This is a genomic window from Escherichia sp. WS2035 (assembly GCF_046487065.1).
GTDB lineage: Bacteria > Pseudomonadota > Gammaproteobacteria > Enterobacterales > Enterobacteriaceae > Escherichia > Escherichia coli.
The window spans coordinates 114,645-217,127 of sequence record NZ_JBJQKD010000009.1; the positions used below are offsets into that span (position 1 = coordinate 114,645).

The window sequence follows — 102,483 nt, forward strand, 5'->3', positions numbered from 1 at the left end:
CGATGATGGCAGCCGTGTAGCCCGCCAGTTGAAATGCATACGCGACGTTATTCGTGAAGTGCGCACAGGCCCAGGTACAAAAGCCAAGCCACGCCGACATGCTCAATAGAAAAAACCACGGCTCATTGAGCGTATGTCCGGCAAGAAGCAGTGCTGCAATGGCTCCGAGCAAACTGCCAGCGATGCGTCCGAGGCTTTTGCTGATGACACCGCCAACGGTGGGAAAGCTAACCACCGCAGCCGAGGTCATCGCCCAATAGGGTTCATCCAGATTCAAATAATAGGCAACCGTCAGCGCCAGACACATGGCAATGGTATTGCGTAACGCATAACGCCATTGCGCCAGCGTGGCCCTGAACCAGGGCAAATTGCGCAAGGACCATGACGATGCGTTCATTATTGACCTACGGCAATGCTACAGGTGGTGCCCGACACCAGCGTGACATCGCCTGGGACTTTATCCAGCGTAAAGCGGACGGGAACGCGTTGGGCGAGGCGAACCCAGGGGACGTTAGGTTTCACATCCGGAATAAGGCTTGAGTCACTTTCAACGCTCTGATCATAAATCGCCCGACCGATACTGGACACGTGACCCTGTAACGTTTTGTTATCACTATAGAGGGTAATTTGTGCTGGTGCACCTTCGCGGATATGGCGCAACTTGGTTTCTTCAAAATAACCAATGACGTAAAACGAGTGGCTGTCAACAAGGGCAAACAGCGGTTTCCCGGTGTCAGCGTAGTCGCCGATGCGGGTAGTGAGATTAGTCACCCATCCACTCACCGGGGCGCGAATTTCCGTTTGCGCCAGTTGCCATTGTGCCTGTTTCAGCGTCGCCTGTGCGGCATCAACGCTGGCCTGCATCGCTTTAACATTGAGGTTAGCGGTATCGAGTTCTTCGGCAGAAATAAAATTTTGTGAGAGATGACGACGACGATTCGCTTCGTTATTGGCTTTTGCGAGGTCAGATTGCGCTTTCGCCAGCTGAGCCTGTGCGTTCAGCTCGGCGATCTGAAAGGGCGTTTTATCGATCGTGAGCAGAAGATCCCCCGCGTTAACCAGCTGGTTGTCTTTTATATTCAGCTCAACAATACGTCCCGACACCTGTGGGGTGATAGAAACCTGTTCTGCGCGTATTTTCCCGTCGCGTGTCCACGGAGATTGCATGTAATAATTCCACAGCCACCATCCGGCAAGAACCGCAACTACCGCTACAATGATTGTTGAGAAATACTTAATTGTTTTAATTGACATAGTTACCACGCAATCAGTATTGCCAGAGCAAGGCAAACGCAAATCGCAAACAGCGATAAATCCATTAACAAGGGATGCCAGATGTCACCAGCGTAGATCCAGCCACGAAGCAGGCGGTGTATGACAAGCCAGATGACGAATCCAAACGCGAAGGCTTTGAAAAACGGAGGAAAGTAGACGGACGCACCGAACACCAGATCTTGTAAGGGCAATCCTGTTGCATTGAGCATAAACTTCACAAAGTAGATTCCTTTACGACAGAATATATTGCGTTAGATTAATAAATATTCTTTAAGTGCGAAAAATTTACGCGCAATTTCTGAAAAATATGTCTGACGGTAACCAAATGCAGCAATACATTTGTTTTAGCAATACAATTGCTGCACACTATTCTAAAAGCCGCATAATATCTTAGCAAGCTAATTATAAGGAGATGAAATTGGAATCGCCACTAGGTTCTGATCTGGCACGGTTGGTGCGCATATGGCGTGCTCTGATAGACCATCGCCTGAAACCGCTGGAGTTAACACAAACCCATTGGGTTACGTTACACAATATCCATCAGTTACCTCCAGACCAGTCGCAAATTCAACTGGCAAAAGCGATTGGCATCGAGCAGCCATCACTGGTCCGTACGCTGGACCAACTGGAAGAAAAAGGGTTAATTTCGCGTCAAACTTGTGCCAGCGATCGTCGGGCTAAACGTATTAAACTGACGGAAAAGGCAGAGCCACTGATCAGCGAAATGGAGGCTGTTATTAACAAAACCCGCGCGGAAATTTTACATGGCATCTCCGCAGAGGAACTGGAACAACTGATTAAGCTCATCGCAAAACTTGAGCATAATATCATTGAGTTACAGGCCAAAGGGTGAAATGAAGGGGGCGTGTGGTCAGTAACCTGACCACACGCAAACTTATTTAGCGCGGGGAAACGGTCACCTGACTGCCATTGCTGGCCAGTACGACACGTTGGCCTGGAGAGAAATGAGTGTTCCCTTGTTTCTGTACCACCATGATGGTGTTGCCATCATCTTTACGAATTTCCAGCTCGACACCCTGCGTTTTGTTCATTGCACTCTGTACGCCCTGACCGGCTACACCACCTGCAACGGCCCCTGCTGCAGTAGCCAGAGAACGCCCGGTTCCGCCACCAATAGTATTTCCCAGGAAACCACCAAGTACAGCACCGCCAATTGCGCCGATAACGTTGGAATCATCACCGCCCTGAATCTGTACCTGACGTACATTAACGATGGTGCCATAGCTGACATTCTGTACTTGTTTCGCTTCAGAAGCGGTATAAACATCCCCTGACAGGGTGTCGTTATTAACACAACCGACAAGAGACAGACCTACCATTGAAACAACCAATACGCGTTTAATCATTGAAAAATCTCCTGTTCACCATGAAACGCCACGCAAGCATCCCTCATGGTCAAAGTATATGGCATATGTGAATCCATGGTTACATGTTCTACCAAATATGAGCAAATCATAATGAAAGTAGGATCAACCAATTATAAACAAAATATTCATGATGATTATTGATTTGAAGATAATGTTTTACTACCAACGGTAAAAATTGGTCATTCCGCGTGGTATTCACGAAAAGTTTATGTTTGAGTGGTGCGCAAACGTCAGATTGAAAAAGGATGAACTATGAAATCGGGCCGCTTTATTGGCGTTATGTCAGGCACCAGCCTTGATGGTGTTGATGTTGTGTTAGCGACAATTGATGAACACCGGGTCGCACAGCTGGCAAGTTTGAGCTGGCCGATCCCGGTGTCTCTGAAACAGGCTGTACTGGATATTTGCCAGGGCCAGCAGCTTACACTTTCGCAGTTTGGACAGCTTGATACTCAACTCGGGCGACTTTTTGCTGATGCGGTCAATGCCTTGCTTAAGGAACAAAACCTGCAGGCGAGAGATATCGTTGCGATCGGCTGTCACGGTCAAACCGTCTGGCACGAACCGACGGGCGTGGCACCACACACTTTACAGATTGGCGATAACAATCAAATTGTGGCGCGCACCGGAATTACGGTTGTCGGTGATTTTCGCCGTCGCGATATTGCCCTGGGAGGACAAGGTGCACCGCTGGTACCTGCGTTCCATCATGCGCTGCTGGCTCACCCAACCGAGCGACGAATGGTGCTCAATATTGGCGGCATCGCCAATCTGTCACTGCTCATTCCTGGCCAGCCGGTTGGGGGCTACGATACCGGTCCTGGTAACATGCTGATGGATGCCTGGATCTGGCGTCAGGCCGGTAAACCTTACGATAAAGATGCCGAGTGGGCACGGGCGGGTAAAGTTATTCTCCCACTGCTGCAAAATATGCTCAGCGACCCATATTTCTCGCAACCCGCACCGAAAAGCACCGGACGCGAATACTTTAACTACGGCTGGCTGGAGCGCCATTTGCGCCATTTTCCGGGGGTTGATCCCCGTGATGTGCAGGCCACAGTGGCAGAACTCACCGCCGTGACCATTTCTGAACAAGTTTTGTTGAGCGGTGGCTGCGAACGATTGATGGTATGTGGTGGAGGTAGTCGTAATCCGCTACTCATGGCGCGTCTGGCGGCATTACTGCCAGGCACAGAAGTCACCACCACCGATGCCGTTGGCATTAGTGGCGATGACATGGAAGCATTGGCGTTCGCCTGGCTTGCCTGGCGAACGCTGGCGGGATTACCAGGAAATCTGCCTTCCGTCACTGGCGCAAGCCAGGAGACGGTACTGGGGGCTATTTTCCCCGCTAACCCGTGATATCAGAGTTAACTGAATTTTTCTTACCGCGTCTGCCGTTACACTTGGAACGTTAGGGAGGGCGTATTGCCCTCCAGACCAGGAAAGTCTTCGGGATATGTCTATGAAAAAACTGTTACTGATCTGTTTGCCGGTGCTTCTCACCGGCTGTAGCGCGTTCAATCAACTGGTTGAGCGCATGCAAACCGATACGCTTGAATACCAGTGTGATGAAAAACCGTTGACGGTCAAACTGAATAATCCGCGCCAGGAAGTCAGTTTTGTTTACGATAATCAACTACTGCATCTCAAACAGGGCATTTCAGCGTCTGGTGCACGTTACACCGACGGAATCTATGTTTTCTGGTCGAAAGGCGAGGAAGCGACTGTCTATAAACGCGACCGCATCGTCTTGAATAACTGTCAGTTACAAAATCCGCAGCGTTGAGATTTTTCCAGGGGCGGCGCACAATAGCGTCACCCACTGACAATCCGTAAAGAAAACCATGTCTGATAACGACGAATTGCAGCAAATCGCGCATCTGCGCCGTGAATACACCAAAGGCGGGTTACGCCGCCGCGATCTACCCGCCGATCCATTAACCCTTTTTGAACGTTGGCTCTCTCAGGCTTGTGAAGCCAAACTGGCTGACCCTACCGCGATGGTGGTCGCTACCGTGGATGAACATGGTCAGCCTTATCAGCGCATCGTTTTACTCAAACATTACGACGAAAAAGGCATGGTGTTTTACACCAACCTCGGCAGCCGTAAAGCACATCAAATCGAAAATAATCCGCGCGTTAGCCTGCTGTTCCCGTGGCATACCCTTGAACGCCAGGTGATGGTGATCGGTAAAGCGGAACGACTTTCGACTCTCGAAGTGATGAAATATTTTCATAGCCGCCCGCGTGATAGCCAGATTGGTGCATGGGTTTCGAAGCAGTCCAGTCGCATTTCTGCCCGCGGTATCCTTGAAAGTAAATTCCTGGAGCTGAAGCAGAAGTTTCAACAGGGCGAAGTGCCATTGCCAAGTTTTTGGGGTGGTTTTCGCGTCAGCCTTGAACAGATTGAGTTCTGGCAGGGCGGTGAGCATCGCCTGCATGACCGCTTTTTGTACCAGCGTGAAAATGATGCGTGGAAGATTGATCGTCTTGCACCCTGAAAAGATGCAAAAATCTTGCTTTAATCGCTGGTACTCCTGATTCTGGCACTTTATTCTATGTCTCTTTCGCATCTGGCGAAAAGTCGTGTACCGGCAAAGGTGCAGTCGTTATATACATGGAGATTTTGATGGCAAGCAGTAACTTGATTAAACAATTGCAAGAGCGGGGGCTGGTAGCCCAGGTGACGGACGAGGAAGCGTTAGCAGAGCGACTGGCGCAAGGCCCGATCGCGCTCTATTGCGGCTTCGATCCTACCGCTGACAGCTTGCATTTGGGGCATCTTGTTCCATTGTTATGCCTGAAACGCTTCCAGCAGGCGGGCCACAAGCCGGTTGCGCTGGTAGGCGGCGCGACGGGTCTGATTGGCGACCCGAGCTTCAAAGCTGCCGAGCGTAAGCTGAACACTGAAGAAACTGTTCAGGAGTGGGTGGACAAAATCCGCAAGCAGGTTGCCCCGTTCCTCGATTTCGACTGTGGAGAAAACTCTGCTATCGCGGCGAACAACTATGACTGGTTCGGCAATATGAATGTGCTGACCTTCCTGCGCGATATTGGCAAACACTTCTCCGTTAACCAGATGATCAACAAAGAAGCGGTTAAGCAGCGTCTCAACCGTGAAGATCAGGGGATTTCGTTCACTGAGTTTTCCTACAACCTGTTGCAGGGTTATGACTTCGCCTGTCTGAACAAACAGTACGGTGTGGTGCTGCAAATCGGTGGTTCTGACCAGTGGGGTAACATCACTTCTGGTATCGACCTGACCCGTCGTCTGCATCAGAATCAGGTGTTTGGCTTGACCGTTCCGCTGATCACCAAAGCAGACGGCACCAAATTTGGTAAAACTGAAGGCGGCGCAGTCTGGTTGGATCCGAAGAAAACCAGCCCGTACAAATTCTACCAGTTCTGGATCAACACTGCGGATGCCGACGTTTACCGCTTCCTGAAGTTCTTCACCTTCATGAGCATTGAAGAGATCAACGCCCTGGAAGAAGAAGATAAAAACAGCGGTAAAGCACCGCGCGCCCAGTATGTGCTTGCAGAACAGGTGACACGTCTGGTGCATGGTGAAGAAGGTTTGCAGGCGGCAAAACGTATTACCGAATGCCTGTTCAGCGGTTCCTTGAGTGCGCTGAGTGAAGCGGACTTCGAACAGCTGGCGCAGGACGGCGTACCGATGGTTGAGATGGAAAAGGGCGCAGACCTGATGCAGGCGCTGGTCGATTCTGAACTGCAACCTTCCCGTGGTCAGGCGCGTAAAACTATCGCCTCCAATGCCATCACCATTAACGGTGAAAAACAGTCCGATCCTGAATACTTCTTTAAAGAAGAAGATCGTCTGTTTGGTCGTTTTACCTTACTGCGTCGCGGCAAAAAGAATTACTGTCTGATTTGCTGGAAATAATGCATTAAGTGGAAAGGGGGAGTGAGAAATCACTCCCCCTGGTTTTTATACAGGGAACATGATGAAAAATATTCTCGCTATCCAGTCTCACGTTGTTTATGGTCATGCGGGTAACAGTGCGGCAGAGTTTCCGATGCGCCGCCTGGGCGCGAACGTCTGGCCGCTGAACACCGTTCAATTTTCTAATCACACCCAATACGGCAAATGGACCGGTTGCGTGATGCCGCCCAGCCATTTAACCGAAATTGTGCAAGGCATTGCCGCCATTGATAAATTACACACCTGTGATGCCGTATTAAGTGGCTATCTGGGATCGGCGGAGCAGGGTGAACATATCCTCGGTATCGTTCGTCAGGTGAAAGCAGCGAATCCACAGGCGAAATATTTTTGCGATCCGGTAATGGGTCATCCGGAAAAAGGCTGTATCGTTGCACCGGGTGTCGCAGAGTTTCATGTGCGGCACGGTTTGCCTGCCAGCGATATCATTGCGCCGAATCTGGTTGAGCTGGAAATACTCTGTGAGCATCCGGTAAATAACGTCGAAGAAGCGGTTCTGGCAGCGCGCGAACTCATTGCGCAAGGGCCACAAATTGTGTTGGTTAAACACCTGGCGCGAGCTGGCTACAGCCGTGACCGTTTTGAAATGCTGCTAGTCACCGCCGATGAAGCCTGGCATATCAGCCGTCCGCTGGTGGATTTTGGTATGCGCCAGCCGGTAGGTGTTGGTGATGTGACGAGCGGTTTACTGCTGGTGAAACTGCTTCAGGGGGCAACGCTGCAGGAGGCCCTGGAACATGTGACCGCTGCAGTATACGAAATCATGGTGACCACAAAAGCAATGCAGGAATATGAGCTGCAAGTGGTTGCTGCTCAGGATCGTATTGCCAATCCAGAACATTATTTCAGCGCAACAAAGCTCTGAAATATCTCATTTCGGCCCACAACGACCTGTGGGCCGATGGCTATTACTTTAAGCCTTCCGCTGACAGCGCGTCTTGTACTTCCGGACGTTCAGCCATACGTTGCATAAATGCCGCAATGTGCTCTAACCCTTCCAGATTCAGTTTCACCGCGTATGCCCAGCGCAGAACCGTAAACAGATAGGCATCAGCAATTGTGAATCGTTGCCCGCAGATCCAGTGCTCATCCTTCAGGGCCTCGTTCACATATTGCAGCTTCTTCTCCAGCTGCGCGCGAACTGTCGGTTTGTACTCTTCCGGTGTATCAGGGCGAAACAGAGGTGTGAAACCTTTATGCAGCTCGGTGGCGATGTAATTCAGCCATTCGATGGTTTTATAGCGGGAAATACTGTTTACCGGTGCCAGCAACTGGCGGTCGGGGACGCTGTCGGCAAGATACTGCATAATCGCTACGCCTTCCGTCAGCAAAGTACCATCGTCCAGCAGCAATGCAGGTACCTGTCCCTTAGGGTTAACGGCAAAGTAATCGTCACCGTTTTCGAGACGTTTTTTCATTAAATCCACACTGACGAGCGTAAAATCCTTTCCGCTCTCACGCAGGGTGATATGGGAAGCGAGAGAGCAGGCGCCCGGTTTGTAGAACAATTTCATCGGTAACTCCTTTTGTCTGTGGTTTAAAGTATGGTAGTGCGTTGCTGAACAAAAAAAAAGCCGCTAACGAAAAGTTAGCGGCTTGTAAATGAGTTTCCCTGAATTTTACGCTACGGCTGCTTTCGCCGCTTTGTCTGCAGCGTCATCCTGCGTCATGCGGTGCAGTTTCGGCGCGGTAAACAGCATCAGTACTGCAATAACGGCAGTAGCGACACCAATCTGCAAGAATACGCGACCATAGACTTCCAGTGACATCAGCGGATCGGTAACGTTATCCGGCACAGCCATCATACCTGCAACATAACCACCAATCAGGTTTGCACCGGCAGTGGTCAGGAACCAGCTACCCATAATGAAGCCCATCAGACGCTGCGGAACGAGTTGTGCAACCATTGCCAGACCCAGGCCAGAGATCATCAGTTCCCCGATACTCTGCAGGCCATAGCTCGCGACCAGCCAGCTTACAGACACGATACCAGCGTCAGACGCGAATTTCGCACCCAGCGGCAGAATCAGGAACGCACCAGAACACATCACCATGCCGATAGCAAACTTGGTTGGCATCGGCAGGGTATCGCCCATCTTGTTATAGATAGCGGCCAGAATCGGGCTACCAATGATGATCCAGAACGGGTTCAGTGCCTGATACTGCTCAGGTTCTACGGCCAGGCCCAGAATGGTGTGTTCAACGTTACGAATCGCAAAGAAGTTCAGTGACGTTGGCATCTGGCTATAAAGCACGAAGAAGATAATGGCTTCGAGCATCAGGATGAAGGCAACGATCATTTTACGACGCGCAGCACCTTTCATCGCGAAGGCTTCTTTACCGAAGATAACCACAATACCGAAGGCAACAACGCCCAGCGCCATACGCGCAACTTCCTGATTGTGCAGCAGCCAGGTGGCGATAGCGATCAGTGCCACAACACCAATAATGGTCAGCAGCAGGTTACGGTAGTTGATAGGCTCGAAGTCTGGTTTTGAACCGTACTGTTTAACCCAACGTTGGCAGAAGGCGAAGTTAACGATAGTGATCAGCAGGCCTACAACGCTCAACGCAAACGCAACACTCCAGCCGTATTTCGCGGCCAGCCACGGCGTAGCAATCATAGAGAAGAAAGAGCCGATGTTGACGGACATGTAGTACATGGTGAATGCACCGTCCAGACGCGGGTCGTTTTTCTCATAGCATGTAGAAAGCAGAGAAGACGGGTTAGCTTTAAACAGGCCGTTACCGACCGCAATAGCCGCCATACCCATATAAACGATACCGGCGTCGTGACCAGACCAGGCAACCAGAGCATAACCAATCGCCAGCACAATAGCGCCGAGCATAATTACGCGTTTAGTACCCAGTACCTTGTCACCTAACCAGCCGCCGATAGCGACCAGACCATAAACCAGGGCACTAAAGGAAGAGAAAAGGGTGATTGAATCCGCTTCAGACATACCCAGTTGTTTAACCAGGTAAACAGCCATAATTCCTTGTAGGCCGTAATAACCAAAACGTTCCCATAACTCAATCGAGAAGATGAGATAGAACGCCTTCGGTTGTTTAAAAGCGTTCAAACTGACGCTTTCAGTTGGTTTTTGGTTTGCAGTGGACACTTTTACCTCTTTTTTTACATCCCATATTAACGGGGGTGCTTTCTCGCGTTATGTCTAAAAAACATACGCGCAATTGTTATAGTGGGAGGGGAAACGGCAGGTAATGTTCACTATCTTGCACTTTCAGACAAGTCCTTTGTAATAATCTGTTACATATAACTGAGGCGGGGAATTCAACCATTCCGGGAAATGTTATCCAGCGTTAAATTTTTCAAAAAACGTAACGGCAGATTTTTTCACTACCCTGAGAGGGTGATGATGGCTTAACGGCGATATGTTCTACTATTTAGCGTTTTTCCTAGTGAGATAGTCCAGTTTCTGAAAAATAGCCAGTGTAATGTTTTGTAGGTCAATATTTGTTGTGTGTGTAAATTTAAATGATTTTAACCTGATTCTTGCAATGTTTTTACATTGCCACAGCATCGTGATCTTGATCACGAATGAATAGAAAATTTCGCTATTAAAAAAACAATTAACCTGCATTTTTGGTTATCTGCAAACGGATTACCTGATGATAACGCTAAGCAATGGCATCATTGACGTTAAAAAGATGTTTTAAAAGAGGATAAAGAAAGGTTATGAATGGGGTAATCGGTGTTACCCCTGATCTTTAGATGTCAACTTTCTCTTTGTATTCACAAAGATCTTCAATAATACAAGAGCCACAGCGAGGCTTGCGGGCAATGCAGGTATAACGCCCGTGCAGGATCAACCAATGGTGGCAGTCGACTTTAAACTCTGCCGGAACCACTTTCAGTAGCTTTTCTTCTACCTGTTCGACGTTTTTCCCCGGCGCAAATTGAGTACGATTGCAAACGCGGAAAATGTGCGTGTCGACAGCAATAGTCGGCCAGCCGTATGCAGTGTTTAATACGACGTTGGCTGTTTTACGACCTACACCAGGCAGGGCTTCAAGCGCAGCACGATCTTCCGGAACCTCGCCATTATGTTGTTCCAGTAATATACGGCAGGTTTTGATGATATTTTCTGCTTTGCTGTTATAAAGGCCAATCGTTTTGATATAGGTTTTCACCCCTTCAACGCCCAGTTCAAGCATCGCTGCAGGCGTATTAGCCACCGGGTAGAGTTTCGCCGTCGCCTTATTAACACTGACATCGGTCGCCTGAGCGGAAAGCAGTACGGCAATCAGCAATTCAAAAGGCGAACTGAAATTAAGCTCGGTGGTGGGATGAGGATTGTTCTCACGCAGGCGAGTGAGGATCTCCAGGCGTTTTGCTTTGTTCATCAGACATTCCCTGTTTCACCGTTTGGCAATGCACGTTCGGCAGCTGCTTCAGTACGGCGCTTTTTCATTTTTTCATCAATCAGGTATTTTCCTGCCAGCATCAGTCCCAGGCCAATAAATGCACCTGGTGGCAGCATCGCCAGCAGGAAAGGGGAGTCGGTGTGGAAAATCTCCACGCGTAATACTTTTGCCCAGCTACCTAACAGCGCATCTGCACCGTCAAACAACGTGCCATTGCCGATAATTTCGCGTAGTGAACCCAGCACGAACATGGCGCAGGTTGCGCCCATACCAATTGAAAAGCCGTCCAGTGCCGAAAGCGCCGGACCTTTTTTGGCGGCGAAGGCTTCAGCGCGGCCCACAACGATACAGTTAGTGACAATCAGCGGAATAAAAATCCCTAATGATTGATACAGGCCAAAGGCGTAGGCGTTGATCAGCATCTGTACAGCGCTGACCACCGAGGCGATGATCATCACGTAAATGGGAATGCGGATCTCGGCGGGCGTCCAGTGACGCAGCGTCGAAATGGTCAGGTTGGTTAGCGTCAGTACCAGCGTAGTCGCAAGTCCTAAACCCAGAGCGTTAGTGGCAGTGGACGTGACCGCCAACAGAGGACAAAGGCCGAGCAGCTGGACCAGCGCAGAGTTGTTTTTCCACAACCCCTGAACAATAACGTCTTTAATTTCGCTCACGTTTTATTCTCCACAGGCAGGAAGTTGAGAAAGTTGTGCCGGTAACGTCTGAGCGTACAATCCGGCGCGTTTTACCGCATTAACCACCGCGCGGGGAGTAATCGTCGCGCCAGTGAACTGGTCGAAATCACCACCATCTTTCTTCACCGCCCAGTTCGCATCATCCGCACCACTGATTTTTTTACCCGCAAAATGGGTGATCCAGTCAGAAAGGCGCAGTTCGATTTTATCGCCAAGCCCTGGCGTTTCGTGGTGCTCAGTCACGCGCGTGCCAAGTACCGTGCCGTTAAAATCGGCTCCCACCAGCAGCTGAATCGCACCGGAATAGCCATCTGGCGCGGTTGCTTCCAGAACGGCAGCTACCGGTTTGTCATCCTGTTTGGCGATGTAAACCCGATGCTCACCTTTACCTAACTCTGGCGCAGTTACCAGATAGCAACTCTGTGCCAGCGCATTGTTATAGCGTTCAGCTGGCAGCACCTGATCAAATAACGCCTTTTGTTGCAGACTGGCCTGCTCAGCAATTGTCGTTTTGGTCATCTGGTTGATGGCCGCAGTTAACCCTGTTGAACCCGCTGCAAAGAGCGCCAACGTAATGCCGTGTTTTCGGATAGTTTTCAGCATGGTTTACCCTTTGCGATGGCCGTAGACGCGCGGACGCGTGTAGTAATCGATCAGAGGAACCGTGATGTTCGCCAGCAGGACGGCAAAAGCCACGCCGTCAGGATAGCCGCCGAAACTGCGGATCAACCAGACTAATAAGCCCGCCAGCGCGCCGAAAATAAGACGACCACGATTGGTCGTAGAAGCGGTAACCGGGTCAGTCAAAATAAAGAATGCGCCGAGCATGGTCGCACCAGACAGCAGATGAATTTGCGGTGCTGCCAGAGTATCTGGTGAGAACAACCAGCCCAACGTTGCGCATAACGCCAGCGTTACTAAGAAGCTGAGGGGAATATGCCAGCGAATCGCTTTCTGCCATAGCAACCACACGCCGCCAGTCAGCCAGGCGAGATTTACCCATTGCCAACCAGCGCCCGCCAGAATACCGCTGTAGATCGGATATTGCATAATCTCTTCAACCGAATGACCGGCACGGACAGAGGTTTTAAATGTATCCAGCGGTGTCGCCTGACTAATGCCATCAATACCTAAGCGTAGCGTGTTCATATCACCACCACTGGTGGTATGTCCGCTGAAAATAACCTGTATGGCGTCGATAAAACCAGGGATGTTGACCGCAATTTCATGTGGCGGTAACCAGCTGGTCATCTGCACCGGGAAGGAGATCAGTAAGACCACATAACCAATCATTGCCGGATTAAACGGGTTTTGCCCCAGACCGCCATACAACTGTTTAGCGATGATCACCGCAAACACCGTACCCAGCACGACCATCCACCATGGCGCGAGGGGGGGAATACTTACCGCCAGCAATAAGCCTGTCAGCAATGCTGAGTTATCTTTCAACGTTGCAGCTACCGACTGCTTGCGTAGTTTGAGGACGAGAGCTTCGGCCAGAAGAGCACTGACCGACGCCAACAGGATCTGAACGAGAGTACCCCAACCAAAAAACCACAGTTGCGCTGCGATTCCTGGCACGGCTGCGAGCAATACCAACATCATAATGCGCGATGTCTGGCGCTGGTTATGGGTATAAGGGGAGCTAGCTATTCTGAATACCATTTAGTCCTCGTTTACAACCTTTTGCTGGGCGGCTTTTTTGGCCTGAACGCGGGCAATAGCCGCAGCAACTGCCGCTTTGCGCGGATCAATCTGTTCTTCTGGCTCTGCATTAGCCTGTTGCTGTTCCAGCTTGCGTGCTTTGGCACGGGCAATAGCAGCTTCGACGGCGGCTTTGCGTGGATCAACCTGTTCTTCTGGTTCCGCATTAGCCTGTTGTTGCTGTTCCAGCTTGCGCGCTTTGGCGCGTGCAATAGCCGCTTCGACGGCAGCTTTGCGCGGATCGACCTGTTGTTCTGGCTCCGCATTGGCCTGTTGCTGTTCCAGCTTGCGTGCTTTGGCGCGGGCGATAGCGGCTTCGACGGCGGCTTTGCGTGGATCAACCTGTTCTTCTGGTTCCGCATTAGCCTGTTGTTGCTGTTCCAGCTTGCGTGCTTTGGCACGGGCAATAGCAGCTTCGACGGCGGCTTTGCGTGGATCAACCTGTTCTTCTGGTTCCGCATTGGCCTGTTGCTGTTCCAGCTTGCGCGCTTTGGCGCGTGCAATAGCCGCTTCGACGGCAGCTTTGCGCGGATCGACCTGTTGTTCTGGTTCGGCATTAGCCTGTTGCTGTTCCAGCTTGCGTGCTTTGGCACGGGCAATAGCGGCTTCGACGGCGGCTTTGCGCGGATCAACCTGTTGTTCTGGCTCCGCATTGGCCTGTTGCTGCTCCAGCTTGCGTGCTTTGGCGCGGGCAATAGCCGCTTCAACGGCAGTTTTACGTGGATCAGCAACGGTTGCAGCGTCGTTAGTTTGCTGCAGTTCTGCCTGTTTCGCTCTGGCTTGCGCTTTACGGGCTTCCCGTGCTGCAATAATTGCACTGTTATCCGGGCGTTCGCCCGCTTTAATCACAATAGGCTGTGTAGCCTGGGCCTGTTTCTCTTTCACCCGCGCCAGAGCGGCAGCAATCGCATCTTTATCTTTGGCTGCAGGTTGAACGGCTGCGCTCTTATGTCGTTCAAGGCGAGCCGTTTTTTCGCGCTCCAGACGAGCCTGGCGCGCTTCGAAACGCGCTTTGGCTTCTGCGGCGCGCTTTTCTTCCTGACGAATAGCCGCAATTTCAGCTTTTTCCTGACGGAAATATTGCACCAGGGGGATATTGCTCGGGCAAACCCACGCGCAAGCCCCACATTCAATGCAGTCGGCAATGTTATGCGTGGTGGCTTTATCGTGTTGCTGACCTTTGCTGAACCAGTACAGCTGTTGCGGCAAAAGATCCGCAGGGCAGGCGTCAGCACAGGCGCTACAACGGATGCAACTTTGTTCTTCCTGTGGTTCGCCAAGTTCATTGGCAGAGGGAGCCAAAAGACAGTTGGTAATCTTTACGACCGGGACATCCAGCCACGGTAAGGTAAAGCCCATTAGCGGGCCGCCCATAATCACCATTTGATCGGCAGAGGGGCAGAATCCGGCATCATTCAATAAATGACGCACTGGCGTACCCAGCCGTGCCCAGACGTTGCCCGGGCGAGCGATTGCTTCGCCAGTCAGGGTCACGACACGCTCGGTAATCGGCTCGCCATCAATAACGGCACGTTTCACTGCATAAGCGGTGCCGACGTTTTGCATTAATACGCCGATATCGGATGAACGCCCGCCATGTGGAACCTGCTTCCCGGTCAGAATGTAGGTTAATTGTTTAGCACCGCCAGAAGGATATTTGGTGGGAATCACCCGCAGAGAAATATCGTGGGAGTCCGCCAGCACCGCGCGTAGCATGGAAATCGCCTGCGGTTTGTTATCTTCAATGCCGATAAGAATTTCGCGCGGCTGCAGAATATGCGCAAGGATGCGGATACCCTCTACGACCTGAGCCGCGCAATCCTGCATCAAACGGTCATCGGCGGTAATGTACGGCTCGCACTCAGCAGCGTTGATAATCAACGTTTCAATCTTATCTCCGCCGCCCTGCAATTTAACGCCTGTCGGAAATCCCGCACCACCCAGCCCGGCAACACCAAACTGATGAATGCGCTCGATTAACTCTTCGCGACTGCGAGAGCGATAATCGGCCCAGCCGTCGCGCGGGATCCAGCAGTCTTCGCCATCGGCATCAATAATCACACTTAATTCAGCTAAAGCTGAAGGATGAGCCGTAGAGTGGGGCGCAATAGCCGTAACGGTACCCGAGGTGGGCGCGTGAACCGGCAGCATTTTGCCGCGACCACGGGTAAGCGGCTGGCCGCGCAATACTTTATCGCCGACGCTAACGCACAACTCACCTTCAGCGCCAATATGTTGTTTTAGTGGAATGACAAAACGCTGCGCCAGTGGTACCTGGCGCAGGGGCGTACCGTTGGACTGGGTTTTCATCTCCGGTGGATGGATGCCGCCGTTGAAATCCCAGATTTTATTTTTTCTGAATGCAGAGAATAACTTAAGCATGGTGTTCCACGGGAATGATACGCACGGGAATGGTGTTCAGATCCCATTTCCAGGAGTCAGGAGTTTCTGCGACCGGTTGCAACGAGATGCAGTGCGTCGGGCACGGATCAACACATAAATTGCAGCCCGTACAGAGATCACTCATTACCGTATGCATGGCGCGGGTAGCGCCAACGATGGCGTCTACCGGACACGCCTGAATACATTTAGTGCAGCCAATACAGTTATTTTCATCAATAACCGCCACCATCCGCGCTGGCGTTAGCTCTTGCGCTTCGCCATCCAGCGGCTGCGGCTCGACATTAAGCAACTCGGCAATTTTTAGCATCACAGCTTCGCCACCTGGGGCGCAACGGTTGATTTTTTCACCGTTACAGCTGATGGCTTCCGCGTAGGGGCGACAGCCGGGATAACCGCACTGACCACACTGGCTCTGCGGTAAGATTTCGTCAATTTTCTCAACGACCGGATCGTCTTCCACCGCAAAACGGCGGGAGGCATAACCCAGAATGGCGCCAAACGCCAGGGCCAGCAGGCTCACGGCGGCAACGGCAATCCAGATAGCATTCATTACAACTTCACCAAACCACTAAAGCCCATAAAGGCCAGAGACATAAGACCTGCGGTAATTAACGCAATGGCATTACCGCGAAAAGGTGCCGGGACATCAGCCACAGCAAGGCGTTCGCGGATGGCGGCGAAGAGCACCATCACCAGCGAGAAACCGACAGCGGCGGAAAAACCGTACAGCGCTGACTGCAAGAAATTGTGCCCGAGATTGATATTCAGCAACGCCACGCCGAGCACGGCACAGTTGGTGGTGATAAGCGGCAAAAAAATCCCCAGCAGACGGTAAAGTACCGGGCTGGTTTTGCGCACCACCATTTCGGTGAACTGCACAACCACAGCAATCACCAGAATAAACGCCAGGGTGCGCAGATAAATCAGATTAAGTGGGATCAAAATCCACGTATCGATAAGCCAGGCGCAAATAGACGCCAGCGTCATTACAAACGTTGTTGCCAGCCCCATGCCCATCGCGGTTTCCAGCTTTTTGGAAACCCCCATAAACGGACAGAGACCGAGAAACTTGACCAGTACAAAGTTATTGACCAGTACAGTTCCGACAAACAGTAACAGGTAGTCAGTCATTTTTCGGCCTGAAATAAAAAAGCCGCCTATTATCCGTTAATCCAGAGCAGGCGACAACAGGTTAACTGTAAGGTTATTACGGATTCACAAACGTCGCTTTCACCCGCGACGAGCGTTTGAAATAGGGGACGATCAATGCGGTTGCCAACAAAGTAAACAGCAACTGGCGAACGGCTATGCCATCTTCTACGGGTGAAAAAGCGAACGCTTTTACTGCCAGCAATACGGAAATAAGCAGCCAGATAATATAGTGTTTAGGAACACAACGCCGACGTTTAAAGAAAGCGATGGTCAACCACAGTGTGTAATACCACATGGCGATAGCGGTAATAAAAGAAACGCCCCATAAGATTTGTGTCGTCAGTGCTTGTCCGCCGAGCGTTTGAAATGTTTGCGGAGAAGATAACGCAGCGGTATACAGCAACAACGCCAGCGTCGTACTCAACAGAGCGACTAAAAGCCAGGCCAACGGGCCAAGCAACCAGCCTCCAATACGTTGTGGCGTTGTGGTGGTCATAGGTTCTCCAGAATAGCGACGCAAACAGACAAATCTAATTTTAGGGGCGTTATTATAAGGCTTTTATAACCGATCGCTACTTTCTTTACTGGACATAGTGCCAGACGGACTTCGGTACCTGGCCGAGGTCAAACAAACGCCCGCCAGAAACCAGCTCTGCGCGACGGTGATCGGCAGCACGATACATATTGATCAGTTCCTGATCGTCCGTCAGGGTGTAATTAAGATGGTCGTAGAGTTTTTCCAGACTTTCGAGTGAACTGATTTTGCGAAATTTTAATAAGTAGTCCTGAACAGTCATAAAAGGTCCATAAATAATTAATACCAAAGGGGTAGGTATTATTAGTGATGATAAAATTTCACCAAAAGTGAACGCTTGTGTTATTACAATAATAAGAATGCGCTGATGGCAAATATTCAGGGATGAAAAACTGCTCTGAAAAGAGTAACGCGCTTTACTATCCCTGACAATCATCAACAACATCGAACAAGATAATAAATTCCTGGTTTAATATCCGACAAGTGAAAACATGCACCCGGACGGGCAGCATGTCGCTCAACAAGTGCAGAGCTTACTTGTGTTGTACCGTAGTACTCTGTTCAGGTGGCTGATAGTTGTCAATGTGACTCGCCACGCCAAGAAGAATGACTGAAACGACAAGAACGATCCAACCTGTTAATTCAATAAGACGATTCATTACAGCCCACATCTCTGTTGATTGATCCATTAACTTCAGGGGGTAAATGTTACTTAGCAATAATAGCTCCAGCAAGATTTTTACTGAGGTTTTTGCGATATTTAGCTTTTGTCGTTGGAAAAATCGCTATTTTTTTGACTTAAGTTAAACAACATCCCTTATTGCTGGCAGGTTATTAAACTGTTGAGCGAGGGTAAAGGATAGTGTCAAATAGCCATCATACTTCAATGAGAGGCAATGACATGAGCGACAACATCCGTGTTGGGGTGATTGGGTATGGTTATGCGAGCAAAACCTTCCATGCGCCCCTGATTGCGGGCACGCCCGGGCTGGAACTGGCGGTAATCTCCAGCAGCGATGAAACAAAAGTAAAAGCCGACTGGCCAACGGTTACGGTTGTCTCTGAGCCGAAGCATCTGTTTAACGATCCCAACATAGACCTGATTGTCATTCCTACACCCAACGATACCCATTTTCCGTTAGCTAAAGCGGCGCTTGAGGCGGGTAAACATGTGGTCGTTGATAAACCCTTTACCGTGACACTGTCACAAGCACGAGAGCTGGATGCGCTGGCAAAAACCCTGGGGCGTGTGTTGTCTGTATTCCATAACCGTCGCTGGGATAGCGATTTTCTGACCCTAAAAGGTTTGCTCGCGGAAGGCGTGCTGGGGGAAGTTGCTTACTTTGAGTCTCATTTTGACCGCTTCCGTCCGCAGGTACGCGATCGTTGGCGTGAACAGGGCGGCCCAGGCAGCGGTATCTGGTACGATTTAGCACCGCACCTTCTTGATCAGGCCATTACGCTATTTGGTTTACCGGTTAGCATGACGGTAGATTTGGCACAGTTACGGCCCGGAGCGCAGTCGACCGATTATTTCCACGCTATCTTGTCCTATCCGCAGCGGCGAGTGATTTTACACGGCACCATGCTGGCAGCCGCTGAGTCAGCACGGTATATCGTGCATGGATCCCGAGGCAGTTATGTGAAATATGGCCTCGATCCACAGGAAGAACGTCTGAAAAATGGCGAGCGTCTGCCGCAGGAAGACTGGGGCTACGATATGCGTGATGGCGTACTTACCCGCGTGGAAGGTGAGGAACGTGTCGAAGAAACGCTGTTGACAGTGCCGGGGAATTATCCGGCTTACTATGCGGCTATTCGTGATGCGTTAAATGGCGATGGTGAAAATCCGGTTCCGGCAAGTCAGGCAATCCAGGTAATGGAGTTGATTGAGCTGGGCATCGAATCCGCCAAACATCGCGCGACTTTGTGCCTTGCGTGAAAAGGGGATGGTGCAATTAGCACCATCCATTTTTGTTACTTCGCGGCGACTTTTTCTCGCAGTGCGCGTTTTTCCTCTGCGCTGAGGAAAGCCATTTCCAGACCATTAATCTGTGCCTGGCGGATTTGCTCGCGGGATAACCCAGCAGCTGGCGCGGCAACGGTATATTCGTGAATGATATCCACTCCCTGCACGCCGGGATCGTCAGTGTTAATGCTGGCACGAATGCCATGCTCAAGGAACGTTTTCAGCGGATGTGCAGCCAGATCCGCCACGGTGCTGGTCTGAATATTGGAGGTCAGACAGGATTCAATACCAATTTGTTGCTCGGCGAGAAAATCCATCAGCGCCCGATCTTCAATGGCTTTTACGCCATGTCCAATACGCTCCGCCCCCAGTTCACGAATCGCCTGCCAGATGCTTTCCGGTCCGGCAGCTTCGCCTGCATGGACGGTAATATGCCAGCCCGCATCACGCGCGCGGTTGAAATGAGAAAGGAACAGACTTCCCGGGAAACCAAGTTCATCACCGGCTAAATCAAGTGCGGTAATCTGGTCACGGTGGGCTAAAAAGGCCTCCAGCTCTTGCTGACAGGCGGCTTCGCCGAAGGTCCGGCTCATAATACCGATAAGCTTCGCCTGCACACCAAAGGTGCGGCAACCTTCACGTACGCCATCGATCACCGCTTCGACAACACCCGCTACAGGCAGCTGATGTGCCATTGCCATGTAGCCTGGTGAAAAACGCAGTTCGACATAGTGCAGGCCGTTACGGGCTGCATCTTCAATGTTTTCAAATGCCACGCGGCGGCAGGCATCAAGAGAGGCGAGAACTTTAACGCCCCAGTCAAGTTTAGTCAGAAAGCTCACCAGATCGGGTTCGTTGGCAATGACCTGAACGTGGAGAGTCAGTGTTTCCAGGGATTGTGCAGGAAGCGAGATATTATACTGGCGGCCAAGTTCAAGAATGGTCTGGGGACGAATGTTGCCATCAAGGTGGCGATGGATATCAGTTAATGGCAGGGTGGTATCAATCATGGTCGCACTCTTTTTCTGGATATAAAAGTGCGCACCATTATAAAAACAAAGCAGGGTAAAAATCCACGATTGCGCAACGATTTTTTACGTTGCGCAATTGGGGTTAACCAACAGCGCGGATGGCGTTAATTAATCCAGCCACACCTTTTTCCAGTTTCGAACGTGGGCAGCCGGCATTGAGTCGGACAAAACCACGACCTTCTTCACCGTAGGTATATCCCGGCATGATCGCGATCTTTTCTTGCTCGATAAGCGCTTTTTGCAACGCGTTGTCGTCAATATTCAACGGACGTAGATCAAGCCAGGCCAGATAAGTGGATTGCGGGATCTGCCAGTTGAGTTCAGGAAACGCAGCGTTCATTTTATCTGCGATATACGTCAGGTTATCTTTCAGATAGACGCGTAAGGCATCCAGCCATGGCGCGCCTTGCTGATAGGCGGCGATATGAGCAGTTAACGCCAGTACCGAAGGGGAAGAAAGCCCATCACGTCCTTTCAGTGCCGATAAATAGGCATCGCGGCTACTGCTATTTTCTATAATCCCGTAAGCACCGGTCAGGGCGGGAATATTGAAACTTTTTGATCCCGACGTTAGCAACGCCCAGTCTCCGCGCGCCACATTACTCCAGGGAATATGCGGCTGCTCGCCCCAAACCATATCCATATGGATTTCATCGGAAATAACCCGCACACCATGACGCTCGCACAGGTCAGCCATGATCTCCAGCTCATCGCACGTCCACACTTTCCCGGTAGGATTCTGTGGGCTACACAGGAGCATAATTTTACATTCTGGTTTCGCCAGCACGGCTTCCAGCTTGCCCATATCGCAAAACCAGCCGTCAGCCTGCTTCTCTAAAGCAACGGGCATTACTGTGCGCTGGTTACCTTCAATGGCCTTGTAAAATGCGTCATAGGCGGGTGTGTGGATCACCACGCCTTCACCTGTTTCAGACCACTGACGAATCAGTTCTGAAACCATATAGATAACAGAAGGGCCATACACCACCGACTGAGGATCGATGGCGGTGTAATGCTGGGTGGAAAACCAGTGGGCAATAGCCGCGAGAAACTCATCGTTTTTCCAGCGGCTGTAGCCAAACACGCCGTGTATCAGGCGCTGATTCAGCGCCTCGATAATGCAGGGGGCAGTGGCAAAATCCATGTCTGAAATCGTGAACGGTAACAGGTCAGCAGTGCCGAAACGGTCAGCGACATAATCCCACTGCGTACACCATGTGCCATGACGATCCACGACCTTTGAAAAATCGAACATATCTTATCCTTATGCCTGGACAGTACGCATCAGACCGACCATTTCATCTTTTACTGACTGAACTTGTGGCCCGATAACAACCTGCAGGTTATGTTGATTAAGTTGTACTACGCCAATTGCCCGATTGTCCTTCAGTGCCTGCACATTAACAAGCGACATATCTTTTACAGACAAACGCAGACGCGTAATGCAGTTATCGAGACTGACAATATTGTCGGCACCGCCTAAGGCTTCGAGGATTGCCGGAACGTTGTAACCTGATTTACCCGGCGCACCGGCAACGGCTTTTTCGATTGAACTGGCAACTTCACTATCGCGCCCCGGGGTTTTGAGATTGAAGCGGGTGATAGCGAAACGGAAGATGATGTAGTAAACGACAAACCAGATTGCCGCCACTACTGGCACCATGTACCACTTGGTTGACAGACCATGCAAAATACCGAACACCACAAAGTCGATGATATTGCCGTCGGTATTACCGATGGTGACGCCGAGCACAGACATGACAGTGAAGCCGAGGCCGGTTAACAGCGCGTGGATGACATACAGAACTGGCGCTACGAACAGGAACAGGAATTCCAGAGGTTCGGTCGTGCCGCCAACGACACAGGCGATCAGGCCAGAAATCAGCAGACCTTTAATTTTATGGCGATTTTCCGGGCGCGCACAGTGATACATAGCTAACGCTGCACCTGGCAGACCGCCGAGAAACGCAGGCATTTTACCTTGCGAAAGGAAACGCGTGGCGCTTTCAGAAAAACCGTGAGTGGTCGGGCAACTCAATTGCGCCTGGAAGATGGTCAGTGCACCGCTGACGGTTTGACCGCAGACTTCCTGCGTGCCGCCTGCGTCGGTAAAGCGAATTAATGCCACCAGAATGTGATGCAGACCAAACGGCAACAGCAGACGTTCACCGGTACCAAACAGCATCGGTCCGAAATCACCCGCGCTGTTGATCATATGGCCTAAGCCGCTAATACCCATGGCGAAAATCGGCCAGACTAATGGAATCACCAGGCCGACAAGACCCATCACCAGCGAGGAGATGATTGGTACGAAGCGCGTACCGCCGAAGAATGCCAGCGCATCCGGCAGGCGGATATTATGGAATCGCTCATGCAGCATCCAGACGATAATACCGGCGATCACCGCACCGAGGATCCCGGTGTCGATCGACTGGATCCCAAGAATGCTCTGGATGTTATTGGCTTTCAGAACGGCGGCGTCCATGGTTGGCAGAATGCCTTTATTGGTCAACCAGAAGTTTACCGCGAGGTTCATTACCGCATAACCGACGAAGCCAGCGAATGCCGCTACGCCTTTGTTTTCGCGTGCCAGACCCAGCGGGATGGCGATACAGAACATGACTGGCAGGAAACTAAAAGCAAACGAGCCAATCTTACTCATCCAGGTAAAGATAGCCTGCAACACGGGGTTGCCCAGGACCGGGATCAGGGTGATGACATCATGGCTGCTAAGAGAACTACCAATGCCGAGCATAATGCCGCAGAACGACAATAATGCCACGGGTAACATGAAGGTTTTGCCTAACTGCTGGAAGAACTCCCACAGCGTGACTTTCGGTGCTGTTTTCGCCGTCATAAAACGACTCCTCGTAGAGAACAATCTGGATTCAGTAAATTGCGCGAGAAGATAAAACGTTTTATCTGTCACATAATCAGGGAGTAGGTCATCTGCATGGCTACCGCCAAAAAAATAACCATTCATGATGTTGCGCTGGCTGCGGGCGTGTCGGTAAGTACCGTTTCGCTGGTGCTTAGTGGCAAAGGGCGAATCTCTACCGCCACAGGAGAACGCGTTAACGCCGCCATTGAAGAGCTGGGATTTGTGCGCAATCGGCAGGCGTCGGCGCTGCGCGGCGGGCAAAGTGGCGTCATTGGTTTGATCGTCCGTGATTTATCTGCGCCGTTTTACGCCGAATTGACGGCCGGATTGACGGAAGCTCTGGAAGCGCAGGGACGGATGGTTTTTTTGCTTCACGGCGGTAAAGACGGCGAGCAGCTGGCACAGCGGTTTTCACTATTACTGAATCAGGGTGTCGATGGTGTGGTAATTGCCGGGGCTGCAGGAAGCAGCGATGACCTGCGACGGATAGCAGAAGAAAAAGCTATCCCGGTGATTTTCGCTTCCCGTGCCAGTTATCTTGATGACGTTGATACGGTTCGCCCGGACAACATGCAGGCTGCACAGTTGTTGACGGAGCATCTCATTCGCAATGGGCATCAGCGTATCGCCTGGCTGGGAGGGCAAAGTTCCTCATTAACCCGGGCAGAACGGGTGGGGGGCTATTGTGCGACTCTACTAAAATTTGGCCTGCCGTTTCACAGCGATTGGGTGCTGGAGTGCACTTCCAGCCAGAAGCAAGCCGCGGAAGCTATCACGGCGCTTTTACGTCATAACCCGACCATCAGCGCCGTGGTTTGCTATAACGAAACTATTGCGATGGGGGCATGGTTTGGTTTGCTGAAAGCAGGAAGGCAAAGCGGGGAAAGCGGAGTCGATCGTTACTTTGAGCAACAGGTTTCGCTGGCGGCATTTACCGATGCAACGCCTACCACACTTGATGATATACCCGTTATCTGGGCCAGCACGCCAGCGCGGGAACTTGGTACCACACTTGCGGATCGCATGATGCAAAAAATCACCCATGAAGAGACGCATTCACGCAATCTTATTATTCCCGCCCGGCTCATTGCGGCGAAATAATCCTCTCTTTATCTGCTATACCTGGTAGTGTCCTTTCCTCAAGGTTAATGATAAAAAATGTGGCACACAGGCGGTGCCTTTTATTTTTACTGAAGTTCACAGGAGGTTTATGTGTTTAATTCTGACAACCTGAGACTCGACGGAAAATGCGCCATCATTACAGGTGCGGGTGCAGGTATTGGTAAAGAAATCGCCATTACATTCGCGACAGCTGGCGCATCTGTGGTGGTCAGTGATATTAACGCCGATGCAGCTAATCATGTTGTAGATGAAATTCAACAACTGGGTGGTCAGGCATTTGCCTGCCGCTGCGATATTACTTCCGAACAGGAACTCTCTGCACTGGCAGACTTTGCCGTCAGTAAGTTGGGTAAAGTTGATATCCTGGTTAACAACGCCGGTGGCGGTGGGCCTAAACCGTTTGATATGCCAATGGCAGATTTTCGCCGCGCTTATGAACTGAATGTATTTTCTTTTTTCCATCTGTCACAACTTATTGCGCCAGAAATGGAAAAAAATGGCGGTGGCGTTATTCTGACCATTACTTCTATGGCGGCAGAAAATAAAAATATAAACATGACCTCCTATGCATCATCTAAAGCTGCGGCCAGTCATCTGGTCAGAAATATGGCGTTTGACCTGGGTGAAAAAAATATTCGGGTGAATGGCATTGCGCCGGGGGCAATATTAACCAATGCCCTGAAATCCGTTATTACCCCAGAAATTGAACAGAAAATGTTGCAACACACACCAATCAGACGTCTGGGCCAACCGCAAGATATTGCTAACGCGGCGCTGTTCCTTTGTTCGCCTGCAGCCAGCTGGGTAAGCGGACAAATTCTCACCGTCTCCGGTGATGGGGTACAGGAACTCAATTAATACACTAACGAACCGGTAAACAGCCGTATGTGTTGTTTACCGGGATAGCGTGTGCAACTCGTCAACGTCTCTGCTAAACAACTGGCAGCCAAATCACGGCTATTGGTTAACCAATATCTGGATAAAAAGCTTACGAATTGAGTGTGCCTTCGCACTATTCAACAGCAATGATAGGCGCTCACCTGACAACGCGGTAAACTAGTTATTCATGCTAACTATAATGGTTTAATGATGGATAACATGCAGACTGAAGCACAACCGACACGGACCCGGATCCTCAATGCTGCCAGAGAGATTTTTTCAGAAAATGGATTTCACAGTGCCTCGATGAAAGCCATCTGTAAATCCTGCGCCATTAGTCCCGGGACGCTCTATCACCATTTCATCTCCAAAGAAGCCTTGATTCAGGCGATTATCTTACAGGACCAGGAGAGGGCGCTGGCCCGTTTCCGGGAACCGATTGAAGGGATTCATTTCGTTGACTATATGGTCGAGTCTATTGTCTCTCTCACCCATGAAGCCTTTGGGCAACGAGCGCTGGTGGTCGAAATTATGGCGGAAGGGATGCGTAACCCACAGGTCGCCGCCATGCTTAAAAATAAGCATATGACGATCACGGAATTTGTTGCCCAGCGGATGCGTGATGCCCAGCAAAAAGGCGAGATAAGCCCAGACATCAACACGGCAATGACTTCACGTTTACTGCTGGATCTGACCTACGGTGTACTGGCCGATATCGAAGCGGAAGATCTGGCGCGTGAAGCGTCGTTTGCTCAGGGATTACGCGCGATGATTGGCGGTATATTAACCGCATCCTGATCCTCTCTCTCTTTCCGCGGGCTGGTGACAACTGAGCCCGCGTTTCATATCGTAATTTCTCTGTGCAAAAATCATCCTCCCAGGGATCGGAGAATTCCACCTAAATATTCATCGTAGCAATATATCATGAGGGTTTATCGTTCCCAATATGTTCGAATGAACGTTCGATTGCTTATTTTGTGGCTTCTGTCAACGCTGTTTTAAAGATTAATGCGATCAATATCACGCTGTGGGTATTGCAGTTTTTGGTTTTTTGATCGCGGTGTCAGTTCTTTTTATTTCCATTTCTCTTCCATGGGTTTCTCACAGATAACTGTGTGCAACACGGAATTGGTTAACTAATCAGATTAAAGGTTGACCAGTATTTTTATCTTAATGAGGAGTCCCTTATGTTACGTCCTGTAGAAACCCCAACCCGTGAAATCAAAAAACTCGACGGCCTGTGGGCATTCAGTCTGGATCGCGAAAACTGTGGAATTGATCAGCATTGGTGGGAAAGCGCGTTACAAGAAAGCCGGGCAATTGCTGTGCCGGGCAGTTTTAACGATCAGTTCGCCGATGCAGATATTCGTAATTATGTGGGCAACGTCTGGTATCAGCGCGAAGTTTTTATACCGAAAGGTTGGGCGGGCCAGCGTATTGTACTGCGTTTCGATGCGGTCACTCATTACGGCAAAGTGTGGGTAAATAATCAGGAAGTGATGGAGCATCAGGGCGGCTATACGCCATTTGAAGCCGATGTCACACCGTATGTTATTGCCGGGAAAAGTGTACGTATCACTGTTTGTGTGAACAACGAACTGAACTGGCAGACTATCCCGCCGGGAATGGTGATTACCGACGAAAACGGCAAGAAAAAGCAGTCTTACTTTCATGATTTCTTTAACTACGCCGGGATCCATCGCAGCGTAATGCTCTACACCACGCCGAACACCTGGGTGGACGATATCACCGTGGTGACGCATGTCGCGCAAGACTGTAACCACGCATCTGTTGACTGGCAGGTGGTGGCAAATGGTGATGTCAGCGTTGAACTGCGTGATGCGGATCAACAGGTGGTTGCAACTGGACAAGGCACCAGCGGGACTTTGCAAGTAGTGAATCCGCACCTCTGGCAACCGGGTGAAGGTTATCTCTATGAACTGTGCGTCACAGCCAAAAGCCAGACAGAGTGTGATATCTACCTGCTGCGCGTCGGTATCCGGTCAGTGGCAGTGAAGGGCGAACAGTTCCTGATCAACCACAAACCGTTCTACTTTACTGGCTTTGGTCGTCATGAAGATGCGGATTTGCGCGGCAAAGGATTCGATAACGTGCTGATGGTGCACGATCACGCACTAATGGACTGGATTGGGGCCAACTCCTACCGTACCTCGCATTACCCTTACGCTGAAGAGATGCTCGACTGGGCAGATGAACATGGAATCGTGGTGATTGATGAAACTGCAGCTGTCGGCTTTAACCTCTCTTTAGGCATTGGTTTCGAAGCGGGCAACAAGCCGAAAGAACTGTACAGCGAAGAGGCAGTCAACGGGGAAACCCAGCAGGCGCACTTACAGGCGATTAAAGAGCTGATTGCGCGTGACAAAAACCACCCAAGCGTGGTGATGTGGAGTATTGCCAACGAACCGGATACCCGTCCGCAAGGTGCACGGGAATATTTTGCGCCACTGGCGGAAGCAACGCGTAAACTCGACCCGACGCGTCCGATCACCTGTGTCAATGTAATGTTCTGCGACGCTCACACCGATACCATCAGCGATCTCTTTGATGTGCTGTGCCTGAACCGTTATTACGGTTGGTATGTCCAAAGCGGCGATTTGGAAACGGCAGAGAAGGTACTGGAAAAAGAACTTCTGGCCTGGCAGGAGAAACTGCATCAGCCGATTATCATCACCGAATACGGTGTGGATACGTTAGCCGGCCTGCACTCAATGTACACCGACATGTGGAGTGAAGAGTATCAGTGTGCATGGCTGGATATGTATCACCGCGTCTTTGATCGCGTCAGCGCTGTCGTCGGTGAGCAGGTATGGAATTTCGCCGATTTTGCGACCTCGCAAGGCATATTGCGCGTTGGCGGTAACAAGAAAGGGATCTTCACTCGCGACCGCAAACCGAAGTCGGCGGCTTTTCTGCTGCAAAAACGCTGGACCGGCATGAACTTCGGTGAAAAACCGCAGCAGGGAGGCAAACAATGAATCAACAACTCTCCTGGCGCGCCATCGTCGGCTACAGCCTCGGTGACGTCGCCAATAACTTCGCCTTCGCAATGGGGGCGCTCTTCCTGTTGAGTTACTACACCGACGTCGCTGGCGTCGGTGCCGCTGCGGCGGGCACCATGCTGTTACTGGTGCGGGTATTCGATGCCTTCGCCGATGTCTTTGCCGGACGAGTGGTGGACAGTGTGAATACCCGATGGGGAAAATTCCGCCCGTTTTTACTCTTCGGTACTGCGCCGTTAATGATCTTCAGCGTGCTGGTATTCTGGGTGCCGACCGACTGGAGCCATAGCAGCAAAGTTGTGTATGCATATTTGACCTACATGGGACTCGGGCTTTGCTACAGCCTGGTGAATATTCCTTATGGTTCACTTGCTACCGCGATGACCCAACAACCACAATCCCGCGCCCGTCTGGGCGCGGCTCGCGGGATTGCCGCTTCATTGACCTTTGTCTGCCTGGCATTTCTGATAGGACCGAGCATTAAGAATTCCAGCCCGGAAGAGATGGTGTCGGTATATCATTTCTGGACAATTGTGCTGGCGATTGCCGGAATGGTGCTTTACTTCATCTGCTTCAAATCGACGCGTGAGAATGTGGTACGTATCGTGGCGCAGCCGTCATTGAAGATCAGTCTGCAAACCCTGAAACGGAATCGCCCGCTGTTTATGTTGTGCATCGGTGCGCTGTGTGTGCTGATTTCGACCTTCGCGGTCAGCGCCTCGTCGTTGTTCTACGTGCGCTATGTGTTAAATGATACCGGGCTGTTCACTGTGCTGGTACTGGTGCAAAACCTGGTCGGTACTGTGGCATCGGCACCGCTGGTGCCGGGGATGGTCGCGAGGATCGGTAAAAAGAATACCTTCCTGATTGGCGCTTTGCTGGGAACCTGCGGTTATCTGCTGTTCTTCTGGGTTTCCGTCTGGTCACTGCCGGTGGCGTTGGTTGCGTTGGCCATCGCATCAATTGGCCAGGGCGTTACCATGACCGTGATGTGGGCACTGGAAGCTGATACCGTAGAATACGGTGAATACCTGACCGGCGTGCGAATTGAAGGGCTCACCTATTCACTATTCTCATTTACCCGTAAATGCGGTCAGGCAATCGGAGGTTCAATTCCTGCCTTTATTTTGGGATTAAGCGGATATATCGCCAATCAGGCGCAAACGCCGGAAGTTATTACGGGCATCCGCACATCAATTGCCTTAGTACCTTGCGGATTTATGCTACTGGCATTCGTCATTATCTGGTTTTATCCGCTCACGGATAAAAAATTCAAAGAAATCGTTGTTGAAATTGATAATCGTAAAAAAGTGCAGCAGCAATTAATCAACGATATCACTAGTTAATATTCAATAAAAATAATCAGAACATCAAAGGTGCAACTATGAGAAAAATAGTGGCCATGGCCGTTATTTGCCTGACGGCTGCCTCTGGCCTTACCTCTGCTTACGCGGCACAACTGGCTGACGATGAAGCGGGACTACGCATCAGACTGAAAAACGAATTACGCAGGGCTGATAAGCCCAGTGCTGGCACGGGAAGAGATATTTACGCATGGGTACAGGGAGGATTGCTCGATTTCAATAGTGGTTATTATTCCAATAATTATTGGCGTTGAAGGCGGGGCGTATTATGTTTATAAATTAGGTGCTCGTGCTGATATGAGTACCCGGTGGTATCTTGATGGTGATAAAAGTTTTGGCTTTGCCCTGGGGGCAGTAAAAATAAAACCCAGTGAAAATAGCCTGCTAAAATTAGGTCGCTTCGGGACGGATTATAGTTATGGTAGCTTACCTTATCGTATTCCGTTAATGGCTGGCAGTTCGCAACGTACATTACCGACTGTTTCTGAAGGAGCATTAGGTTATTGGGCTTTAACGCCAAATATTGATCTGTGGGGAATGTGGCGTTCACGAGTATTTTTATGGACCGATTCAACAACCGGTATTCGTGATGAAGGTGTTTATAACAGCCAGACGGGAAAATACGATAAACATCGCGCACGTTCTTTTTTAGCCGCCAGTTGGCATGATGATACCAGTCGCTATTCTCTGGGGGCATCGGTACAGAAAGATGTTTCCAATCAGATACAAAGTATTCTCGAGAAAAGCATACCGCTTGACCCGAATTATACGTTGAAAGGGGAGTTGCTCGGCTTTTACGCGCAACTTGAAGGTTTAAGTCGTAATACCAGCCAGCCCAATGAAACGGCGTTGGTTAGTGGACAATTGACCTGGAATGCGCCGTGGGGAAGCGTATTTGGCAGTGGTGGTTATTTGCGCCATGCAATGAATGGTGCCGTGGTGGATACCGACATTGGCTATCCCTTTTCATTAAGTCTTGATCGTAACCGTGAAGGAATGCAGTCCTGGCAATTGGGCGTCAACTATCGTTTAACTCCGCAATTTACGCTGACATTTGCACCGATTGTGACCCGCGGCTATGAATCCAGTAAACGAGATGTGCGGATTGAAGGAGCGGGTATCTTAGGGGGTATGAACTATCGGGTCAGCGAAGGGCCGTTACAAGGGATGAATTTCTTTCTTGCTGCCGATAAAGGACGGGAAAAGCGCGATGGCAGTACGCTGGGCGATCGCCTGAATTACTGGGATGTGAAAATGAGTATTCAGTATGACTTTATGCTGAAGTAAGAAAAAACGCCGGAGAGAAAAATCTCCGGCGTTTTGGCTGTGAATTACTGCTGCGGAATAGCGGGTACAGCCGGAACGTTTAATGTCGGCATCGCAAACATACCCACGAAATCTTCCAGTGGCATTTTCTGCCCGTTTAACGTTATCTGACCGTTAGCATATTGCAGGCTGGTGGTGATGGTATTGTCCTGCAAGGTGGTCAGACGGAACATCTGCCCCATTGCTGATGCACCTTCAACTTGCTGTTTCGCCAGTTTTTTCGCTTGATCTTCCTGATAACCTTCCAGCTTCGCTACCTGAGTCATCAACTCAGTTGCCATATCCACCGGAATGGTCAGTTTCGCATCCAGAGATTTAACCGAGCGGTCCACTTCCTGCGCCAGCGTTTGCGGCGCTTCTTTAGTCGTTGCCGGATCTTTCAGGAACAGCGACAGATTCAGCGCACTTTCACCCTGACTGTTTTTCCAGCTTAGCGGCGCGATAGTAATCACCGGATCGCCTTTCAGCATCAGCGGCAGAGCGCTAAAGAAGGCTTCCGTCACTTTCTCCTGATAAAGTTCGGGATTGTTGGCAATTTCTGGCTGTGCCAGCAGCGCCTGAGTTTGCGCGTTATATTGCTGGCTAAACTGATGCCAGGCTTCGCCATCAATTTGGCCGACTTTTAAAGTCAGCTTGCCACTGCCCAGATCCTGATTCTGTACCTTCAGGCTGTTTAGCGAGTAATCCAGTTGGCTATTGATCGTTTTACCGTCATTGACCAGATCCGATTTACCGCTGATCTCCATGCCTTCCAGCAGTGCCAGTTCTTTGCCCTCCACTGAAATGGTCATTTTTTCCAGCGACAGTTTTTGGTTTCCTACGCGCTCACCAAAACTTGCCAGCGTGCTGGAACCGTCGGTTTTCAGATTATTAAAGGTTAACTGCACTTTCTGGTTGTATTCGTTAACCGCGTCTATCCGACCACTTTGCGCCTCCCCGGAAAGGGAGATAGCTTTGCCGTCTCTGTCTGCATTTAACTGGAACTCGCCGCCGCTAAAGGCGACTTTTTCATCCTTTTGCTCGTAATTCAGTGGCTTGAGCGAAATGTCGGAACTGGAATCTCCGCTGTAACCAATGCGGGAGTTAATCTCAAAAGGCGTTTCACCTTTTGCCATATCAAACAGTGGTTTGCTTACTTCGTTATTAACCAGCGTGGTTTGAATTGATGCCATCGACGGGATCAGATTCAGTTTTTTAAGCTGGGCAAGCGGGAAGGGACCATGATCAACCGATTCGTTGAAGATGACGCTCTGACCGCTTTTAATCCACGGATTTACTTTTCCGGCAATGGGTTTCACCAACAGTTGCAACTGGCTGCTGAATACGCCGCGATGATAGTTTTGATAACTGACTTCCAGGTTGGATTCAGGAGCTGTCAGTTTGAGTTGCGCGTTCGCCTGCGCGACCATGTCTTCGAGATGGGTTTCAATCTTCTTGCCTGTATACCATGCGCCGCCTGTCCAGACTACGCCTAGCGCAACAATGACGCCTACCGCTACCAGCGATTTATTCATAATGATTATCCATAAAATGAAATCAGGCGGACTGGCCGCCTGAAGGTGTTATAAGCCTTTAATAAGCTTAGCAAGAGATGTTAATTTTTTCAGTAAGCTCTTACAGCTTGTTGTAAACACGCGCTAAACGGCCGTGGCCTTTGACAGTCACCGGTGATTCGTTGGCGGCAATAAACGCTGATTCACCCGGTTTAAGCTGTAACTGCTGAGAACCTTTACACAGCGTTGCATCGCCTTCGACGCAGAACAAAATGGCGGCACTCTGCTGGCTGATGGTGGTTTCTTTATCACTAAGGTCATGCAACGAGAAGGCAAAATCATCCACAGGAATCGGGAAGTCCAGTTCTGCACCTTGTTTCACCGGCTGGGTCAACAACTTGTTAGCCGGTTTGGCTTCGAACTTCACGTTGGCAACCAGTTCCGGAATATCAATGTATTTAGGCGTCAGACCTGCACGCAGCACGTTATCGGAGTTCGCCATCACTTCCAGCGCCACGCCTTGCAGGTAAGCGTGCGGTGTTTCAGCGAACAGGAACATCGCTTCGCCAGGATTCAATTTCACCACATTCAGCAACAGCGGGGAGAACAGGCCGCTGTCTTCCGGGTAAAATTCAGAAATTAAACGAATCGTTTGCCATGGTTCACCCTGCTGGCTGTCGAGGGCCGATTTTAAAATCGCCAGCGCGCGGGATTTTTCTTCACCCTGCATATTCAACAGGCTGGCGAACAGTTCGCTTAAACGTTCGGCATCAGGCTGTTGTAAAAAGTGAGCAATCGCCGGATGTGCACCTGCGACCGGCTGGAGCAGGGAGACAATCTCGGAAAACTCACGAAACGCGTTCATCGCGAGGAAAGGGGTCAGGGCGAAAACCAGCTCAGGCTTGTGATTAGGATCTTTATAGTTACGCTCAGCGGCATCCATCGGAATACCTGCAGCATTTTCTTTGGCAAAACCGATTTCAGAATTGCGTTTGTTTGGATGAACCTGAATGGAGAGCGGCTGGGCTGCGCATAATACTTTGAACAGGAAAGGCAACTCGCCAAAGCGTTTGGCAACGGCATCTCCCAAAAGAGTCGCTTTATCACTCTCAATCACATCACGCAGTGAAACGATATCTCCTGCGGCATCGTGCACACGTGAACTGCTCTTTGGATGCGCGCCCATCCACAACTCGGCCATCGGCTGGCTGGACGGATTTTCCATACCATAAAGTTCAGTCAACGCCGTTTTGCTGCCCCAGGCATAGTTTTGCACTGAGTTAATGAGTTTTTGCATGATCAATCCCTGTTTTAATGTGGAAATTAATCCCGCTATTAAAGCAAGAATCCTACGGGAAGTAACCTGGAGCCGCAAAAAGTCGTACTAGTCTCAGTTTTTGTTAAAAAAGTGTGTAGGATATTGTTACTCGCTTTTAACAGGGCAACGGAACACCCGCCCAGAGCATAACCAAACCAGGCAGTAAGTGAGAGAACAATGTCAAACAAACCCTTTCATTATCAGGCTCCTTTTCCACTCAAAAAAGATGATACTGAGTATTACCTGCTAACCAGCGAACACGTTAGCGTATCTGAATTTGAAGGGCAGGAGATTTTGAAAGTCGCACCCGAAGCGTTAACTCTGTTGGCGCGTCAGGCGTTTCATGATGCGTCATTTATGCTGCGTCCGGCTCACCAACAACAGGTGGCCGACATTCTGTGTGACCCGGAGGCCAGCGAAAATGATAAATATGTGGCGCTGCAATTCCTGCGTAACTCCGACATCGCGGCAAAAGGCGTTCTGCCAACCTGTCAGGATACCGGCACCGCGATTATTGTTGGTAAAAAAGGGCAGCGTGTATGGACCGGTGGCGGTGATGAAGCAGCGCTGGCGCGCGGTGTTTATAACACTTATATCGAGGATAATCTGCGCTACTCGCAAAACGCGCCGCTGGATATGTATAAAGAGGTGAATACCGGCACCAACTTGCCAGCGCAGATCGATCTTTATGCCGTTGATGGCGACGAGTACAAATTCCTCTGTATCGCCAAAGGTGGCGGTTCGGCAAACAAGACGTATCTCTATCAGGAAACCAAAGCGTTACTGACGCCGGGAAAACTGAAAAATTACCTGGTTGAGAAGATGCGCACGCTGGGTACGGCGGCCTGTCCTCCGTATCATATTGCGTTCGTTATTGGTGGAACTTCTGCAGAAACGAATCTTAAAACGGTGAAACTGGCTTCCGCTAAATACTATGATGAACTGCCAACGGAAGGGAATGAGCACGGTCAGGCGTTCCGCGATGTGGAACTGGAAAAAGAATTGCTGATCGAAGCGCAAAATCTTGGTCTGGGTGCGCAGTTTGGTGGTAAATACTTCGCTCATGACATCCGCGTGATTCGCCTGCCACGTCACGGCGCATCCTGCCCGGTCGGTATGGGCGTCTCCTGTTCTGCTGACCGTAATATCAAAGCGAAGATCAACCGTCAGGGGATCTGGATCGAAAAACTGGAACATAATCCAGGCAAATATATCCCGGAAGAGCTGCGCAAAGCAGGAGAAGGCGAAGCGGTGCGCGTTGACCTCAACCGTCCGATGAAAGAGATCCTCGCACAGTTGTCGCAGTATCCCGTTTCTACACGCTTATCGCTTAACGGCACGATTATCGTCGGTCGTGATATTGCTCACGCCAAACTGAAAGAGCGGATGGATAACGGTGAAGGGCTGCCGCAGTATATTAAAGATCATCCGATTTACTACGCGGGTCCGGCCAAAACGCCGGAAGGTTATGCCTCCGGTTCTCTTGGCCCAACGACCGCCGGACGGATGGATTCTTATGTCGATCAACTGCAAGCGCAGGGCGGAAGTATGATCATGCTGGCGAAAGGCAACCGCAGCCAGCAGGTGACGGATGCCTGTAAAAAACACGGCGGCTTCTACCTCGGCAGTATCGGTGGTCCGGCAGCTGTATTGGCGCAGGGAAGTATTAAGAGCCTGGAATGTGTTGAATATCCGGAACTGGGAATGGAAGCCATCTGGAAAATTGAAGTGGAAGATTTCCCGGCGTTTATCCTTGTGGATGATAAAGGAAATGACTTCTTCCAGCAGATACAACTCACACAATGCACCCGTTGTGTGAAATAAACAGAGCCGCCCTTCGGGGCGGTTTTTTTACATGGCACGAAAGACCAAACGTTTGTTATCAAATGGTAAATAATGAGTGAGCTAAAAGTTGCTTAACGAAAGCAAAACAGAAAGAAAAAATTAATCAGGTGAGGAGCAGGCCATGAATACAGTACGCAGCGAAAAAGATTCGATGGGAGCGATTGATGTCCCGGCAGATAAGCTGTGGGGCGCACAAACTCAGCGCTCGCTGGAGCATTTCCGCATTTCGACGGAGAAAATGCCCACCTCACTGATTCATGCGCTGGCGCTAACCAAGCGCGCAGCGGCAAAAGTTAATGAAGATTTAGGCTTGTTGTCTGAAGAGAAAGCGAGCGCCATTCGGCAGGCGGCGGATGAAGTACTGGCAGGACAGCATGACGACGAATTCCCGCTGGCTATCTGGCAGACCGGCTCCGGCACGCAAAGTAACATGAATATGAACGAAGTGCTGGCTAACCGGGCCAGTGAATTACTCGGTGGCGTGCGCGGGATGGAACGTAAAGTTCACCCTAACGACGACGTGAACAAAAGCCAAAGTTCCAACGATGTCTTTCCGACGGCGATGCACGTTGCGGCACTACTGGCGCTGCGCAAGCAACTCATTCCACAACTTAAAACCCTGACCCAGACGCTGAGTGAAAAATCCCGCGCATTTGCTGATATCGTCAAAATCGGTCGTACCCACTTGCAGGACGCCACGCCGTTAACGCTGGGGCAGGAGATTTCCGGCTGGGTAGCGATGCTGGAGCATAATCTCAAACATATCGAATACAGCCTGCCTCACGTAGCGGAACTGGCTCTGGGCGGTACAGCGGTGGGTACTGGACTAAATACCCATCCGGAATATGCGCGTCGCGTAGCAGATGAACTGGCAGTCATTACCTGTGCACCGTTTGTTACCGCACCGAACAAATTTGAAGCGCTGGCGACCTGTGATGCCCTGGTTCAGGCGCACGGCGCGTTGAAAGGGTTGGCTGCGTCACTGATGAAAATTGCCAATGATGTCCGCTGGCTGGCCTCTGGCCCGCGCTGCGGAATTGGTGAAATCTCAATCCCGGAAAATGAGCCGGGCAGCTCAATCATGCCAGGGAAAGTGAACCCAACACAGTGTGAAGCATTAACCATGCTCTGCTGTCAGGTGATGGGGAATGACGTGGCGATCAACATGGGTGGCGCTTCCGGTAACTTTGAACTGAACGTCTTCCGTCCGATGGTGATCCATAATTTCCTGCAATCGGTGCGCTTGCTGGCAGATGGCATGGAAAGTTTCAACAAACACTGCGCAGTGGGCATTGAACCGAATCGTGAGCGAATCAATCAATTACTCAATGAATCGCTGATGCTGGTGACTGCGCTTAACACCCACATTGGTTATGACAAAGCCGCCGAGATCGCCAAAAAGGCGCATAAAGAAGGGCTGACCTTAAAAGCGGCGGCCCTTGCGCTGGGGTATCTTAGCGAAGCCGAGTTTGACCGCTGGGTACGGCCAGAACAGATGGTCGGCAGTATGAAAGCCGGGGGTTAATCTGCAACATACAGGTGCAGCCGTGGAATGATTAAACGAAGCGGCTGCGCCTGTGGTTTATAACGGTGCTGCACATTGTCGGCATCGTAATTTAACAACTCACCAACGTCCGGCACGCCCGCGCCATTATCCCGATTAATCAGCGCAATCAGCGGCGTAGGGCAGGCGTGTTGTACTTGTTTTTGATCTCCCTTATACCAGACGCGGGCAATCGGCTGCACCTTCACCGGACGTTTGATTTTTAACTTCGCGTTCTGTGGCAGGGCAGCGATATCCTGATATTCTCGCTCCAGTTTTCTTTGCCACTCCTCGCGCGTCCACGGTGCGACACTGCGTGGTGATTTCAGGCTTTTTTCCAGCTGTGCCAGGACTTCATCACGATGCAAATTTTTAATGATATGTTTATTAGCCCAGCCAAAACGTAAAGTGGCGGGGTCGTGCAGAACGGTGAGCGTGCGGTAAGCATTAAGGGTAATCAGCCCCGGAAAATGACGATGTACCCATTCAAAACGTGCCACGGAGGGGAGTTCTGATTCAACCGTGACGATATGCTCGAACGTGGTCTTGAGTTTATTGATGTGCTGAATATGACTGACCAACGCTGCTTGCGAAAAGTTATCGACCTGGTAACACAACACGCCAGGCAGACGGACGGCGGCTTTGCTGCTGCGATTTTCGGACTGTTGTTGAATAAATAAATGGCGGAAATGACGCAACGCCAGCGACTGCGCGTCGTTGCCGAGATGTTGTTTTACCTCAATACGATTAAGCGGATTATGCTCATCCTCTTTTTTTACCTCCGGCAAAGAGAACACGCGGGCAACCAATAGCTTGTGTTGCTCAAGATGAGCGGCAAATGCAGCCAGCTCTTGTTCCATCTGGCGAAAAGTAGTGTTGAGTCGGTCTACGAGATCGTAACGCGCCATAATATTAATCACTTTAGTTACAACATCCTTATTTTATAGCACAGTGGTGGTGACTTGACCACCGTGCGCATAGTGTCAGGCAGAGGTAAATTGCGGGATGTTATGCCATAACGGCCAGCTGAACGAGAAGCGGGCACCCCCCAGTTCGCTGGTGTCACAATTAACCGTACCGCCCATTGCCAGTGCTATAGAGTGGACAATGGCCAGCCCCAGCCCGCAGCCGCCGGTTGAGCGATCCCGGCTGGGATCGAGGCGAACAAAAGGTTCAAAGATATGTTCGCGGTTTTCTGGGGCAATCCCTGGGCCATCATCCTCAACAATTAATGTCGCTCTATTCCCCGACAGTAGCAGGCTGGTTTCAACCGTTGAGTGACAGTAGCGCAGGGCGTTATTGAGCAAATTATCCAGCACGCGCTCCATTAAGCGCATATCCAACGCAGCATAATGGCCTTGCGCGAGCGTTTTTATCCGTACCGTTTTATCGGGCGTTACTGCCTGAATATCTGCCAGATGCGTTGACAGCCACAACGGCAGGTCTGGTTCGCTAAGATGAAGCTCATTTTGTGGGCGATCGAGCCGGGCATAAGTCAGCAGCTCTTCAATTAAAGCTTCAAGTTGACTGATATCGCGATTCAACGCCTGGGATTCGGCGGCGCTCAGGTTATCGCTCATCTCCAGTCGATAACGCAGGCGCACTAACGGTGTTCGCAGTTCGTGAGCGATACCGTCAATAAGCTGTTTTTTGCTGGCAATCAAGGCGTTGATATTGTCCGCCATCTGGTTAAATGCGACGCCAAGTCGTTCAAAGCTCGAACCTTCATCAAAGTGGATACGCTCACTGAGATGCCCATCGCCAAATCGTTGCGCCGCTGCTTCCAGTTTTAACATATCCTGCCAGTGCGGACGCATCCAGATAAACACCGGAAAGGCGAGGGAAATGGCAATAAAAGCGATCAGGGCGATATCCAGCAATCGCATCTGATGGAGGTAATAAAGATAAGGAACAGGACCAACTGCCAGCACGTAGTGGCTGCGTGGGATACGTTGCAAAAAAGTGTACTGATCGTCCAGAGCGACAATTTCGCCGCCACGCAGCCGGTGCATGGAAATATCATCAAGATGATATTTACTCAGCGGCTCGACACGCAGATCGAAAGAGAGATTTAAATCCATCTCTTTCAGCGTCTTACCCCAGTCGTGTGGGGGGATCTCACGCAATTCGCTGCGCATCAGATACAGCGAACTGTTCATCAAATCATCCAGCGACTGTTTGCCTGCGCGTTCGGCGGTAAATTTGTACACCAGCCCGACCAGCAGAGACATCACAAGGAAGCAGACAAACAATAACAGGTAAAACTGGATAAACAGTTTTTTCATCGCTTATTCCCACGCATGAGGCGCAAAAAGATAGCCTTTGTTACGCACGGTTTTAATACGATAAGGTTCTGCGGCGTTATCGAGCAGTTTTTTTCTTAACCGCGAAATAGCCACGTCCACGCTACGATCCAGCCCGTCATAACTGACGCCGCGTAAATTTTTCAGCAATGCATCGCGGTCCATGATTTGCCCGGCATGGGTAGCTAATTCCCACAATAATTCGAAATCAGCTGTCGAGAGCGAGATTTCAGTGTTAGCCAGGGAGACTACGCGGTTGATGGGATCGATGGTCAACGTGCCGAAATGCAGGGCTTTGTAGGGAGTCAGAGACGTTTCCTGAATACCTTTGGTCACTGTGGCTTGCTCATTCTGACGCAAATGCAAGCGTAAACGCGCTAACAAAACAGCAGGGGGCGTCGTTTTGAGAATATAGTCGCAGGCGCCCATTTCCAGTGCCAGGATGTGGTTCATATCGCTATCGAGAGAGGTTAGAAGAACAATCGGTCCGGACCACTTTGCGCGTAAATCACGACAAATGGTCATGCCGTCCTTGCCTGGTAGCATGATGTCGAGTAACACCAAATCCGGATTTTCTCGCAGAATAGTTTCTTCGGCCCGGTCGCCGCGCGGCTCTACGGTAACCTGCATATCATGTTTTGCCAGGTATGCGGCAATCAGTGCACCGACTTCCGCATCATCTTCCACAAATACGATAGTGTTCATAACATTCACGGTAGATATAAAAACGTCACAATACACCGCACTGTTTTTACTTACTATCAATCGTTTCTAAACAAGGTTTCATCAGGTATTCTACTGATGACTTGTTATGGAAGTGTTAAGGTAAAAAGATGGGGCTGGTAATCAAAGCCGCGCTCGGTGCGCTGGTAGTGCTGTTGATTGGTGTTTTAGCAAAAACGAAAAATTATTATATCGCCGGGCTGATTCCACTTTTCCCGACCTTTGCGCTTATCGCGCATTATATTGTTGCCAGCGAACGCGGCATTGAAGCCTTACGCGCAACCATCATTTTTAGTATGTGGTCGATTATTCCCTATTTTGTTTACCTGGCGTCGCTATGGTATTTCACCGGAATGATGCGCTTGCCCGCTGCTTTTGTTGGCTCTGTTGCGTGCTGGGGAATAAGCGCATGGGTGTTGATTATATGCTGGATTAAGCTGCATTAACGCAGATGACGACCGCCATCAAGTGGGAGACTGCGTCCGGTGACAAAGCAGCTGGTAAGTAAGTAATCGACCAGGTCGATCACTTCTTTCTCGCCAGGCGCGGTTTTCATCAGTGATTTATTCAGCGCCTGTTGTCGATATTCGGCATCATCATGTTCATTAAACAGGATCAGCGATGGCGCAATAGAATTCACTTTCACTTCCGGTGCCAGCTTGCGGGCAAACGAGCGGGTCATATTATCCAGTGCCGCTTTGCTTGCAGCATAGGCAATATGTTTGTCGCTACCGCGCTCCACCACATAATCGGTAAAGTGAATGATATCGCTGGCGGCGTGTCCGTGCCCACGCAGTAATCTTTCCAGAGCATGGTTGAGCAGGTATGGGGTATTAACGTGGATCTGCATCATGCAAGCCAGTACGTCGGTCAGTGGCGCTCCCGGTTTTTCCGCCATCCACGCGCTGGCGTTATGCAAAATAGCACGCAGACCATGGGTGCTTTTTAGTACTTCATCGGCAAACGCCATCACACCGTCGTTGGTCGAAAAATCAGCCTGAATACACTGCGCACCTGCCTTAATCAGTCCATCAATGGCGGGATAGTGCGTCCGACAGCTGACAATCACCGGTTGCTTTTGATTAATGAAATGCCATGCGAGGGCGAGGCCGATGCGGCGACCTCCGCCAGTAATTAATATTGGCAAGGACTGGGTTTTACCCATCGTTATCTCCTTTGCTATCCAACGATGGGATGAACGTTATCCCACCAGCATCCAGGTCGCCGGAACTGAGGCAATTAACAGCATGCCAATCAGCACCATTTCCTGACGGTTCAGTACATTATCATGTGTATGCGTTTTACGCGCGTACAGGAAAACCAGCAGCCCCGGCGCATACAGAACAACGGATAACAGCAAGTGCATTGGACCAGAGGCGTACAGTAACCATAAGCCATAAATGCAGGCACCGACACCTACCGCCTTATGCAGTGGACGGGTTGCGATTTTCAGCAAGAACGCGCCGACCAGGAAATAGGGCACCAGAATCATTTCTGAGGCGATGGTCAGCAATGTGTTGTAATCGGAACCGGTCAGCCAGATGAGCACCAGACAAATTTGCACGCAGATGTTGGTCAGCCACAGTGAAGCGGATGGCGCAGCTTGTGCGTTCTGGCGCGCAAAAATGCGCGGGAATGCTTTATGAGTGGCTGCAAGGAACGGAACTTCTGCTGCCATGATGGTCCAGCTTAAGTACGCGCCGCAAACGGAAACGATCAAACCGGCAGCGATGATGATTTCGCCCCACGGTCCCATCATTTCCACCATCAGACCGGCCATTGACGGGTTACGAATTTCAGCCAGTTCAGGACGTGCCACCACGCCCAGCGAAAGCAGCGTTACCAGCAAATAAACGCCCAGAGCGGAGAGAACCGCCAGCAGTGTCGCTTTGCCAACATCACGCTTATTACGCGCACGCGCAGAAACAACCACGGCACCTTCCACACCAATGAAAACCCACAGGGTGATCAGCATGGTGTTTTTCACCTGTTCCCACACGGGTACGCCAAGTGCAAGTCCGGTGAAGTCGAGCTTGAAGGTATCCAGTTTGAACATCATCATCGCCAGCACAACAAACAGACCCAACGGCAACAATTTTGCCAGTGTCGCCACAAGGTTAATGCTGGCAGCGGTTTGCACCCCGCGCAGGATCAAAAAGTGAACAATCCACAATAAAGCCGATGCACCGACGATCGATTGCCAGGTATTACCATCGCCAAACAGGCGCAATTCCGGCGTGTCCGTAAAAAAGCTTAACGCGGAAAAAACGATCACCAGATAGGAGACGTTGGCGATGACCGCGCACAGCCAGTATCCCCATGCGGAACAAAAGCCGATTAGCTCGCCAAACCCTTCGCGGGCATAGGTAAAGATACCGCCGTCAAGTTCGGGGCGAATGCGCGTGAGGATCAGCATGGCAAAGGCCAGCAATAAAATGCCAGCGCCAGTAATACCCCAGCCGATGAGCAGTGCTGCCGGGCTGGCAACTGCCGCCATATTTTGCGGCAGACTGAAAACACCCGCGCCCAGCATTGAGCTTAATACCAGCGCGGTGAGTGCGCTCAGTCCCAGTTTCTTTTCCATCGATATCCAGTGATTAAAACGTGACAAGAAGAATAAATATTAGGGCAAAACGCATAAAAATGGAGTTTGCCACTGAAGCGCGGGATTTTACGAAGAGATGTGTCTGCATGCAATGGTCGCAGGGAAATTTATGACTAAAAATGCGAAAGGCGGCATCAAGCCGCCTTATAGGAGTAACTGAATAGTTATTTATACAGATCTGCGCTGACGGTCAGGTTATTACCACGTTCCTGCCACTGGCGGGTGATGTGGTAATACTTAGCACCTTTCTTCGCGGCACGTTTCGCAACCTGATAGGAGACTTCGGTCATGTTGCCGTAGTTGCCAGAGAATTTGATGCTGTCGAACGGGACCATCATCGCTGCTGTCGCTTTGTTCAGTTCTTCGACTTTAGTGCCATCCGGGAGCGTGACGGTGTAACGCCCGCCTTTTGATGACTGGGTTTCAAAGAAGCGACCGACTTCAGAACTTGGTGATGCGGTAGTCGCAACACCCGGGATCTCAACTTTCTTCGCGGCTTCGCCACCGGCAGCCAGAGCTGCACGTCCTGCTTCGGAATCTGCCGGGATTACATCCGGGCTCTGGACGATACGTTTCTTAGCATCTTTTTTATAGATGAATGCAGTAATACGCTGGTTACCGCCCTGGTTGGCATCGATTTGACGAACAATGTAGAAAGAGTAGGCACCTTTCGCTTTTGCCGCTTTGGTGATGGCATCATTGACTTCTGGCTGGCTACGATAGAAGCCCTGGACGGTGACCGTGTCAAACGGTTCAATCAGAACAGCCTGATCTTTCGGCAGTTCGACAACACCGTTAATTACGCGATTACTTGTTTCTTCTGCTTTTTCAGCATCGGCTTTATAGAGGTCAGCGACCACACGCCAGTTACCGCTGTTACCAAAATCAGAAGTGTCGACAACATAAAAAGAGGCGGCACCTTCTTTATCTGCGCGACGAGAAACGGCTTTCACCGCTTCGCCAATAGCATTAAAACGACCGGTAACCACTACACGGTCAAAAGGTTTAACCGCTGCCGCTTGCTCCGGTGTCAGTTCTGTTGCTGCGTTAACGGAGAATGCCGTAGCAGAAAGCAGTGCCGACGCCAGGAGGGTGTTCTTAAGCTTCATAAAAATAATCCTTCGCCTTGCGCAAACCAGGTACTGGTATTGTTATTAACGAGAAACGTGGCTGATTATTGCATTTAAACGGTGTAACTGTCTGCGTCATTTTTCATATCACATTCCTTAAACCAATTTTAATTCTGCTCAAATGACCGTCTATGCTTAAAAAACAGCCGTATCACCATCAATACTACTGAAGCAACTGAATTGTATAAGTTAATTTAATGTTAAGTAGTGATTTGTGCCGGGGCGATGTCTCGTTTTACCCGGCCGCCGAAGACAATTATCAGTCTTTATCCGGCGTTCTAAGGTGTTTATCCCACTATCACGGCTGAATCGTTAATATTTTGCGAGTTCACGCCGAAATACTGATTTTTGGCGCTAGATCACAGGCATAATTTTCAGTACGTTATAGGGCGTTTGTTACTAATTTATTTTAACGGAGTAACATTTAGCTCGTACATGAGCGGCTTGTGTGGCTCCTGACACAAGCAAACCATCATCAATAAAACCGATGGAAGGGAATATCATGCGAATTGGAATACCAAGAGAACGGTTAACCAATGAAACCCGTGTTGCAGCAACGCCAAAAACAGTGGAACAGCTGCTGAAACTGGGTTTTACCGTCGCGGTAGAGAGCGGCGCGGGTCAACTGGCAAGTTTTGACGATAAGGCGTTTGTGCAAGCGGGCGCTGAAATTGTAGAAGGGAATAGCGTCTGGCAGTCAGAGATCATTCTGAAGGTCAATGCGCCGTTAGATGATGAAATTGCGTTACTGAATCCTGGGACAACGCTGGTGAGTTTTATCTGGCCTGCGCAGAATCCGGAATTAATGCAAAAACTTGCGGAACGTAACGTGACCGTGATGGCGATGGACTCTGTGCCGCGTATCTCACGCGCACAATCGCTGGACGCACTAAGCTCGATGGCGAATATCGCCGGTTATCGCGCCATTGTTGAAGCGGCACATGAATTTGGGCGCTTCTTTACCGGACAAATCACTGCGGCCGGGAAAGTGCCACCGGCAAAAGTGATGGTGATTGGTGCCGGTGTCGCAGGTCTGGCCGCCATTGGCGCAGCAAACAGTCTCGGCGCGATTGTGCGTGCATTCGACACCCGCCCGGAAGTGAAAGAACAAGTTCAAAGTATGGGCGCAGAATTCCTCGAGCTGGATTTTAAAGAGGAAGCGGGCAGCGGCGATGGCTATGCCAAAGTGATGTCGGACGCGTTCATCAAAGCGGAAATGGAACTCTTTGCCGCCCAGGCAAAAGAGGTCGATATCATTGTCACCACCGCGCTTATTCCAGGCAAACCAGCGCCGAAGCTAATTACCCGTGAAATGGTTGACTCCATGAAGGCGGGCAGTGTGATTGTCGACCTGGCAGCCCAAAACGGCGGCAACTGTGAATACACCGTGCCGGGTGAAATCTTCACTACGGAAAATGGTGTCAAAGTAATTGGTTACACCGATCTTCCGGGCCGTCTGCCGACGCAATCCTCACAGCTTTACGGCACTAACCTCGTTAATCTGCTGAAACTGTTGTGCAAAGAGAAAGACGGCAACATCACTGTGGATTTTGATGATGTGGTGATTCGTGGCGTGACTGTGATCCGTGCGGGCGAAATTACCTGGCCGGCACCGCCGATTCAGGTATCAGCTCAGCCGCAGACGGCACAAAAAGCGGCACCGGAAGTGAAAACTGAGGAAAAATGTGCCTGCTCACCGTGGCGTAAATACGCGTTGATGGCGTTGGCAATCATCCTTTTCGGCTGGATGGCAAGCGTTGCGCCAAAAGAGTTCCTTGGACACTTCACTGTGTTCGCGCTGGCCTGCGTTGTCGGTTATTACGTGGTGTGGAATGTATCGCACGCGCTGCATACACCGTTGATGTCGGTCACCAACGCGATTTCAGGGATTATTGTTGTCGGAGCACTGTTGCAGATTGGCCAGGGCGGCTGGGTTAGCTTCCTTAGTTTTATCGCGGTGCTTATAGCCAGCATTAATATTTTCGGTGGCTTCACCGTGACTCAGCGCATGCTGAAAATGTTCCGCAAAAATTAAGGGGTAACATATGTCTGGAGGATTAGTTACAGCTGCATACATTGTTGCCGCGATCCTGTTTATCTTCAGTCTGGCCGGGCTTTCGAAACATGAAACGTCTCGCCAGGGTAACAATTTCGGTATCGCCGGTATGGCGATTGCGTTAATCGCAACCATTTTTGGACCGGATACGGGTAATGTTGGCTGGATCTTGCTGGCGATGGTTATTGGTGGGGCAATTGGTATCCGTCTGGCGAAGAAAGTTGAAATGACCGAAATGCCAGAACTGGTGGCGATCCTGCATAGCTTCGTGGGTCTGGCGGCAGTGCTGGTTGGTTTTAACAGCTATCTGCATCATGACGCGGGAATGGCACCGATTCTGGTCAATATTCACCTGACGGAAGTGTTCCTCGGTATCTTCATCGGGGCGGTAACGTTTACGGGTTCGGTGGTGGCGTTCGGCAAACTGTGTGGCAAGATTTCGTCTAAACCGTTGATGCTGCCAAACCGTCACAAAATGAACCTGGCGGCTCTGATCGTTTCCTTCCTGCTGCTGATTGTATTTGTTCGCACGGATAGCGTCGGCCTGCAAGTGCTGGCATTGCTGATAATGACCGCCATTGCGCTGGTATTCGGCTGGCATTTAGTCGCCTCCATCGGTGGTGCAGATATGCCAGTGGTGGTGTCGATGCTGAACTCGTACTCCGGCTGGGCGGCTGCGGCTGCGGGCTTTATGCTCAGCAACGACCTGCTGATTGTGACCGGTGCGCTGGTCGGTTCTTCGGGGGCTATCCTTTCTTACATTATGTGTAAGGCGATGAACCGTTCCTTTATCAGCGTTATTGCGGGCGGTTTCGGCACCGACGGCTCTTCTACTGGTGATGATCAGGAAGTGGGCGAGCACCGCGAAATCACCGCAGAAGAGACAGCGGAACTGCTGAAAAATTCCCATTCAGTGATCATTACTCCGGGGTACGGCATGGCAGTTGCGCAGGCGCAATATCCTGTCGCTGAAATTACTGAGAAATTGCGCGCTCGTGGTATTAACGTGCGTTTCGGTATCCACCCGGTTGCGGGGCGTTTGCCTGGACATATGAACGTATTGCTGGCTGAAGCAAAAGTACCGTATGACATCGTGCTGGAAATGGACGAGATCAACGATGACTTTGCTGATACCGATACCGTACTGGTGATTGGTGCTAACGATACGGTTAACCCGGCGGCGCAGGATGATCCGAAGAGTCCGATTGCTGGTATGCCTGTGCTGGAAGTGTGGAAAGCGCAGAACGTGATTGTCTTTAAACGTTCGATGAACACTGGCTATGCTGGTGTGCAAAACCCGCTGTTCTTCAAGGAAAACACCCACATGCTGTTTGGTGACGCCAAAGCCAGCGTGGATGCAATCCTGAAAGCTCTGTAACCCTGACGGCCTCTGCGGAGGCCGTCACTCTTTATTGAGATCGCTTAACAGAACGGCGATGCTTTGACCTCCCGCTGTTTGTTCAAGCGCAATTTTGACAATAATTGTCAACGGCACGGAAAGCAGCATACCCACCGGTCCTAACAACCATCCCCAAAAAATCAACGACAAAAATACCACCAATGTGGAAAGCCCCAGCCCACGCCCCATGATGCGCGGCTCCAGAATATTGCCGAAGACAAGATTAATCAGCAGATATCCCGCCAGCACCAGCAACGCTTCGTAGAAGCCATTAAACACCAGTACCTGAGCGATAGGGGGGATTGCCGCGAGAACTGAACCAATATTGGGGATGTAATTAAGCGCAAAGGCCAGCAATCCCCAGACAAAAGCGAAGCGAACATCGAGTGCGGCGAGCATCGCCCAGGCGACCAGGCCGGTGATGATGCTGATGGCTGTTTTCAGCACCAGATAATGAGACACGCTGTCAATCGCGCGCTGAATCGCCGCCATCCCTTCAACCGGACGCGCCATCATTTGCTGAAATTTTCCGGGCAATTGTGGCACTTCGAGCAACATAAACAGCACCGTCAGCAGCAATAAAAAGATTGATGACATGGCATTAGATAACTGCGTCAATAAGTTGGTGAGCAACGTCATCGCCGCGTTCGGATCAATGTAATGCGCCAGTTGGTCAACTGAGACATCAATCCCTACGCGTTGCAACAACGGTTCAATCGCTTGCAGCGGCGTCATAATAGAGTTGCGATATTGCGGTAACGTCCGCGTCAACTCATTGAGCGCGGACCCCAGATAAGCTAACAGCAACACCATCGCCATCACGATGATGGTCATCAAAATCGACACTGCCAGTACACGCGGCACACGCCAGCGGACCATGTGTTGCACCAGCGGGTTAAGAATAACAGCAATAAATAATGCGAGAATAAACGGCACGATAATCTCGGCGGCAAAACGGATACCGCAGAGAATAATGACCAGCATTCCCAACATAATGACGATTTTTAGGCCATTGAGCGTGATGATCGGCTTTGCCATGCTTGTCCCCGTTTTTTCTTCCTTTGCTAATAATAATGTCTTTTTCGCTCCTTCATCATAACGAAAATCAAACCGCTCAGGTAAAGAAGTGAAAATATTTTGAGTTAATTCTTAAGCTATGATACAAATCAGGCGTGTTCAACTACCGAGGACAATTATCATCCGCGATGACGAGAAGCAACACTGCGGATAATTGTAATATTATGGACAATTTGTTCAGGACGTTATTTTCTACATTTACCCATCTTCGTACCTCATCCACTATCTTGCTCGTAGGTGAGCAGCACTGGCGCAACGCGCTTTAGTCCTTTCTTCTGCCTAAGCTTGCGCTATGCGCGGGGCTTGATCACTTTACTTTGGTTTCGCTGAATTAAGCGAAAATTAAAATAATTCTCTTGCAGGAGAAGGACAATGTATATTTATTGGATTTTATTAGGCCTGGCTATTGCTACGGAAATTACCGGTACGCTGTCAATGAAATGGGCGAGCGTCAGTGAGGGAAATGGCGGCTTTATTTTAATGCTGGTGATGATTTCTCTGTCGTATATATTTCTCTCTTTCGCCGTTAAAAAAATCGCCTTAGGCGTAGCTTATGCGCTGTGGGAAGGTATTGGTATTTTATTTATTACCTTGTTTAGCGTTTTGTTATTCGACGAAAGTTTATCGCTGATGAAAATTGCCGGGTTAACCACCCTGGTGGCCGGGATTGTGTTGATCAAGTCAGGTACCCGTAAAGCGCGTAAACCTGAACTGGAGGTGAACCATGGCGCAGTTTGAATGGGTTCACGCCGCCTGGCTGGCATTGGCAATCGTGCTGGAAATCGTTGCTAACGTCTTTTTGAAATTTTCTGACGGCTTTCGTCGCAAAATATTTGGCTTGCTCTCTCTGGCGGCGGTGCTGGCTGCCTTTAGTGCGCTTTCTCAGGCCGTTAAAGGGATCGACTTGTCTGTCGCTTATGCATTGTGGGGCGGGTTTGGTATTGCCGCCACGTTAGCCGCAGGTTGGATCTTGTTTGGTCAACGGTTAAATCGTAAAGGCTGGATTGGCCTGGTGCTGCTGTTGGCTGGAATGATCATGGTGAAACTTGCCTGATGAACACGCTGCCCGCGCTGTCGGGCAGCGTTTGAACATTATTTTTGCGACAGTTGATCCAGCTTGTCGCGAAAACCGGTAACAGAAATGGCCCGGTTATCGGCGCGCCAGCGATCTTTCGCGGCAGGAGCCGAGCTTTGCACCCCAATTAATTGCCAGCCGTCATCGGTATGCAACATCAGAGGCGAACCGCTGTCACCCGGCAAGGTATCGCACTGATGCGACATCACCGACGTTTGCGCCCAGCCAGTCACTTCACAGTTTTGATGACTGTACAACGTATCGAGATGATCTTCAGGGTAGCCCGCCTGAGTCACTTTACGACCAGCCGCTTTTAATGCGGCGGTAAGCGCGGCTTTATCTCCCTCAAATAACGGCAACGGTGTAATGCCAGAAGGGGGATTACGTAGCACAATCAAACCGAAGTCCCACGGCGCAGCTGCGGGAGGTACAATCCAGCCATCCCCATCTGCTTTTAACCGCTTTCCCAGTGTTGGATCAACGCGGCCTTCTATGTCGTGGATCTCATAGCGCCAAAGACCTTTATTTGACACGAAACGCAGCGCTACCGCTTTATCGGCTTTACCCTTTGGCGGCGTCAATAAACAGTGTCCTGCCGTTAATGCCAGATTGGGTGCAATCAGCGTCGCCGTACATAAATTGCCGCTGGCCGTTTCCAGTTGGCCAACCGCATCCCACGGTGATTGGGTCGTGTCATTCACTGGCACACGATCATCATGACCAAAAAACAGGGTGCTGACCTCATCGTTTGCCGATTTGGCAACGTCTGGTTTATCTGCAAACACAAAAGCAGACGTCAAACTAATTGCACCCAACACTACAGCAATGGTTGTACGCATATCACACTCTGGTGGGTAATTATGATTATTAAAAGCAAACCCTCATAAATACTATAGACGGGACGGGATGAAAGTGGGAGTAAAATCAGATAACTACGATCAGGAAAGATAAAAACGGGCGGCAATCAGTGCGCATAAAATAAGGATGATAAGAATGAACTCAAAGCGATAACGGCCCACCATACTACCCTCCGCTAAAGGCGGTGCTAAACGTTACCCGCTTAGCACCGTAATTTTCAGGCGCGAGGGGGCGCGCCAGCATTACTGTTGAAAACTTACGCTGCGGGTTGTGCAGCAGGTTTTGCCGGTTGCTGATGGCTGTGTTTCTTGGCGTGTTTCTTCGCTGCCTGCGCTTTTTGTTCAGGAGCTTTCTGTTCAGCTTTGGCATTTTTATGATGCTTTTTAGCCGCCTGCGCTTTCTGGGCAGGTGCTGCTTTATGCTGTTTTTTATGATGTGTGGTTTTCGCAGGCGCTGCTTTGGTGGTCGTCGCAGTCGGAGCAGGTGTGGTCGCAGTCTCTGCAGCAAAGGCAGCAGAAGACAGACCCATAGCAGCGGCAACAACCAGAGCTAATACTTTTTTCATTGTCATACCCTCAATTTGTTTTTTCATTTAACCCCACTGCGGGGCCGTTGAAATAACTATATCCCTGGGAATGGCAGACTTCCGTGAGTGGTTGGTTTCAGCGTGTAACGATATGTACAAACGCTGAATAAATTACAGCATTGATAATAACGTATTGTGACTTAAGGAAAATTTAGCTACCAATAAAGTAGTCTTGATCGTGTTAACTATTTTACTACTTACAAAGCGGTAGAATAACTGCGCATCAGTAATAAATGACACACAGCAAAATGAATCCGTTTATTTGGGTACTTATAATCCTGATGACGCTAGATGCGCTGCGGGAATTGGCTGGCGCTTCGTCTATTTTAGGATGGCTATTAACGTTGGTTTGAGCAGGCAATAAGTCCGGACGGGTATTTACCTCAGTCCGGACTTATTTTTTCAGGCGTGCAGACGATGATGCAAACGCGTCCCGACCAGCAGAGCAATGACCAGCATCAGAGCAATAAATGCGCCGACGCCGTTCCAGCCATAGTTATGCCAGAAAACACCACCCAGCGTCCCGGCAATACTCGACCCCAGATAGTAACTGAACAGATACAGCGAGGAGGCCTGGCCTTTAGCGCGTTTTGCGCGGGGGCCGATCCAGCTGCTGGCAACGGAGTGGGCTGCGAAGAATCCGGCTGAGAAGAGTAACATTCCGGCAAAGATCAGCCACAGCGAGCTGAATAAGGTCATCAGTAAACCAAACAGCATAACCCCCGTCGAAAACAACATCACCGGACCGCGTCCATAGCGGGCGGTCATGGTTCCGGCTTTGGGTGAGCTCCATGTACCGGTCAAATAAGCCAGCGATAATAAGCCAACCACGGCCTGACTGACATGCCAGGGGGAAAGCATCAACCTATAGCCGATGTAATTAAACAGCGTGACGAACGACCCCATCAGCAAAAAGCCTTCTGCGAACAATAACGGTAATCCCCGGTCACGCCAGTGCAGACGAAAGTTGATAAATAACGTCTTAGGGCGCAGCGAAGTCGGGCGAAAATGGCGTGATTCAGGGAGGATTTTCCAGAACATCAACGCCGAGGCCAGCGCGAAACAACCGATTGCCGCCAGAGCAATTCGCCAGTTAAAAAAGTCCGTGAAGACACCGCTAATTAAGCGTCCGCTCATGCCGCCAATTGAGTTGCCGCTGATATACAACCCCATTGAAAAGGCCACGAAACTAGGGTGGATTTCCTCGCTAAGATAAGTCATGCCAACGGCTGCCACGCCACTTAACGAAAGCCCAATCAAGGCGCGCATAATCAAAATGCCGTGCCAGCTGGTCATCATTGTCGAAAGTAACGTACAAATGGAGGCCAACAGTAGCGCCGTGACCATCACTGGTTTGCGACCAATGGCATCGGATAGCGGGCCAGTAAACAGCAAACCGATAGCCAACATCGCCGTTGAAATGGACAGTGAAATACTACTGTTCGCAGGCGTTAAACCAAACTCCTGCGAAAGCACCGGAAGGATAGGTTGCACACAATAGAGAAGTGCGAAGGTTGCCAGTCCGGCAGAGAAAAGCGCCAGGGTGACGCGCATAAATTGCGGCGTACCGCGTTTAATAAAATGATTTGGCTGAGAAATGCTTTGCTTGTCAGTGTCGCTTGCCGGAGCGCCATCAACAGTTGTAGTACGGCTCACTTGAAATCCTTGCTAAATATGCCTGTGGATCAGGCTTATGAATAGATTAGGAAAATCGAATTGTTCTGTCTAATATATTAATAATCTCAAATAAGATGTTTTAAATATGAATATTGAACTTCGTCATCTGCGTTACTTTGTTGCTGTTGCAGAAGAGCTGCATTTCGGGCGCGCCGCTGCCCGCCTGAATATTTCGCAACCACCGCTAAGTCAGCAGATTCAGGCGCTGGAGCAACAAATTGGTGCCCGACTGCTGGCACGGACCAATCGCAGTGTATTGCTGACGGAAGCAGGAAAACAGTTTCTTGTAGATAGTCGGCAAATCCTGTCTATGGTGGATGATGCTGCCGCTCGCGCTGAAAGGCTGCATCAGGGCGAAGCGGGGGAGTTGCGCATTGGTTTTACTTCGTCCGCTCCTTTTATTCGGGCGGTGTCCGATACGTTATCGCTGTTTCGCCGTGATTATCCCGATGTCCATTTACAAACCCGCGAAATGAACACTCGCGAGCAAATCGCTCCGCTCATTGAAGGAACGCTGGATATGGGATTGCTGCGTAACACAGCGTTACCGGAGACGCTTGAACACGCAGTCATCGTCCATGAACCGCTTATGGCGATGATCCCGCACGATCATCCCCTGGCAAATAACCCGAGTGTAACGCTGGCTGAACTGGCGAAAGAACCCTTTGTCTTTTTTGATCCGCACGTCGGAACAGGGCTGTATGACGATATTCTCGGGCTGATGAGACGTTACAATTTGACGCCCGTCATCACTCAGGAGGTGGGTGAGGCAATGACCATCATCGGTCTGGTTTCCGCTGGTCTGGGTGTTTCAATTTTGCCTGCGTCATTTAAACGTGTTCAGCTCAACGAAATGCGCTGGGTGCCGATTGCTGAAGAGGATGCGGTTTCTGAAATGTGGTTGGTCTGGCCGAAACATCATGAACAAAGTCCGGCTGCGCGTAACTTTCGTATTCATCTGCTGAATGCTCTCAGGTGAGGGAAATTTCAGCGAAAAAGCCCGAAAAATGTGCTGTTAATCACATGCCTAAGTAAAAATTTGACGACACGTATTGAAGTGCTTCACCATAGCCTACAGATTATTTCGGAGCGCGAAAATATAGGGAGTATGCGGTGGTTGCTGAAAACCAGCCTGGGCACATTGATCAAATAAAGCAAACCAACGCGGGCGCAGTTTATCGCCTGATTGATCAGCTTGGTCCAGTCTCGCGTATCGATCTTTCCCGTCTGGCGCAACTGGCTCCTGCCAGTATCACTAAAATTGTCCGTGAGATGCTCGAAGCACACCTGGTGCAAGAGCTGGAAATCAAAGAAGCGGGGAACCGTGGCCGTCCGGCAGTGGGGCTGGTGGTTGAAACTGAAGCCTGGCACTATCTTTCTCTGCGCATTAGTCGCGGGGAGATTTTCCTTGCTTTGCGCGATCTGAGCAGCAAACTGGTAGTGGAGGAGTCGCAGGAACTGGCGTTAAAAGATGACTCGCCATTGCTGGATCGTATCATTTCCCATATCGATCAGTTTTTTATCCGCCACCAGAAAAAACTTGAGCGTCTGACTTCGATTGCCATAACCTTGCCGGGAATTATTGATACGGAAAATGGTATTGTACATCGCATGCCGTTCTACGAGGATGTAAAAGAGATGCCGCTCGGCGAGGCGCTGGAGCAGCATACCGGCGTACCGGTTTATATTCAGCATGATATCAGCGCATGGACGATGGCTGAGGCCTTGTTTGGTGCCTCACGCGGGGCGCGCGATGTGATTCAGGTGGTTATCGATCACAACGTGGGGGCTGGCGTCATTACCGATGGTCATCTGCTACACGCAGGCAGCAGTAGCCTCGTGGAAATAGGCCACACACAGGTCGACCCGTATGGGAAACGCTGTTATTGCGGGAATCACGGTTGCCTCGAAACCATCGCCAGTGTGGACAGTATTCTTGAGCTGGCACAGCTGCGTCTCAATCAATCCATGAGCTCGATGTTACATGGACAACCGTTAACCGTGGACTCATTGTGTCAGGCGGCATTGCGCGGCGATTTACTGGCAAAAGACATCATTACCGGGGTAGGCGCGCATGTCGGTCGCATTCTTGCCATCATGGTGAATTTATTTAACCCACAAAAAATACTGATTGGCTCACCGTTAAGTAAAGCGGCAGATATCCTCTTCCCGGTCATCTCGGACAGCATCCGTCAGCAGGCCCTTCCTGCGTATAGTCAGCACATTAGCGTTGAGAGTACTCAGTTTTCTAACCAGGGCACGATGGCAGGCGCTGCGCTGGTAAAAGACGCGATGTATAACGGTTCTTTGTTGATTCGTCTGTTGCAGGGTTAACATTTTTTAACTGTTCTACCAAAATTTGCGCTATCTCAATTTGGGCCAGGAAAGCATAACTTAGACTTTCAAGGTTAATTATTTTCCTGGTTTATATTTGTGAAGCATAACGGTGGAGTTAGTGATGCTGAAGCGTTTCTTTATTACCGGTACAGACACTTCTGTAGGGAAAACGGTGGTTTCCCGCGCATTGCTACAAGCGTTAGCCTCCCAGGGAAAAACGGTTGCGGGATATAAACCCGTAGCGAAGGGGAGCAAAGAGACACCCGAAGGGCTGCGTAATAAAGATGCCCTGGTGTTGCAGAGTGTTTCAACCATCGAACTGCCTTATGAAGCAGTTAATCCTATCGCGTTAAGCGAAGAAGAAAGTAGCGTGGCGCACAGTTGCCCAATCAATTACACCCTCATTTCAAACGGCCTGGCAAACCTGACCGATAAAGTCGATCATGTCGTGGTAGAAGGGACTGGCGGCTGGCGCAGTCTGATGAATGATTTGCGTCCGCTCTCTGAATGGGTGGTGCAGGAACAACTGCCGGTGTTGATGGTTGTCGGTATTCAGGAAGGTTGCATTAACCATGCACTGCTAACAGCTCAGGCGATTGCCAACGACGGGCTGCCGCTCATTGGCTGGGTGGCTAACCGAATCAACCCAGGACTGGCGCATTATGCGGAAATCATTGATGTGCTCGGTAAAAAACTTCCGGCACCGCTCATTGGTGAACTGCCTTATCTGCCGCGCGCCGAACAGCGTGAACTGGGGCAATACATCCGCTTAGCTATGCTTCGCAGTGTGCTGGCGGTAGATAGAGTCACGGTGTAACGTCCGCGAAATTACCGACGCAATTACGCAGGCAATCAATAAACCGGGGAGTAGCTGATACTCCCCGGTCATTTCACATATCATCAACGTCGACATAGTCGGCGCGTGCGTGGTCGCCGCCAACAGTGTCGCCATCCCGGTCAATCCGAGTAAAAGCGTAATTTCTTCGCCATCAGGTAACCATAATCCCAGGCTACGACCATACAACATGCCAATGGCAAGACCGATAAATAGCGTCGGTGTAAAGACACCACCGGGCGCGCCAGAACCACTACTCGCCAGCACGGCACACAGTTTACAGAGGAAGATCCCGGCAATGATCATTAACAGTGGCGGAGCGGTTAAAAAGGATTGTACGGTGCTATAGCCGTTGCCCCACACTGCAGGTGTGAACAGGGAAAGAAGACCCACGATCAACCCGCCCAGTGCCAGTTGCCAGGGCGGCGCAAGCTTGAGACTCACAAATCCACGATGACAGGCGTTCATTAACGTTAACAACAGTGGTCCGCACAGACCTGCCAGCACACCTGTACTGATAATCAGCGCATAGTCACGAGCCTGAACCGTCACTGAAAGTTGTACGCTGTAGAGTAATGCGTCGCTATGATTAATAAGATTGCTAACCAGCAACGCCACGACGGCGGAAATAATCACCGGGCCGAGAGAGGCCAACATCATAGTGCCAAACAGCACTTCGGCTATAAATAAACTACCAGCAAGCGGGGCGCGATAGGCCGCAGCCATTCCCGCCGCAGCTCCACAGGCGATCCATAATTTCCACTCCTGGCGTGGCGTAAAACGTTGGGCAAAACACGAGGCTGCAAGGGCAGCTAAAAGAATCATCGCACCTTCGCGACCAATTGCACTGCCGCTGGTTACTACCAGCAGAGAGGCAAGCGATTTAACCAGACTTGCTGCGTAATCAAACTGACCATCGGTTTGCAACGCTTCCATGTAATCGGTCGGCGCATGAGGGCGTTGCTGGGTAAATTTCTGCCAGCCCATCAGCAACAAACCCGCCGCCAGTCCGCCGAGCGCCGGGGTTAGCAGCCGTCGCCACGGGGAAAGATTTGTCGCTGCATTGACCAGACTGCCAGAGTCATTATTGAGGAACAGCCACTCCAGTAGCAGCATCGCATGACGAAACCCGGCAACGGCAAAGGCCGCAAGAATACCGACGATTGTTGCGATAAGCAGACGGCGGAACATAGTGCGCAGATCCGGATAGATGTGTAGATGATGCATGAGCAGAAATGGGCAATGAAACACGGGCGACTATTTTGCGGCAAAAGAGGCCAGCCGCAAAAGCAGTGTGTGCTTTAAGAGATAAAAAAAACGTGACACTGTAACCTATTAATTGCCGAATTGCGTGTAATCGTCACCATCCGGCAATAATACGGTGATCCTATCGAAACAGCGGTTTAACCGCGACAGGAATCAACAGTTGTGATTGCCATTGCGCCAGCGTTAAGCGAGCGAGTTCACCCAGTGCACGGTAGAAAGGGTGTTCTGCTTTTTCGATAAAAACGTCAAGAAAACGTGTTGACCACGGAAAAAGGTGCCATGCCAGCAATTCTTCGCATTCTGTCTGGCGACCATTCTCCGCCAACCACGCAGCCATCAGCAGCAGTGAACCAAAATTATCTTCCGGTTCGTTTTGCTTCATTTCGAACTGAATGCCTTTCTCGCGCATCCACTGACGAAGTGCCAATGTTGAATCGCCAAACAGCACAGATTCGCGATCCAGCCAGACCGATCCCCACGGCGGAGACGGCAGTGCCCACGGGCCGACAAACAAACGCTGCCAGGCCTGGGCGTGAGTCTCTTCACATTGTGTCTGAAAAGCCGTCACCAGCGGCGCTAATGACGCTTCTGGTAGAGGCCACTGAGTTTCCCAGCCGTCATTGGTGAGTACCGCAACCAGAGGTGCGGCTTCCGCACTCTCTGGAGCGTAATAAAACAGCGCGCCCAACACGCGCGCCGCAACAGAAAAATTATCTTGCTGTGAAAAATGGGTCATTCCTAACATCCTGAAATGTGCGGGTTGCCCCGCACCAATTTGTTAACCTGCAATAGCCATTCCTACCGTCATGTGCAGGCCATAAAAGAGCACACGCCCGATCATCTCACCGCCAAGAATGAGGATTAGCCCCAGAACAAGTCCGGCAACGTGAGGTTCACGGCGACGAATGAGCGGACAAAGCCAGCATCCAAGACCTGCGCATAACAATACCACACGCCAGACCTGTAAGGAGGCGTAATCTGGTACCAGTGCGCTGGCTTGTTGTACGGATGAGTGAATAGACGCCAGAGACAAACCTTGCAGCACAATCAACCCGGCACAAGCGATCAGCGCCAGAATGCTAATGATGGCAAATGGTGTGGTATTAAATGTAACGCGGGCTGCACGCAGAATTGTGGCAGCAAGTATTGGACCGCTCAACAATACCGTCAGGAAGAAAGCCAGCGTAGTGTAACCGTTATGCCAGGTTGGCACAGTGTCGATTTGATACACGCAGGTCATCATCCAGACGAAAATGATGCCGAGTGCCATGCTGACAAGTAACCAGAGTTTCCCCAACGCTTGCGGCATTTTACCGATGACCGCCACCAGCCACCATAATCCGCCAACGGCAAAAAATATGGAACCGGCAGCAATCTCGTTACTCAGACCAGAAGCTCCGATTCTATTCAGCGAGTTAAACGCCCGCAGTGGCGATCCCAGGTGCATGACAGAGGCAATAAACCCGATGCCCATCAACAGCCAGAGGAAAAACATGCCACGAATAATGTGCTGACGGTCTGCGTCATTTTTGGCGGCGAACCAGCCAATTCCGCTAACAATCAGCGCGCCTACTACGCATTGACCCAATACGGTAAAGATAACCAGTGGCCATTCATGCCATCCATTTCCCATTTTACACTTCCTCCGGATTAGCCAGATAACCAGTGGTATCGCCGGTCGGGCGGCTGTTGGCGTTAGGTTTGATAACGATATTGGGTTTTGTGAAATGCGCGCGCGGCAGTGGCGCGACGGCAGCCAGAGTGCCGTGCTTCTGGCGCAATTCTTCAATTGGACCGAACTCAAGTGCACGCAGTGGGCAGGATTCGACACATATGGGTTGTTTCCCCTCGGCGACGCGCGAATAACAACCATCGCACTTCGTCATGTGCCCTTTTTCAGCATTGTACTGTGGCGCGCCGTACGGACAAGCCATGTGGCAGTAGCGGCAGCCGATACAAACATCTTCATCGACCACCACAAAGCCATCTTCTCGTTTGTGCATTGCGCCGCTGGGGCAGACTTTGGTACACGCCGGATCATCGCAGTGGTTGCACGAAATTGAGAGATAGTAGGCAAAGACATTCTGATGCCAGACGCCATTATCTTCCTGCCAGTCGCCGCCAGCATATTCATAAATACGGCGGAAACTGACTTCCGGGCCAAGATCTTTAAAATCTTTGCACGCCAGTTCGCAGGTTTTACAGCCAGTACAGCGGCTGGAATCGATAAAAAATCCATATTGTGTGGTCATGGGCTACTCCTTAAACCTTTTCGATCTGGACAAGATTGCTGTGCGACGGGTTTCCCTTTGCCAGCGGTGAAGGGCGGTGAGAGGTCAGAATACCGTTAACTGCAGTGGATAGGTCCCCCGTAGGGGATCGTTCCAACCGTCGAAACCTGGGGTATACGCTGGCAGTGGATGAATAATTTCATCTTTTTTCAATTCCCAGGTATCCGCAATTGTCGCCAGTCGTTCAGAATAAATTTCGATTTTTCCCGAAGGTGTTTTCAACGGGTTTGCCTGTGGATCTACACGGAATGCGCGGAAAGCGACGTAGTGTTCTTCCGGGCATTTTTTCTTAAAGATCCCGGTCGTTTTCATCTCCTCGTAGTCGGGCATCTCAGGGTTACGTTCCTTCGTTTTCGCATGGAGATATTTGATCCATTCATGCTGACTGCGACCTTCAGTAAAGGTTTGATAAACGTCTGGTCCTAAGCGTTTGGCGACTTCACTCAGCATCCAGTAGATGGGTTTGCGTTCAAATTTTGCTGAGGTTGCGGGTTGGGCGAGGATCACATAGCCCATATTCCCGGCAGATTCATGAGAGATAAGGTCTTCTTGCTCTGTTGGCATCAGGTCGGGTAACAGGATATCGCAATACTTAGCCGAGGCAGTCATGAAGTGGTCAATGCCAACAATCATCTCGCACTTGCTGTCATCCTGAAGCACCTCATGGGTGTGATTGATGTCGCCATGCTGATTGATCAATGTGTTACTGGCGTAGCACCATAAAAACTTGATGGGGACATCCAGTTTTTCTTTTCCTCGAACACCATCACGGGTCGCGGTCATTTCCGTACCATGGTCGATGGCATCTGTCCATGTAAAGACGGAAAGCCGCTCATCCGCGTTTCTGCCGGGTTATTTCCGAACATAACGACCAGTTTCGTATTGGCGATATCATCCGGGCTGTTGCCATCATTGGCACCGAACATATAACTCATTGCGGCACTGATCTGTGCGGTACTGTAGCTGCCATAGCGACTGAGAAAACCACCGCAAGAGTTCATCAGACGGTACGGGACGTTTGAGTTGGTGATGTTTCCGCCATCTACGCCTGTTCCATAGAGAACATGTACAGCCTCATTGCCGTAATCTTTTAGGATCCGCCGAAGATTATCACTGATGGTATCCAGGGCTTCGTCCCAACTTATCCGTTCAAATTTACCTTCACCGCGCTTGCCGACGCGCTTCATGGGATATTTCAACCTGTCAGGATGATTCATCCGTCGGCGGATAGAGCGCCCGCGTAAACATGCCCGAACCTGATGATTACCGTAAACGTCGTCACCTGTTGTATCAGACTCCACCCAGTACACGGTGTCATCTTTCACATGCAAACGTAACAGACAGCGGCTCCCGCAGTTAACGGTGCAGGAACTCCAGACCGCTTTCTCTTCTACCGGTGCCTGTGCCGCTCGGACCATTTGGGAAAACGGCAAAGTGAAAGCACTGCTTGCCAGCGCGAGACTGCCAAGTGCGGAGGTTTTCATCAGACTTCTACGACTGATTTCAGCCGACATGAGCGCCTCTGTGTTATGGATTTTCATCATTACTCACTTATTGCTTTTCAAACAAAATGTCATGTCAAAATTTATGGCCGTAGTGGGTTATATTTTTTCGATCTCGACCAGATTAGTGTGCTGCGGGTTTCCCTTCGCCAGTGGTGAAGGGCGCAGAGTGGTTAGCGTATTCACACAGCCGCCGTGGTCGATTTTATCGCCAGACATATTGGCCTCGTGCCAGGCTCCCTGGCCCATAGCACTAACTCCAGGGAGAATGCGTGGTGTCACTTTGGCTGGTAGCCGAACTTCGCCACGATGGTTAAACACCCGCACCATATCGCCGTTGGCAATCCCACGTTTCTGTGCATCTATAGGGTTGATCCACACTTCCTGACGGCAGGCTGCCTTCAGGACATCAATGTTGCCGTAGGTCGAGTGCGTACGGGATTTGTAATGGAAACCAAACAGTTGCAGTGGGAAGGTACTACGTTCAGGGGAGTCCCACCCTTCAAAGGTTGAGGCATAAACCGGCAGTGGGCTTATCACTTCATCTTTTTCCAGTTCCCAGGTACGGGCAATTTCCGCCAGCTTGCTGGAATAAATTTCAATCTTACCGGAAGGCGTTTTAAGTGGATTTGCCTCGGGGTCGTCACGAAATGCTTTGTAGGCGACAAAATGACCATTGGGATCTTTACGCTTATAGATACCCATTTTTTTTAATTCGTCGTAAGACGGTAACGCCGGATCTTTGGCAAGCATTTTGGCGTACAGATGTTGTAACCATTGTTCTTGCGTGCGACCTTCAGTGAACTTTTGATAGACGTCAGGTCCAAGACGTTTCGCGACTTCACTCAGGATCCAGTAAATTGGTTTGCGTTCGAATTTTTCGCTGGTGACAGGCTGGAGGAAAATGAGATATCCCATGTTACCGGCGTAGTCGTTAGGAATAATATCTTCCTGCTCAACGGTCATTAGGTCTGGCAGCAGAATGTCGGCATATTTTGCCGATGAGGTCATAAAGTTTTCGATGACCACAATCATTTCGCATTTCGATTCGTCCTGCAGAATTTCATGCGTTTTGTTGATGTCAGAATGCTGATTAACCAGGGTATTTCCCGCGTAGTTCCAGATGAACTTAATGGGCACATCTAGTTTATCTTTGCCCCGGACGCCGTCGCGGATTGCCGTCATTTGCGGGCCATGATCGATAGCATCTGTCCAACTGAAGCAGGAGATTGACGTTTTGACCGGATTATCCAGCACCGGCAGGCGTTCGATGGTAATGGTGTAGGTCGATTCACGCGCACCACTATTTCCGCCGCTGATGCCGACATTGCCCGTCAAAATAGGCAACATAGCAATAGCGCGTGCCGTCAGCTCGCCGTTTGCCTGCCGTTGCGGCCCCCAGCCCTGGCAGATATAAGCGGGTTTTGCTGTGCCAATTTCACGCGCCAGTTTGATGATACGGTCTACCGGGATACCTGTAATTTGCGAAGCCCACTGCGGCGTTTTCGCTGTTTTATCATCACCTTCACCAAGAATATAGGCTTTATAGTGACCATTTTTGGGTGCATCTGCGGGTAAGGTTTTTTCGTCATAGCCGACGCAGTATTTATCGAGAAAAGGTTGATCAACGAGATTTTCGTTAATCAATACCCAGGCAATACCCGCAACCAGCGCGGCATCGGTGCCCGGGCGAATAGGAAGCCATTCATCTTCACGACCAGCAGCCGTATCGGTATATCGCGGATCGATAACAATCATTTTTGCGTTCGATTTCTCGCGCGCTTTTTCAAGAAGATAAGTGATGCCACCGCCGCTCATGCGGGTTTCAGCCGGGTTGTTACCAAACATCACGACCAGCTTGCTGTTTTCAATATCCGTGGTGCTGTTGCCATCATTACTGCCGTAGGTGTAGGGCATGGCACAGGAAATTTGCGCAGTGCTGTAGGAGCCATACTGGTTTAGTGAACCGCCGTAGCAGTTCATCAGGCGTTTGACCGCCGAGGCTGATGGAGAAGAGCGGGTCATATTGCCGCCAACAATCCCCGAAGAGTACTGAATATATACAGCCTCATTGCCATATTGTTCGACGGTTTTTTTCAGGCTACTGGCGATAGTATCCAGGGCTTCATCCCAGCTAATCCGTTCGAATTTGCCTTCGCCGCGTTTGCCCACGCGTTTCATTGGGTAATTCAGGCGATCGGGATGATTAATACGCCGACGGATGGAGCGACCGCGCAAACAGGCGCGTACCTGATGGTTGCCATACTTGTCGCTGCCGGTGTTGTCAGTTTCCACCCAGGTCACTTCATTATCTTTAACATGCAGACGAAGTGCACAGCGGCTACCACAGTTGACGGAACAGGCACCCCAGACCACTTTTTCGCTGGCCTGTTGTACCGCTGCTGCTGCACTGCGCAGGGTAAACGGCAAAGAAAAACCGCCTGCAGCCAGCGCCAGAGAACCTATCGCAGTAGATTTAACGAGTGTTCTGCGGCTGATGCCCACCATTTGTTCATTTTTGGACATAACTCACTCCCTGTTCTTTATCGTTATATAAATGTTTATATATTGAATATTTAGCGCGCTAACAATAGAGGGAGTCTACCCATTTGGGGTTAATAATTATTAATCCATATCAATAGAAGGGTATGAGTAATAAGGTGGGGTTATGTTGAATGTTCAAATCGCCGGATGTGTCGCATCCGGCGTTCAGTCGATAATGTGTTACTGCGGTTCGGCAGGCGCGCCATCCTGGGTAGACTGCGCGGGAGCAGAGACGTTACCGCTGGTGGTACGGGTGTAGAGAATTTTATGCGTATCATTAGCGCAATGCCCGACGACCTGGGAATCAGGCTGATCAACCTGGTCATTGGGTACAATACTTAACGTGAAGCTGCTTTCGGGTACGCCATTATTGATAATGCGCTGTGATATATCGCTCTGTATGCGCTCACAGGATCCCGGCGCGGCGAGTACCGTGGGTGAGGCGAGGGCGAGCAGAAGCGCGGCACAGTAGGTTGAGTGTTTCATCATAAGCTCCTTACGCGAAGATAACTTCTTTAAGCATAGCATTTAACGTGTAAAGTACTGTATTTGCTACTATGATTGAGAATCATCTCTACTCTCAGGTGACTGTTGTGAAATACAAATTACTGCCATGCTTACTCGCGATATTACTCACAGGATGTGACCGCACAGAGGTAACACTTTCATTTACCCCGGAGATGGCCAGTTTCTCTAATGAATTCGATTTTGATCCGCTGCGTGGTCCCGTAAAAGATTTCACTCAGACATTAATGGATGAGCAAGGTGAAGTGACGAAACGTGTTTCGGGGACTTTGTCGGAAGAAGGCTGTTTTGATTCTCTCGAATTACTGGATCTGGAAAATAATACCTTGGTTGCCCTGGTACTGGATGCCAATTATTACCGTGATGCCGAGACGCTGGAGAAAAGAGTTCGTTTGCAGGGAAAATGCCAGCTAGCAGAATTACCTTCTGCCGGGGTGAGTTGGGAAACCGATGATAATGGTTTCGTGATTAAAGCCAGCAGCAAACAGATGCAGATGGAATATCGCTATGATGATCAGGGGTATCCGCTGGGTAAAACCACGAAAAGTAACGATAAAACATTATCTGTCAGCGCCACGCCATCAACGGACCCGATCAAAAAATTAGATTACACTGCTGTTACTTTACTGAATAATCAACGGGTTGGTAATGTAAAACAGAGCTGTGAATATGACAATCACGCCAATCCGGTGGACTGTCAGCTAATCATTGTTGATGAAGGAGTAAAACCCGCCGTCGAACGGGTTTATACCATCAAAAATACGATCGATTATTATTAATACTATTGTGCGGTCGGCTTCAGGAGAGTCTGACCCGGTGTTTTGTGCTCAGCCAGATACTGATGCTGGAATATACACATGCGAATGGCATTACGATATTGACCATTAATAAAGAACTCATGCATCAATTCACCTTCAACCGTAAAGCCAAGCTTGCGGTAAATGTGAATCGCTTTTTCATTCTCTTTATCAACGATCAGATACAGCTTATAGAGATTGAGAACGGTGAAGCCATAGTCCATTGCTAATTTGGCGGCACGGGTTGCCAGACCTTTCCCCTGATACTCCGGGGAGATAATTATCTGAAATTCTGCGCGGCGATGAACATGGTTAATTTCCACCAGCTCCACCAGACCGGCTTTTTCGCCGTCACATTCCACCACAAAGCGCCGTTCGCTCTGATCGTGAATATGCTTATCATACAGATCAGAGAGTTCAACAAAGGCTTCGTAGGGTTCCTCAAACCAGTAACGCATCACACTGGCGTTATTGTCGAGTTGATGTACATAGCGTAAATCTTCACGCTCCAGCGGGCGTAGCTTAACACTGTGGGCGCTTGGCATAACGTGTCCTTACATTCCTTAAATCAATAACAGGTTAGGGGATAATAACGCGGCCAGTTCGACGGTCCAGGCAGCGCAAAGTATTTGGCTCCCAGTAGGCATTGATGTTGGCGCTTTGCTCACATTTATCGCGGTTATCAAAAGCAGCGTCGGCTTTATCCCACTCTTTTTCAGTGCGTTTATTCACTTTCTGGCGCAGATTACGCGTGTCATTCCATTGCTCTTTTTCCATAGCGGCGCGCTGGCGGCTTTGTGCACTGTCGCCAGACTCAATCACCAGTTTGTTAGTTTCGGCATGAACAGTTGTGCTCAATACCAGTGCGCAAGGCAGCAGAAAAGCGAGCAGGCCGATTCGTTTGCTGAGAGTGATTTTCATAATTCATTCCCTGTATGAATGATTAAAGCTGATTCTACACCATCCACTGCGAACGCAAAACGTTCAAGGAGGGTGTTTATATTGATGATATTATGTCGCCCTATAACTATACATGATGTCAATAAGTGACAAAGATGATTAAAACAACGTTACTATTTTTTGCTACTGCGCTGTGTGAAATTATTGGATGCTTTCTGCCCTGGTTGTGGTTAAAACGAAACGCCAGTATCTGGCTGTTGCTTCCGGCGGGGATTTCACTGGCACTGTTTGTCTGGTTGTTAACGTTGCATCCTGCGGCGAGTGGGCGTGTTTACGCGGCTTATGGTGGCGTTTATGTTTGCACGGCGTTGATGTGGCTGCGCGTTGTGGATGGCGTGAAACTGACTCTTTATGACTGGACGGGGGCGTTAATTGCGCTTTGCGGCATGTTGATCATTGTTGCGGGCTGGGGGCGCACGTAGGAACATAAATCCATTTTATCAATAAGATACGAGGAAGTGTCAGCTGACAAAAGGTATTCTATTTCATCTTTTGTCAACCATTCACGGCGCAAATATACGCCTTTTTTTGTGATCACTCCGGCTTTTTTTGATCTTCATACTTGTATGGTAGTAGTTCAGTTGCGTAGATTTCATGCATCACGACAAGCGATGCAAGGAATCGAACATGAAGATCGTAAAGGCTGAAGTTTTTGTTACCTGTCCGGGGCGTAATTTCGTCACATTAAAAATCACCACTGAGGACGGTATTACGGGCCTTGGGGATGCCACCCTAAATGGACGTGAGCTTTCCGTGGCCTCTTATTTGCAGGATCACCTTTGTCCGCAGCTTATTGGTCGCGATGCACACCGTATCGAAGATATCTGGCAGTTTTTCTATAAAGGTGCTTACTGGCGTCGCGGTCCGGTTACGATGTCGGCCATTTCAGCGGTTGATATGGCGCTGTGGGATATTAAAGCCAAAGCTGCCAACATGCCGCTTTACCAGTTACTCGGCGGCGCGTCTCGTGAAGGGGTGATGGTTTATTGCCATACCACCGGTCACAGTATTGATGAAGCTCTGGATGATTATGCCCGTCATCAGGAGCTGGGATTCAAAGCCATCCGCGTGCAGTGCGGAATCCCTGGTATGAAAACCACCTACGGCATGTCGAAAGGTAAAGGTCTGGCTTATGAACCCGCAACCAAAGGACAGTGGCCGGAAGAGCAGCTGTGGTCGACGGAGAAATACCTCGATTTCATGCCGAAATTGTTTGACGCGGTACGTAACAAGTTTGGATTTAATGAACATTTGCTGCATGACATGCACCATCGCTTAACGCCTATTGAAGCGGCGCGCTTTGGTAAAAGCATTGAAGATTATCGCATGTTCTGGATGGAAGACCCGACGCCTGCGGAAAACCAGGAATGCTTCCGTCTCATTCGCCAACATACCGTCACACCCATCGCGGTGGGTGAAGTCTTCAACAGCATCTGGGACTGCAAACAACTGATTGAAGAGCAACTCATCGATTATATCCGCACCACGCTGACTCATGCAGGCGGAATTACCGGTATGCGTCGGATTGCCGATTTTGCTTCGCTGTATCAGGTACGTACTGGCTCACACGGTCCTTCCGATTTGTCACCAGTCTGCATGGCTGCGGCGCTGCACTTTGATCTGTGGGTCCCCAATTTCGGTGTCCAGGAATACATGGGTTATTCCGAACAAATGCTCGAAGTCTTCCCGCACAACTGGACTTTCGATAACGGCTATATGCATCCGGGAGAAAAACCGGGTCTTGGCATCGAATTCGATGAAAAGCTGGCGGCGAAATATCCCTATGAACCTGCTTATCTGCCAGTCGCACGTCTGGAAGATGGCACGCTGTGGAACTGGTAAGGAGTAAGGTAATGAAAAGCATTTTAATTGAAAAACCGAATCAACTGTCGATTATCGAACGTGAAATACCCACCCCGTCAGCGGGTGAAGTACGAGTAAAAGTGAAACTTGCCGGAATTTGTGGTTCAGATAGCCATATTTACCGTGGGCATAATCCTTTTGCGAAATATCCGCGCGTCATTGGTCATGAATTCTTTGGCGTCATTGATGCAGTGGGTGAAGGCGTGGAAAGCGCCAGAGTCGGTGAACGCGTTGCTGTCGATCCGGTGGTCAGCTGTGGGCATTGCTATCCGTGCTCTATAGGTAAGCCGAACGTTTGTACGACACTTGCTGTATTAGGTGTGCACGCTGACGGTGGTTTCAGTGAATATGCCGTGGTTCCGGCAAAAAATGCGTGGAAAATTCCTGAAGCAGTGGCCGATCAATATGCGGTGATGATCGAACCTTTTACCATTGCGGCTAACGTTACCGGTCATGGTCAACCGACTGAAAATGATACCGTTCTGGTTTACGGTGCCGGTCCAATCGGCCTGACGATCGTTCAGGTATTAAAAGGCGTCTATAACGTTAAAAATGTGATTGTTGCCGATCGCATTGATGAACGACTGGAAAAAGCGAAAGAGAGCGGGGCAGACTGGGCGATTAATAACAGCCAGACACCACTTGGCGAGATTTTCGATGAAAAAGGCATCCAACCGACATTAGTTATCGATGCCGCTTGTCATCCTTCAATCTTGAAAGAGGCCGTAACGCTGGCTTCTCCAGCGGCACGTATTGTATTGATGGGCTTCTCCAGTGAACCGTCTGAAGTGATTCAGCAAGGAATTACCGGAAAAGAACTCTCTATTTTCTCTTCACGCTTAAATGCAAATAAATTCCCGGTCGTTATCGACTGGTTAAGTAAAGGGTTAATTAAACCAGAAAAACTAATTACCCATACGTTTGATTTCCAGCATGTTGCGGATGCCATTAGTTTATTTGAACAGGATCAAAAACATTGCTGCAAAGTCTTACTCACTTTTTCTGAATAATACCAATAACGGCGAATAAGTAGTACGCATCTTACCTCTTTTTTAGAGATAACCATTATGACAATAGAAAAACACGAAAGAAGCACTAAGGATTTGGTGAAAGCAGCAGTATCGGGATGGCTGGGCACTGCGCTTGAATTTATGGATTTCAAGAGTCATTAGTGTTAACTATTTGATAAATATTAAGTTAATTTTTCATTGCTTCGTTATGGGGCATGGTTGGGGCAAACTCGCTTAACTGTGTATTTAACAAAGCTACCTGTGCATTATTGTTTTCAGACATCCATTTTCCGTATACCTGAAATACCATTTGCGCATCTGCATGGCCCATCTGGTTTGCTATAAATGCCGGGTTAGCACCAGCTGTCAGCGACCAGCAGGCATAAGTATGTCTCGACTGATATGATTTTCGATGGCGGAGTCCGGCACGTTTTATCGCTGCGTCCCACATCTGCCTTATTGAGTCAACGGTAAAATGGTCACCATAATTTTTTACTCTCGCTGACACTTCAGGTTGAAAAACAAAGGTGCATTTTTGTTTTTCTGTTCTGCCATACTCTCTGAGGTGAACATCAATGATATGCTCTTTGCTCAGTCTCGTTAATGTCATCTGACTCCGGAGAGCGTCGATTGCTGGCTTAATAAGATGAATGACCCGATTGGTTCCCGCCTGTGTTTTTGGTACCGTGAAACGGTCTTTTGCTAAATTTCTCCTGATCATCATTGTTCCATTTTTCAGATCTATGTCCTCCCATCCAAGTGCACACAGCTCACCAGGGCGAACGCCAGTATAAACAGAAACACACCATAAATTTTTTGCTTGCTGATTTCTGCACGCATCGATAAGACGGATAAATTCCTCCCGCGAAAGAGGATCCGGAATGGTTCTTGATTCCTTTAATGGCGAGATCCCCTTAAACGGATTATCTGCCAGGTAACCGTTATCAACACCAAACTGGAACACGGCGTTAAGATTTGTCATGTAATTATTTACAGTTACAGCCGATCTCCCTGGTTGTGTAACAATATAGTTACTTTTGGGGATCTGGTATCCAGTCAGTAGCTCTTTACGAACCTCCAGTAATTTTTCTTTATTAATCGATGAGGCAAGATTTTTTTCACCGATTATGCTCAGGATATTTTTGATGACGGCACGGTATGTGTTGAGTGATGTTTTGGCGACTTCAGTTTCTTTCAGTGCCAGAAATTTTTCAGCCAGTTCTTTTATGGTTAAATCTTGTCGGGCCTCACCAAATTTTTCCAGATTGCGTGAGGAGGGAAACTGTTTTGCATAGTCGAAAACACCAGTTTTTATTGCGTAACAAACAGAGGAGCGTAGTTCACCTGCAACGCGCCTGTTTTTTGCTGTGTCAGGAACCCCCAGATTTTCCCTGACTCTTACGCCTTTATAAACAAACCAGATACGTAATTTCCCTCCATGGTTTTCCACGCCTGTCGGATATTTCATTTCAACTTCTCTCATTAGTTAGTGTGGCTTTTAGTCAAGTAAGATGACGTCTTGGTCTCGCTGATGCCTGGCGCTCAATCCAGCGATCAATTTCTTCCAGGTTGTAAAAGCATGGACTGTTATCCCATGGCATACCGTCATGAGCGACATGCTTATATTCCCTTCCTTCCATAAACGATTTTTCCCGGGCCTTTTTTAACGTACCTTTTTTTATTCCTTTCAGCGCAATTAACTGCTCTTCGGATACCCATTTGCCGGGAGAGACAATCATGATTACTTCGCTCATCGATTTCTTTATCTCTTACATCAGACGAGCGCCGGTTGCAGAATACCAGTCACAACCGGCGACAGTTGAACATTAAGAATCAGCCTGACTCGGGATCAGTTTTTGCCAGATAACTGAAACGTATTTTGCCTGGTAACGGGCGTCATCAAGTGCATTATGGCGCTCACCTTCGAATGGAATAGCCGTTCTGGCATCGAAGTCTATGGCTTTCCCCAGCTCAACGATTGTGCGTACATCGCGATCGTTGTAGTAACGCCACGGGCAGGGGATCCCCTGCCGTTCGTATGAACGGCGCAAAATCGTGTTGTCGAAGTTGGCTCCATTTCCCCAAACCTGAACAAAAAATTCACCGGAGTTTTCGTCGATAAATTCCCGCAATTGTAACAGTGCATCATCTAACGGGATTTCATCGGTCATAATGGCAGATTGCGCTTCGCGTGATTGCTTAAGCCACCATTTAATGGTGTCCCGATCAATGACTCCGCCAGCAGTTTCCAGATCGATAGTCTTACTAAATTCCGGTCCCATATCTCCGGTTTGCGGATCGAAAAATATTGCACCTATTGAGATGATCGGGGCATCAGGATTTTTTCCCATGGTTTCAAGGTCGATCATTAGATGGTCACACGTCCTGCTGGTGGATGTGATTTCGTGATGACCGTTCACCTTAATTGAGTGATCTGCCGTCTCGCCAGTTTCATTATCGCTATTGTGATGCTGATTGCCGCCAGTGTTCTCCTTGTGTGGATGTTCAGCGCCTTCCATTTCCTCCGGATCATCTTCCTGAACTTCAACCTGATACTCTTCATCGAATGTTTCTTGGTATGTTGCGTCGCCCATCACCGCGCCACAATCAGGGCAGTTGCCGCCGCCGGTCTGACCGCAGGCGGTGCAGACTTTTTCCACTTCCTGTTGCGCCACTGGTTCAGGCTGTTTCGTTTCTGGCTCGTTTTGTAACGCATTTGTGCTGTTTTGTTCCGCTTTTTGGTAGTTCCGTTCCGATTCATGCTGGTTCTGGTTCACAGAATCGCGGGTCTGGATCCCCTTAACCCATTTCGGATCATTCGGGTCACTAATCCCTTCAACAAATTCACCACGTGATGCAGCAAGCAACTTATCGGCGTCAGGCTGGCTGATATTGGCTGCCTGCATAATTTTGTTTACTTCGTCAGCGGTAACTTTTATCGGCTCTGGTTGTTCTGAATCTTCAGCGGTATCTACATTTTGCGGTAAGCCCGTGTATGTGCCATTTTTTCGGGCAAAATATTCTTCTTTTGTGATTTCAGTGGCGCCAGCAGCCAGTGCCTTATCCAGACCAGAAAGTTTGTTTGCGCGACCGTATTTTTCTCCGTCCTTATCTGCGAAGAGGAAATAGAACGGCCCCTCACGCTCTACAGATGGTTCAGCTTCCGGCGCGGTTTCATTTTTTGGGATATCAGATACCTCAGTTTCCACTGCATCAGTTTGTGTTTCTGATGACTGGAGAACATCAACAGTGCCCAGGTCTGTTTCTTCATTCTCAAACACGCCCTTTGTCGTCAGGTATTCGCAGATATATTTGTTCAGTGCTATGGGATCTTTGTGAATGTCGATCGGACGCTCACGGACAAGGCCAAAAATAGTCTGGCGGTCGTAGCGAAGGGCATCAGGCTGTTTGCGCATTGATGCCGAGATACGCTTCCAGTCTTCGCGGTCGTTGTCGATAACTTCTTTTTTTGCCCAGCGATGGATGCTGCCGTCAATGTTTCCGGCATCCACATCACCAGGCCAGAGAGCGTAGGCCAGTTCGTCATCCAGTGTTTTCCATGTCTGCTTGTATTCGCGATGAATGGCAGCAATGACCGGGCTGATTTTTCCTGTTGAATTTTCAGTGTACTGTTGATTGGCTCTGGCGCGGGCGAGATCAACAACAGACGTGTATTTTCCGGTTTCCTTGCGTTCACCTTCGCGACGTTTTTTCCAGATGCGCATCTCTGCCTGAATTTCGGGCCATTTAGCACCAGGAATACATTTATGCTTAACCCACCCAATGGCGTGCAACTTAAGCTCCGGATACATGGCGTTAACTTCTGGCATTTTCATCAACGCTTCAACGATATGTCCGTCGAATGTTGCCATGTCTTCCTGCAACAATTCCTGTGCGCTAATAACCATATCAACGGTGATGTTTTCACATGTGTCGAACTTAACCATGACAGCGTTCTGTACTTCAGGGGCCAGCTTGTCAAAAGTGACGTTCATCGGATCGGATTCAGTCTCAACCGGGACAAAAGAAGCAGACTCCTCATCCCAGCGGTTTTCCTGCATATATTCAGCATCCCATGAATCGAGGGCAGGGCGGGGTATGCCAGGTTTATCCTCGCAGACAATAAATTTATAAGCGCAGTCCTGAGCAGCCGGATAATGTTCCAGGAACTGCCATTGAAATTTTGCTCGAGCACGGCGTTCGTCGCCAGCTTCAATGGCTGTGGCTACAGCCACAGCGCCTTCTTCCCTTGTTGCCAGTTCGTCAGGAATAGCGGCGCAAATAAAGACTTTACTCATTTTGTTTTAACCTCATGACAGATTTAAGGATGAACAAATCCCTGCCATTGCTGGCATATAAGAATGAAACCGGATATTTATTACGGAACTGTTTTAAAGACCTGCCGGGATTTCGATATTATCCTGGTGAATAACTTTATCGACCGGGTAACAGTTACCGGGAATTTTCTGTTCGGTTGCTGCAGTCATACACTCCTGCATTGTCCTGTGAACACTGACTGCAATATCAACTGGCTCTCCGGAAACAAGAAAAACTGTCAGAACAAGCGCAAATGCTGAATTCATTGTGCACATCCTTTTGGCATCAGACGTAAACGAGCCAGCATTGAAACAATGCATATTTTATTTAATAGCTCCCGTTCTTGTTTTCTCTTGTTAATGGCATCTTCAGTAAATACAGGGTTACTGATAGTGACACCAATTTCAAAACAACCTTCAGACGTATTAACGTTTGGTAATAACGTTTTCATTATCGCGTCCTCAACAATGAATTTTGTGATGCAGTGCCTGGTGCCTCCAGGTGACGTTAACCAGTTAACAATTAACGCCGGATACAGAGAATCCACCCATAACACTGTTTTTGGTTTTAACTGTTCCGCGTGCGCTTAGCCGCATTCACCGCATCACAAAACTCACTTTAAAAACGGCGGCAGAGCAGTCACGGAGTAAAACTGATACCGCCAAACGTCACCAGAAAATTGATAACAGAGGGCGTTGCAGCGGGGTTGTCACTTAAGCGTATGGTCAACCTGACAACTCGGTGTCCTCTACGGGGAAGGAATAACCCCGCCATACTTACCGCCGCGCCATTTCGCGGGTTGCCACAACCGGAAGCGCACGGTCGAATTAAATTTAACGACACCGTACAGTGAGACGAACTTCGCCGTGCGCTTTCGTGTTGTGTGCCTGCTTTTAACCACGTCAGGCGAGGTGGTATCCTTAAAATCACCACAGTTTTAAGGATTCATTAAGCAATGTCGCAACCACCAATAAATCCGCTTAAGAACATGAAAATTGATTACTGGTATAAAGCGCTTACAGTTGTTGGCGCTGCGTTGTTTGTCTTTAATGGAACGTCTTTTTTTGACAGATATCCCGTTGTTCCATTGGGTTTTTTGTCCTCCGGCATCTTTTTTATTGGTTTGGGGGAGTGGATTAATCACCCTCTCAAAGTGAGATTTATTGGTCCTGGAGTTTGGACTCGTGGCTATAATCGTTCTTCGTGCGCACTCGGTATCATCTTCGACATACTTGGTTGTTTCCTGATTGTTACAGGAGTCGTCAAGTTCTTCTGATGTAAAACCGCAAATGGGGCACGTAACGGGAATTTTGAAAAGCGTTTCTCCGGGTTCCAGAACAAAATTTTCTGCGGTCTGATTTTGCTTCTCATATTTGTGTTCCGCGTCATTGTGAGAGCACATTCTTATTCTGAGTGCCTGTTTAAACTCACTGAAGCTGAGAGCTTCTTCGCCTTCGGCAAGGCCTTCGAAGTATTCTTCGTAAGCCTTTTCCATGATTGTGTCGAAATCCATATCACTCACCTGAGTTTCTTTCCAGCCAGCGACGGGCACCATTTTCGGTTTTAAACGTTTTGCTTTTGGTATACGTCATCGCGGTGAACGTGCCGTCCTGGTTGGGGAACACGCCACATACCAGAGATTCGTTGTTGCCAAGATCGATAGTATCCATGCTGACCTCATTTCCCCTTAACGCCGGGGTGGCGGAACTGTTTGCTGAGAACACCGTGCGGTGTGTTGATGTAAACAAGATTAGTCATGGCTAACATATTGGTCAAGTGGTTTTGTATGTTATGGCTAACATAATTGATATAATAAAAGATAACTCATTGATGATGTTATCTTTTATTTGTCCGCTGACGGGCTTTTAGTAATTCTTCAAAGAGTTTATTGAAATTTTTTACTCGAGCTCGCATTTCGGCGAGCTGGGTATCCTGTTCTGATTCTGGCAGTGCATTAAACAGCTCAAGGAGCTCTAGTTCTTTGGGGGCTAAGGCAACCGGCTTCTCAACGGGTGGTGTTGGTTGCTTGTCTTCATCGCCAAATAGAATCCATGTTGGTGAGCATTGCAATACTTTGCTGAGGGCAAAAAGGTTCTTCCCTGTAGGTTCACTATCATCCCGTTCCCATTGTGATACAGACACATGGGAGATTTTCAGGGCTTTAGCAAGAGACCTTTGGGTGTGTTTGAGGTTTTTCCGACGATACCTAATGCGTTCGCCGATGGTTAAATTTTTTGTATCCATAGTTAGCTAATGCTAAATCGTATTGACTATGTTTTTGTTAACATCTATTTTGTTAGTCATGACTAACAAGCAAGGTGTTTTAAATGCTTAAAACTGACGCTCTTTTGTATTTCGGTTCAAAAACAAAACTTGCACAAGCAGCAGGTATTCGTTTGGCTTCGCTTTATAGCTGGAAAGGGGATTTAGTTCCCGAAGGTCGCGCGATGCGTCTACAGGAGGCATCTGGCGGGGAGCTTCAGTATGATCCCAAAGTTTATGACGAATATCGTAAGACGAAGCGGGCGGGGGGGTTGAACAATGAAAATCACTCCTGAACAGGCTCGTGAGGCTCTGGATGCCTGGATATGTCGACCAGGAATGACACAGGAGCAGGCGACGATATTAATCACTGAAGCATTCTGGGCTTTGAAAGAGCGCCCGAACATCGATGTTCAGCGTGTCACATATGAAGGTGGCGCGGTTGATCAGCGAGCGCTTAGCGTTAATCGAGTGAAGATATTCGAACGCTGGAAGGCTATCGACACCAGGGATAAGCGTGAAAAGTTCACAGCGCTAGTGCCTGCAATTATGGAGGCTATCCGGATTAGTGATTTCAGGTTGTATCGTGAAATTAGTGACGGAAAGAGTATTACGTACATGATCGCTGGGTTAAATAAAGAATATGGCGATGTGGTGGAGTCCGGACTGCTTTTTGCAGATCCTGCCGTTGTAGATCGTGAAACTGACGAACTTATAGAAAAAGCAATTGCTTTCAAGCTTGCGTATCGACAGCAATACCAACAAAAAGCTGGATGGAATTATGAGCCTTCTTTTTGCTGAACGCCCACTGGTTATAAACACACAGCTTGCGATGAAGATTGGCTTAAACGAAGCCATTGTGTTGCAGCAACTGCATTACTGGTTGAGAGATACCAATTCCGGCATGGAATGCGATGGTGTTCGCTGGATTTACAACACAACGGAACAATGGCTGGCGCAGTTCCCATTCTGGTCAGAGTCAACGTTAAAGCGCGCGTTTGCAAGTCTGAAAACGCTGGGGCTTTTGCGTTGCGAAAAGCTCAATAAATCAAAGCGCGACATGACCAATTTCTACACGATCAACTACGGGAGCGATCTTTTAGATGGTGGCAAATTGAGCGAATCCATCAGTTCAAAATGCGTCGCTCCATCAGGTCAAAATGACATGATGGAAGAGGTCAAAATGAAACGCTCCATTGGTTCAAAACGACCCAATGTCATCGGGTCAAAATGGCCCGATGATCCTACAGAGAATACAACAGAGATTACTACAGAGAATAAAAACACTTTTCGTCCGGAAGCTTTGCAACCGGACCAGCAGACGGCTGAACAGGATTTTTTAATCCGGCACCCTGACGCAGTTGTGTTTAGTGCGAAAAAACGGCAGTGGGGTAGCCAGGAGGATTTGGCGTGTGCGCAGTGGATCTGGGGGCGGATCGTGGGTCTCTACGAACAGGCCGCCAGTGATGATGGCGAGATCATGCGACCAAAAGAGCCTAACTGGACTGCCTGGGCCAATGACGTGCGCACAATGCGGATGCTGGATGGCAGAAGCCACAGACAAATTTGCGAAATGTTTGGTCGGGTACAGCGAGATCCATTCTGGGTCAAAAACATCATGAGTCCGTCAAAGCTTCGCGAAAAATGGGATGAGCTGGTTATTCGCCTGGGGCGTTCGCCAATAAAGCGTTGTGTGAATCATATTTCTGAACCGGATACCGAAATTCCGCCTGGTTTCAGGGGATAAGTGTTGATTTCAGGTCATGAGGTAATTTTAAGGGGGACTTGTGGCAAAAGTTTTTACACAAGAAGAGCGGGAAAAAATTAAAGGGCAGGTGGTGGAACTCGTGCGCCAGAGCGGTCGTGAGACGTTACGGCAACTGGAAGCCAAGACAGGTGCGACAAGATATCTGATGAGCATTCTTGCCAGAGAGCTGGTTGCCAGTTGTTATGTATACAACTCCGGCTACGCGTTATTCCCGTCTCAACAGGCACGAAAGGACTGGCAAAATGCCCGCAAAAAACTCTCTAGGGCGAAGGTGAAGAAACCCGCTGTGGTTGATCCGGACCTTATCTGGTCATTACCTGACGGAGAAATACGTCGCTACGACAGTCACCTAAACATAATCTGTCGCGAGTACCGGAGGAGTGAAGTTATTCAGTGAATATTGGCATTTTATCAGTGAATTACACGGTATTTATAGACATTTTTAGATTAAATAGCATTTGTTCATATGTGAATTGACATTTTTATGGTACAGGGAAGAACTAGTGTGGTGCCTGCTTTGTGCCAGAAGCGAACGTTGCTAACAGCGTAGTGTGTTTATCTATAGGGCGCAGGTCAAACCATCTAGTCAAAAGGATTACTAACTCAAGTTTCATGTGCAATATTACTTTGCAACATTTATCTTAATTAGCTATAAAGAGGGAAAAATACTATTAATTAGGATAAGGGCATGCAAGGCACAGCCTTAGATAAAAGTCAAGAGTTTCAACTTGTTGGGAATGATGATGTTGCCGAGCTGTCAACAATTAATGCAACTCAAGAAATAAAAGACAGTGTCACTCCAGAGATTATAATCGCACTTTGTGGGCCAATTGGTTCACCGCTACATGAGACTGCTGAGCAGATATCATTCTCGCTTAAAAAATATGGCTATAAAACATACGACATACGCTTGAGTGATCTAATCCGGATTAATTCAAAATATACATCAATTAATATTGATGAAAGCACTAATCTAAAGAAATTCAAGTCACTTATAACTGTGGGTGATAAACTTCGTGAAATTTATGGTAGTGATATTCTTGCAAAATTAGCTATTGCTAAAATTAGCGCCGAGCGTAAAAAAAACTTTGGTGAATTTGATGATATTGTTAATGAATCCAGCAAAGGGGAAGCGAGTAAGATTAAAAATCAAAAAATTTGTCATATTATTGACTCAGTTAAAAACTCTTCTGAGCTTGAGATTGTTGAAATCAATCTATGGAAAAATGATTTTCTCTATAGGTGTATTTTCCCCTTTAGAGGCAAGGCGTGAAAATCTTTCAAAAATTAATAGACTAAGCGTTGAAGATATTGCTGAACTAATCAATACTGATTCTGGTGAAGAGTTCGATCATGGGCAATCAGTTAGAGACACTTTCCCGAAGTGTGATTACTTTTTGCGGGTTGACAGTGGGTTGGCAGAGCCAGGAAATGCCGATGCTAAAGGCCAAATTCTATCTAAACTGGAACGTTTCTTTAAGCTAATTTTTAGGAGTTCAGTTATATCACCGACTGAAGAGGAAAATGCAATGTATGCAGCCACCTCAGCGGCTCGTAATTCTGCATGTCTATCAAGACAAGTTGGTGCTGCAGTAACATCTTCATCTGGAGAACTTCTTTCTACCGGTTGGAATGATGTGCCTCGTAATGGTGGTGGTCTCTATGGTAAACAATCTATCCGCTTAAAAGTTATTGATCCTGATCATCGTTGTTATACATTACAAAATAGAAATTGCTCGAATGATGCGGAAAAGAGAATATTGGCTGAAGTTGTCATTGATAGCCTTGTACAGGAAAAAATAATCCCTGTAAAAAAAAGAGAAGCGGCGATTCAAACTATTATAAAAAACTCACGATTAAAAGATTTAATAGAGTTTTCAAGAGCGGTTCATGCAGAAATGCACGCGATTCTTGGCGCATCTCGTGTGGCAGGAGAAAGAATTTTAGGCGGAAAAATATTTGTAACAACCTATCCATGTCATTCCTGCGCAAGGCATATTATCGCTTCTGGTATCTCTGAAGTATATTTTATTGAGCCGTATAGAAAAAGCTTAGCTCTTAAACTTCATTCGGATGCGATGACCGAATCAGTAATCGAGACTGATGAAAAAGTGAAATTGATACAATTTGATGGAGTAGCTCCAACTAGGTTTCTTGAGCTTTTTGAATCTGGATCTCGAAAATCTAAAGCTGGGGTGCTAGAGTTAGCGACAGAGGGTGCGGCTATGCCTGTGGATAGCGTTAGTCTCAAAGCGATTCCTAAATTAGAACAGGTAGTTATTGCTGAAGTTGATAGTAATAAACTTAACTTGTTGAGGCTTGAGTGATTTATATGAAAAAAAACGACAGAAACCAGTTGGAACTACCTATATTAACAGAAGTTAGTATAGGAACAATCCACTCGAACACGAGAAGTGTCCAACACACTGCTCAACCGTCTACATGTGAGAGTGAGTATGTCGAACTTGCAGGTTCTGAAGATATTGAGATTTATCAATCGATTAGCAACGCTTACTTCAGGGCATTATCTACTCAGAAACGTTAGTCAATTGCCATGATTTAGGCCTCGTTTTGGATAAGGTTACGAGATGGGGCGATTAGCGTCTCAATTGTTGGTGGCGATAGGTTGTAATGTCCCATTTCCACAGAAAAAATCTGACTAATTATACCTAATAGTTGTATTGAATCACTTAAGAGGCCGCCTCATATTTATCAGGACTGGTGTACGTCCAATACAGGAGGTTGTCGTGCTGGTTCTCAAGTGTGCGCTGGCTATTGCGGCTGTAATGGCAATTTATTGTCTTGCTATTGTTCTTATGGATCGCCTTTCTGACTGATTTCATATTGGCGAGGTAAAGGTAGTTAAGTAGAATGGCTGCGGGTGCTTGAGGCTATCTGCCTCGGGCATGAACACCAAAGGCAGATAGAGAAAAGCCCCAGTTAACATTACGCGTCCTGCAAGACGCTTAACATTAATCTGAGGCCAATTTCATGCTAGACACATGTAGGTTAGCCTCTTACGTGCCGGAAGGCAAGGAGAAGCAGGCTATGAAGCAGCAAAAGGCGATGTTAATCGCCCTGATCGTCATCTGTTTAACCGTCATAGTGACGGCACTGGTAACGAGGAAAGACCTCTGCGAGGTACGAATCCGAACCGGCCAGACGGAGGTCGCTGTCTTCACAGCTTACGAACCTGAGGAGTAAGAGACCCGGCGAGGGAGAAATCCCTCGCCACCTCTGATGTGGCAGGCATCCTCAACGCACCCGCACTTAACCCGCTTCGGCGGGTTTTTGTTTTTATTTTCAACGCGTTTGAAGTTCTGGACGGTGCCGGAATAGAATCAAAAATACTTAAGTAGCGCGCAGGGATAAGAGGGATGGTCCCTTAAAGGGGAGAGCTAATTATCCGGAAGGATTCTGATGATGAACATCGAAGAACTGCGTAAAATTTTTTGTGAAGATGGCCTCTATGCTGTGTGCGTTGAAAATGGAAATCTTGTTAGTCATTACCGCATTATGTGTTTGCGAAAGAATGGGGCTGCGTTAATTAATTTTGTGGATGGTCGAGTGACAGACGGATTTATCTTGCGCGAAGGTGAGTTTGTCACTTCATTACAGGCACTGAAAGAGATCGGAATAAAAGCAGGCTTTTCAGCTTTTGCAGAAGAATAAACTCATCTACAATCTTGCGCGGGGCTGAACTCCCGCTGAGTAACACCGTGCCACCGGAGAAAACCGATGGCACGCAACGTAAAATATTACAATTCTGATAATTCGCCCGTTCTTGTCTGCACGCACGAGCGGTATTCTTACGCATTCAAGTCTGAATGGTTCCAACACCCTCCATGCACTGAAGAGCAGGCTGAATGGATAATTCAGTGTTACCGCAGGCGCGGATACGAGGTTAAGAAAGCCCTTAGTCTCGACTACCGTCACTGGATAATCTCAGTCAGATTGCCTTACTCCGAACGCCCACCGCGTCCGTCCCGTACATTCCAGCAACGCATCTGGAGGTAACGTGCGGGTATTACTTCGACCTGTTCTGGTACCGGAACTCGGGCTGGTGGTCGTTAAGCCGGGCCGTGAATCCATGCCGGTATTCCACAATACCCGGGTACTAGTGGAGCCGGAACCGAAAAGCATGCGTAATCTGCCGTCCGGGGTCGTTCCTACCGTTCGCCAGCCGCTGGTGGAAGACAAAACATTGCTGCCGTTTTTCAGTAACGCACGGGTAATTCGTGCTGCTGGTGGTGCTGGTGCATTGTCTGACTGGCTGTTGCGCAATATTAAATCCTGCCAGTGGCCACACGGCGATTATCATCACAGCGAAACCGTTATTCACCGTTATGGTACCGGCGCAATGGTGTTGTGCTGGCACTGCGACAACCAGCTGCGTGACCAGACATCCGAATCACTCGAGCAACTTGCTCATCAAAACCTGTCAGCATGGATGATTGACGTCATCGGTCACGCAATAAGCGGTACGCAGGAGCGTGAATTATCTCTGGCTGAATTATCCTGGTGGGCGGTCCGCAATCAGGTGGCGGACGCGCTACCGGAAGCGGTATTACGTCGCTCGCTGGGATTACCAGCGGAAAAAAACTGCTCGGTGTACCGCGAAAGCGACATCGTACCGGGAGAGCAGACCGCCACCAGCATATTGAAACAGCGCACAAAAAATCTTGCACCGTTGCCTCACGCCCACCAGCAACAAAACCCATCACAGGAAAAGACGGTGGTAAGCATCACCGTTGATCCAGAGTCTCCGGAATCTTTCATGAAGCTGCCTAAACGTCACCGTTGGGTTAAGGAGAAATACACACGCTGGGTTAAGACACAGCCGTGTGCTTGCTGCGGTATGCCAGCCGACGATCCGCATCATCTGATTGGTCACGGGCAGGGTGGAATGGGAACCAAAGCACATGATCTCTTTGTGTTGCCTTTGTGCAGAAAGCATCACGACGAGCTGCATGCGAATACCGTGGCATTTGAAGAGAAGTATGGCTCCCAGCTGGAGCTGATATTTCGTTTTATCGATCGTGCGCTGGCAATAGGCGTACTGGCGTAAGTGGAGAACGAGCATGAACCTTGAAGCTTTACCAAAATATTACTCCCCAAAATCTCCAAAATTGAGTGATGACGCACCGGCGACAGGCTCGGGTGGTTTAACAATAACAGATGTGATGGCTGCGCAGGGGATGGTGCAGTCGAAAGCTCCGCTTGGTTTTGCCTTATTCCTGGCAAAAGTTGGTGTTCAGGATCCTCAGTTTGCGATTGAAGGTCTGCTCAATTACGCGATGGCACTGGATAACCCGACATTGAACAAATTGAGTGAAGAAATCCGGTTACAGATTATTCCTTACCTCGTGAGTTTTGCCTTTGCTGATTACTCCAGGTCTGCGGCAAGTAAGGCTCGCTGTGAGCATTGTTCAGGTACGGGATTTTATAATGTATTGCGCGAAGTGGTGAAACACTACAGACGCGGGGAATCTGTAATCAAGGAAGAATGGGTGAAGGAACTATGTCAGCATTGCCATGGTAAGGGCGAAGTCAGCACAGCGTGCAGAGGGTGTAAGGGTAAAGGGATTGTTCTGGATGAAAAAAGAACCCGGTTTCATGGCGTACCGGTATATAAGATTTGTGGGCGTTGTAATGGAAACCGGTTTAGTCGTTTACCGCACGACGTCATGTCCAGAAGCTGGTACCAGACCTGACCGATTATCAGTGGTATAAGGGGTATGCGGACGTCATTGGTAAACTGGTAACAAAGTGCTGGCAGGAAGAAGCATACGCGGAAGCGCAATTGAGGAAGGTGACGAGATAAATGATTTTTGCTGAAGATGGCGACATGATGTTTGCATTTTTCAAAAAATATGGATAAAATTTTTTCAATGATGGGCTTTGTATACCCGACGTTAAGAAAAAGTAGAAAACCCGCTGATGAGCGGGTTTTGTGCTTTAAATGGGGCAATGGTAATGTTGAATCTCATCCCGGGACTCATGTCTGTTAACTTATTATTTAGCTGGTGACTTGGTTATTTGCCTGATGTTTAAAATGTTTTCTTCCAGTACAATGTCCCTAAACACAATGAGTCTGCTTATTATATTATTAGCAGAGCTATTACGGCCAAAGTACAGCATAAGCTTTTAAAGCCAATCAACCAGTCATCAAGACAGACGGGGTTATTCATAAAAACTCTCCATGTGTGATCCGATGGGGCCTGAAATTAAAGCTTTAATATAGCTCATGAAAGGTAAACATTGGCAGCTGAAGGGCCACGCAGACCATTTATCCGGCAAAATTCCACGCGTAATCCGGTGGTAATTTCTTCTGCATCGCGGAGATTGAGCGCTGAAACATGAAGCTGGACATCGATACGACCATCGGATGGGGTGATAAGACCCTTGCCGCTTTTGCCGTCAAAGGTTTTGACAATTCCTGTCATTTTACGGGACAAAAAAATTCCTTAATACTGATAACTTGGCGCACTATACACACGTTCCTGAAGAAAGCTATAGTTTTTTGATGGGGTTGAAGATGGCTGGATGTCTAAAATAAACATTGCTTCATATGTTCAACTATGCGTTAATGATTGCGTCGGTTTGAAGAACAGACGATATACGAAGTAGTTTACTAAAGCAGTTCTCATTTCAGGTGTTATTCACTTATTCCTTCTTTGAGTCTCTCCAATTAAGTACGAAGTCGTTTCTGTTATGCAAACCATTTATGCCGAAAGGCTCAAGTTAAGGAATGTAGAATGTCAAATAAAATGACTGGTTTAGTAAAATGGTTTAACGCTGATAAAGGTTTCGGCTTTATTTCTCCTGTTGATGGTAGTAAAGATGTGTTTGTGCATTTTTCTGCGATTCAGAATGATAATTATCGAACCTTATTTGAAGGTCAAAAGGTTACCTTCTCTATAGAGAGTGGTGCTAAAGGTCCTGCAGCAGCAAATGTCATCATTACTGATTAAAATTCATCGCTCGTCTGTATACGATAACGAAGAAGGCTGATGCCTGAGTAGAGATACGGACAGAGTAGTGAATATTGGATTTCTTTAATAAAATTTAAGGAGGTCCAATACATGAAACAATGGCCAGCATATTTGGCAAAATCTTAATCAGGAAAAGTATGCTAACCATTGTGGTGAAGTGCAGGTTTGCTGCATGAATAGTTTTACAGCAGAAGCTAACTGCTGGCATGGCAAAACAAAGTGCGTAAGTGGATGACTCCCACAAAAAGCACCACAATCTCAAACCCGCTCAGGCGGGTTTTTTATTATCTGCTTTAAATATATTATTAAAATATAAAAAATACTTGTTACTAATAAAATCAATCAGGCTACAGCTTTAAGATTTGTCTGGAATACTTTGTTGCAATGAGGGCAGATCAAAAGGGCACCTTTTTGTACTCTTGAAAAACTGTGTTCTGACTCTTGGGTGCAGTTTGGGCAGGAACATTTAACGAGATAATTACGGCGTGATTTTGAGTCTTTACGTTCTGACATAGGCTTTTCCTGTATAAATGGCCGTATACAGTACACTAAATATGAAAACATTTCTCGTATTATTATTTTATATATGACTTTCTTTCAAAATAATTACTCACATTTTTAATGTGTATGTTTCTTTAGCGCCGTTGAGAACAGCGTGTGCTGTCAAAACTACCCCGTAGACTCCGATCTTTTCAAACATATTGCACCATCCGTGTTCATCGGGGTGAGGATATGAAATCAATGGATAAGTTAACAACAGGTGTTGCCTATGGCACATCGGCGGGTAATGCTGGTTTCTGGGCATTGCAGTTACTCGATAAAGTAACTCCGTCACAGTGGGCTGCAATCGGTGTGCTGGGTAGCCTGGTTTTTGGCCTGCTGACGTATCTGACAAATCTTTATTTCAAGATTAAAGAAGACAGGCGTAAGGCTGCGAGAGGAGAGTAATCCAATGACTCAAGACTATGAACTGGTTGTGAAAGGAGTCCGTAATTTTGAGAATAAAGTTACGGTAACTGTAGCCTTACAGGACAAAGAACGCTTTGACGGTGAAATTTTTGGCCTGGATGTCGCCATGGACCGTGTTGAAGGAGCTGCGCTGGAGTTTTATGAGGCAGCAGCCAGAAGGAGCGTCCGGCAAGTCTTCCTGGAAGTAGCAGAAAAATTGTCAGAAAAAGTTGAGTCTTATCTGCAGCATCAGTACTCCTTTAAGATTGAAAATCCTGCCAATAAGCACGAGCGTCCTCATCATAAATATATATGAACACAAAAATCAGATACGGCCTGTCGGCTGCCGTTCTGGCGCTGATTGGTGCTGGCGCATCTGCTCCTCAGATACTTGACCAGTTTCTGGACGAAAAAGAAGGTAACCACACAATGGCATACCGCGATGGTTCTGGCATATGGACCATCTGTCGGGGTGCCACAGTGGTGGATGGAAAAACCGTTTTTCCCAATATGAAACTGTCGAAGGAAAAATGCGACCAGGTCAACGCCATTGAGCGTGATAAGGCGCTGGCATGGGTGGAGCGCAATATTAAAGTACCACTGACCGAACCACAAAAAGCGGGTATCGCGTCATTTTGTCCCTATAACATTGGTCCCGGTAAGTGTTTCCCGTCGACGTTTTATAAGCGGCTGAATGCTGGTGATCGTAAAGGTGCATGCGAAGCGATTCGCTGGTGGATTAAGGATGGCGGACGCGATTGCCGCGTTCGTTCAAATAACTGTTACGGTCAGGTTATTCGTCGTGACCAGGAGAGCGCATTAACCTGCTGGGGGATAGAACAGTGAATCAGATATTCATGGTGATTTTTCTCGTGTTGTCAGGATTTATCGTCGGAAATGTCTGGAGCGACAGAGGATGGCAAAAAAAATGGGCGGAACGTGATGCTGCCGCATTATCACAAGAGGTAAATGCTCAATTTGCTGCTCGAATAATTGAACAGGGGCGAACTATAGCCCGTGATGAGGCTGTTAAAGATGCACAACAGAAATCTGCTGAAATTTCTGCCAGGGCTGCTTATCTGTCTGATAGTGTTAACCAGTTGCGTGCCGAAGCAAAAAAATATGCCATACGCCTTGACGCAGCGAAGCATACCGCAGATCTTGCCGCTGCCGTCAGAGGCAAAACAACCAAAACCGCCGAAGGAATGCTCACCAACATGCTCGGAGATATTGCAGCAGAAGCTCAGCTTTATGCTGAAATTGCTGACGAACGCTACATCGCAGGAGTGACTTGTCAACAGATCTATGAATCTTTAAGAGATAAAAAGCATTAAATGTAGGGTAATATTAAATCGGAACATTTACATCGCTGAATGTAAAATTTAAATAAAAAGGACTCTTCCATCAGTCAAAATTCCTGAAATCTTAAGGGTAAGATAAAAGGTCTTAATCAGAATGACACGTTTTATTAATAAATAAAGCTATTCTTTCATTGCTGTGTTTTTCTTTACAAAAGTAATCCTTGCTATGGGTGGTTAATCATGCGTTAATGGTGTTCTGGTTTGTTACAAATTTATCTGAAGCAGTCATTGTTATAATTTTATTATTTGTACCTCTTGAGATTTCCTTGTTGGTTTTTCTCTCTGATATTTTTTTTCGGACCATTCTGCCCAAGGGCTAATTTCTTCAAAAGGTAATAATTATGTCTAACAAAATGACTGGTTTAGTGAAATGGTTTAACCCTGAAAAAGGTTTTGGTTTCATCACGCCGAAAGATGGCAGCAAAGATGTGTTTGTCCATTTCTCAGCAATTCAGAGCAACGATTTCAAAACATTAACTGAGAATCAGGAAGTTGAATTTGGTATTGAGAACGGACCTAAAGGTCCTGCCGCTGTTCATGTAGTGGCGCTTTGAGGTAGACAATATTACAAACCATATTCACTTTAGATGCCCGTGTTGTCATGGTTCCCAGTATAGAACATCATCTTTTGATGTTTCTGACATGAATCCTTTCGGGGCAAAATGTATCTTTTGTAAATCAATGATGATTACATTTGATAATATTTCACAATACTTAAATGCCAGCCGTCTGTCGTTGGATTTAAAAAAGTGAAAATGAAGGCTCCTTCGGGAGCTTTTTTGCTTGGTGTCTATTCGATGGATACTCACATACTACGGTAACATCATGAAAAAAATCATAGTTTTTTTTAACTCTGAACCAGCAGTGGTAGTGCCAGCGATGACTGGAGTTAACACCATCATGCGTGAATATCCAAATGGCGAAAAAACACACCTTACTGTAATGGCCGCAGGGTTTCCATCTCTGACCGGAGATCATAAAGTCATTTATGTAGCCGCGGATCGGCATGTTACTTCAGAAGAAATTCTGGAAGCAGCAATAAGGCTCTTGAGTTGATTTGATGCTATTGCATTGATAATTCAGGAAAATTCTCTTTGTCTGTTTGTGTAAAATTTAGACTATCGTATGTTGATTATTGCGATGTTTCATCTTATCTTTTACACGTTTGCACCATATAATCGACTTACCAGTGTAACTGGAAAGTCATAACAGACTAAAAGAGGAAATGATGAATATTGAAGACTTAAAAACAAAAGCAGAAGCAGATATTTCTGAATATATAACAAAAAAAATTATTGAACTTAAGAAAAAGACCGGGAAAGAAGTTACCAGTATTCAGTTTACCGCACGGGAAAAAATGACGGGTCTTGAAAGCTATGATGTCAAGATTAATTTAATCTGATGTATTCAATAATAAAATTTATCCATAAACCTCGTTTTTACGGGGTTTTGTTATATTTGAATGGTTCCGAATATCTAAATCACAATTGTTGATGGTTTTTATTAAACCAATGCAGTCCGGCTCAGGAGTGAGAGAAGCCGGACGTTATGGTTTAGCGTGGTAAGATTTGTGTAGTTTTCTGGATGCTTTCAGTAAATAGTAATGAGTTATCAAAGGTATAGTAATATCTTTGGTGTTCATGGATATTTGTAACCCATCGGAAAACTCCTGCTTTAGCAAGATTTTCCCTGTATTGTTGAAATGTGATTTCTTTTGATTTCAACTTATTATAGGAGGTCTCTATAAGATGTTTGTTTCTGGAGAATTTAACATTTACAACCTTTTTGAGTCCTTTTACTAACACTATGTTGTCGTTTTCTAACACAATGTGAATATTATCTGTGGCTAAATAGTAAATATAAAGTGAGACATTGTGACGTTTTAGCTCAGAATAAAATAATTCACAGTTTAAATCTTTACGCACTTGATCGAATATTTCTTTAAAAATGGCAGCCTGAGCCATTGGTAAACCTTCCATGTGATACGATGACGCGTAGTTTGCATTATCGTATTTATTGTTTCAATCTGGTCTGACCTCTTTGTGTTTTGTTGATGATTTATGTCAAATATTAAGCCTGTTTTCAATAAATAGTGTTGGTTGCGTAACAAAGTTGAGCCTTGCTGGCATCCAGGAGGGATATGCAACCGACAGATGTATGTAAGGTCGATGTACTCAAACTTTCATACTTTTCCTCTTTTATGCAGAAAGATTTGAAGTAATATTTTAACCGCTAGATGACGAGCAAACGCATGGAGCGACAAAATGAATAAAGAACAATCTGCTGATGAACTCTCGTTGGATCTGATTCGTGTAAAAAATATGCTTAATAGCACCATTTCTATGAGTTACCCGGATGTTGTAATTGCATGTATAGAACATCAGGTGTCTCTGGAAGCATTCAGGGCAATTGAGGCAGCGTTGGTGAAGCACGATAAGAATTCGAAGGATTATTCCCTGGTGGTTGACTGAGCACCATAACTGCTAATCATTCAAACTATTTCACCTGTGACAGAGTCAATATCGCATTCTGTCACTGCAGGCTAATACAGAGCTGCAATTCAACTACTGCAATGTCCTCGTAATTAGGTGAATTTACAATATCGTCCTGTTCGGCTGCATTGCTGAAGATGAGGCATTTATGGTTCGCGTATTTTCCCCTCATGCTCGTCAGTCCTGTGCGTAGGAAGAAACAGGACACTCACACTAATTTGTGTGGGCATGCTGTGATGTCCTTCTGAATTATTCCTATGCCATTATGTAAAGCGCTGTATCAGATGCTCGTCACGGCTGTCAGGCTGTCGGGTCCTCCCGGTGGGGGCCCCTGCCACGGGGCGGGAGCGTCGCGGAAAAAGGCTAGTTTTTGCATTTCCATGGCGGCGGCAGCATGTTTGGTAATTTATTGATAATTAAAAGTTATTTCTCTTTTCACCTGTACAATATTTTTTTCTTCCTGTCATTAGACCAGTTTGCAATTAATTGAAATATATAAATAAACCTGATTTTCACCTGCCAGATGGAGTTGCTTATGTCAAATGTGAGCGGGATCGGTGATGCTTATTACTGGAGTGTTTTTAAAATCGCCGAGGCCTTTGGGCTTCACCGGGACACAGTAAAAAAACGGCTCCTCGCGGCCAACACTCCTGTGGCTGCGACTGTCAGGGGGAACCCCGTTTACGCCCTGCAGCATGTCGGGCCCGCCCTGTTTAGTGTGAAGCATGAGGCAGCAGACTCTGTTCATGATCCATCCCGTATGGAGCCGAAAGAGAGAAAGGACTGGTACCAGTCTGAAAATGAAAGGATCAAGCTGGAAAAGGAGCAGCGAAAACTCATCCCAGTTGATGAAGTAGTCATCGTCTATTCGTCCATGAGAAAGGCTGTCGTCCAGGTTCTGGAGACAATTCCGGATGTTCTTGAACGCGATTGCGCTCTGACTCCTCAGGCCGTCGGCGTTGTACAGCAGGCCATTGATGACCTGCGATACACTCTTCAGGAAAAATCCTACGAGGCTTGTGCTGCTGAATTAATTCCTGATGAGGAAGGAGAGAGTCTCTAGGAGGAATAATGGGTTTTTCATCAGCCCGAAATTTGGGAAGGGACATATCGGCAGGATTTTCCCCACCACGTCGCATGCCGATTTCGGAGGCTGTTAAAAAATTCATGCGTGTTCCCAAGGGGGCTGGTAACTCGGTGCCATGGGATCCTGAACTGACACCCTACATCATTGAGCCCTTGAACTGCCTGGCATCGCGTGAATACGATGCGGTGATTTTTGTTGGTCCTGCGCGAACAGGGAAGACCATTGGTCTGATCGATGGATGGATTGTCTATACCATCGTTTGCGATCCTTCGGACATGCTCGTTGTGCAGATGACCGAAGATAAGGCCCGCGAGCATTCTAAAAAGCGCCTCGACAGAACGTTCAGAAGCAGTGCGGCGGTAAAGAAAAGAATGAGTCCACGTCGTAACGACAATAATGTCCATGATAAGACGTTCAGGGATGGCTCGTTCCTTAAAATTGGTTGGCCCTCGGTCAACATTATGTCGTCGTCGGATTACCGGTTTGTCGCCTTAACCGATTACGACCGTTTTCCGGAGAATATCGACAGCGAGGGTGATGGTTTCTCCCTGGCCTCAAAACGTACCACCACATTTATGTCCGCCGGGATGACTCTGGTGGAGAGCTCGCCGGGACGTGACATCTGCGACAGCAAATGGCGACGTAAGTCGCCTCATGAAGCGCCACCGACGACTGGTATTCTTTCCCTTTACAATCGTGGTGACCGCCGCCGCTGGTACTGGCCATGTCCGCACTGCGGTGAATATTTTCAGCCAGCTATGGATGCCATGACCGGCTACCGTAATGAACCGGATCCCTTTAAAGCCAGTGAGGCGGCGTATCTACTTTGCCCGCACTGCAGCGGCATTATCACTGCGGAGAAAAAGCGTGAGCTCAATAGTGCAGGAGTCTGGTTGCGTGAAGGTCAGGTCATTGATCGTAACGGCAACGTTTCCGGTGAACCGCGCCGCTCCCGTATCGCCAGTTTCTGGATGGAAGGGCCAGCTGCTGCGTATCAGACCTGGGCGCAACTGGTTTACAAATTACTGACTGCAGAACAGGAGTATGAAGCGACAGGAAGCGAAGAAACACTCAGGGCGGTTATCAACACCGACTGGGGATTGCCTTATCTTCCTCGTGCCAGCATGGAGCAACGAAAAAGTGAACTGCTTGAGCAGCGGGCAGAGCCAGTTCCTTCCTGCAGTGTGCCGGATGGCGTTAATTTCCTTGTGGCGACAGTGGATGTGCAGGCGGGACGTCATCGCCGTTTTGTGGTTCAGGTAACGGGCTATGGCAGTCGTGGCGAACGCTGGATTATTGATCGTTACAATATCACGCAGTCATTGCGCAGTGACTGCGACGGGGAGAGCCAGCGAATTGATCCGGCCAGCTATCCGGAAGACTGGGATGTCCTGCTGACGGATGTTTTTCATAAAAGCTGGCCGCTGGCCTCCGATCCTTCTCAACAAATGCGACTGATGGCAATGGCGGTGGACTCCGGCGGTGAAGACGGGGTCACTGATAATGCCTATAAATTCTGGCGTCGTTGCCGTCGTGATGGCCTTGGTAAACGTATTTACCTGTTTAAGGGCGACAGCATCCGGCGCGCAAAACTGATCACCCGTACATTCCCTGATAACACCGGACGAACGGGCCGACGGGCGCAGGCCGCAGGTGATGTGCCGCTCTGGCTTCTTCAGACGGATGCACTGAAAGACCGGGTGAATAACGCGTTATGGCGTGACTCGCCAGGTCCCGGCTATGTGCATTTCCCTGACTGGCTGGGGAGCTGGTTTTACGACGAACTGACGTATGAAGAGCGGAGCAGTGACGGGAAATGGAGTAAGCCGGGTCGCGGTGCCAACGAAGCTTTTGACCTGATGGTGTATGCCGAGGCTCTGGTCATTCTGCATGGATACGAAAAGATCCGCTGGCCGGATGCACCGGAGTGGGCGAGCCGGGAAACCTGGCTGGAGTGTGTCCCGGACAGTACCGAACCGTCACCCTCACCGGAACCGGTATCCACGCCTGTTAAAAAACAAAAACGGAAGAAAACAGTAACTGACGATGTTAACCCCTGGCTGACTTCCGGAGGATGGTTATGAACCAGAATGATATCGAAGCCATGATTCAGCGTTATACGGAAGCTGAAATGGCGGTGCTGGACGGAAAATCCGTCACCTTTAATGGTCAGCAGATGACCATGGAAAACTTATCTGAGATCCGGCAGGGACGGCAGGAGTGGGAGCGCCGCCTTGCGGCTCTGATTACACGACGACGGGGGCATCCCGGGTACCGGCTGGCGAGGTTCTGATGGCAATTCTTGATGATGTGATTGGCGTTTTTTCACCAGGATGGAAAGCGGCAAGGCTGCGTTCCCGGGCGGTGATCCAGGCTTATGAGGCCGTAAAAACGACGCGGACACACAAAGCCCGGCGGGAAAACCGAACTGCCGACCAGTTAAGCCTCTACGGGGCCGTGTCGTTACGTGAGCAGGCCCGTTACCTTGATAACAACCACGATCTGGTCATTGGTGTATTTGACAAGCTGGAAGAACGGGTGGTGGGGAAAAACGGGATTATTGTCGAGCCACATCCGGTATTACGCAATGGGGCCATTGCCCGTGATCTGGCAGCGGAGATACGCACCCGATGGAGTGAATGGTCTGTCAGTCCGGAAGTTACCGGGCAGTTTACCCGTCCGATGCTGGAACGTCTGATGCTGCGTACCTGGCTGCGCGATGGTGAGGTGTTTGCCCAGATGGTTTCCGGGCGCATAAACAGCCTGACGCCTTCTGCCGGTGTTCATTTCTGGCTGGAGGCACTCGAGCCAGACTTTATTCCCATGACCAGTGATGAGAGCAACAGGCTGAATCAGGGCGTGTTTGTTGATGACTGGGGGCGTCCCGAAAAATATCTGGTGTATAAAAGTCGTCCTGTATCCGGACGGCAGATGGAAACCAAAGAAGTGGATGCAGAGCGAATGCTGCATCTTAAATTTGTTCGCCGTCTGCACCAGATGCGCGGGACGTCTTTATTGTCCGGTGTGCTGATCCGCCTCAGTGCCCTGAAAGAATATGAAGATTCTGAGCTGACTGCAGCAAGGATCGCTGCTGCTCTGGGGATGTACATCCGCAAAGGCGACGGACAGAGCTATGAAACGGATGGTAATGACAGCAAGGAGAATGAACGCGAGCTTACCATTCAGCCAGGCATTATTTACGACGATCTGAAACCCGGCGAAGAAATCGGAATGGTGAAGTCGGATCGCCCCAATCCTAACCTTGAAACTTTTCGTAATGGTCAGTTGCGTGCCGTGGCGGCGGGCAGTCGTCTGAGTTTTTCCAGTACAGCGCGCAACTATAACGGCACTTACAGCGCCCAGCGTCAGGAGCTGGTTGAATCCACTGATGGCTACCTGATCCTGCAGGACTGGTTTATTGGTGCCGTCACCCGCCCGATGTATCGTGCCTGGCTGAAACAGGCTGTGGCATCCGGTGTTATCAGGCTACCCCGCGATCTTGACCGTTCTTCACTGTATACCGCGGTGTATTCCGGACCGGTGATGCCGTGGATTGACCCTGTTAAGGAGGCTGAGGCCTGGAAAATTCAGATTCGTGGTGGAGCGGCGACAGAATCAGACTGGGTACGTGCAGGTGGTCGTAATCCGGATGATGTCAAACGTCGGCGCAAGGCAGAAATTGATGAAAACCGCAAGCTGGATCTGGTATTTGATACCGATCCGGCCAGTGATAAAGGAGGCAGCAGTGCCGCAACGAAACGACAGGAGCCGCAGCACACCGACGACCAGTCCGAAGAATAATTCCTGGTTCAGGATGCAGGCTGGTCACCAGAGTGACGCGGATATTTATATTTATGACGAGATTGGTTTCTGGGGTGTTACAGCGAAGCAGTTTATCAGTGATCTGAATGCACTGGGCGATATCACCCACATTAATCTCCATATCAATTCACCGGGTGGCGATGTCTTTGAAGGCATCGCCATTTTTAATGCGCTGAAAACACATGGTGCGTCCATTACCGTTTATGTCGACGGTGTGGCGGCGTCAATGGCGTCGGTCATTGCGATGGTGGGAAACCCGGTCATTATGCCGGAAAACACCTTCATGATGATTCATAAACCATTTGGCTTTACGGGCGGTGATGCGGAGGACATGCGCACCTATGCCGACCTGCTCGATAAGGTTGAGGCGGTTCTGTTACCCGCTTATGCACAGAAAACCGGGAAAACCACCGATGAAATTGCTGCCATGCTGGCGGATGAGACCTGGATGTCCGGTGCCGAATGTCTGGCACATGGATTTGCTGATCAGGTGACGCCAGCCGTTAAGGCAATGGCATGTATTCAGTCAAAACGTACAGAGGAATTTAAAAAGATGCCGGAATCCATTCGAAACATGATTACTCCGCCACGCAACAGTGCTCCACGCGTACAGGATGATGAACCTGCAGCCTCCCGGACGCCAGTGCAGGCAGCAGCACCCGTGGTGGATGAAAACAGTATCCGTGCGCAGGTACTGGCAGAGCAAAAAGCGCGTGTAAACGGTATTAATGATCTGTTTGCCATGTTTGGCGGGCGTTATCAGACGCTGCAGGCTCAGTGTCTTGCCGATCCTGAGTGTTCGCTGGAGCAGGCCCGCGAAAAGCTGTTGAACGAGATGGGGCGCGAGTCCACGCCATCCAATAAAAATACACCGGCTCATATTTATGCTGGTAACGGTAATTTTGTGGGGGACGGGATCCGCCAGGCGCTGATGGCGCGTGCCGGATTTGAAAAAACCGAACGTGATAATGTCTACAACGGGATGACCCTGCGTGAATATGCCCGTATGTCACTGACTGAACGGGGTATTGGGGTTTCCGGTTATAACCCGATGCAGATGGTCGGTGCGGCGTTCACCCACAGTACGTCTGACTTCGGTAATATTCTGCTGGATGTTGCGAACAAAGCCATTCTGCAGGGCTGGGAAGATGCTCCTGAAACCTATGAACAATGGACGCGGAAAGGTCAGTTGTCTGATTTTAAAATTGCCCATCGTGTGGGTATGGGGGGCTTCAGTGCTCTGCGTCAGGTGCGTGAAGGGGCGGAATATAAATACGTCACCACCGGAGATAAACAGGCCACTATTGCACTGGCGACCTATGGCGAGCTGTTCAGTATCACCCGTCAGGCCATTATCAATGATGATCTGAATATGCTGACCGATGTCCCGATGAAACTGGGCCGTGCGGCGAAATCCACTATTGCCGATCTGGTTTATGCCATTCTGACGTCTAACCCGAAAATCTCCACAGATAATGTAAGTCTGTTCGATAAAGCGAAACATGCAAACGTACTGGAGAGCGCTGCAATGGACGTGGCATCGCTGGATAAAGCCCGCCAGTTGATGCGCGTTCAGAAAGAGGGGGAGCGTCATCTGAATATTCGTCCTGCGTTCGTACTGGTACCGACGGCGATGGAGTCTGTTGCTAACCAGGTCATTCGCTCCTCAAGTGTCAAGGGGGCTGACATTAACGCCGGTATTATTAACCCGGTGAAAGATTTTGCGACCGTTATTGCAGAGCCTCGTCTTGATGATAACAGCCAGACCACCTTCTACCTGGCTGCGTCAAAAGGCTCCGATACGATTGAAGTGGCTTATCTCAACGGTGTGGATACGCCATATATTGATCAGATGGAGGGCTTCAGTGTGGATGGCGTGACAACGAAAGTGCGTATTGACGCCGGTGTCGCGCCAGTTGATCACCGCGGTCTGGTGAAATGTACGGCGTAAACGTCGCAGACAACAACTCTGATGGCCCGTAAGGGCTTTTTTTGTACCTGAAATCAGCCCCTGAACGGGGCTGTGCGGAGACAGTTATGGCAAAGAATTTTGTAGAAGAAGGAAAAACGGTGGCGATTGTTGCCAGTGCAGCCATCAGCAGCGGAGAGCTGGTGCAGGTGGGTGATGTTTTTGCGGTGGCGCTGACCGATATTCCACAGGGTGAAACAGGCGACGGCATGACCGAAGGTGTGTTTATGCTGCCTAAGCTGAAAACGGATGACATGAAAACGGGTAAGAAGGTTTATCTGAAGTCCGGAAAAGTTCAGCTGACTAACAGCGGCTCTGATCCGCTGGTCGGGGTTGTCTGGGCAGATGCCGGAACCAGTGCAGAAGAAGTGCCGGTAAAACTCAATGTCTGATCCCTTTTCCCGGCTGGCAGCGCGTATGGATGCGATCACGGTCAGAAAGATGGGAAAGACAGCCTCGATTAATGATGTCGATATGACTGTGATCCCGGGAGAAACACTGGCAGAGCTGAATGCTCTGTCCGGACCTGCGGTCTCTCTGGTGGTGTTTTCTTCGGGATACCGCCCACGGCGCGGGGATCGCGTTGTTTATGACGGACAACAATGGACGGTCACACGGCATGAACGCTTTAACGGTAAGCCAATGATCTTTATTGAGTAAAGAGGTGTGGGATGAAGGGGCTTGAGAATGCCATCCGCAATCTGAACAGCCTTGATACCCGTATGGTGCCACAGGCCAGCGCATGGGCGATAAACCGTGTGGCACAGAAAGCGGTCTCGGTTGCCACCCGGCAGGTTGCCGGGAATACCGTTGCGGGAGATAACCAGGTGAAAGGGATCCCCCTGAAACTGGTACGTCAGCGTGTCCGGGTGTTTAAAGCCAGTCCGTCAGGAAAAATGACGGCCAGGATCCGCGTTAACCGGGGCAATCTGCCCGCCATCAAACTGAACACAACACGGCGGCGTGCTGGTGAAGGACTGAGAGTGGGAAAATACTTTTTCCGGGGGGCATTTGTTCAGCAACTGGCGAATGGCCGCTGGCATGTTCTGAGGCGTCTTCCTGAAGCGCGTTTTGCAACAGGGCATGACCATCAGGGCAGGCCAAGAAAAAATCGTCTTCCTGTGGAGGTAGTGAAAATCCCGCTGTCCGGACCGCTGACACAGGCATTTGAAGATGCCCGCGACCACATCATTGCTGCGGAAATGCCGAAACAGCTGGGGTATGCACTGAAACAACAACTGAGGTTATGGCTGACCCGATGAACCGACATACACAAATCCGCCAGGTCGTACTGGCACGCCTTCGGGAACAGTGTGGAGACAGCGCCACGTTTTTTGACGGGCTTCCGGCATTTATTGATGCGCAGGAACTGCCTGCCGTGGCGGTGTGGCTGAGTGATGCTCAGTACACCGGAAAAATGACGGATGAAGATGACTGGCAGGCTGTTCTGCATATTGCCGTCTTCATCCGGGCACAGGCACCGGATTCAGAGCTGGATATGTGGATGGAGAGCACCATTTTCCCGGCCCTGAATGATGTACCGGCACTTTCCGGACTCATCGACACCCTGAACCCACTCGGTTTTAACTATCAACGTGATAATGAGATGGCCACCTGGGCGATGGCGGAAATCACGTACCAGATCACGTACACGAATTAAGGAGGTGGTAATGACCACACCAAATCCACTGGCAAAGACGAAAGGTGCGGGGACGACGTTCTGGATGTATACCGGCAACGGCGATGCGTTTGCGAACCCTTTGTCGGACACTGACTGGCTGCGTCTTGCGATGGTGAAGGATCTGCAACCTGGCGAAATGACCGCTGATGCAGAAGATGACACTTATCTCGATGATGAAGATGCAGACTGGAAAACGACAACCCAGGGGCAGAAATCCGTTGGTGATACTTCGGCGACGCTGGCCTGGCGTCCGGGTGACAGCGGGCAGAAAAAACTGGTTCAGTTGTTCGACTCCGGTGAAGTCTGCGCGTTTCGTATCAAATATCCCAACGGCACTGTTGATGTTTTCCGTGGCTGGCTGAGCTCACTGGGTAAAACCATTGCCTCAAAAGACGTGATGACCCGCACTGTGAAAATCAGCGGTGTGGGGCGTCCGTATCTGGCAGAGGAAGGCACTGAAACCGTGAGCGTTACCGGGCTGACAGTATCACCGGCGTCTGCCAGTGTAAAAGTGGGAGCAACCACCACGCTGACCTTTACAGTAAAACCTGACGGAGCCAGTGACAAAGCGATCAGTGTGCATTCGTCAGATCCACAGACTGCCACGGTTACCCTGAACGGACTTGTGGCCACGGTAAAAGGCGTGAAGCAGGGCAGTGTCAGCATTGTGGGCATGACCGCTGACGGGAATTTTGTGGCTGTGACTGCGGTGACTGTCAGCGCAGCAGGTTAACAGGACGATACTCATCATTTGCCCCGGTTATGCGGGGCTTTTTTGCAGGTGGAGAACATGATGTTTCTGAAACAGGACACGTTTAATTATGAAAAACAGTCCGTGGTGCTCAGTGAGCTGTCCGGGCTGCAGAGAATTGAATATCTGACGTTTGTTCAGCAGCGAACGGCAAAGTTTGATGCCGTGGAGGGAGAACTGCCGGAGGCTGAACGACAGATTGCTTTTCTGCGGATGGGGATGGATATCAATGCCTGGCTGGTTTCCCGCTCACTGTGGAATGCGGATCAGTCTAAGGATGTAGAGACGCTTTGCACATCCGTTATTACAACATGGTCGTATGATGCCCTGGGTGCGGGGGCGGAGATGGTTCTGTCGCTGAGCGGTATGGGGGCCATTGATAATGCCGTGGATGATGAGCATGAGGCGCTGACGCCGGAAAAGTCCTGACGCGGGAAATGCAGTTTGTCATGCGGCTTGCCCGGGAGTTCCGGCGGGCAGACTGGCGGCGGATGCTGTCGGAAATGTCGGCCACTGAGCTTGGTGAGTGGGGCGATTATTTCCGGATGCAGAGCTTCAGTGATGTGTGGATGGATGCGCAGTTTGCCTCGCTGAAGGCATTGATCGTGAGAATGGTGTCCGGCAGCAGTGATGCTGCGGTGGCTGATTTCAGCCTTTTACCGGAAGAGAACGGGATACCGGAGCGAACGGACGAAGAACTGATGCATCTTGGGGAAGGTATTTCCGGAGGTGTGCGTTATGGACCAGATAGCCAACCTGGTCATTGATTTGGGGATTGATGCGGCAGAGTTTAAAAATGAAATTCCCCGTATCAAAAACCTTCTGAATGGTGCAGCCAGCGATGCAGAACGGTCTTCTGCCCGTATGCAGCGTTTTATGGAGCGTCAGACTCAGGCCGCCCGGCAGACAACGCAGGCAGCTTCTTCGGCTGCAACAGCCGCATCCGTCCATGCGCAGACGGTGGAGAAGAACGCACAGGCTCATGAACGCATGGCCCGCGAGGTGGAGAAAACCCGCCAGCGCATGGAGGCACTGAGCCAGAAAATGCGCGAGGAACAGGCGCAGGCCATGGCTCTGGCGGAGGCTCAGGATAAAGCGGCTGCTGCGTTTTATCGTCAGATTGACAGTGTGAAACAGGCCAGTGCGGGGCTGCAGGAATTACAGCGTATTCAGCAGCAGATCCGACAGGCCAGAAACAGTGGCGGGATTGGTCAGCAGGATTATCTGGCGCTGATTTCTGAGGTTACGGCGAAAACCCGTGTTCTTACGCAGGCTGAGGCAGAGGCTACCCGACAGAAAGTGGCGTTTATCCGTCAGCTTAAAGAGCAGGCAACCCGCCAGAATCTTTCTTCTTCTGAGTTGCTTCGTGCCAGGGCTGCCCAGCTGGGGGTAAGCAGTGCTGCAGAAGTGTATATCCGCAAAATGGAGCGGGCAGGAAAAGCCACGCATTCGCTGGGTCTGAAAAGTGCAGCGGCCCGCCAGGAGATAGGCGTTCTGATAGGTGAACTGGCCCGCGGCAATTTAGGGGCGCTAAGGGGATCCGGGATAACGCTGGCTAACCGTGCCGGATGGATAGACACACTGATGTCACCGAAAGGCATGATGCTGGGCGGGGTTATTGGCGGTATTACCGCGGCCGTCTATGGTCTGGGTAAAGCCTGGTATGACGGTCAGAAGGAGGGGGAAGAATTTAACCGCCAGCTGTCGCTGACGGGGCATTATGCCGGAGTCACTGCCGGGCAGCTGTGGACGCTCAGTCGTGCTATTTCCGGGAATGGTATCACGCAACATGCTGCAGCCGGTGCGCTGGCTCAGGTGGTGGGGAGTGGTGCATTTCGTGGAAACGATATCGGTATGGTGGCGAGAGCTGCCGCACAGATGGAGCGATCGGTTGGCCAGTCGGTCAGCGATACCATAAATCAGTTTAAGCGGCTGAAGGATGATCCTGTAAATGCCGCGAAGTCTCTGGACAATGAGCTGCATTTTCTTACTGCCACTCAGCTTGAGCAGATACGCGTCCTTGGAGAGCAGGGGCGGTCCAGTGATGCGGCACGGATAGCCATGTCTGCACTGGCAGAGGAAACCGGTCGGCGTACTGCGGATATTGATAATAACCTCAATGCGCTGGGCAGTACGCTGCAAACTTTGTCTGACTGGTGGAAGCAGTTCTGGGATGCGGCCATGAATATTGGTCGTGAAGATTCGCTGGATGCGCAGATTGCCACTTTGCAGGAGAAAGTGTCGCGGGCGAAAAGACTCCCCTGGACGGCATCATCTTCTCAGGTTGAATACGATCAGCAGCGTCTTAACGATCTTCAGGAGAAAAAACGCCAGAAGGATTTGCAGGATGCAAAAGAGCAGGCAGAGCGGAATTATCAGGAGCAACAGAAACGCCGTAATGCTGAAAATGCTGCACTGAACCGGATGAATGAAACGGAAGCTGCACGACATCAGCGTGAAATTGCGCGTATTAATGCCATGCAGTACGCCGATCAGACTGTCAGGGATGCGGCGATACAACGTGAAAATGAACGTTACGAGAAAGCCCTGGCATCCGGTAAGAAAAAAACACGCGAAACCCGTAATGATGAGGCCACCCGGTTATTGCTGCAGTACAGTCAGCAACAGGCACAGGTGGAAGGACAGATTGCTGCTGCCAGACAGTCAGCAGGCATTGCCACGGAAAGGATGACAGAAGCGCATAAACAGCTCCTGGCTCTGCAGCAGCGCATCAGCGACCTGGACGGGAAAAAACTGACGGCAGATGAAAAGAGTGTGCTGGCCCGTAAAGATGAACTGATTCAGGCACTGACGCTGCTGGATGTAAAACAGCAGGAGCTTCAGAAACAGACGGCACTCAACGAGCTGAAGAAAAAAACAATTCAGCTGACCAGTCAACTGGCTGAAGAAGAGCGCGCTCAGCGTCAGCAACATGACCTGGATATCGCCACGGTGGGTATGGGTGATCAGCAGCGACAGCGATATCAGGTACAACTGAGTCTTCGCCAGAAATACCAGCAACAGCTGGAGCAGTTGAGGCGGGATAGTGAGCAGAAAGGGACATATAACACGGATGACTACAGAAAGGCCGAGCAGGCGCTGACGGAGAGCCTGAACCGACAACTGAATGAGAATCGCCGTTACTGGCAACAGCTTGAAGTTGTGCAGGGTAACTGGAAAAACGGAGTCCTGCGTGCATTTCAGGATTTTACCGTGGATGCAGATAATACGGCAGAAACAGCAGAACAGGTGTTCTCGTCAGCCTTCAGCAACATGGGAAATGGCCTGGCAACTTTTGTCACTACCGGCAAACTCAATTTCAAATCCTTCACCTCTTCTGTGCTGTCAGATATGGCGAAAATCCTGGCGCAGGCAACCATGATGAAATCGATAAAAGGGATTGGCAGTGTACTGGGATTTGATCTCAGCAGCCTTTCCCTGAATGCCAATGGGGGGATTTATCAGTCTGCTGATTTGAGTCGTTACAGTGGCACGGTGGTTAACCGTCCGACGTTTTTTGCTTTTGCAAAAGGCGCGGGTGTGATGGGGGAAGCGGGACCTGAAGCCATTCTGCCATTGCGTCGTGGTGCTGACGGTAAGCTGGGGGTTGTGGCGGATATTGGGGGTTCAGGTATGGCGATGTTTTCCCCGCAGTACAACATCGAGATCAATAACGATGGCACGAACGGGCAGATAGGTCCGGCTGCCCTGAAGGTGGTTTATGACCTTGGGAAAAAAGCGGCAGCGGACTTTATGCAACAGCAGGCCCGTGATGGTGGTCGGTTAAGTGGAGCATATCGGTAATGGAGACGTTTCACTGGAAAGTGCGCCCGGATATGAATGTGGTATCAGAGCCGAAAGTGGTGACAGTGAAGCTGGGCGATGGTTATGAACAGCGTCGTGCGGCGGGACTGAATAACCAGTTGTCGACTTACAGCGTGACGATACGTGTTCGTAAATGTGAACACCCATCTTTAAAAGCCTTTCTGGAACGGCACGGTGGCGTCCGCGCATTTCAGTGGACGCCACCTTATGACTGGAGGCCGATCAGGGTGGTTTGTCGTAAATGGTCGGCAAGCGTGGGGGCGCTGTGGGTAACCATAACGGCAGATTTTGAACAGGTCGTGGCATAGGAGGCCCTGATGCAGGATATTCCACAGGAAACACATCATGAGACGACACGCCTTACTCAGTCAGCCCTGGTGGTGCTCTGGGAAATCGATCTGACAGAGGTCGGTGGTGAACGTTATTTTTTCTGTAATGAGCAGAACGAAAAAGGTGAGCCGGTCACCTGGCAGGGGCGGCAGTATCA

At 49.3% G+C, this 102,483-nt stretch carries 113 protein-coding genes and 5 pseudogenes (1 of these 118 cut by a window edge); 65 read left to right on the plus strand and 53 right to left on the minus strand.

The window, feature by feature from the left end:
• The 3 genes in view from ACJHX4_RS16145 to ACJHX4_RS16155 are tightly spaced (at most 2 nt apart) and all read right to left on the minus strand, a layout consistent with a single transcriptional unit that may run on beyond the window.
• Positions 1-397, minus strand: the 5' portion of a protein-coding gene (locus ACJHX4_RS16145) for an FUSC family protein (RefSeq protein ID WP_000994341.1). Its footprint begins 1,616 nt before the window's first position; 397 of the gene's 2,013 nt are visible here — the first part of the coding sequence; the start codon lies at positions 395-397; its stop codon lies off the left edge, out of view.
• Entirely contained in the window at positions 397-1,254 is an 858-nt protein-coding gene (locus ACJHX4_RS16150; RefSeq protein ID WP_001296098.1) for an HlyD family secretion protein, read from the minus strand. Before ACJHX4_RS16150 ends, ACJHX4_RS16145 begins: the two co-directional genes overlap by 1 nt.
• Before the next feature lie 2 nt (positions 1,255-1,256).
• Entirely contained in the window at positions 1,257-1,493 is a 237-nt protein-coding gene (locus ACJHX4_RS16155) for a DUF1656 domain-containing protein (protein ID WP_000670994.1), read from the minus strand.
• A 200-nt stretch (positions 1,494-1,693) separates the two neighbouring features.
• Between ACJHX4_RS16155 and slyA the strand changes: the two genes are divergently transcribed.
• Positions 1,694-2,128: a transcriptional regulator SlyA gene (slyA, locus tag ACJHX4_RS16160; RefSeq protein WP_000445640.1), complete on the plus strand. Its 435-nt coding sequence runs from the start codon at positions 1,694-1,696 to the stop codon at positions 2,126-2,128.
• 46 nt (positions 2,129-2,174) lie between these two features.
• On the opposite strand, the gene slyB is transcribed toward slyA, so the two are convergent.
• Positions 2,175-2,642, minus strand: a complete 468-nt coding sequence (gene slyB / locus ACJHX4_RS16165) for an outer membrane lipoprotein SlyB (RefSeq protein WP_000597201.1) — start codon at positions 2,640-2,642, stop codon at positions 2,175-2,177.
• A 273-nt stretch (positions 2,643-2,915) separates the two neighbouring features.
• Between slyB and anmK the strand changes: the two genes are divergently transcribed.
• From anmK to pdxY, 5 genes are all read left to right on the plus strand, one after another.
• Positions 2,916-4,025, plus strand: a complete 1,110-nt coding sequence (gene anmK, locus ACJHX4_RS16170; RefSeq protein WP_000835082.1) for an anhydro-N-acetylmuramic acid kinase — start codon at positions 2,916-2,918, stop codon at positions 4,023-4,025.
• A 97-nt stretch (positions 4,026-4,122) separates the two neighbouring features.
• Entirely contained in the window at positions 4,123-4,452 is a 330-nt protein-coding gene (gene mliC, locus ACJHX4_RS16175; RefSeq protein WP_000061974.1) for a C-type lysozyme inhibitor, read from the plus strand.
• Positions 4,453-4,510: 58 nt separating this feature from the next.
• Positions 4,511-5,167: a pyridoxamine 5'-phosphate oxidase gene (gene pdxH / locus ACJHX4_RS16180; RefSeq protein WP_001282319.1), complete on the plus strand. Its 657-nt coding sequence runs from the start codon at positions 4,511-4,513 to the stop codon at positions 5,165-5,167.
• 128 nt (positions 5,168-5,295) lie between these two features.
• Positions 5,296-6,570, plus strand: a complete 1,275-nt coding sequence (gene tyrS, locus ACJHX4_RS16185) for a tyrosine--tRNA ligase (protein ID WP_001295400.1) — start codon at positions 5,296-5,298, stop codon at positions 6,568-6,570.
• A gap of 61 nt (positions 6,571-6,631) precedes the next feature.
• The gene (pdxY, locus tag ACJHX4_RS16190; protein WP_001296097.1) at positions 6,632-7,492 is read left to right on the plus strand and encodes a pyridoxal kinase PdxY; all 861 of its coding nucleotides are present in this window, start codon (positions 6,632-6,634) and stop codon (positions 7,490-7,492) included.
• Between the two features lie 43 nt (positions 7,493-7,535).
• Here pdxY and gstA read toward each other — a convergent pair whose 3' ends face one another.
• The 12 genes from gstA to blr all read right to left on the minus strand — a co-directional run bounded on the left by gstA (position 7,536) and on the right by blr (position 18,164).
• Positions 7,536-8,141: a glutathione transferase GstA gene (gene gstA / locus ACJHX4_RS16195; RefSeq protein WP_000765749.1), complete on the minus strand. Its 606-nt coding sequence runs from the start codon at positions 8,139-8,141 to the stop codon at positions 7,536-7,538.
• Between the two features lie 105 nt (positions 8,142-8,246).
• On the minus strand, positions 8,247-9,749 hold the full coding sequence (dtpA, locus tag ACJHX4_RS16200) for a dipeptide/tripeptide permease DtpA (protein ID WP_000100937.1): 1,503 nt from the start codon (positions 9,747-9,749) through the stop codon (positions 8,247-8,249).
• A gap of 610 nt (positions 9,750-10,359) precedes the next feature.
• Entirely contained in the window at positions 10,360-10,995 is a 636-nt protein-coding gene (nth, locus tag ACJHX4_RS16205; RefSeq protein ID WP_001030342.1) for an endonuclease III, read from the minus strand.
• A complete protein-coding gene (rsxE, locus tag ACJHX4_RS16210; protein WP_001289646.1) occupies positions 10,995-11,690 on the minus strand; it encodes an electron transport complex subunit RsxE in 696 nt (231 codons plus the stop codon). Before rsxE ends, nth begins: the two co-directional genes overlap by 1 nt.
• Positions 11,691-11,693: 3 nt before the next feature.
• Positions 11,694-12,314, minus strand: coding sequence for an electron transport complex subunit RsxG (gene rsxG, locus ACJHX4_RS16215; protein WP_000920791.1), 621 nt, complete (start codon positions 12,312-12,314; stop codon positions 11,694-11,696).
• A gap of 3 nt (positions 12,315-12,317) precedes the next feature.
• Complete coding sequence (gene rsxD / locus ACJHX4_RS16220) at positions 12,318-13,376, minus strand: electron transport complex subunit RsxD (protein ID WP_000231965.1); 1,059 nt, start codon at positions 13,374-13,376, stop codon at positions 12,318-12,320.
• Positions 13,377-15,797, minus strand: a complete 2,421-nt coding sequence (gene rsxC / locus ACJHX4_RS16225) for an electron transport complex subunit RsxC (RefSeq protein WP_000915728.1) — start codon at positions 15,795-15,797, stop codon at positions 13,377-13,379. It lies immediately after the preceding gene.
• A complete protein-coding gene (gene rsxB / locus ACJHX4_RS16230; protein ID WP_000991797.1) occupies positions 15,790-16,368 on the minus strand; it encodes an electron transport complex subunit RsxB in 579 nt (192 codons plus the stop codon). The genes rsxC and rsxB overlap by 8 nt, the downstream gene beginning before the upstream one ends.
• Positions 16,368-16,949 (minus strand): electron transport complex subunit RsxA, encoded by a 582-nt coding sequence (gene rsxA / locus ACJHX4_RS16235; RefSeq protein WP_000133193.1) that lies wholly within the window; start codon positions 16,947-16,949, stop codon positions 16,368-16,370. The genes rsxB and rsxA overlap by 1 nt, the downstream gene beginning before the upstream one ends.
• Positions 16,950-17,025: 76 nt before the next feature.
• A complete protein-coding gene (locus ACJHX4_RS16240) occupies positions 17,026-17,466 on the minus strand; it encodes a DUF2569 domain-containing protein (protein WP_000214176.1) in 441 nt (146 codons plus the stop codon).
• Between the two features lie 85 nt (positions 17,467-17,551).
• On the minus strand, positions 17,552-17,767 hold the full coding sequence (gene ydgT, locus ACJHX4_RS16245) for a transcription modulator YdgT (protein ID WP_000217950.1): 216 nt from the start codon (positions 17,765-17,767) through the stop codon (positions 17,552-17,554).
• Between the two features lie 271 nt (positions 17,768-18,038).
• Positions 18,039-18,164, minus strand: a complete 126-nt coding sequence (blr, locus tag ACJHX4_RS16250; protein WP_001296096.1) for a division septum protein Blr — start codon at positions 18,162-18,164, stop codon at positions 18,039-18,041.
• A gap of 242 nt (positions 18,165-18,406) precedes the next feature.
• Between blr and ACJHX4_RS16255 the strand changes: the two genes are divergently transcribed.
• Positions 18,407-19,447, plus strand: coding sequence for an oxidoreductase (locus ACJHX4_RS16255; protein WP_001282552.1), 1,041 nt, complete (start codon positions 18,407-18,409; stop codon positions 19,445-19,447).
• 35 nt (positions 19,448-19,482) lie between these two features.
• Here ACJHX4_RS16255 and add read toward each other — a convergent pair whose 3' ends face one another.
• The 3 genes from add to malX all read right to left on the minus strand — a co-directional run bounded on the left by add (position 19,483) and on the right by malX (position 23,362).
• A complete protein-coding gene (gene add / locus ACJHX4_RS16260) occupies positions 19,483-20,484 on the minus strand; it encodes an adenosine deaminase (protein ID WP_021533499.1) in 1,002 nt (333 codons plus the stop codon).
• A gap of 103 nt (positions 20,485-20,587) precedes the next feature.
• Entirely contained in the window at positions 20,588-21,760 is a 1,173-nt protein-coding gene (malY, locus tag ACJHX4_RS16265) for a bifunctional maltose regulon transcriptional repressor/cystathionine beta-lyase MalY (protein WP_000459358.1), read from the minus strand.
• Positions 21,761-21,769: 9 nt separating this feature from the next.
• Positions 21,770-23,362, minus strand: a complete 1,593-nt coding sequence (gene malX, locus ACJHX4_RS16270) for a PTS maltose transporter subunit IICB (RefSeq protein WP_000125586.1) — start codon at positions 23,360-23,362, stop codon at positions 21,770-21,772.
• Positions 23,363-23,458: 96 nt separating this feature from the next.
• Between malX and malI the strand changes: the two genes are divergently transcribed.
• The 6 genes and pseudogenes from malI to uidC all read left to right on the plus strand — a co-directional run bounded on the left by malI (position 23,459) and on the right by uidC (position 31,061).
• Positions 23,459-24,487, plus strand: a complete 1,029-nt coding sequence (malI, locus tag ACJHX4_RS16275) for a mal regulon transcriptional regulator MalI (RefSeq protein ID WP_000179502.1) — start codon at positions 23,459-23,461, stop codon at positions 24,485-24,487.
• Positions 24,488-24,598: 111 nt separating this feature from the next.
• Entirely contained in the window at positions 24,599-25,366 is a 768-nt protein-coding gene (gene hdhA / locus ACJHX4_RS16280) for a 7-alpha-hydroxysteroid dehydrogenase (protein ID WP_000483357.1), read from the plus strand.
• 228 nt (positions 25,367-25,594) lie between these two features.
• Positions 25,595-26,185 carry a DNA-binding transcriptional regulator UidR gene (gene uidR / locus ACJHX4_RS16285; protein WP_000969092.1) on the plus strand — a complete coding sequence of 197 codons (591 nt, stop codon included), beginning with the start codon at positions 25,595-25,597 and terminating at the stop codon, positions 26,183-26,185.
• Positions 26,186-26,574: 389 nt separating this feature from the next.
• Positions 26,575-28,386 (plus strand): beta-glucuronidase, encoded by a 1,812-nt coding sequence (gene uidA, locus ACJHX4_RS16290; RefSeq protein ID WP_000945867.1) that lies wholly within the window; start codon positions 26,575-26,577, stop codon positions 28,384-28,386.
• Complete coding sequence (gene uidB / locus ACJHX4_RS16295; RefSeq protein WP_001075832.1) at positions 28,383-29,756, plus strand: glucuronide transporter; 1,374 nt, start codon at positions 28,383-28,385, stop codon at positions 29,754-29,756. The genes uidA and uidB overlap by 4 nt, the downstream gene beginning before the upstream one ends.
• 38 nt (positions 29,757-29,794) lie before the next feature.
• A pseudogene (gene uidC, locus ACJHX4_RS16300) lies at positions 29,795-31,061 on the plus strand (glucuronide uptake porin UidC).
• A gap of 44 nt (positions 31,062-31,105) precedes the next feature.
• Here the strand turns inward: uidC and ACJHX4_RS16305 are convergent.
• Both ACJHX4_RS16305 and manA read right to left on the minus strand, forming a co-directional pair.
• The gene (locus ACJHX4_RS16305) at positions 31,106-32,614 is read right to left on the minus strand and encodes a YdgA family protein (protein ID WP_001043375.1); all 1,509 of its coding nucleotides are present in this window, start codon (positions 32,612-32,614) and stop codon (positions 31,106-31,108) included.
• 100 nt (positions 32,615-32,714) lie between these two features.
• Complete coding sequence (manA, locus tag ACJHX4_RS16310; protein ID WP_001170641.1) at positions 32,715-33,890, minus strand: mannose-6-phosphate isomerase; 1,176 nt, start codon at positions 33,888-33,890, stop codon at positions 32,715-32,717.
• Positions 33,891-34,088: 198 nt separating this feature from the next.
• On the opposite strand from manA, the gene fumB reads away from it, so the two are divergent.
• Positions 34,089-35,735, plus strand: coding sequence for a class I fumarate hydratase (gene fumB, locus ACJHX4_RS16315; RefSeq protein ID WP_000066622.1), 1,647 nt, complete (start codon positions 34,089-34,091; stop codon positions 35,733-35,735).
• Between the two features lie 142 nt (positions 35,736-35,877).
• Positions 35,878-37,281, plus strand: a complete 1,404-nt coding sequence (fumC, locus tag ACJHX4_RS16320) for a class II fumarate hydratase (protein ID WP_001099099.1) — start codon at positions 35,878-35,880, stop codon at positions 37,279-37,281.
• Here fumC and tus read toward each other — a convergent pair.
• The 3 genes from tus to rstA form a co-directional block, all read right to left on the minus strand.
• On the minus strand, positions 37,278-38,207 hold the full coding sequence (gene tus / locus ACJHX4_RS16325; protein WP_001531721.1) for a DNA replication terminus site-binding protein: 930 nt from the start codon (positions 38,205-38,207) through the stop codon (positions 37,278-37,280). The genes fumC and tus overlap by 4 nt on opposite strands.
• 75 nt (positions 38,208-38,282) lie before the next feature.
• Positions 38,283-39,584 (minus strand): two-component system sensor histidine kinase RstB, encoded by a 1,302-nt coding sequence (rstB, locus tag ACJHX4_RS16330; protein ID WP_000732519.1) that lies wholly within the window; start codon positions 39,582-39,584, stop codon positions 38,283-38,285.
• Positions 39,585-39,587: 3 nt separating this feature from the next.
• The gene (gene rstA, locus ACJHX4_RS16335; RefSeq protein ID WP_001296091.1) at positions 39,588-40,307 is read right to left on the minus strand and encodes a two-component system response regulator RstA; all 720 of its coding nucleotides are present in this window, start codon (positions 40,305-40,307) and stop codon (positions 39,588-39,590) included.
• A 128-nt stretch (positions 40,308-40,435) separates the two neighbouring features.
• On the opposite strand from rstA, the gene ACJHX4_RS16340 reads away from it, so the two are divergent.
• The gene (locus ACJHX4_RS16340; protein ID WP_000524861.1) at positions 40,436-40,771 is read left to right on the plus strand and encodes a GlpM family protein; all 336 of its coding nucleotides are present in this window, start codon (positions 40,436-40,438) and stop codon (positions 40,769-40,771) included.
• Here the strand turns inward: ACJHX4_RS16340 and folM are convergent.
• The 3 genes from folM to ydgH all read right to left on the minus strand — a co-directional run bounded on the left by folM (position 40,768) and on the right by ydgH (position 44,039).
• The gene (folM, locus tag ACJHX4_RS16345; RefSeq protein ID WP_247773380.1) at positions 40,768-41,490 is read right to left on the minus strand and encodes a dihydromonapterin reductase; all 723 of its coding nucleotides are present in this window, start codon (positions 41,488-41,490) and stop codon (positions 40,768-40,770) included. The two genes, ACJHX4_RS16340 and folM, sit on opposite strands and share 4 nt — an antisense overlap.
• A 36-nt stretch (positions 41,491-41,526) precedes the next feature.
• Positions 41,527-42,909, minus strand: coding sequence for an amino acid permease (locus tag ACJHX4_RS16350; protein WP_000412379.1), 1,383 nt, complete (start codon positions 42,907-42,909; stop codon positions 41,527-41,529).
• A gap of 185 nt (positions 42,910-43,094) precedes the next feature.
• Positions 43,095-44,039: a DUF1471 family protein YdgH gene (gene ydgH, locus ACJHX4_RS16355; protein WP_000769322.1), complete on the minus strand. Its 945-nt coding sequence runs from the start codon at positions 44,037-44,039 to the stop codon at positions 43,095-43,097.
• Positions 44,040-44,562: 523 nt separating this feature from the next.
• Here ydgH and pntA point away from each other — a divergent pair.
• Both pntA and pntB read left to right on the plus strand, forming a co-directional pair.
• Complete coding sequence (gene pntA / locus ACJHX4_RS16360) at positions 44,563-46,095, plus strand: Re/Si-specific NAD(P)(+) transhydrogenase subunit alpha (protein ID WP_001296090.1); 1,533 nt, start codon at positions 44,563-44,565, stop codon at positions 46,093-46,095.
• Positions 46,096-46,105: 10 nt separating this feature from the next.
• A complete protein-coding gene (gene pntB / locus ACJHX4_RS16365) occupies positions 46,106-47,494 on the plus strand; it encodes a Re/Si-specific NAD(P)(+) transhydrogenase subunit beta (RefSeq protein ID WP_000014031.1) in 1,389 nt (462 codons plus the stop codon).
• Between the two features lie 24 nt (positions 47,495-47,518).
• Here pntB and tqsA read toward each other — a convergent pair whose 3' ends face one another.
• Positions 47,519-48,553: an AI-2 transporter TqsA gene (tqsA, locus tag ACJHX4_RS16370; RefSeq protein ID WP_001118215.1), complete on the minus strand. Its 1,035-nt coding sequence runs from the start codon at positions 48,551-48,553 to the stop codon at positions 47,519-47,521.
• Between the two features lie 411 nt (positions 48,554-48,964).
• Between tqsA and mdtJ the strand changes: the two genes are divergently transcribed.
• Complete coding sequence (mdtJ, locus tag ACJHX4_RS16375) at positions 48,965-49,330, plus strand: multidrug/spermidine efflux SMR transporter subunit MdtJ (RefSeq protein WP_000276149.1); 366 nt, start codon at positions 48,965-48,967, stop codon at positions 49,328-49,330.
• On the plus strand, positions 49,317-49,646 hold the full coding sequence (gene mdtI / locus ACJHX4_RS16380) for a multidrug/spermidine efflux SMR transporter subunit MdtI (RefSeq protein WP_000046661.1): 330 nt from the start codon (positions 49,317-49,319) through the stop codon (positions 49,644-49,646). The genes mdtJ and mdtI overlap by 14 nt, the downstream gene beginning before the upstream one ends.
• A 38-nt stretch (positions 49,647-49,684) precedes the next feature.
• Here mdtI and ACJHX4_RS16385 read toward each other — a convergent pair whose 3' ends face one another.
• The 3 genes from ACJHX4_RS16385 to asr all read right to left on the minus strand — a co-directional run bounded on the left by ACJHX4_RS16385 (position 49,685) and on the right by asr (position 51,090).
• Positions 49,685-50,506, minus strand: coding sequence for a trypsin-like serine peptidase (locus tag ACJHX4_RS16385; RefSeq protein WP_001260849.1), 822 nt, complete (start codon positions 50,504-50,506; stop codon positions 49,685-49,687).
• A gap of 99 nt (positions 50,507-50,605) precedes the next feature.
• On the minus strand, positions 50,606-50,689 hold the full coding sequence (locus ACJHX4_RS16390; protein ID WP_000233090.1) for a hypothetical protein: 84 nt from the start codon (positions 50,687-50,689) through the stop codon (positions 50,606-50,608).
• 92 nt (positions 50,690-50,781) lie between these two features.
• Entirely contained in the window at positions 50,782-51,090 is a 309-nt protein-coding gene (asr, locus tag ACJHX4_RS16395; RefSeq protein WP_001362115.1) for an acid resistance repetitive basic protein Asr, read from the minus strand.
• 269 nt (positions 51,091-51,359) lie between these two features.
• On the opposite strand from asr, the gene ACJHX4_RS16400 reads away from it, so the two are divergent.
• Positions 51,360-51,464: a KPN_01571 family protein gene (locus ACJHX4_RS16400; RefSeq protein ID WP_001351109.1), complete on the plus strand. Its 105-nt coding sequence runs from the start codon at positions 51,360-51,362 to the stop codon at positions 51,462-51,464.
• Between the two features lie 49 nt (positions 51,465-51,513).
• Here the strand turns inward: ACJHX4_RS16400 and ACJHX4_RS16405 are convergent, their stop codons facing one another.
• Complete coding sequence (locus tag ACJHX4_RS16405) at positions 51,514-52,767, minus strand: MFS transporter (protein WP_000091813.1); 1,254 nt, start codon at positions 52,765-52,767, stop codon at positions 51,514-51,516.
• 106 nt (positions 52,768-52,873) lie between these two features.
• Here ACJHX4_RS16405 and ACJHX4_RS16410 point away from each other — a divergent pair, with 106 nt between their 5' ends.
• The 3 genes from ACJHX4_RS16410 to bioD all read left to right on the plus strand — a co-directional run bounded on the left by ACJHX4_RS16410 (position 52,874) and on the right by bioD (position 55,942).
• Positions 52,874-53,767 carry a LysR family transcriptional regulator gene (locus ACJHX4_RS16410; protein WP_001019561.1) on the plus strand — a complete coding sequence of 298 codons (894 nt, stop codon included), beginning with the start codon at positions 52,874-52,876 and terminating at the stop codon, positions 53,765-53,767.
• A gap of 134 nt (positions 53,768-53,901) precedes the next feature.
• Entirely contained in the window at positions 53,902-55,122 is a 1,221-nt protein-coding gene (gene mlc, locus ACJHX4_RS16415; RefSeq protein ID WP_000225276.1) for a sugar metabolism global transcriptional regulator Mlc, read from the plus strand.
• Positions 55,123-55,246: 124 nt separating this feature from the next.
• Positions 55,247-55,942: a dethiobiotin synthase gene (bioD, locus tag ACJHX4_RS16420; RefSeq protein ID WP_000919226.1), complete on the plus strand. Its 696-nt coding sequence runs from the start codon at positions 55,247-55,249 to the stop codon at positions 55,940-55,942.
• Here the strand turns inward: bioD and clcB are convergent.
• From clcB to ACJHX4_RS16455, 7 genes and pseudogenes are all read right to left on the minus strand, one after another.
• Positions 55,895-57,187, minus strand: coding sequence for a voltage-gated ClC-type chloride channel ClcB (clcB, locus tag ACJHX4_RS16425; protein WP_001296088.1), 1,293 nt, complete (start codon positions 57,185-57,187; stop codon positions 55,895-55,897). The two genes, bioD and clcB, sit on opposite strands and share 48 nt — an antisense overlap.
• A gap of 160 nt (positions 57,188-57,347) precedes the next feature.
• On the minus strand, positions 57,348-57,962 hold the full coding sequence (gene dmsD / locus ACJHX4_RS16430) for a Tat proofreading chaperone DmsD (RefSeq protein WP_000148693.1): 615 nt from the start codon (positions 57,960-57,962) through the stop codon (positions 57,348-57,350).
• 42 nt (positions 57,963-58,004) lie between these two features.
• Positions 58,005-58,859, minus strand: coding sequence for a selenate reductase membrane anchor subunit YnfH (ynfH, locus tag ACJHX4_RS16435; RefSeq protein WP_000526467.1), 855 nt, complete (start codon positions 58,857-58,859; stop codon positions 58,005-58,007).
• Between the two features lies 1 nt (position 58,860).
• Positions 58,861-59,478 carry a DMSO reductase like molybdoenzyme iron-sulfur subunit YnfG gene (gene ynfG / locus ACJHX4_RS16440; protein ID WP_000213028.1) on the minus strand — a complete coding sequence of 206 codons (618 nt, stop codon included), beginning with the start codon at positions 59,476-59,478 and terminating at the stop codon, positions 58,861-58,863.
• 10 nt (positions 59,479-59,488) lie between these two features.
• Positions 59,489-61,058 (minus strand): annotated as a pseudogene (locus ACJHX4_RS16445) (molybdopterin-dependent oxidoreductase).
• 60 nt (positions 61,059-61,118) lie between these two features.
• Positions 61,119-63,545 carry a selenate/tellurate reductase subunit YnfE gene (gene ynfE / locus ACJHX4_RS16450; protein ID WP_000041660.1) on the minus strand — a complete coding sequence of 809 codons (2,427 nt, stop codon included), beginning with the start codon at positions 63,543-63,545 and terminating at the stop codon, positions 61,119-61,121.
• Between the two features lie 198 nt (positions 63,546-63,743).
• Positions 63,744-64,049, minus strand: coding sequence for a DUF1161 domain-containing protein (locus ACJHX4_RS16455; protein WP_001296085.1), 306 nt, complete (start codon positions 64,047-64,049; stop codon positions 63,744-63,746).
• Between the two features lie 107 nt (positions 64,050-64,156).
• On the opposite strand from ACJHX4_RS16455, the gene ACJHX4_RS16460 reads away from it, so the two are divergent.
• Positions 64,157-64,867 (plus strand): YnfC family lipoprotein, encoded by a 711-nt coding sequence (locus ACJHX4_RS16460; RefSeq protein WP_001296084.1) that lies wholly within the window; start codon positions 64,157-64,159, stop codon positions 64,865-64,867.
• Positions 64,868-64,869: 2 nt separating this feature from the next.
• Here the strand turns inward: ACJHX4_RS16460 and speG are convergent, their stop codons facing one another.
• Positions 64,870-65,430, minus strand: coding sequence for a spermidine N1-acetyltransferase (gene speG / locus ACJHX4_RS16465; protein WP_001138584.1), 561 nt, complete (start codon positions 65,428-65,430; stop codon positions 64,870-64,872).
• Between the two features lie 34 nt (positions 65,431-65,464).
• Complete coding sequence (locus tag ACJHX4_RS16470; protein ID WP_000705204.1) at positions 65,465-65,806, minus strand: DUF1283 family protein; 342 nt, start codon at positions 65,804-65,806, stop codon at positions 65,465-65,467.
• A 134-nt stretch (positions 65,807-65,940) separates the two neighbouring features.
• Here ACJHX4_RS16470 and ACJHX4_RS16475 point away from each other — a divergent pair, with 134 nt between their 5' ends.
• The 3 genes from ACJHX4_RS16475 (at position 65,941) to ACJHX4_RS16485 (ending at position 68,718) form a co-directional block, all read left to right on the plus strand.
• Positions 65,941-66,267 (plus strand): YnfA family protein, encoded by a 327-nt coding sequence (locus ACJHX4_RS16475; RefSeq protein ID WP_000598292.1) that lies wholly within the window; start codon positions 65,941-65,943, stop codon positions 66,265-66,267.
• 205 nt (positions 66,268-66,472) lie between these two features.
• The gene (gene rspA, locus ACJHX4_RS16480) at positions 66,473-67,687 is read left to right on the plus strand and encodes a starvation-sensing protein RspA (RefSeq protein WP_001296083.1); all 1,215 of its coding nucleotides are present in this window, start codon (positions 66,473-66,475) and stop codon (positions 67,685-67,687) included.
• Between the two features lie 11 nt (positions 67,688-67,698).
• Positions 67,699-68,718, plus strand: coding sequence for a Zn-dependent oxidoreductase (locus ACJHX4_RS16485; protein ID WP_000836081.1), 1,020 nt, complete (start codon positions 67,699-67,701; stop codon positions 68,716-68,718).
• A gap of 187 nt (positions 68,719-68,905) precedes the next feature.
• Here ACJHX4_RS16485 and ACJHX4_RS16490 read toward each other — a convergent pair whose 3' ends face one another.
• The 8 genes and pseudogenes from ACJHX4_RS16490 to dicA form a co-directional block, all read right to left on the minus strand.
• The gene (locus tag ACJHX4_RS16490; protein ID WP_000877001.1) at positions 68,906-70,186 is read right to left on the minus strand and encodes a site-specific integrase; all 1,281 of its coding nucleotides are present in this window, start codon (positions 70,184-70,186) and stop codon (positions 68,906-68,908) included.
• A gap of 34 nt (positions 70,187-70,220) precedes the next feature.
• Positions 70,221-70,472, minus strand: a complete 252-nt coding sequence (locus tag ACJHX4_RS16495; RefSeq protein WP_000005552.1) for an excisionase family protein — start codon at positions 70,470-70,472, stop codon at positions 70,221-70,223.
• 72 nt (positions 70,473-70,544) lie between these two features.
• The gene (locus ACJHX4_RS16500; protein WP_001531708.1) at positions 70,545-73,016 is read right to left on the minus strand and encodes an exonuclease; all 2,472 of its coding nucleotides are present in this window, start codon (positions 73,014-73,016) and stop codon (positions 70,545-70,547) included.
• 93 nt (positions 73,017-73,109) lie between these two features.
• Positions 73,110-73,301, minus strand: a complete 192-nt coding sequence (gene ydfD, locus ACJHX4_RS16505; protein ID WP_001083273.1) for a lysis protein YdfD — start codon at positions 73,299-73,301, stop codon at positions 73,110-73,112.
• A complete protein-coding gene (gene dicB, locus ACJHX4_RS16510; RefSeq protein ID WP_000854559.1) occupies positions 73,298-73,486 on the minus strand; it encodes a cell division inhibition protein DicB in 189 nt (62 codons plus the stop codon). The genes ydfD and dicB overlap by 4 nt, the downstream gene beginning before the upstream one ends.
• Positions 73,487-74,446: 960 nt before the next feature.
• Positions 74,447-74,548, minus strand: a pseudogene (gene ydfB / locus ACJHX4_RS16515) (protein YdfB); the annotation flags it as partial.
• Position 74,549: 1 nt separating this feature from the next.
• Complete coding sequence (locus ACJHX4_RS16520) at positions 74,550-74,705, minus strand: DUF1391 family protein (RefSeq protein WP_000379557.1); 156 nt, start codon at positions 74,703-74,705, stop codon at positions 74,550-74,552.
• Positions 74,706-74,871: 166 nt separating this feature from the next.
• Entirely contained in the window at positions 74,872-75,279 is a 408-nt protein-coding gene (dicA, locus tag ACJHX4_RS16525; protein ID WP_000379970.1) for a DNA-binding transcriptional dual regulator DicA, read from the minus strand.
• Positions 75,280-75,362: 83 nt separating this feature from the next.
• On the opposite strand from dicA, the gene dicC reads away from it, so the two are divergent.
• The 11 genes and pseudogenes from dicC to ACJHX4_RS16580 all read left to right on the plus strand — a co-directional run bounded on the left by dicC (position 75,363) and on the right by ACJHX4_RS16580 (position 82,889).
• A complete protein-coding gene (gene dicC, locus ACJHX4_RS16530; RefSeq protein WP_001531706.1) occupies positions 75,363-75,593 on the plus strand; it encodes a dicB transcriptional regulator DicC in 231 nt (76 codons plus the stop codon).
• Positions 75,577-76,098 carry a toxin YdaT family protein gene (locus tag ACJHX4_RS16535; RefSeq protein ID WP_000705359.1) on the plus strand — a complete coding sequence of 174 codons (522 nt, stop codon included), beginning with the start codon at positions 75,577-75,579 and terminating at the stop codon, positions 76,096-76,098. The genes dicC and ACJHX4_RS16535 overlap by 17 nt, the downstream gene beginning before the upstream one ends.
• Complete coding sequence (locus ACJHX4_RS16540) at positions 76,079-77,044, plus strand: hypothetical protein (RefSeq protein WP_000054481.1); 966 nt, start codon at positions 76,079-76,081, stop codon at positions 77,042-77,044. Before ACJHX4_RS16535 ends, ACJHX4_RS16540 begins: the two co-directional genes overlap by 20 nt.
• A gap of 40 nt (positions 77,045-77,084) precedes the next feature.
• The gene (locus tag ACJHX4_RS16545; RefSeq protein WP_001531705.1) at positions 77,085-77,462 is read left to right on the plus strand and encodes a DUF977 family protein; all 378 of its coding nucleotides are present in this window, start codon (positions 77,085-77,087) and stop codon (positions 77,460-77,462) included.
• A gap of 291 nt (positions 77,463-77,753) precedes the next feature.
• The gene (locus ACJHX4_RS16550; protein ID WP_001531704.1) at positions 77,754-78,338 is read left to right on the plus strand and encodes a hypothetical protein; all 585 of its coding nucleotides are present in this window, start codon (positions 77,754-77,756) and stop codon (positions 78,336-78,338) included.
• On the plus strand, positions 78,292-79,392 hold the full coding sequence (locus ACJHX4_RS16555; RefSeq protein ID WP_001531703.1) for a deaminase: 1,101 nt from the start codon (positions 78,292-78,294) through the stop codon (positions 79,390-79,392). Before ACJHX4_RS16550 ends, ACJHX4_RS16555 begins: the two co-directional genes overlap by 47 nt.
• A 721-nt stretch (positions 79,393-80,113) precedes the next feature.
• Positions 80,114-80,269 (plus strand): type I toxin-antitoxin system toxin HokD, encoded by a 156-nt coding sequence (hokD, locus tag ACJHX4_RS16560; RefSeq protein ID WP_000813254.1) that lies wholly within the window; start codon positions 80,114-80,116, stop codon positions 80,267-80,269.
• A gap of 216 nt (positions 80,270-80,485) precedes the next feature.
• Positions 80,486-80,737 (plus strand): protein Rem, encoded by a 252-nt coding sequence (rem, locus tag ACJHX4_RS16565; RefSeq protein ID WP_000980999.1) that lies wholly within the window; start codon positions 80,486-80,488, stop codon positions 80,735-80,737.
• Positions 80,738-80,803: 66 nt separating this feature from the next.
• Positions 80,804-81,082: a hypothetical protein gene (locus ACJHX4_RS16570; RefSeq protein WP_032143834.1), complete on the plus strand. Its 279-nt coding sequence runs from the start codon at positions 80,804-80,806 to the stop codon at positions 81,080-81,082.
• 1 nt (position 81,083) lies between these two features.
• Entirely contained in the window at positions 81,084-82,133 is a 1,050-nt protein-coding gene (locus tag ACJHX4_RS16575; RefSeq protein ID WP_001531701.1) for a DUF968 domain-containing protein, read from the plus strand.
• Positions 82,134-82,146: 13 nt separating this feature from the next.
• Positions 82,147-82,889: pseudogene (locus tag ACJHX4_RS16580) on the plus strand (antitermination protein).
• Positions 82,890-83,166: 277 nt separating this feature from the next.
• Here the strand turns inward: ACJHX4_RS16580 and ACJHX4_RS16585 are convergent.
• Entirely contained in the window at positions 83,167-83,256 is a 90-nt protein-coding gene (locus ACJHX4_RS16585) for a hypothetical protein (RefSeq protein ID WP_120795389.1), read from the minus strand.
• Between the two features lie 54 nt (positions 83,257-83,310).
• Positions 83,311-83,523: a cold shock-like protein CspF gene (cspF, locus tag ACJHX4_RS16590; protein ID WP_000087756.1), complete on the minus strand. Its 213-nt coding sequence runs from the start codon at positions 83,521-83,523 to the stop codon at positions 83,311-83,313.
• A 300-nt stretch (positions 83,524-83,823) separates the two neighbouring features.
• Here cspF and cspB point away from each other — a divergent pair, with 300 nt between their 5' ends.
• Positions 83,824-84,039 (plus strand): cold shock-like protein CspB, encoded by a 216-nt coding sequence (gene cspB, locus ACJHX4_RS16595; RefSeq protein WP_000066484.1) that lies wholly within the window; start codon positions 83,824-83,826, stop codon positions 84,037-84,039.
• Positions 84,040-84,402: 363 nt separating this feature from the next.
• Here cspB and ynfU read toward each other — a convergent pair whose 3' ends face one another.
• On the minus strand, positions 84,403-84,573 hold the full coding sequence (ynfU, locus tag ACJHX4_RS16600) for a putative zinc-binding protein YnfU (RefSeq protein ID WP_001405948.1): 171 nt from the start codon (positions 84,571-84,573) through the stop codon (positions 84,403-84,405).
• Between the two features lie 219 nt (positions 84,574-84,792).
• Here ynfU and essD point away from each other — a divergent pair, with 219 nt between their 5' ends.
• The 9 genes from essD (at position 84,793) to ACJHX4_RS16645 (ending at position 87,771) form a co-directional block, all read left to right on the plus strand.
• Positions 84,793-85,008, plus strand: coding sequence for a phage lysis protein EssD (essD, locus tag ACJHX4_RS16605; RefSeq protein ID WP_000839590.1), 216 nt, complete (start codon positions 84,793-84,795; stop codon positions 85,006-85,008).
• Between the two features lie 4 nt (positions 85,009-85,012).
• The gene (locus ACJHX4_RS16610; RefSeq protein WP_000189921.1) at positions 85,013-85,324 is read left to right on the plus strand and encodes a DUF1327 domain-containing protein; all 312 of its coding nucleotides are present in this window, start codon (positions 85,013-85,015) and stop codon (positions 85,322-85,324) included.
• A complete protein-coding gene (locus tag ACJHX4_RS16615) occupies positions 85,321-85,854 on the plus strand; it encodes a lysozyme (RefSeq protein ID WP_001092973.1) in 534 nt (177 codons plus the stop codon). Before ACJHX4_RS16610 ends, ACJHX4_RS16615 begins: the two co-directional genes overlap by 4 nt.
• The gene (locus ACJHX4_RS16620; protein WP_001531699.1) at positions 85,851-86,342 is read left to right on the plus strand and encodes a DUF2514 domain-containing protein; all 492 of its coding nucleotides are present in this window, start codon (positions 85,851-85,853) and stop codon (positions 86,340-86,342) included. The genes ACJHX4_RS16615 and ACJHX4_RS16620 overlap by 4 nt, the downstream gene beginning before the upstream one ends.
• 368 nt (positions 86,343-86,710) lie before the next feature.
• Complete coding sequence (gene cspI, locus ACJHX4_RS16625; RefSeq protein ID WP_000066495.1) at positions 86,711-86,923, plus strand: cold shock protein CspI; 213 nt, start codon at positions 86,711-86,713, stop codon at positions 86,921-86,923.
• A gap of 10 nt (positions 86,924-86,933) precedes the next feature.
• A complete protein-coding gene (locus ACJHX4_RS16630) occupies positions 86,934-87,122 on the plus strand; it encodes a cold-shock protein (RefSeq protein WP_071524604.1) in 189 nt (62 codons plus the stop codon).
• Positions 87,123-87,124: 2 nt separating this feature from the next.
• Positions 87,125-87,190: a small protein YnfR gene (gene ynfR, locus ACJHX4_RS16635; protein WP_120795388.1), complete on the plus strand. Its 66-nt coding sequence runs from the start codon at positions 87,125-87,127 to the stop codon at positions 87,188-87,190.
• Between the two features lie 4 nt (positions 87,191-87,194).
• Complete coding sequence (gene ynfN, locus ACJHX4_RS16640) at positions 87,195-87,425, plus strand: protein YnfN (protein WP_000720962.1); 231 nt, start codon at positions 87,195-87,197, stop codon at positions 87,423-87,425.
• Between the two features lie 172 nt (positions 87,426-87,597).
• Positions 87,598-87,771 carry a GnsA/GnsB family addiction module toxin gene (locus ACJHX4_RS16645; RefSeq protein WP_001019139.1) on the plus strand — a complete coding sequence of 58 codons (174 nt, stop codon included), beginning with the start codon at positions 87,598-87,600 and terminating at the stop codon, positions 87,769-87,771.
• A gap of 151 nt (positions 87,772-87,922) precedes the next feature.
• On the opposite strand, the gene ACJHX4_RS16650 is transcribed toward ACJHX4_RS16645, so the two are convergent.
• Positions 87,923-88,333, minus strand: coding sequence for a DUF1398 domain-containing protein (locus ACJHX4_RS16650; RefSeq protein WP_001531698.1), 411 nt, complete (start codon positions 88,331-88,333; stop codon positions 87,923-87,925).
• Between the two features lie 300 nt (positions 88,334-88,633).
• Between ACJHX4_RS16650 and ACJHX4_RS16655 the strand changes: the two genes are divergently transcribed.
• The 16 genes and pseudogenes from ACJHX4_RS16655 to ACJHX4_RS16730 all read left to right on the plus strand — a co-directional run.
• Positions 88,634-88,840, plus strand: a complete 207-nt coding sequence (locus ACJHX4_RS16655) for a hypothetical protein (RefSeq protein ID WP_001031431.1) — start codon at positions 88,634-88,636, stop codon at positions 88,838-88,840.
• Positions 88,841-89,396: 556 nt separating this feature from the next.
• A complete protein-coding gene (locus ACJHX4_RS16660) occupies positions 89,397-89,924 on the plus strand; it encodes a DUF1441 family protein (RefSeq protein WP_001389340.1) in 528 nt (175 codons plus the stop codon).
• 8 nt (positions 89,925-89,932) lie between these two features.
• The gene (locus ACJHX4_RS16665; protein WP_001531696.1) at positions 89,933-92,032 is read left to right on the plus strand and encodes a phage terminase large subunit family protein; all 2,100 of its coding nucleotides are present in this window, start codon (positions 89,933-89,935) and stop codon (positions 92,030-92,032) included.
• On the plus strand, positions 92,029-92,241 hold the full coding sequence (locus tag ACJHX4_RS16670; protein ID WP_001072975.1) for a hypothetical protein: 213 nt from the start codon (positions 92,029-92,031) through the stop codon (positions 92,239-92,241). Before ACJHX4_RS16665 ends, ACJHX4_RS16670 begins: the two co-directional genes overlap by 4 nt.
• Complete coding sequence (locus ACJHX4_RS16675; protein ID WP_000985923.1) at positions 92,241-93,749, plus strand: phage portal protein; 1,509 nt, start codon at positions 92,241-92,243, stop codon at positions 93,747-93,749. The genes ACJHX4_RS16670 and ACJHX4_RS16675 overlap by 1 nt, the downstream gene beginning before the upstream one ends.
• Positions 93,694-95,721, plus strand: coding sequence for a ClpP-like prohead protease/major capsid protein fusion protein (locus tag ACJHX4_RS16680; protein WP_001136590.1), 2,028 nt, complete (start codon positions 93,694-93,696; stop codon positions 95,719-95,721). The genes ACJHX4_RS16675 and ACJHX4_RS16680 overlap by 56 nt, the downstream gene beginning before the upstream one ends.
• An 86-nt stretch (positions 95,722-95,807) precedes the next feature.
• Positions 95,808-96,131 (plus strand): DUF2190 family protein, encoded by a 324-nt coding sequence (locus tag ACJHX4_RS16685; RefSeq protein ID WP_001097055.1) that lies wholly within the window; start codon positions 95,808-95,810, stop codon positions 96,129-96,131.
• The gene (locus ACJHX4_RS16690; protein WP_001283153.1) at positions 96,124-96,399 is read left to right on the plus strand and encodes a DNA breaking-rejoining protein; all 276 of its coding nucleotides are present in this window, start codon (positions 96,124-96,126) and stop codon (positions 96,397-96,399) included. The genes ACJHX4_RS16685 and ACJHX4_RS16690 overlap by 8 nt, the downstream gene beginning before the upstream one ends.
• Positions 96,400-96,410: 11 nt before the next feature.
• Positions 96,411-97,001 (plus strand): phage tail protein, encoded by a 591-nt coding sequence (locus tag ACJHX4_RS16695; protein WP_000677119.1) that lies wholly within the window; start codon positions 96,411-96,413, stop codon positions 96,999-97,001.
• Positions 96,998-97,399: a phage minor tail U family protein gene (locus tag ACJHX4_RS16700; protein WP_001079412.1), complete on the plus strand. Its 402-nt coding sequence runs from the start codon at positions 96,998-97,000 to the stop codon at positions 97,397-97,399. The genes ACJHX4_RS16695 and ACJHX4_RS16700 overlap by 4 nt, the downstream gene beginning before the upstream one ends.
• A 10-nt stretch (positions 97,400-97,409) precedes the next feature.
• Entirely contained in the window at positions 97,410-98,153 is a 744-nt protein-coding gene (locus ACJHX4_RS16705) for a phage tail protein (protein ID WP_000211132.1), read from the plus strand.
• A 60-nt stretch (positions 98,154-98,213) separates the two neighbouring features.
• Entirely contained in the window at positions 98,214-98,600 is a 387-nt protein-coding gene (gene gpG, locus ACJHX4_RS16710; RefSeq protein ID WP_001531694.1) for a phage tail assembly chaperone G, read from the plus strand.
• Between the two features lie 8 nt (positions 98,601-98,608).
• Complete coding sequence (locus ACJHX4_RS16715) at positions 98,609-98,938, plus strand: phage tail assembly protein T (protein ID WP_001161009.1); 330 nt, start codon at positions 98,609-98,611, stop codon at positions 98,936-98,938.
• Entirely contained in the window at positions 98,910-101,975 is a 3,066-nt protein-coding gene (locus ACJHX4_RS16720) for a phage tail tape measure protein (protein WP_000372020.1), read from the plus strand. The genes ACJHX4_RS16715 and ACJHX4_RS16720 overlap by 29 nt, the downstream gene beginning before the upstream one ends.
• Positions 101,975-102,304 (plus strand): phage tail protein, encoded by a 330-nt coding sequence (locus ACJHX4_RS16725; protein WP_000447256.1) that lies wholly within the window; start codon positions 101,975-101,977, stop codon positions 102,302-102,304. Before ACJHX4_RS16720 ends, ACJHX4_RS16725 begins: the two co-directional genes overlap by 1 nt.
• Positions 102,305-102,313: 9 nt before the next feature.
• Positions 102,314-102,483: pseudogene (locus tag ACJHX4_RS16730) on the plus strand (phage minor tail protein L); the annotation flags it as partial.

Bases quoted from the DNA above. Each gene is read 5' to 3' on its own strand.
- ACJHX4_RS16150 (WP_001296098.1), bottom strand. From the start codon at position 1,254: ATGTCAATTAAAACAATTAAGTATTTCTCAACAATCATTGTAGCGGTA.
- slyB (WP_000597201.1), bottom strand. From the start codon at position 2,642: ATGATTAAACGCGTATTGGTTGTTTCAATGGTAGGTCTGTCTCTTGTC.
- anmK (WP_000835082.1), top strand. From the start codon at position 2,916: ATGAAATCGGGCCGCTTTATTGGCGTTATGTCAGGCACCAGCCTTGAT.
- mliC (WP_000061974.1), top strand. From the start codon at position 4,123: ATGTCTATGAAAAAACTGTTACTGATCTGTTTGCCGGTGCTTCTCACC.
- pdxH (WP_001282319.1), top strand. From the start codon at position 4,511: ATGTCTGATAACGACGAATTGCAGCAAATCGCGCATCTGCGCCGTGAA.
- tyrS (WP_001295400.1), top strand. From the start codon at position 5,296: ATGGCAAGCAGTAACTTGATTAAACAATTGCAAGAGCGGGGGCTGGTA.
- pdxY (WP_001296097.1), top strand. From the start codon at position 6,632: ATGAAAAATATTCTCGCTATCCAGTCTCACGTTGTTTATGGTCATGCG.
- gstA (WP_000765749.1), bottom strand. From the start codon at position 8,141: ATGAAATTGTTCTACAAACCGGGCGCCTGCTCTCTCGCTTCCCATATC.
- nth (WP_001030342.1), bottom strand. From the start codon at position 10,995: ATGAACAAAGCAAAACGCCTGGAGATCCTCACTCGCCTGCGTGAGAAC.
- rsxG (WP_000920791.1), bottom strand. From the start codon at position 12,314: ATGCTGAAAACTATCCGAAAACACGGCATTACGTTGGCGCTCTTTGCA.
- rsxD (WP_000231965.1), bottom strand. From the start codon at position 13,376: ATGGTATTCAGAATAGCTAGCTCCCCTTATACCCATAACCAGCGCCAG.
- rsxC (WP_000915728.1), bottom strand. From the start codon at position 15,797: ATGCTTAAGTTATTCTCTGCATTCAGAAAAAATAAAATCTGGGATTTC.
- rsxB (WP_000991797.1), bottom strand. From the start codon at position 16,368: ATGAATGCTATCTGGATTGCCGTTGCCGCCGTGAGCCTGCTGGCCCTG.
- rsxA (WP_000133193.1), bottom strand. From the start codon at position 16,949: ATGACTGACTACCTGTTACTGTTTGTCGGAACTGTACTGGTCAATAAC.
- ACJHX4_RS16240 (WP_000214176.1), bottom strand. From the start codon at position 17,466: ATGACCACCACAACGCCACAACGTATTGGAGGCTGGTTGCTTGGCCCG.
- ydgT (WP_000217950.1), bottom strand. From the start codon at position 17,767: ATGACTGTTCAGGACTACTTATTAAAATTTCGCAAAATCAGTTCACTC.
- blr (WP_001296096.1), bottom strand. From the start codon at position 18,164: ATGAATCGTCTTATTGAATTAACAGGTTGGATCGTTCTTGTCGTTTCA.
- ACJHX4_RS16255 (WP_001282552.1), top strand. From the start codon at position 18,407: ATGAGCGACAACATCCGTGTTGGGGTGATTGGGTATGGTTATGCGAGC.
- add (WP_021533499.1), bottom strand. From the start codon at position 20,484: ATGATTGATACCACCCTGCCATTAACTGATATCCATCGCCACCTTGAT.
- malY (WP_000459358.1), bottom strand. From the start codon at position 21,760: ATGTTCGATTTTTCAAAGGTCGTGGATCGTCATGGCACATGGTGTACG.
- malX (WP_000125586.1), bottom strand. From the start codon at position 23,362: ATGACGGCGAAAACAGCACCGAAAGTCACGCTGTGGGAGTTCTTCCAG.
- malI (WP_000179502.1), top strand. From the start codon at position 23,459: ATGGCTACCGCCAAAAAAATAACCATTCATGATGTTGCGCTGGCTGCG.
- uidR (WP_000969092.1), top strand. From the start codon at position 25,595: ATGATGGATAACATGCAGACTGAAGCACAACCGACACGGACCCGGATC.
- uidA (WP_000945867.1), top strand. From the start codon at position 26,575: ATGTTACGTCCTGTAGAAACCCCAACCCGTGAAATCAAAAAACTCGAC.
- uidB (WP_001075832.1), top strand. From the start codon at position 28,383: ATGAATCAACAACTCTCCTGGCGCGCCATCGTCGGCTACAGCCTCGGT.
- ACJHX4_RS16305 (WP_001043375.1), bottom strand. From the start codon at position 32,614: ATGAATAAATCGCTGGTAGCGGTAGGCGTCATTGTTGCGCTAGGCGTA.
- manA (WP_001170641.1), bottom strand. From the start codon at position 33,890: ATGCAAAAACTCATTAACTCAGTGCAAAACTATGCCTGGGGCAGCAAA.
- fumB (WP_000066622.1), top strand. From the start codon at position 34,089: ATGTCAAACAAACCCTTTCATTATCAGGCTCCTTTTCCACTCAAAAAA.
- fumC (WP_001099099.1), top strand. From the start codon at position 35,878: ATGAATACAGTACGCAGCGAAAAAGATTCGATGGGAGCGATTGATGTC.
- tus (WP_001531721.1), bottom strand. From the start codon at position 38,207: ATGGCGCGTTACGATCTCGTAGACCGACTCAACACTACTTTTCGCCAG.
- rstB (WP_000732519.1), bottom strand. From the start codon at position 39,584: ATGAAAAAACTGTTTATCCAGTTTTACCTGTTATTGTTTGTCTGCTTC.
- rstA (WP_001296091.1), bottom strand. From the start codon at position 40,307: ATGAACACTATCGTATTTGTGGAAGATGATGCGGAAGTCGGTGCACTG.
- ACJHX4_RS16340 (WP_000524861.1), top strand. From the start codon at position 40,436: ATGGGGCTGGTAATCAAAGCCGCGCTCGGTGCGCTGGTAGTGCTGTTG.
- folM (WP_247773380.1), bottom strand. From the start codon at position 41,490: ATGGGTAAAACCCAGTCCTTGCCAATATTAATTACTGGCGGAGGTCGC.
- ACJHX4_RS16350 (WP_000412379.1), bottom strand. From the start codon at position 42,909: ATGGAAAAGAAACTGGGACTGAGCGCACTCACCGCGCTGGTATTAAGC.
- ydgH (WP_000769322.1), bottom strand. From the start codon at position 44,039: ATGAAGCTTAAGAACACCCTCCTGGCGTCGGCACTGCTTTCTGCTACG.
- pntA (WP_001296090.1), top strand. From the start codon at position 44,563: ATGCGAATTGGAATACCAAGAGAACGGTTAACCAATGAAACCCGTGTT.
- pntB (WP_000014031.1), top strand. From the start codon at position 46,106: ATGTCTGGAGGATTAGTTACAGCTGCATACATTGTTGCCGCGATCCTG.
- tqsA (WP_001118215.1), bottom strand. From the start codon at position 48,553: ATGGCAAAGCCGATCATCACGCTCAATGGCCTAAAAATCGTCATTATG.
- mdtJ (WP_000276149.1), top strand. From the start codon at position 48,965: ATGTATATTTATTGGATTTTATTAGGCCTGGCTATTGCTACGGAAATT.
- mdtI (WP_000046661.1), top strand. From the start codon at position 49,317: ATGGCGCAGTTTGAATGGGTTCACGCCGCCTGGCTGGCATTGGCAATC.
- ACJHX4_RS16385 (WP_001260849.1), bottom strand. From the start codon at position 50,506: ATGCGTACAACCATTGCTGTAGTGTTGGGTGCAATTAGTTTGACGTCT.
- ACJHX4_RS16390 (WP_000233090.1), bottom strand. From the start codon at position 50,689: ATGGTGGGCCGTTATCGCTTTGAGTTCATTCTTATCATCCTTATTTTA.
- asr (WP_001362115.1), bottom strand. From the start codon at position 51,090: ATGAAAAAAGTATTAGCTCTGGTTGTTGCCGCTGCTATGGGTCTGTCT.
- ACJHX4_RS16400 (WP_001351109.1), top strand. From the start codon at position 51,360: ATGAATCCGTTTATTTGGGTACTTATAATCCTGATGACGCTAGATGCG.
- ACJHX4_RS16410 (WP_001019561.1), top strand. From the start codon at position 52,874: ATGAATATTGAACTTCGTCATCTGCGTTACTTTGTTGCTGTTGCAGAA.
- bioD (WP_000919226.1), top strand. From the start codon at position 55,247: ATGCTGAAGCGTTTCTTTATTACCGGTACAGACACTTCTGTAGGGAAA.
- clcB (WP_001296088.1), bottom strand. From the start codon at position 57,187: ATGCATCATCTACACATCTATCCGGATCTGCGCACTATGTTCCGCCGT.
- dmsD (WP_000148693.1), bottom strand. From the start codon at position 57,962: ATGACCCATTTTTCACAGCAAGATAATTTTTCTGTTGCGGCGCGCGTG.
- ynfH (WP_000526467.1), bottom strand. From the start codon at position 58,859: ATGGGAAATGGATGGCATGAATGGCCACTGGTTATCTTTACCGTATTG.
- ynfG (WP_000213028.1), bottom strand. From the start codon at position 59,478: ATGACCACACAATATGGATTTTTTATCGATTCCAGCCGCTGTACTGGC.
- ynfE (WP_000041660.1), bottom strand. From the start codon at position 63,545: ATGTCCAAAAATGAACAAATGGTGGGCATCAGCCGCAGAACACTCGTT.
- ACJHX4_RS16455 (WP_001296085.1), bottom strand. From the start codon at position 64,049: ATGAAACACTCAACCTACTGTGCCGCGCTTCTGCTCGCCCTCGCCTCA.
- speG (WP_001138584.1), bottom strand. From the start codon at position 65,430: ATGCCAAGCGCCCACAGTGTTAAGCTACGCCCGCTGGAGCGTGAAGAT.
- ACJHX4_RS16470 (WP_000705204.1), bottom strand. From the start codon at position 65,806: ATGAAAATCACTCTCAGCAAACGAATCGGCCTGCTCGCTTTTCTGCTG.
- ACJHX4_RS16475 (WP_000598292.1), top strand. From the start codon at position 65,941: ATGATTAAAACAACGTTACTATTTTTTGCTACTGCGCTGTGTGAAATT.
- rspA (WP_001296083.1), top strand. From the start codon at position 66,473: ATGAAGATCGTAAAGGCTGAAGTTTTTGTTACCTGTCCGGGGCGTAAT.
- ACJHX4_RS16485 (WP_000836081.1), top strand. From the start codon at position 67,699: ATGAAAAGCATTTTAATTGAAAAACCGAATCAACTGTCGATTATCGAA.
- ACJHX4_RS16490 (WP_000877001.1), bottom strand. From the start codon at position 70,186: ATGAAATATCCGACAGGCGTGGAAAACCATGGAGGGAAATTACGTATC.
- ACJHX4_RS16495 (WP_000005552.1), bottom strand. From the start codon at position 70,472: ATGAGCGAAGTAATCATGATTGTCTCTCCCGGCAAATGGGTATCCGAA.
- ACJHX4_RS16500 (WP_001531708.1), bottom strand. From the start codon at position 73,016: ATGAGTAAAGTCTTTATTTGCGCCGCTATTCCTGACGAACTGGCAACA.
- ydfD (WP_001083273.1), bottom strand. From the start codon at position 73,301: ATGAATTCAGCATTTGCGCTTGTTCTGACAGTTTTTCTTGTTTCCGGA.
- dicB (WP_000854559.1), bottom strand. From the start codon at position 73,486: ATGAAAACGTTATTACCAAACGTTAATACGTCTGAAGGTTGTTTTGAA.
- ACJHX4_RS16520 (WP_000379557.1), bottom strand. From the start codon at position 74,705: ATGGATACTATCGATCTTGGCAACAACGAATCTCTGGTATGTGGCGTG.
- dicA (WP_000379970.1), bottom strand. From the start codon at position 75,279: ATGGATACAAAAAATTTAACCATCGGCGAACGCATTAGGTATCGTCGG.
- dicC (WP_001531706.1), top strand. From the start codon at position 75,363: ATGCTTAAAACTGACGCTCTTTTGTATTTCGGTTCAAAAACAAAACTT.
- ACJHX4_RS16535 (WP_000705359.1), top strand. From the start codon at position 75,577: ATGAAAATCACTCCTGAACAGGCTCGTGAGGCTCTGGATGCCTGGATA.
- ACJHX4_RS16540 (WP_000054481.1), top strand. From the start codon at position 76,079: ATGAGCCTTCTTTTTGCTGAACGCCCACTGGTTATAAACACACAGCTT.
- ACJHX4_RS16550 (WP_001531704.1), top strand. From the start codon at position 77,754: ATGCAAGGCACAGCCTTAGATAAAAGTCAAGAGTTTCAACTTGTTGGG.
- ACJHX4_RS16555 (WP_001531703.1), top strand. From the start codon at position 78,292: ATGATTTTCTCTATAGGTGTATTTTCCCCTTTAGAGGCAAGGCGTGAA.
- hokD (WP_000813254.1), top strand. From the start codon at position 80,114: ATGAAGCAGCAAAAGGCGATGTTAATCGCCCTGATCGTCATCTGTTTA.
- rem (WP_000980999.1), top strand. From the start codon at position 80,486: ATGATGAACATCGAAGAACTGCGTAAAATTTTTTGTGAAGATGGCCTC.
- ACJHX4_RS16570 (WP_032143834.1), top strand. From the start codon at position 80,804: ATGGCACGCAACGTAAAATATTACAATTCTGATAATTCGCCCGTTCTT.
- ACJHX4_RS16585 (WP_120795389.1), bottom strand. From the start codon at position 83,256: ATGAATAACCCCGTCTGTCTTGATGACTGGTTGATTGGCTTTAAAAGC.
- cspB (WP_000066484.1), top strand. From the start codon at position 83,824: ATGTCAAATAAAATGACTGGTTTAGTAAAATGGTTTAACGCTGATAAA.
- ynfU (WP_001405948.1), bottom strand. From the start codon at position 84,573: ATGTCAGAACGTAAAGACTCAAAATCACGCCGTAATTATCTCGTTAAA.
- essD (WP_000839590.1), top strand. From the start codon at position 84,793: ATGAAATCAATGGATAAGTTAACAACAGGTGTTGCCTATGGCACATCG.
- ACJHX4_RS16610 (WP_000189921.1), top strand. From the start codon at position 85,013: ATGACTCAAGACTATGAACTGGTTGTGAAAGGAGTCCGTAATTTTGAG.
- ACJHX4_RS16615 (WP_001092973.1), top strand. From the start codon at position 85,321: ATGAACACAAAAATCAGATACGGCCTGTCGGCTGCCGTTCTGGCGCTG.
- cspI (WP_000066495.1), top strand. From the start codon at position 86,711: ATGTCTAACAAAATGACTGGTTTAGTGAAATGGTTTAACCCTGAAAAA.
- ynfN (WP_000720962.1), top strand. From the start codon at position 87,195: ATGAAAAAAATCATAGTTTTTTTTAACTCTGAACCAGCAGTGGTAGTG.
- ACJHX4_RS16645 (WP_001019139.1), top strand. From the start codon at position 87,598: ATGAATATTGAAGACTTAAAAACAAAAGCAGAAGCAGATATTTCTGAA.
- ACJHX4_RS16650 (WP_001531698.1), bottom strand. From the start codon at position 88,333: ATGGCTCAGGCTGCCATTTTTAAAGAAATATTCGATCAAGTGCGTAAA.
- ACJHX4_RS16655 (WP_001031431.1), top strand. From the start codon at position 88,634: ATGAATAAAGAACAATCTGCTGATGAACTCTCGTTGGATCTGATTCGT.
- ACJHX4_RS16660 (WP_001389340.1), top strand. From the start codon at position 89,397: ATGTCAAATGTGAGCGGGATCGGTGATGCTTATTACTGGAGTGTTTTT.
- ACJHX4_RS16665 (WP_001531696.1), top strand. From the start codon at position 89,933: ATGGGTTTTTCATCAGCCCGAAATTTGGGAAGGGACATATCGGCAGGA.
- ACJHX4_RS16670 (WP_001072975.1), top strand. From the start codon at position 92,029: ATGAACCAGAATGATATCGAAGCCATGATTCAGCGTTATACGGAAGCT.
- ACJHX4_RS16675 (WP_000985923.1), top strand. From the start codon at position 92,241: ATGGCAATTCTTGATGATGTGATTGGCGTTTTTTCACCAGGATGGAAA.
- ACJHX4_RS16685 (WP_001097055.1), top strand. From the start codon at position 95,808: ATGGCAAAGAATTTTGTAGAAGAAGGAAAAACGGTGGCGATTGTTGCC.
- ACJHX4_RS16690 (WP_001283153.1), top strand. From the start codon at position 96,124: ATGTCTGATCCCTTTTCCCGGCTGGCAGCGCGTATGGATGCGATCACG.
- ACJHX4_RS16695 (WP_000677119.1), top strand. From the start codon at position 96,411: ATGAAGGGGCTTGAGAATGCCATCCGCAATCTGAACAGCCTTGATACC.
- ACJHX4_RS16700 (WP_001079412.1), top strand. From the start codon at position 96,998: ATGAACCGACATACACAAATCCGCCAGGTCGTACTGGCACGCCTTCGG.
- ACJHX4_RS16705 (WP_000211132.1), top strand. From the start codon at position 97,410: ATGACCACACCAAATCCACTGGCAAAGACGAAAGGTGCGGGGACGACG.
- gpG (WP_001531694.1), top strand. From the start codon at position 98,214: ATGTTTCTGAAACAGGACACGTTTAATTATGAAAAACAGTCCGTGGTG.
- ACJHX4_RS16715 (WP_001161009.1), top strand. From the start codon at position 98,609: ATGCAGTTTGTCATGCGGCTTGCCCGGGAGTTCCGGCGGGCAGACTGG.
- ACJHX4_RS16720 (WP_000372020.1), top strand. From the start codon at position 98,910: ATGGACCAGATAGCCAACCTGGTCATTGATTTGGGGATTGATGCGGCA.
- ACJHX4_RS16725 (WP_000447256.1), top strand. From the start codon at position 101,975: ATGGAGACGTTTCACTGGAAAGTGCGCCCGGATATGAATGTGGTATCA.